Genomic DNA, 115343 nt, shown 5'->3' on the forward strand with positions numbered 1-115343 from the left:
GATGGTTAGTTTGTATTGAAGGACCTCCAATGGGACGAGATTATCGGATTTTATCTGAAAAGAACTTTATCGGACGAGCAGAAGATATGCATATCCGCATTATTGGCGACAATAGCATTTCGAAACGTAATCATGCAGTTATTGTCTATGACCCTAAAAAAAGAAACTTCTATTTGCTGCCTGGGGATGCATCAGGTTTAGCTTATTTAAATAATGAAGCGGTTTATACACCAACAGAGTTAGCAGCATATGACGTTATACAGCTTGGTACAAGTATGTTTCTATTTATTCCTCTATGTGGTGTGCATTTTGAATGGGAAAACAACCAAAGCGAGGAATGATGAAAAATGGATCAGACACTACTATCTTACATGATTGCACTTGCTTTCATCATTGTCATCATCGCCTTACTTATACTGCGCAAAATACTAATGCATAAAAAAGAAACGACCAAAATTGCGATTGGAAATGGGCAAACCATCGGCAGGCGAGATGAACAGGATGACTATTTTTCGACTGTTGAAACACCCGTTGGCACGATGGCGGTTCTTGCTGATGGCATCAGTGGATTAGCAAATGGCAGAATGGCTAGCACAGTTGCAGTTACGACATTTATTCATAAGTTTATGAAGCTAACTAGTATAGCAAATATTCGATCTTATTTTAAGGAAACGGCCTTAACGAGCAATGGCATGATTCTAGAAAATTTAAATGGCTCTAATGGTGGAACTACATTAGTAGCGGCAGTTATTGATGAGCATGGTTACTTACATTGGGGGGCTGTCGGGGATAGTGTAATTTCAATCTTTCGAAATGGGGAATTCATCGCAATCAATCAAAAACATATTTTTGAATCAGTATTAAAGGAACGCTATATTTCAGGGGAAATTTCTCAATTAGAGGTGCAAGAAAACCCACTGAAAAAGAGACTGATCAATTATTTAGGTTACGAAGGATTTAAAAATCTAGATATAGGAGAGAAACCTATTCAGCTAAGAAACGGTGACAAGGTTTGTCTATTCAGTGATGGTGTCTACGATACTTTAACAGAGGTAGAATTGGAAAAAATGCTTTCGCAGCATGCCCCACCCTATGATATTGCGCAAGACATTATTAAAGCCGTGGAACAAAAACGCTTAAAAAATCAAGACAATGCTACAATCGTAATTTTAGAAAAAACATGGTAACCCGTTTAGGTTAAGGAGGTGGAATGATGAGAAAGGAAAACAGCGACTTTAAAACAAGCTTTCTATCGGAAGCAGGCTCTTTTATGCAAAATAAAGATTACTTTGCCTATGCTGAGCTAGATGATGTTGCTTGTTGGGTGGCGGTCAAAGGGTTGGATTCCGATCAAGAAATCAATAGTGCAGAACTAGCGGTCAAAGGTATTCTCGAAAAATTTATGGAAAAGCCGTCAATGTCCAGAAGAGCAATTAAAAAATATTTAAAAAATGCGCAAGCTATCATGCAAGCACAAAGCTTAAGGGTTCGGTTGAAGGCTAGTATTGTAATGGTTGTATCCGATTACTCAAAAATGATTGTTGCAGTTGCAGGAAATTCGAGGCTTTATCATTTTCGTAATGGCACTTTAACGTATAAAAGCACTGATCAAAGTTTAGCACAGGAAATCGTTAATAGTAGGGATCGTTCGCTCGATATAAGCCAGCATGAGGAAAGAAGCAACTTACTCAATTATCTTGGGAAGCCGAATGATTTTACGCCATTTATTTCGAAGAAAATGAAGTTAATCGATGGCGATGTATTAGTGCTTAGCACAGCAGGCTTTTGGGAAGATGTCAGTGAAATTGAAATGGCAGATGCTTTGGAGGAAACGAAAGATCCTGAGCAATACACTGATTTATTAGAAGAAGTGCTTCTAAGTAGGCAAAGGAAAGTCGTCAATAATTACACTATCGCCGCTATATTTGTTAACAAGGTTTATCAGGAAACAAATAAGAAAAAAATGAAATACATTAAAATGATTGCGGCTGCATTAGTCGTAACTTTAGTTGTTGGTGGTAGTACGATTTTTTATCAGGCAAAGCAAGCGAAAAAAATGGCAGAACTCACGATTGAGATGAAGGATCATGAAAAGAGTGGCAACCTATATTTCCAAGACGGCAATTACGACAAGGCGCTTCTTGAATATAGTGAGGGCAGAAATGCGGCCAAAAAATTGAAGGATCCAATACATAGAAATTTACTCGCGAAAAAGTTAAGAATTACGGACCTAATCATCAATGGCGATAAATCAGCCGAGGCGGGGAAATTTACAGAAGCGCTTGAACAATATGAAAAGGCAAAAAAAGAAGGCAAGCTTATTAAAAACTTTGGAAAAGAAGTAACGGAACAACGCATCGCCAATATGGATACCATTGTACAAATTGCTGAAACAGTAAAGGATGGAGATCTTCAATTTGATGCAGAAGATTACAATGGAGCCCTTGGAAACTATCAAAAAGCAAGAAAAAAAGCCCTAGCAATCTCATTTACGGGCGAGCCTCAAATAAAAACTAAAATTGAAGAAACAGAAGCTAAAATTGCCGAATTGAAAAAGGCACAGAAAGAATTGCAAGCTGAAGGATTAGAAAAAAATGGCGATCAAAGCTATGCGCGCTTAGATTATGAGAAAGCAATTGAATCGTACACATTGGCTCAAGAAATTTATCAGGAAACGGAACTAATCGCAAAAGTTTTAGGGCTTGAGCGAAAAATTATGAATGCCAATGATAAATTAAACCCTACTCCTCAAGCTGCTACAAGCGACCCGTCTTTTGAAGCGGCACTTCCTATGGAGACAGGGCCAGCAAGCGGTGAACCATCCGATGCAGAAGTGATGAAAGAGGGAAAATAAATTGATAAAAGAGCTCATGATTGAACGGTTACGCAAAATTGAAGATTTGGAGCAACGTCAACTACTAAAAGATATTGTAAGTGGCGTTTTTGTAAATTTAATCGACTATCAGGAGGAAATGAACAACAAGCTTGAAGAGCGTGTTTTTAATGAGATGGAAGATGTGGAGAATCGATTTGATATTTTTGTAACGCTTAGTCATCAGGAGGATATTGATCCAATTCATCAATGTTTATTTCCGATGAGACCAGCTGATTTAGAAAGTAAAACAATTCAACTAAATAAATTGCTGCAATCGCTTGAACGCAATGAACAAGCTGTACTGTTTTCATTATTTCTCACATGTGATTCGGTCCAAATTCAGCAGTTACTAGCTGAGGAACGGTTGTTTAACGGAACCATTGTAACGACAGCAGGACCAATATCGATTCAAGTTAGCCTTACAAGAAATACTGACTATTTGCAAGAAATCAACAAGCTATATCCGATCTTTCAAATAAATGGATTGCCATGGAAAACAATCAATCACCCATTCGCCTATAAGTTTTTTAATGTCAAGTTAGTGAAATGTTCCCCTTTGAACGAGGATGCGGAAATTACTCAAATTATTGTTGATTTAGAAGAGTATGAGGTAAACAAACGACTGAATGTAGTACCGCTTTGGAATATTGAACGGCATGAAGTCAAAAATATTGGGTTTCCTGTGCCAGCAATCGATAAGGTGAATTATGAGCATGTCCTTTCATTTCGGAAAATGGGAAATGAACATGGCTATCTTGTAGAAGCAGATGGGGAGAATGTTCGCTACATCAAACGAACAGACAATGAATTAACGGTTGTTTCGCCACAAGATAAGTCAGGGATTTGGAAGCTATTAAAAGTAGTGAAAATGGAAGAAGAAAAGCTAGGTAAGTTAAATTACGAGCTTGTTTCCAATCGGCGAATAGAGCATTTTACGACTAAATTTGCTAGTAAGCATTCTTCAAATGTCAAAACGAAGGGGGAAATTATTCGGATGGTAAACACCTTCGATGCGGCAAATAAATTTGAGCTTGTTGATATTGAAATAGTCAATTCATTTTTAGAAGCAAGCTTTACCTACTGTGCGAACCCTTTCATAACAGAGATGCTAGGCGAACGTAGCCATAAAAAAATAATGCTTTTAAAGTTTAAGGCAAAAGAGGAAAAAGACTTTTTAGCGAATGATATTTTAAGCTTCTTAGTATCAGAAGTACAACGACATTTCTTTGAATATAAATGTGTAGGTGTTTGGCTATGAATTATATTTGGGATTTGCTTATTAAAGCCGAAGATGAAGGGCTTTCTAAAAAGGATATTTATTTTTACCTTGCTGAAACGTATTCGCCCTATATGGAGCTTAGTCTTCCTATTTTAAATGCACAGTATGTGGAACAGCATGTTGAGGTGAATCCATATTACCGCTATTTTGGCATTTTTAACAACTTGTTTCATCCTGATAATTATTCAGATAGAGAATTTAGAGAATACCTTTTCGACATCGTTTTGCATTTCTTAGCCGAAATTGATCGGATGCAAGGAATGAACACAATGGAGTTTTATATTCGCTTTATTTTAAAAGATATGGAAGCCAATGTATTTGGTAATGTAGTGCGTCGAAATATTCATGCCTTTTCAAAAAAGGAGCAAGAAATTGTTGTACTGAACATACTAAAGCTTTACCAGACAGGTGAAGAAATTTACTTATTAAAGGACACTTTAACAAGGCTCTTTAAAGGTTGCTTGATTTATTTAAAATCCGAGGAGCAGGATGAACTGCTTATTTATATAAGTCAAAAGAAGACACAACAAAATGAGCAAAAAGTGCAGCTTATACAAGAAATCTTTTTGCCGATTGGTTTTCAATTAGAGGTTTATTGGCAATATCACTTCGGCATCATTGATGCAGAGCAAACGATGATGCTAGATCGCATAGCTCTATACTAAACGGGGCAAAAGGAGGGATTTGGAATGACGACTAAATATTCATATAAGCTGAATGTGAATAATCGCTTTGCAGAAAAAAAGTATATGACATTTACACGTGTAGAGCTAATGGAAATGACCACATTTCAGCTTCGAAATATCTGTTATAAGGAAAAACTTGTGACTGGGCTTATTAATACACTAACGAGAGACGAGTTAATCGACAAAATTTTAAGATATCGTGGGGCCGAAGAAAACCTTCTTATTAAAGAAAGCAAAGACGGGGGATTTGAAAGAGTCGAAGCGGCTATGCAAACCTATTTAAAAACACCTATGTCAGACAATGGTGAAATAAAAATTCCTGCCAAAATGAGCTTATATAGCGGTATGAAAATGGATAAGCCAGATCAGTATTATGTAGAAACAGGTGGGTTTCTAGTTGAATCGAATGTCTTGCTCGTAAATGATGAGTTACAACTTTGCGCCATCCTGAATGTCATAAAGGATGACCAGCGCCCTAACAAATATTATTTTGCTGCAGATGAAGCAATAGGAATTCAGAAGACAAAAAATAAGAACTACAGCTTTATTTTTTTACGAAAGCAAGATTCAGAATATATTTATAAAACTTACTATCAGGAGACCCCACTTCCGCCGACAAACCTTCACTACTATAAAGTACCAATACAAGATTTAGAGATAAAGCAACTAGAAACAACCAATGCGATTCTTGCTATCGACTTTGGCACGACGAATACAACTGCGGGTGTTTATTTAGAAAATGATTATGTGTCCTCGCCTTGTAGCCATGATTTATTAAATAACAGAATTCAGCTAAACAGCATCAATTTTGTGCAATTTCCAGACCCGCTCCACCAAAATGAATGGATTGAAGTTGTCCCAACAGTGATGACAGTGGCAGATTGTTCAAATCAAGACCAAGTGAGCTATTACTACGGCTATGAAGCATTAAAAATGATGAAAAAGAATAGCTATACGTCATTAGCAACGAAATTCCAAGGCATCAAACGGTGGGTAAGTAACTATACAAAATCAGAAGAGATCATGGATGCAAACGGCAATACAGCACTTGTGCCACGAAGCCAAATTTTAAGGGAATTTATGCTTTATATTATTCGAATGGCAGAACATCAATTTAAATGTCGCTTTACGCATTTACATATTTCTAGTCCTGTAAAGCTGAAAACACAATTTTTAGATATGTTTCAGGCGATTTTACCTGAATACAATATCGAAACAGAGCATGCACTCGATGAAGGGATGGCAGTTCTTTATAATACAATCGCCAATCAAATAGAGAATAATAGCTTTTTAGATGAAAAGGAATATAAAGCACTCGTCATTGATTGTGGTGGTGGAACAACAGACCTTTCATCGTGTAAGTTCCGCATAGAGGACGGGCATATTTCATACAAAATCGATATTCATACAACCTATGAAAATGGTGATACCAATTTTGGTGGCAACAATATTACATATCGCATTTTTCAATTTATGAAGATTGTTTTTGCAAACTATTATAGCCGAGGAAAAAATGCCTATGACATTGATGCATTAATTGATATTCCAGGAAAAGATATTTACCGATATGTAGACGATCATGGCGTAGATGCTGTTTACGAGCAATTTGAAAAAGCCTTTTCAGATGCCGAGTATATTATTCCGACACGCTTTAAGGAATATGAAAATCGCACACGTGATGAATACTTACGTGTACGTAATAATTATTATTTCTTATGGGAAATGGCGGAGGAAATGAAGAAGGAATTTTTCCGCAAAACAGGCATTTTACGCAGCCGCTTTTATTCGGAAAACGATTTGCAGCAGGACAGTGACTTGAATGTAACGGCTGTTGATCGATGGTGCCTATCATTAGTAGAAAACAATCAATTCAAAGATGTGTATGATTATCCGAACGTCTTTTTTAATATTAAGGAAATTAACCATCTAATTAAAGCGGATATTTATGATATTGTGCGAGAGTTTTTAGAAGAGTTTTACGAAAATGGACTTCTCAGTGAATATTCCATTATTAAGCTAACAGGCCAATCGTGTAAAATTGATGCTTTTCGCGAGGCTTTAAAGGAGTTTGTACCAGGACGAAGCATTGAATTTAGACAGAAGGCTGAAAATATTGGGAAAGTGCCAGAGTTAAAGCTAGCTTGCTTAAGAGGAGCACTTCGTTATTTAAATGCGAAGAAGATAGGCATGATTGAAACAACCGTGACGAATCATGCACCTGTCGTACCTTATGCAGTAAGTGCCTTTACCCATAATCGTCAGGAAAAACTTTTGATTAGCAGTTTAGAGCGACTTAACCAAATTCATGGCACCATTTCTCGACCATGGGGTGTAACGGAAGTTGAATTCTTCCTAACAGGTACCGACAATCAATCATCCTATAAATACAATTACGTTAATCGCCAGGAAGAGTATGTGCCTGTTCTTTATGACAATATAGCGGCTAATTATCAACATAAAATTCCACAGGACGAGACAGATTCCATTATGAATGGGGAAGTGAAATTTTTTGTCTTCGCAGGAGAAGATCACTGGGGTTTCCATGTCGTCCCTGTTGCTAGACGTGAAGAACAACTGTATATCGGCAAAAAGGAATTCTTTGCCTTTGAAACGGATTTATCAGAGTTGGATTTCTTTGACGGCTTAAAGTAAGGAAAGCGCACAAAAGTGAAAACAAGAATAGAGGTGGATGACAGCTTGTTTGCCAATCAATATCCACATTTTCAAAAAGGTCGCATTTTAAAGCGAGAAATGCTGGAAAATTTACGAGATTTCCCAAGAGATTTTTTAGATATTTATTTTCAAGATTATTCAAACGGCATTATTGCAGGTGCCAAAATCACTGTAGCGGATACACTGCTAATCATTTCAAACGGCATTATGAAGCATAATGGCAGACTCTATATGCTAACGAATAGCTTTGAGCTCCCTTATGAAGCAACAGGAAATGAAACAATCTTAAAAGTACGATTTGCTGAAGAAGTAAATGACTTAGATTTTAGCAAACATACATCACAGATTGTCTTAGATGATTCGTTAGAGCTTGCACATAATGAGCTAGAATTAGCGCGCTTTAAATTAAAGTTAGGTGCTAAGCTGCGCTCACAGCATATCGATTTTTTCGACTTTGCTACTGAATTCAACACAGTGAATTATCTTCACTGCCAGTATGCAGGCTTACAAAAAAGCACATACCACCCACTGATTTTGCAATATTTTGCACGCGAGCTGTTAAAAAATCGACCAACCAATCCGTATGATATAGCCTTTGCCATGGAGTGCATCAATCAGGAGCGGGTGCAACGAGATGCGATTGATTTCTATATTTGCAATCGGCTAGAGCTAGACTATCAATCACTAACGAATAGTCAAATTCATAAATACTTGAATCGTATTTTAATGGAAGCTAAAGGTGGTGGTCGGATGAAAGGACTCAGTCAAGGACGACCGAAGCGTGTGATCGTTGACTAGTTAGTAGTCTGCAAGCATTTTTTACAAGATTGAAAGAGAAGTTTTTGTTACAACAACAAAAGTGATGAGCAAGCAACAATGCATACTCAAAAGACTGTAAAAACAAAGGGGGCGAATAGAATGCATTTTATGGATGAAGAAATTATTGAAATGACGAAGCATGCAAGGCAAAAGAAACGAACGGAGAACATTGAAAACCAATTATTGCAAACGGATATTGTGAAAGCGATTCAAGCGGGTCAGCTTGCGATTGACGATGAAATAATTGAATTTGCAGAGCTTCCTTTTTACGACAATCAAATAAGGATGTGTATTCCTACAGACTTTGAAGAGATGGAACCCGATTTAAAGGATATTAAATACCCTTCAAGCCGTAGACCTGATTACATCTATACAAGCGAAAGTACGTCCATTAACGTCACGATGAAAATAATGGAGCAACAGCTACAGGAAGAGGAATTAGAAGATTTTACAGAAACGATGATGACTATCCTACAAAAATTACAGCCAGATGCAGAAATGTTGGATATCGGCATGAAAGAAGTGAACGGACACCAAATTGGCTATTTTGATTTTATTTCGAAGGCACTGGATAACAAGATTTATAATTTAATGTTTTTGTTTATAGCAGGCGACAATGTGACAACTGGCTCAGTTAATTGCTTGAAAAAAGAAATGAATATTTGGCAACCGATTGCTTATGGCATGTTAGAAACAATCGCAATCGAAAGTAAATCATTAAATGGAGAAGGTGTTGTGTGATGGCAAAGGAAACAGCTTTGACGTATAAAGATATGATTGTGATGCCTTACAATATCCGCGTGAGTGAAATCGAAATGACACAACAAATGAATGAGCATGCAACATTGCGTTTAACAGGCGTCATTCCAGATGAAATGGAAGATTCTTACGTTTATATGACGGACGCAGAAACGGCCATTGAAGTACTGCAAATGGATAGTACGGGACAATCGACGCCTATTTTTAATGGACTAGCATTGGATGTACAAGTGAAATCGGTAATGGAGACGTATTATTTGGAGGTAAAGGCGGTTTCGCATACGTATGTGTTAGATGTGAAGAAGAAAAACCAAACGTACCAAAATGCCAAGATGCCCTATACCGAATTAATAAAGGAATGTATTGCCGATCAACCAGGCGCCGATTTTATGGATCATGTCACAAAAGGCGCTAGTATTGGTAACTTTACGATGCAATATTTAGAGACGGACTGGGAGTTTCTAAAACGCATGGCATCGCGATTTCATACAGGCTTAGTGCCAGACGCAGTTCATGGCGCCGCAAAGTTTTACTTCGGCGTACCGTTCCAAGCAGGTGCGGTGCAAAAAATGGATGCAATAAATTACCGTGTTAAAAAAGCAATCGGCAATTTCCTTATCTCAAGTAAAAATCATCTCGATAGTATTACCGATAGTGACTACATATACTATGAAGTAGAATCGCCGCAACTCTTCAAAATCGGCAATGAAGTTACGTTTCAATCAAAAAAACTATATGTTTTCAAAATTGTCTCCAAGCTTAAAAATGGCTTATTAAAACATATTTATACGCTCACACCTCAGAACGGCTTCAGTGTCCACACGACTTATAATCAAGCGATTATTGGTGCATCTATCCAAGGAAAAGTCATTGATGTGGCAGGGGACAAAATTCGTATACATGTTGATTTCGATGAGGGGCAAGAAAAAAATAAGGCGTACTGGTTTCCATACTCAACAATCTATGCATCAGAGGATAACACAGGTTGGTATTTTATGCCTGAATTATCTGACAATGTTAGAATCTACTTCCCAAGCAACCGTGAGGATGAAGGAATTGCCATTAGCTCTGTGTCCAAAGCAGCGCCACAATCTGGGGCAATGTTATCAGCAACGAATCCTTCTAGTCAGGGGGGAGGAGGCGGTGCTTCACCACCCGAAGATAGCCGCCAAGATCCAGGGCGCATGGCTGATCCTGATGTAAAAACACTTAGAACAAAGCATGGTAAACAAATTCTACTTGCACCTGATCGCATTGTTATTTCTGGAGGAGGGTTAATGATTACACTGATGGATGATAACGGTATTTCAATTATTAGTGATAAAAATATTAACTTAAAAGCAACAGATAAAGTCGTGATAAATGCTAAGCAAATTATGATAAATGCCAATGAGAAAATTGAGATGACATGTAAAGACAATTCAATCAAGATGGAAGACAAAATGGAGATTAAAGGAACTGAAGTACGTGCAAATTAGTGAGGGTGTAGATACATGAAACGAGAAGAAGCATTACAGCATTTTATGGATGAATGCGTGTCAGTTCATGTCCACCGTTTGCAGGAGCAAGTGGATCGACAGTTTCGCAACGATAAGGAAGTTTTACTTCAACCAATCATTTACGCACTTGAACAACTTTTTGCGAATATTCATGAACAGCAAGAACAAGGAAAGTTAGCGCCAGTTGCTTTTATTCATCTATCATTGCTTCGAACATCATTACTAGAAAACAAGTTTACGTATGTACTAGAAGCATATGGAGAAACATGGTATTGCGATTGGACACAATGCACAGCACAGTATGAAGCGGATTGGCTTTGTGAAGCGATGTTCGAATTACAAAAAGCGCTTGAGAAAGAAAGAAAGCCGTATATTAGCATTCAATCAGCGGACGTCCGCGTGATTATGCAACAGACAGTTATACGGTTTCATCAATATATTATTCAATTACTCCGCTATCTCTTTCGTTATCAACAACAACGCATCCCTAAACTCCATTTTCAACGTGCGGCATGCTTACGATTTCGAGTCGGTGAATATAAAGGGTTTAGTGAAGATGTCGCGATTATGGACGAACGACAACGTTTGGAAAAAGATGTCTTGTTAACGTTAGAGTCAAAAGAGACGAATCAATCGTATACGTTTGGCAACTTTTCAAACCTACCTTTACAGCACAGAGATTTCAATCAGTTGGACTTTTCCTATGCGAATTTCCAAGACAGTGATTTAGCAGGAGCTTCAATGCAACGAAGTATTTGCATCGGTACGAGTTTTGTAAATGGTCATTTAGCGAATGTGGATTTTTCCTATGCAATGATTCAAGATGCTGATTTTCGACATGCTAATTTAGCAGGTGCTAATTTTACGCATGCACAAGGAAAAACGCTGAAGTTTTCTCAAAATGAAGTTCCCTGCTATCTTGGTACTGATTTCAGTAATGCAAATTTAGAACAGGCAAGATTTGAATTCGCCCAAATAGTAGGTGCCAATTTTACAGGTGCTAATTTAAAAGGAGCAACATTCTTTCAACGCGATCAAGGGAAGTATCAATTCAGCCAAGCCCAAATACAAGATATTCATTGGATTCAGTAACGTCGTCCGTACGGGAAGATAGGTATGAAGCTTACAGGAGGTCAAGATGGAATACTTTATTGTTCGGCAAGACCCCACTATTACAAATCCGATTCTTCCTTTGAAGACAGACCTTGAAGATGATTTTGTTTGTTCGTCGGTATTTGCAGAAGTAGTGGAAAAAGAGCATGCAGTATATTTGGATTATTTAGAAAAGCCTCGGACCATTGTGTCGGATCAATTAAAAAAGTTATTCGTAAAATTTGAGGATCACTTAGCATTTACAGCCATCGTATTTACAGATGTAAAAAAGGGGACACAGCGCTTATATTGGCTGATGGACATAATGCAGAAAAACTGTATTTCCCAGGAAACGACTTATTATCCAGACGGACGTATAAAGGAGCTCGTAATAAACCCTAAAAAGGTTGAATTGGACTATATTTTTCAAGTTAATAGTCAAAGGGAATCTTTCACTATCGTTCATTTAGATGTTGCAGAAAGTATATTAAGACGACCATTTCTTGGACTTCAGTTGCAGCGCGTCAAACTAGAACGATATTAATAAGCGTTCAAATGGAAATCAAATCAAAAGTGCAATTTGAAACATATACGAAGGGAAGGGTACCGAATGGCTCAAGTTGTAGAAAATTTGGAGACAGAAGGTTCGGAACAAGAGCAATTTAGTTACGTGGTCCATGGAGCGATTATTTCCTGTGAGCATGGTAGCCACCTGAATTATTTAAATTTACCACAAGATCATGGTGTTTATATTAAAGATAAAGCCGTATTGAATGTAGGCGATCGAAACCCCGACAACATTCCCACTTTTGGCGTCTGCTTGAAGTTACAAAAACCGTGTACGCCCACATGTTCCATCGACTGGATGGAAGGGATGGAAAATGTCAATATCGAGGGCAAGCAAGCACTATTATCCCGTTGTCATACGCAATGCTCAGCAGGAGGAGGCAAAATTGATATTGTGCATGATGGGCAAGAGGAATTAGAAATACCGAAACAAGGCTTTTAAAAGAAAGGTTGGAGTGAAAGGAGGTAAGTAATGAAAACACTAGGAGAAAAGGAAGTCAGCATGATAACGACGTATGAGGATCTTGTGCTCGAATGGCCTTATCCTCTTATTCATATAAATAAACTAACAATCAAACACAAAGGCAATGACCATGCGAGATTGTCCTTTACAGGAATGATTGCGGAAGAGCACGCGCAGAAATATATTCAGCAAATTAGTCATTCAGATGAAGTCGTTGTTAAATTTGGTAGGCAACAAGACATCTTGTTCTCAGGTAGAATTGAAAATGCAGAGTTGCAGGCAGCCCAAGGTGTGCATTATGTTTCAGTTGAGGCTGTATCGTTTACAGCCAATATGGACGTTGCAAAACGCTCACGTTCTTTTCAAGATGCGAATATGACCTATGTGGCGTTACTGGATACCATTGTAGGTGCTTATCCTCAAGGGGATTACATCGATCAGGTGTCGAACGGCCAAGCAATAGGTCATATCTCGATTCAATACATGGAGACAGATTGGGCATTTATAAAAAGAGTGGCTTCTAATCTACAGGCAGTAGTTTTTCCTGATTTACAAGGAAAGGGACCACGATTTTGGTTTGGCACACCCGAAAGTAAGAAAAGCATAACAATCGACCATCTACCTTCAGTATTACATATGGATGTAGATACATATCGATTAATTACTGAAAATGATGGTATAGATGTAAGTGAAACCGATTATACATTTTGTGAGTTTGAAAGCACAGAAGCGTACGAGTTGGGTACATCGGTACAATTAAAGGGAAAAACCTATGTTATTACGGTTCGAGAAATTCATCTCGAAGCGGGTGTACTAAAGTTTCAATATACTGCCCAACCAGAAAAAAGTATTCGTCAACGATTAGTACGCAATTTAGATTTGATTGGCGCAGCCTTTACAGGGAAAATCATTGATGTTACGCAAAACACGGTTAAAATTCATTTAGATATCGATAAAAAACAAGAGAAAGAAAAAGCACATTGGTTTGCTTATTCAGCAGATGCAAATGGTGTCATGTATTTAATGCCGCAAAAAGGGGCACGTGCCCAATTGCATTTTCCAAGTGCTGTGGAACAAGATGCCATTGTCATTAGCTCGGTACGTGTTTCGCCTGCCACACCAGAAGGCGGACAAAAACAAACGAAAAAAATGGCAGACACGACCGTAAAATCATTAGCGACCAATGCGGGCAAAGATATGACACTAGGGGTTGGAGATATTACCTTTAGTGCAGTAGATGGCGTATTGGACCTTAAGATGGATGATGGAGAAGGTGTAACATTTCAAAGTAACAGTACCATCATGCTAGCGGCAGATGAAACACTAGAAATAAGTGGGATGAACGAGCTATCCGTAGAAGCCGAGGAATGGATTGCCATTTCAGCGAAGGAGCAGAGTCATATTATCCTTGCTGGTGACACACAGTTAATTAGTACGCTAATTGAACAAGAGGGAATAGAGAAAAAAAGTCAACCACCGAAGTTAAATGAAGAAGCAATTGAAGCTACATCAAAAGTAGATGTAATCTTCCCACAAAAAGCAGAGCAGAAAAAGGAGAAAAAAAGCTTCTTTAGTAAGTTGCTTGATAATGTTAGTTTAGCGTTAGATGTTGCTGGATTTATTCCAGGTATCGGGACCATCGCGGATATTGCCAATGCAGGTATTAGCTTGGCAAGAGGAGACTTTATGGGCGCAGCGATGAACATAGTCGGTGCAGTGCCAATCGTTGGGGATGCCGCAAAAACAGCCTACAAGGTCAATAAAGCGACAAAAGTAGCAGAGGCAGCAAGTAAAACCGCTAAGGCTGCTGATAAGGCAGTGGATGCTTCAAAAGCAGTAAAAGGGATGAAGGCCGCTTACTCCAAAGTGTCGCAAACACTCGATACGGTTTCGGCAGTAGCGAACAAAGGCACAAAAAGCATGAAAACAGCAGCCGATAAAGTGATCGCCTCGATGGATGAAGTGCTAGCTGTGTCAAAAGCTGTCGACGGTATGAAGGCGATGGCCAAAACGGAGCTAACTAGACTCAATCATCAAGTATTAAAGAGATTTAATTGTACAAAAGGATTAAGTGATAAATTCTGTAAAAAAGGCTTTGAACCGGTTGATTTAATTACAGGGCGCATGATCTATGAAGGTGTTGACTTTGAACTTCCAGGCCCTATCCCTCTTTCATGGGAACGTGCATGGTACAGTGATAGTAGTCGAGTTGGATTAAACGGGCATGGTATGCACTTTACATACGATCTAGCCTTAGAGATATTTGAAGAAGAAGAGCTAATCGGCATTGTGGTGAAGGATGGTCGCGCAGTAGGGTTTCCAATTTTACCAATTAATTTACCATATTTTAATAAAAAAGATAGAATGACCCTGATAAATACAGGTGTGGAATACCATTTGTTTGAGCATGATACACGCTTGCTTTATGTATTTGAACAAACAACCGAGACGACATACCGATTAAAAGAAGTAAGAAATGAGCAAGACCACTATATTCAATTTACGTATAACCTGAAAGGCTTCTTATCACAAGTAACGGATAGCGTAGGGCGCGTACTAGATGTTACGACAAATGAAGCGGGCAGAATGACAGAAGTCGCTTTACGTAACCAGACGAGTCGTGAAGTGTTAGTGCGCTATGTTTACAATGATGTTCAAGATTTAATCGAAATCCAAGATGCATTAGGGCAAAGTACACATATCCAGTATGTCAACCACTTAATGATGCAAAAAATAGACCGTAATAAAAATAGTTTCTACTGGCGCTATGATGGGCCAACAACAGGTGCACGCGTTATTAAAACATGGGGAGATGGCAATGTCCTAGCGGGTGAGCTTGCCTATTACGATGGCTATAACGAAATTACCAATAGCTTAGGGCATACAAGTACTTACTATTTTAATGAAGATAACCTTTGTACAAAAATTATGTATCCAGATGGTAGTGAGGTCAGCTATGACTATAATGAGGACTTTGAATTACTGCAAGAAGTAGATGAAGATGGTCGTGTAACAACTTTCAGCTATGATGAATGGGCAAACCCAGTCACGATGACGCTGGCAGATGGCAGTACGTTATCCTCTCAGCATGATGACAAAGATCGGTTGATTCAGGCAATTACTCCAGAGGGCGGTAGTCGCCAGTGGATTTATAATGAAGACGGGACATTACAGGCATCGGTTTTAGAAGATGGTACAAAGACTGAATTTTCCTATAATGAACATCGTTTAATTGACACGGTGACAAATGCGCAAGGCCATATGGTAACCTTAACGTATGACGCTGACCTAAATTTAAGCCAAGTCACATTGCCAGATGGGACAAGTTCAACATGGACATACGACAGGCGTGGAAACTGCACAAGCACAACTAATCCACTCGGTGCCACAGAAAAGTTCCGTTATGACCATTTAAATCGCCTAGTGCGCGCTAATCTATCTGATGGTAACGACGTTCAACTAAAGTACAATGCTTATGATGATATTATTTTTGCAAAGGATAACCATACACAAGTCGCCTTTGATTACACGATTCTTGGCAGCTTAACATCCCGCAAACAAGGTGGCAAGCAAGTACAATTCACCTACGATACAGAGGAGCAATTAACCGCTGTTATCAATGAAAAAGGCGAAGCGTACAAATTTGAACGCGATACAAAAGGCAATATCATTAAGGAAATCGGCTTTGATGACATGGAAAAAGCGTATGAACGAAGCCTCGCAGGTTTCGTGCAGCACATTCAACGACCAGGTAATCGTTGGACAGCCTATCAGCACGATGCGCTAGGAAATATTATTCGCTCTGACTACTATGATGGTACGTGGGAAACATTTGCCTATGATAAAAATGGCTCATTACAAGAGACAGAAAATGAGCATATAACCGTTAAGCTAGAACGAGATTCATCTGGGCAAGTCATCAAGGAATGGCAAAACGATCATTGGATTGCGAGTAACTATGACGAGCTAGGCAATCGTTCACAGATAACAAGTAGCCTCGGGGCCAAAATCGATGTCACACGTAATGAGCTGGGCAATGTCTTGCAAATGACCGCAACTCGCTCCGAGCAAGCCCAGTGGACAGCCTCGATGCAATACAATGAACTCGGTCAAGAGATTGAGCGAATCCTACCAGGAGATGTTATTAGCAAATGGCAATATGATATCACAGGTAGACCAACACATCACAGAGTAAGTAGTCAAAGCAGAGATAAGAGAAGACGCGCCTACAATTGGGACGTCAATCATCAATTACGCAGTATGGTCAACGAGTTAACGGGTGTAAAAGTGACGTACGGCTATGATGAATTTAGTAACCTCGTCTGGGCCAATCAAGACAGTCGCCAATTTGATTTCTTATACCGCAGTGTCGATGATGTCGGCAATCTATATGAAACAAAAGATAAAAAAGATCGTGTCTATGGTGCTGGCAGTAGATTACTAGAAACGAAAGATGCCAAATTCTCCTATGACGAAGAAGGAAATCTCGTAGAGAAAGTCGAACATAATGGAGATACATGGCAGTACGAATACTATGGCAATGGGATGATGTCGAAGGTCATTAAGCCAGATAATACGGAAGTTACTTTCAAGTATGATTCATTAGGTAGGCGAATAGAGAAGTGTTCGGAAGGTAGAGCTACTCATTTTGTATGGGATGGCAATACGATTTTGCATGAGTGGGTGGAATGTAGCTATAATAGTGAACTTAGTATTCAAAATACATCTTTAAGCACAACAAATAGTGACGACAGCCTAATAACTTGGATTTTCAATGAGGGTACATTTGTTCCTTCTGCAAAAATTACAAGTGAAGGGATTTATAGTATTATTAGTGATTATCTAGGTACACCTTCTGAAGCCTACGATTCTGACGGTAATAAGGTTTGGTCCAATGAGTTAGATATTTATGGTCAATCAAAAGAGTTTACCTGTGACAAGGATTTTATACCATTCCGATATCAAGGGCAATACGACGATGAAGAAACTGGCCTTTACTACAACAGATTTAGATATTACTCACCAATTGAGGGTATGTATACGCAAAAGGATCCAATTGGGCTTAATGGTGGTTTTGTCTTATATGGATATGTACAAGATACAAATAACTCAATAGATATTTTTGGTCTGTCTTGTACTAAAGAGTTAAAGAAAAATATGAACAAAGCTAATCGTGAGTTAAAAAAGAATGAAGGGTACATGAAACGTGCTTGGTATAAATATAAAGGTTCAGCAGCTCATCATATTGTGGCGGGGGATCATTCAAACTTTCACGCAGGAAGAACAAGAGAAATCTTGAAAAGACTTAAGATAGATGTCAACAGTGCAGAAAATGGTGTTTATTTGAAACATGTAGATCCAAATAGTTTACAACCTGGGGCTTATCATAGAGTAATTCATACCAACGAATATTTTAAAAATGTTTATAATAGGTTAGACATGGCTGAAAAATTGGGCGGAGCGAAAGCAAGAGAGGCAGTTTTGACTGAGTTAGAAAATATAAGGAATGATTTATTATTCAACGTTAAAATTTGGTGAAAGGGGATTTTATAATGAAAATATTTAAAATAGAGAATGATTTTAGTTTTAAAGACCTAACTTTTTTGAATGAGGAGGATATTAGTCTTTTTTCTAGTTTTACGGGACAAAAAATTACTCTGGATTGGAAAGAAGAGATTTTTGGGATCTCTCAAGATAAACATACAAGAGGAAAATTGTTAGATTTTGATTCACGCTGTTATGGAGATACATTAATAATAAAGGCGAAATTTAAAAATCTTTTTATTGAAAAATTTTCTGACATTATAGAAATTTTCCCGATAAAAATCAAAGGTATTGCAGAAGATTATATTTATATAAATGTAACAAATGTGGTCACAGCAATTAATTTTGATGGTTTAGATTTGCAGGAATCCCTTGAAATGATGCGGAGCAAGAACATCAGATTTAAATTAGAAAGTTTAGAAAATGAAATTATATTTAGAGACACTAAAATTAATTCAAGCTATTATTGTACTCAAAAGTTTATAGACTTTATTGAAGAAAACAAAATTAATGGATTGTGCTTTGAGGAGATAGGGACAGCTAAGTGAAAATTAGAATAGGATAAATGAAGGTTACTTTAAAAGTTCATTATTTTCATTGTTTTTTATATTACCTAATATGCTATGAAGAGAATTATTTCTCTTCATAGTCACTATAATGGTTCCCGTTAATGAATGTATCTGAAGTGTCTAGATTCAAAAAAGCTAATTCTCCCAGCTCACAGACAGAGTTAGTAAGTTTTAATATTGCAAACTGCTTTTCATTAAAATTCACAATGATATTAAGAAAGTTATCTAAGTCGTCCACACTAATACCTTCTTCCTCCATTTCTTTCTCGGTAATAAAATCATCTATATGGTAAGAAATATCAATAGCATCCATAAGAAGTAGCTTTTCAAACTCATCGCATACTTTATCTCCAAAAACTAATTCCATTAATTCGAATTCTTTTGACTTTTTAATTTGAATGAAAAGAGATTGTAAAATGTACTTTAATGAATAATTCATAATTGAATCAAAATCCTTTTGGACAATATCAGCTTTGATGCTAAATGAAATTTCTTGAATCATATCTGTATGAAAGTTATTTAAAATAGATTTATAAATAGGATGACTAATTTCCTCTAAGGTGTCATTCCAAATTTTCATGTTCTCTTCAAAAGGTATCATTTTATTATTCCCCCTATTTTTTTGTTTAATTTTACCATATTCATAATAGATAATACAGTTAATTTAAATAAACAATTTTATGGATAATATCTGTCGAGCTTTGACGAATTCGTATGGGATGGCAATACGATTCTGCATGAGTATTTCTCACAGGATAATTCTGATACATTGGAAAATTCAGTGGAGAATGCTTCCCAGCCAGAAGCCGAAATCGCTGATAATCTCGTGACATGGGTATTTAATGATGGCTTTGTCCCTTCAGCTAAGATAACGAGTGAAGGCAACTACAGCATTATTAATGATTATCTAGGAACGCCTGTCGAAGCTTATGATGAACAAGGTCATAAGGTTTGGTCGGCTGAGCTTGATGTATATGGGCGAGTGAAAGAGTTCACGGGTGAACGGGACTTCATTCCGTTTAGGTATCAAGGGCAGTATGAAGATTTAGAAATAGGCTTGTATTATAACCGATTCCGATACTATGACCCAGAGCAAGGGAATTATACGCAGGTTGACCCGATTGGGCTGGCTGGTGGGAATCCTACGCTTTATGGATACGTGTATAACACAGTGACCCAAATAGATCCTTGGGGTTTAAAGTCAGTAGATTTGAGTGGTACCGATATCACTGGGCGACCATTATCAAGTTCAAATTATAGTGTATGGTATGAAACATCGATACCAGAGAACATCCAATCAAGTTCAAGAAGAAAACATTTCCAAAATGCAAATCAACAGTTATACGAAGCTTTACAAAAATACCCTGGTTTGGCAAACTCGCTTCCGCCTGAAGTAGTGAAACATGTACAACCTGGTCCTAGAGGTGCTTTCAAGGATACAAGTCCTCCAAAACATTCTTGGCACCATAATGCTCAAAATCCAGAAAAGATACAACTCGTTCCAAGGGGGCAACATAGAGCTCCAGGTCCGGTGCAAGGAAGTCTTCATCCAAACCAAGAGGGTGGATTTAAAAAACTTACAAGAGGGTGTAATACATGATGAAAGAAAAAATGAATTTAATTAGTGTTAGGGATGTTTTATCGCATCCAGAAATGAATCCAGAGACTTGGTTCTATCTTCCTCCAAATTTAAGAGAATGGAATTTAAATACAGAGGGAATATTTTCATTAGATAGCTTTGATTTTCCATCCGATTCAGATGACTTTTTACCGGAACAAGTGAAACAAAATGGGTGGATAGAAACTTTAGATGGTGCAAGTATTGAGGATGTAATTGACAATGTAAATAATCAGTTAGAAAATCCATCACTAGATCAGTTGCTCCAAGCGTTTATTTATTATTTTGAAAATGATGCATTTATTGTTTTTTAAGTAGTTAGATAATGATAAAGAGAAAAAATTTTTTCTCAAATGGCAAGTTTGCCGGTTAATTGGCAATTCTGTTCAAAATCGAAGTATTGCTAATAATCCATTATAATTTCAGTAGAGCATTGAAAAGCTTGAAAGAACGAATTCCGTAATATGGTAATTCGTTCTTTTTATTATTATAATTAACCTTGGAATCTTTCACCGCATCGAAATCAAAGATGATTTGGGAGCAAAGTACTCATCAATCGTTCACAGATAATGAGTAACTTTCAAGTATGACACACTATTTAGGCGGATAGAGAAGAGTTCGGAAGGTAGAGCTACTCATTTTGTGTGGGATGGCAATACGATTTTGCATGAGTATTTGTCACAGGATAATTCAGTGGAGAATGCCTCACAGACAGATGCCGATATCGTAGATAATTTAGTGACATGGGTATTCAATGATGGCTTTGTACCATCAGCTAAGATAACGAGTGAAGGCAACTACAGCATTATTAGTGATTATCTAGGAACGCCTGTCGAAGCCTATGATGAACAAGGTCAAAAGGTTTGGTCGGCTGAGCTTGATGTGTATGGGCGAGTGAAGGAATTCACGGGTGAACGGGACTTCATTCCGTTTAGGTATCAAGGGCAGTATGAAGATCTAGAAATAGGCTTGTATTATAACCGATTCCGATACTACGACCCAGAGCAAGGGAATTATACGCAGGTTGACCCAATTGGGCTTGCGGGTGGGAATCCTACTTTGTATGGGTATGTATTTAACCCATTAGTTGAAATTGACCCTTATGGTTTAGCGAATTTGTTCCAATTAGGAACTTATCGAAGTTTGAATGGTAAAAAGAATATCGGCGATGGTTTACAGGCACATGAACTGATTAGGCATGAGTTTTTATATCAACAAGGATTGGCAAAGAAACATGGAAGACTAGGTGGAAATCCATCTATAGCTTTAGATAATCCACACCATACACAAGTTGGTGGGGCACACTGGCACGAACGTGATATTAGGTCTTCTTACTATAATCTGGGTGAAAATGAATTTCATAAAGATATAAAGCGAGAATTAGATATTACACAAGGTGCATTGAGAAAAGCTGGAGTACCAACAAGTAGGGCTAGAAAACTTAGAAAAGAATCTGAGAAATTTTACAAGAACCTTGTTCAAAAAAATGTAGGAGTTGATCATATGTCAGTTGAGATTATTTTTAAAGATGTTGAAAATGAATCTGTTGTACCAAGAATTGGAGGCTATAGCTTCTTGCCTAAAAATATTGATTGGCCGTTAAATCCAGATGGAGATAAATTAACTCTTGTATTATGTTTGCCAACAAATTTTCTAAATAAAACGCTAAATTTAAACTTACCAAGAGAACATATCATATCTGTATTTACAACGTATAAAAGAGATGATTTCTTTTTAGATTTAATCACTTTTCATGGTGATGAAAAAGAATTAGAAAACATAAAGCAGGGATATACAAGAGTTTTATTACACGAAGTAGGTAAAATAAGAAATGAATCAGAATTCCTAATACCAGCACAAGAGTGCATTTTAGGAGATGAATTGAATTTGGATTTTGAGGAATTAGATGAAGAGAATGAAGATTTTGATGATATAGAGATTTATTGTGGTTCGTTAATTGGTAGTAAACCATCTATGTTACAAATAGAGAACTTAGGTTTAGATGATTATCAATTTTGTCTACAAATTTATGGCGGTGATTTTCCAATAGATTTTCAAAATATTTTTAGTCTAAGTGATTCAATAGGATATTTATTTTTAAATATAAATTGTAATCAGAATGACACAGGTGTTTTTTTTACTCAATCCACTTAACTTAGGCTAGGCCTTAAAGTTTTCCCTTTGGTAATTAAAGCATGTGAATTCTTGCTGCCATAATTGAAGATAAAATTATTATGTTTAAAAATTTTGTTGGTAAATATGGAAAAATATTATAAAAGCTTTACTCTTTGCAAAAGAAGGGAGTTTTTAAGACTGGAATACTTTGTGAATTTATAATTTTTATAACATCGAAAATAATGTAGTATAAAATGACTGTACATTATTATAATTAGGAAAGTTATAATATAAAGTATTCCTTTCTATTTTTGTTAAATAAATGGTGATTTTTTAGAAAAGAGTAGTTATGGAACCTAGAAATAGGATTTCGTTACTACTCCTTTTATATGATTATACTTTAATTTTAATGTTTTAGTGTTTTAAGCATAGTTAAAAGGATATATAAAAATCCCTTTCACGGATGAACGGTTATTCAAATACTTAACTCTTACAGAAAAGCCTCATCTTAGATAGAAGAAATATTTAAGGGTATCAATTTATACAAAATAGATTATTACTATTTTAAATCATCTGTTTTAAAGGGCAATAAATCCATTAATAAGGATTTTATTGCCCTTTTAATTTACGGGTAGACCAACAAAACGTGACCCATCAGGACAAGTCATCAAAGAATGGCAAAACGATTATTGGATTGCGAGTAGCTATGACGAGTTAGGCAATCGCTCACAGATAACAAGTAGCCTCGGTGCCAAAATCGATGTCACGCGCAATGAAATGGGTAATGTCTTACAAATGACCACCTCTCGCTCCGAGAAAACCCAGTAGACAGCCTCGATGCAGTACAATGAACTTGGTCAAGAGATTGAGCGAATCCTACCAGGAGACGTTATTAGTAAATGGCAATATGATATCACAGGTAGACCAACACACCAAAGAGTAAGTAGTCAAAATCGCGATACACGAAGACGCGCCTATAATTGGGATGTCAATCATCAATTACGCAGTATGGCCAACGAGCTAACTGGTGTAAAAGTGACGTATGGTTACGACGAATTTAGTAACCTCGTCTGGGCCAATCAAGATAGTCGCCAATTTGATTTCTTATACCGCAGTGTTGATGATGTCGGCAATTTATATGAAACAAAAGACAAAAAAGACCGTGTCTATGGCGCAGGCAGTAGATTATTAGAAACAAAAGATGCCGAATTCTCCCATGACGAAGAAGGAAATCTCGTAGAGAAAGTCGAACATAATGGAGATACATGGCAGTACGAATACTATGGCAATGGCATGATGGCCAAGGTCATCATGCCAGATATGACAGAAGTAACTTTCAAGTATGACACACTAGGTAGGCGGATAGAGAAGTGTTCGGGAGTTAGAGCTACTCATTTTGTGTGGGATGGCAATCGATTTTGCATGAGTATTTGTCACAGGATAATTCAGTGGAGAATGCTTCCCAGCCAGAAGCCGAAATCGCTGATAATCTAGTGACATGGGTATTCAATGATGGCTTTGTCCCTTCAGCTAAGATAACGAGTGAAGGCAACTACAGCATTATTAGTGATTATATAGGAACACCTGTCAAAGCTTATGATGAACAAGGTCAAAAGGTTTGGTAGGCTGAGCTTGATATGTATGGGCGAGTGAAAGAGTTCACGGGTGAACGGGACTTCATTCCGTTTAGGTATCAAGGGCAGTATGAAGATTTAGAAATAGGCTTGTATTATAACCGATTCCGATACTATGACCCAGAGCAAGGGAATTATACGCAGGTTGACCCGATTGGGCTGGCTGGTGGGAATCCAACATTATATGGTTATGTGAGTGATCCAAATACGTGGCTTGATCCATTTGGTTTAAGCTGTGGTAAAACAAATCGAGGAACGAGTAATAGGAGTTATGATTCTACTAAACCGCTAAGTCCTTCGAATTATCCAAATCCTGACCCTGCTATGTCTGTTCCACCTGTTCGTTACGAACCCAAAACAATTGAAGAAGTGATAAGGATGCGGCGTGGAGATGGACCAACTACTAATAGACGGTATTTTAGCACACATTGATAATAATGTAGGTTCAATACTTTCTACAGTATTAAAAAAAGATACTATAGACATAAGAACAGCCTTAATAGAAAAAGACAAGAAATTTAAGTTACTATTTACTATTGGTTTGTTTGAATCTCTACCAAGAATTGAATTGATGATGAGTGTTCCGTATGATTGGCCAATAAATCTACAACTCATTGAAGAAAAATGCGTTGAATCATTTCCAATACAATTAATGTTTTTGTTGGGCCAATATAGGTTGGATGGCAATAAACTTCATGAAGGAATAGTTATTGAAAAGACGGATACGAATTGGAATCAACTAGAATGGCCAGAAAGCATTGATGCATTTATTCTAACAGATTATCAATTTAATCCGAATTCAGAGCAGACTGAGGAAGTAGAGGAAGTAGAGGAAGTAGAGGAAGACGATGATGAAGTTAGTTTATTGCTACTTATCCCCATTAAATATCCGAAAACTGGTTGTCCTAAGGGAATTAAAATGGAAAATTGGTTAAATAAACACCGTTCAGCAAAATGGGGAAAAGTTTCTTTAAAGGTATAGCATAGTATTAGTAAGGTATTTATCAAAAGCGATACGAGAAAACGTACCTACAATTGGGATGGCAATCACCAGTTGCGTAGTATGGCTAATGAGCTAACGGTGTATAAGTGATGTAGGGTTATGATGAATTTAGTAACCTCATATGGGCCAACCAAGACAGTCGCCTATTTGATTTCTTATATCGTAGCGGCGATGATGTCGGAAATTTATATGAAACATAAGATAAAAAAGACCGTATCTATGGCGCTGGCACATTCTACATGAGTATTTGTCACAGGCTATTTTAAATCATTTATTTTAAAGGTCAATAAATCCATTAAAAAGGATTTATTGACCTTTAAATTCACGAGTAGACCAACAAAACGAGACCCATCTGGGCAAGTCATCAAGGAATGGAAAAATGACCATTGGATAGATATGAATTGCAAATATGGAAAAATGAAGATGTATATATTTTAAAAAATTTAGAGAAACAGAAGGTCATTTACATAACCGGAAAATTGAATAATTAACCACATCTTACCAAAGTGATAGGTGGTATAGTGGATGATGTTAAAACCGTCGCTAATAATGGTTCTATAGGTCAACTAAGAGAAAAAGACAATAAACACATAGACACCGTAAAAGATAAGTTACACACAAAAGTTGACGAAGTAAAGAACCAGCTTCGTCAGCTGGGAACACCGCCGTTGGAGTTGGCCGGTGTGAACGTCTGTCGAATAATGGATACGGGAACAGTTGGAAAAAATACCATTGTCGAATCCGAAGCCATCGAATAATTCCAACGGTGAACCTAAAAAAGAAAGTGTCGACGAATTTAATGCAGATAAAGCTACTAACAAACAAAAAGGTAATTTTGGTGAAATAATTTCAAGTGATAATTTATTAAACAACCAAAGTATAAAAGTCGCTGGATATGATTTAAAGCCAATAGGTAGAGGGGCACCAACAAGCATCAATGATAAAATAGTAAAAGGGATAGACGGATTATATGAAAATGCAAATACAGAATCAAAAATTAAATATGTAATTGATGAAGCGAAGTTTGGTAGTTCCCAATTAGGCAAAACAAAAGATGGACCACAAATGTCAAACGAATGGTTGACAGGTGCGAAAACTGAAAAAAGTAGAATTTTGAAAGCTGTTGGTGGTGATCAAAAACTAGCAAATAAAATCACCAAAGCATTGGATGAAGATGAAGTTGAAAGAGTATTATCAAAAGTCGATAGTAGTGGGAATGTAATAACATATAGGTTAAATGCTAAGGGTGAAATAATTGGAGAATGGCCTTGATTTAGAGGCAAGGAGGAAATAAAAATAATGAGGGATCATCTATGTATAGAAGAAAAATGTAGAGAAGGAATTGAATATCATAAAGAATTTATAGCTGAAAATAGGGAGGATATCAGAAATTTAGAGGAGGATACCAAAAATGGTATTCAAAGAAAATCCAAAGACAATAAAAGTCGTATAGAAGCGAGTTATTTAAGGACTTTTAAATATGAGATGGAAGATATTAGGGCGAAATATTCTTTAGGAGAAGATATTAGTGCAATAGAAGAAGACTTTCATAATGCAATTTATGATTTAGAGCATACAGGGACTAGGGAAGTTGGATATTTAAGTATTCTTTGGACGATTTCTTTAGGAATCCTATTAGAAACGGATAAAAAGAATATAGAAAGATTAAGTAAGGTGGTTGAGAAAAAAGAAATAAGCGATTCAGTGATTGATTTTTTATTATATGCTAGTAATATCGGACATACTAAAATCACTAATGATTATTATAAAGTAAATCCCTATGCAAAAACAAAAGAAATTATAGAACTTGCGCAAACCGATAAGAAAGAAGCATCTAAAAGATTACAAACGTATATGGAGAAAGAATGGTTTAAAGGTCATTATGATTACGATTGGAAGAATGCACACAAGGAGCCTGGATATGTAGGGTTTTGGAGCTTTGAAACAGCAGCGCTAGCGAAGATACTAGAACTTGATGATACAAGCCTAATAAATAATAATCACTATCCATATGACTTGGCACATTACAAGAATGAAATGAAATTCAAGCAGATTTCCCTAAGTGACTTCGACGATGAACAAGAGATTGAGGAACTTGAAATATTAGAAGGAATTGAAAATAATCCTTTATTGGAAAAGGTTATTCCACCAATATGGCACTCGTTTGTCAATGAATTGATACATGATTATGAGGTTATGGATGATAGTAGTTTTTATGAAAAATACAAAAAATCTATAGGGTTAGACCAAATCTGGTTCTTATTACAAGAATATAAAGAAGAAAATAAGCGAAAAAATCTCTTGGGAAGTTTAATTGTTTTTGCAATGGTCGAAAAAGGATATATATTGCAATTGGATTATAAAGAAGATTTGGAAGATTACGATTCAAGTATGAAAAATGAGTGGAACACAAAAACAAAGTTAGTTCAATTTATATTAAATAATGATCAGAATTATTTTGCATGGGTACCAGCGGATGCCAATGTTGAAGCGTTGTATGAAGTATTTATTAAAGATGTCAAATAAACTGGATTTGCAATCACGTTCAAGTAGATAGGATTACGAAAGAAGCTAAGGTCTGAAAACGGAGAATATTTATGATTTCAGGCCTTTTAATTAGGACTAAAAATTAGGGTGATAGTATGAGTTATTATATGATAGTTAAGGATAATGTAAAGTCGCCTATTTTTTTGAAGGGCGTTATTCACGAATCATTTGATGAAACAAAATACAATGAGGGGATGGAATATGAATGGAATAAAATCTTTTTTCAAAAACAAGAAATGCCAAAAGATTTATGGTTAATTACTAATAATAAAATTGAATTTGACTATTATGAGGGTTTTAATGGTCATATTATCAGTAGTGATTTTTTTACTTTGATGAATCAAGTAAATACTTTACAAAAGTATGTTACATCAAATCTACAAGTTGTTAGTTCAAAGGGAAAATCTAAAGTAAAGAAACCCTATTATTTTATTAAGTATTATAATAGAGAAGATTTCGTTGATTACGAGAAGTCAGAGTTTACAAAAAGAAGGGTGCCAGAAAATGGGGTATTTGACATAAATGTTATGGTTGAAAAATATCAAAAAATTGTTCTACAAGAAAATGATAGAGACGTGTTTTGTTTGAATGACTTAAAATTAGCAAGATATCTATTTTGTTCAGAAAGGTTTAAGCTACTTTGTGAAGAAAAACAAATGAAAGGAATTCAATTTTTAAAATTAGAAGATGTTCCTCAATATTTTTCTTCATATGATCGGTAATAAATTTTTGTAATTGAATGATTAATTTAAAAAGATTCAACACATGTTGAGGGCTAATCCATGATGGCAACTACACCATTATTAGTGATTATCTAGGAACGATTTTTAAAATAAACACCACTATGACAATATATATATATATTCATATATGGTAATATTAGTATAAGTATTTCAAACATATGTAAAAATGTGGTGTCCGCTTTTTATTATATATGTTTTTTTATTTACTATTATAAAAAAGATAATGAAAAAGAAGTTGATTAAAAGCGAATGAGGAAGTTCTAGGATGATATTACAAAGAATTATTCAGTAGATATCAAAATGAACTTGATAGTTAAGGAGGTAAAGATATCAAAATATTAGAGATTATTAAAAAAATGGAACTAGATAGTAATTGTAAAGTTGTGAAACGGGACACAGATTACACTAGTGAATTGGCTTTACCAAAAGATGTGAAATATTTTTTTAGTAATTATGACTCTTTACATATGTTTTTAGATAAGCCCTACGGAATTAAAATTGTTTCTTCAAATGAGTTTATTCCAACTAGTAAAAGACTTTACCCCGCTGATGATGTTATTTGGGAGGAACTTGAAGGTGATATAAGTAATGAATGGTATCTAATTGCTGAGTCTGAAGAAATAAATCAATATATTAGCATTGATCTAAGCAAGTCTCATTTCGGTTATTGCTATGATAGTTTTTTGGAAACCCATGCAACACCGGGGGATAGTCAGATTATTGCTAAAAGCTTTACGGACCTGTTAGAACTTTTATACTCGAGTAAAGGTGAACATTGGTTTTGGTTGGCCGAAAATTTTATGCCTCATGGAGATGCTTATGATGGAAGATAAAAGAAAAAGGAATAAAGAGATGTATCATTGGTGACTTTAGTGCTTTGATAGAAACAAAGGTGAATTTATTAGATTTTATATAATACTGTATACAACTCTTTTTCATACGTTTTTAGAATTAGAATTTTTTTACGTTTGCTTTCTTTAAGTAGGAAAGCTTTAGTATAGAAGAAATTAAAGCTTCTAATAGTGTTCAAAATAAAGTGTTTAAAATTTGCTACCCAAAATATCATGTTTTCTGTGGTCGTACAACGAAAAAATTTAGAATAATATTGAGGATGATATATATGAGCTACTACCAGTTATATAGCAATTACAGAAGAGATGTATTTTTTTGTTACACCGAAAAGAACACTTTTAATCACTATGATTTAGAAGAGGGGATTGTCTATTCGCTAGATAAGAAACTTCATTATTCAATAGATAAATTTGATTCCTATTTAAACGAATGTGATATCCTGCCAACAATAGGGGGGCTTTTGGTAAGTTTAAAATTCAAGAAGCTAGTAGAGCAATTAGGATCAGATTGTCAGTTTATCCCTGCGGTCATAACGTCTACAAAGAACGGCGAGGTTAATGAAACATTTTTTGTCATGAATGTGTTAAATCTAGTACCTTGCTTAGATATGGAGAATTCAGAATATAAACCATTATTAAAATCCTTACCAGCCGGACCAATCAAACTACTGACTATAAAATATGTTCCCAATTCTTTAGAAGGGCATCATATTGTAAGAATGAAAGAATATACAGGAAATATCATTGTTGATGAATTATTAATAAAAGCATGTAAAGAAGAAAAGATAAATGGAGTAATGTTTGTCAAAGAGGGAAGTACCCAACGACCAGAATTTGTTGAAATATAGGGTGTACCTAATAATATTAGTAATTATTATTAGGAGCAAAAACAGTTATAATACAGAATCTTCTTGTTACTGCTTTAATTAAGTTGTCGCAACATATGTAAAGAAATTGTCTTTAGCTTTTTCTTTACATATGTTTTTTTATTGTATATTGAATTATTAAAGTTGTGTTTATATTTTTTGTTATTTTCTTAACAAAAAGTAATAATATTTTTAGTACATAAATGGTAAAACGAGATTCTAGGTAGACCAACGCACCTTCAAGTAAGTAGTCAAAAGCGATACGAGAAGACGTACCTACAATTGGGATGGCAATCACCAGTTGCGTAGTATGGCTAATGAGCTAACGGTGTATAAGTGATGTAGGGTTATGATGAATTTAGTAACCTCATATGGGCCAATCAAGACAGTCGCCTATTTGATTTCTTATATCGTAGCGGCGATGATGTTGGAAATTTATATGAAACATAAGATAAAAAAGACCGTATCTATGGCGCTGGCAGTAGATTACTAGAAACGAAAGTTGCCAAATTCTCCTATGATGAAGAAGGAAATATCGTAGAGAAAGTTGAAAGTAATGGAAATACATGAAATTAATAGTGTTATGGCAATGGCATGATGGCGAAGGTTATGAAGCCAGACAAGACAGAAGTTACGTTCAAGTATGACGCCTTAGGTAGGCGGATAGAGAAGAGTTCTGAAGGTAGAGCTACTCATTTTGTGTGGGAAGGCAATACGATTCTGCACGAAGTATTTCTCGCAGGATAATTCAGTGGAGAATGCCTCACAGACAGATGCCGAAATCGCAGAAAATCTAGTGACATGGGTATTCAATGATGGCTTTGTCCCTTAATGCAAAAATCACGAATGACGGATACTACAGCATTATTAGTGATTGTCTTAGGAACACCTGTCGAAGCCTATGATGAACAAGGTCATAAGGTTTGGTCGGCTGAGCTTGATGTATATGGGCGAGTGAACGAGTTCACAGGTGAGAAAGATTTTATCCCATTCCGTTATCAAGGACAGTATGAAGATATTGAAATTGGTTTGTATTATAACCGATTCCGATACTATGACCCAGAGCAAGGGAATTATACGCAGGTTGACCCGATTGGGCTAGCGGGTGGGAATCCTACGCTTTATGGGTATGTTGAAAATACAAACATTTTGTTAGATCCTTTTGGATTAAATAGTATTTCATTTAAGGGAGACATCTCACCTTATCAAACTAGAATTGATGTAAACTTTACAGGTAGACCAGATCCTCAATACTCAATTGATTCTAAAACATTTTCAAGTGGAAAAACAACTAGTAATGGAGGTATTAGAAACACACAACAATTCTGGGTGGAGTGGTCCAAATTAAATCCTCAGACACTAAGTAAATCAAATCAATTTTTAGTTGAAAATTATTCTAAATTAAAGGTATCGCCTAGAATAGATGATGAGTGGATTAATCATTTCCCAGAACACGCAGGTTATAAAGGGAATGTGTTAATTCATCATCATGTAAACTTTGGGAGATATGCAATACCAGTACCGGGGGAAACCCACGTTGGTTCTGGAGGAGTATGGCATTGTAAATGAAGGGTGTGAAATATTTGAATAATAAATTATTAAATATTGAGGAAATAACAACAATTTTAGATAGAGATTTTATTCCTTTAGAGTCAATTGTTACAGGTTTAAGACTAAAGAAAAAAGTTGAGAAGAAAAAAAATGTTGAGGATATTGAACAAAGATTTAAGATAAAATTCCCTACTGATTTTGTTAATTTAATTTTAAATTATGATTTCGGTGATTTTAGTATATTGGGAGTACATTTTGGAAGTAATACAGATTATCTAGAATCGTTAATAAGTTATCAAGAACATTTGTCAAATGAAGATGTAAATAATTTTTCCAATCAATTTATATGTATAGCAATGGGGGATTACTTTACATTCATTATGGATGTCAATTGTGGCAATATTTATGTTTATGGCTCAGAGACACCATTTAATAAGAAAATAAAAGTAGCTGAATCTTTTACACAACTAATTGAAGCGTTAGGAACAGCATATTTTCATAAATCTCAAAACACCCAAACTGAGTTTTTAGATATAATAAATAAATCAATTGATTCTGATGGTATTGACTTTTGGGAAGAAATTGTAAATTAGAAGGAATCAATTGGGGAGTAATTTAATTTTGAAATTAAATTATTTATATTGATAGAAGGTTCTTTTCGCTAACTTATATGATTTTAGCTTAAAGTTAAAAGGGCAATAAATTCAAATTGAATTTATTGCCCTTTTGCTCTTTTATGTTTTAGATATTTAATCCAGATGATATGTGAAATAATACAATTTCAATTGGGACTCCAATCACTAGTTGCGCAGTATGGTCAACGAGCTAACCGGTGTAAAAGTGACGTACGGCTATGATGAATTTAGTAACCTCGTGTGGGCCAATCAAGACAGTCGCCAATTTGATTTCTTATACCGCAGTGTCGATGATGTCGGCAACTTATATGAAACAAAAGATAAAAAAGATCGTATCTATGGCGCTGGCAGTAGATTAATAGAAACAAAAGATGCCAAATTCTCCTATGACGAGGAAGGAAATCTCGTAGAGAAAGTCGAACATAATGGAGATACATGGAAGTACGAATACTATGGCAATGGTATGATGGCGAAGATCTTGAAGCCAGACATGACAGAAGTTACGTTCAAGTATGATTCGTTAAATGTTTCTATTACACCACCCCATAACTGGTATGTTAGAGTGGATTACATGCAAGATAATAAAATCGAAAAAATATCAACATACGCTACAAGTTGGTATAAACAAATGGATTACAGCCTTTATTATGATGACAGCTCCATGTTATCAAAAATAATGATTGATGAGCATTTACATTGGGAAAATCGAAAATAAGTCCTAATAGTTCGCGAGACCAACTACGGTTCCACTTGGAGGAAATAAATGATTTTAAATTTTAAGTCGAAACCTTTAATCACTAAAACAGGAAGAAACATTGAGGCATATGAAATTAATAGTCATTTTCAAACTATCATACCTTCAAGAATGATTGAGTTTTGGAAATCGTATAGTGAAGTTTCATTTGAAAACGGAGTAAATATTTATGGCCTTGATATCGCAATTGAAAGAAATAGGTTGTATGAAGTAAGTACTTATGCACCAGAATATATTTTAATAGGGGATGATGGAGGGGGGCAAGGATTGTTTATAAAGAAGAAAGGCGACTTAAACGTTTACTATCAAGATTTGGGGGCTTTGTCCTTGCCCTTTTATTCTTTAAATATTGATTTTTTAAGTTGGCTAGAAAATGATCCTGTAATAGATGAAGATAATTGGACTTCAGACGAACTTGATTTGATAGAAGAGGTAAAAGTTTATGTAGTTAGAAAACCAATAGAAGCAAATAAATTTATGATGGAAATAAGAAAACTTTTTAATTTGAAACTTTCGATTCGCGATATGAGAGAAAAATTGAATAGTTTACCTTATTTGATGATCCAAGATATCACACTTATGAAATATGGCCATACAATTGAGGGTTTAAATCAAAAATACAATTGTTTAGAGGTTCGCAATTCAAAGAATGTTATTTTAATTAGTCCAGAAATAAATTAGCAAGTATGAAAGATTGAGTTAATATAGAGCAATGTATAAAGTGAAAGGATATTAATTTTATGGTAAAATTAGGATGAAATTTCAGGGCATATGTAAAGAAAACGCTAAATAACGCTTTCATTACATATGTTTTTATTTATTAAAAAGGCGTGGTGTAATGGGCATGGAAGTGTTAAAGCGTGTTATGTTCATAGACCGCGTCAAATTGTGGCAGCTAAACAAAAAAACGAGGGGATAGAATTATTTATGAAACAACTAGAAAATTCACTATTAAAATTCATACAGGCAATGGATGAATATCCGAAAGAAGAAGCTCCTGTTAAAAAAATTGATAGAGTGCGTTATATGCCAAAATTAGCAGAACTTTATGTAGATGAAAAAATCTATCTATCTCGGGAATTAATATTCTTTTATCAACATTGTGAAATAATTTGTAAAATCCGTCCTGATGGCTATCAATTAGATTGTACAGATATTGATTTAGGAAATAGCCCACTTTATTTGTATCCAGCAGATAAATTGGTTCGAAGGCAAGAAGGATTTCGATGGATTGGAAACGAAAAAAGAGAAAATCCAAATTGGGATCCCAATTGGCTTGTAGTTGCTGATAAGGATGATGATCCAATTGTAGTTGTCACAAACGAAGAAAATTCACCTGTTTTTGCAAGTTATGAAACAAGTCCTTTATTTCCAATTGCGGATTCTTTTTCGGCCTTTCTAGATGCACTTGCGGTGACATTAGAAATAATACACGAAAAATTCAAAGGAGAAATAATGGATGAAGAAACTTTCGATATCTACGATGATTTTATTGATATGTTAAAGACATCATTGAGTAGTATATTGAAAAAAGAAGAATACGCTGATAATTTTATTGATTACTTATATGGTTAATAAATGGATTGTAATAAAAAAAGGGGAAGAAACTGGCGACCGAAGGGGGAAAGATTCATGCAAGAAAATTGGGTAGTTTATCAGGATAATCTTAAAGTTCGTGAATTAAAAAGGGAAGAGATGGATGAAATAAAACAACTATCTGAGCTAAGCAAGGGAAAATTGAATCTATCAGATCGTGATGATAATTTAATGTCACTCGACACGATTAAATTAGCGGTGGCTAATTATAGAGATAATGAATTAAAAGGGGATGAAGTGGTAGAGATAGCATTTGAAATTGGTTCTTTATATGGAACTATGATAGAAAAAGAATATGGTTGGAAATGGATGCATGTAGAGAAAAATGATAATAAAGGCTATTGTGTAGTCTCCGAAGATCATAAGTTTTGTTGTCCAGCTCATAACTATATCTATACCATTTTGACTGATACAGATAAAAGTAACAATGTTAAGTTATTATATAATATGCTGGAAGTTATACATAAAGAGAAGGCTGATAGGTTATATAATTTTATTAGTTAAGAATTAATACAATACTATTCGTTTTCTATAACTAGATGTAGGTAAGGAGAAAAAATGAATAATTCAAATTTTATCGAGAGATTACAAAATATTGATTGGTTTAATAATTGTGGGAAGGATTTTTTCCTTGCAGAATTTCCTGTCAATATTCAAATCGTTAGTTCAGCTGAGGATCTCAAAAGTTCGATTTCATCACCGTCGTGGGAAGATCTAACGTTAGAAGCAAGAAATAGATTAACAACTTTTTTACACAAACATAACATGAATGAATACCAACGTTGGAATGAAGTAACAAAGTATTATAAGGAAAATTTAATAACATTAACTGAAACAATAAAGAGCTATGCTGATAAAAATGACCTAGGAAAACCATTCGTAGATGATGTCTCATGGATAGTTCTTAGCGCTGCTATGGAAAATCATTATCTATCGATTAATAAAAAAATCCCCATATTCTTTAAACATTTAGTTGATGTTTATTTGGTGGGGAATATTCCTTGTGGCTGGATAGGAGAGATTAAAGAAGATTATACAGGAGCACCAATTGACCTTGCGAAAGGTGTATTGAAAATATACTGACTATATTATCTTTGCTAAAAGAAGCTTTAGAAATTTTTTTGTATTAAAGTGATACTAGCATTAAAGAGAGGAGTAAATCAGAAGAGAGCCCTGCGCTGCTTATCTAAATGCTGAACGATTTAAAAAAATTGTACCGAGGATTGAAGTAATTTTAATTTGTGTATCATACTTAAAAAGAGTAGCATCAAACTTTCATAATCAAAATCAAAGGAGGAACCATTGTGAAAAAACTTGATTCTGAATTCAAATATTTATCGGATATGTACGAAGATTCTTATTATCCATCCTTTTTAGTGGATAAAATTAAATCAAACATTATTAAAGTAGTTCTTTTTATGGAAGAAGGCAATCATTCGGTTGAGGAGGTTCAGGAAAAGTTAGATGAAATGACTTTAGCAATCAATGAACTTCAGGATGAGTTTTATCAAAATGATAGTGAAATTGAAACTGTTGCACGAGATTCTATCGCAATAACAGTAGAAGAGATTTTGCAATATTTCGAGATTGATATAGATATTGAAGAAGCTTTAAGAGAAAGAGATTGGTGAAAAAACAAATTACATGAGATATGACATAGGTTATAAGCATCTTCTTTATCTATGTTTTTTACCTGGGTAGAAGTCTTCGTTTAGTAGGGGGTCCCTCTAACTAATTCTAAAGAATCTGTTGAAAAGGGAACCTAGTGAATGACATATCAATATATTACTATTCAGTAATGTTTAATAAGGAGAATTTACACTTTTTAGAAATATTCAATAAAACGAAAGAAATTATTGAAATATGACCGATATACATAATAGATGTATGAAGGAGGTATAAAATTGAATAAAAAATTATTTATCACAGTAGCTGCTATACCTGCAGTTCTTATTGTCCCAACAATTGCGGGAGCGGCGGAATCAGAAGTGACAGTGACAGGTCAAAATATGGTGAATGAAGTTTTAAAAGCTTCAATAGAAAATTTACCAGCCAATACAATTGTTAAAGGTTACCAATGGTATTATGTTGAAAAGACTTCGGGCGAAAATGGAACGACAAATGTTACGAATAAACCGATTTCTGGTGCAACTACTTCATCCTTCACAGTACCAGTAGATGCTGCAGGGAAAACAATTTTTGTAGAAGCAATCACAACGACAGATAATAGATATAAGAGTGCAACACGAACTATAAATACACTACAACTTGCGATTACAAAACCAGAATTTTTAATTGCTTCAAAATACATCGTACCTGGCGAAGAAGTAAAAGTGTCAGTCGATGTTACTGATAGTGCAGGAGCAAAATTACAAAGTAGTCAAATTACATATAGCTACCAATGGTTTTATAAAGTTGGTGATTCTTTCACAATTATTGATGGAGCAACTAGCGGTACATATACAGTTCCAAAAAATGCATTAGAAGAAAATATAAAAGATATTATGGTTAGGGTAAAAGCAAAAGTTGGTCCTGCAATTGTAGAATCAGATTTTTCTGATGAGATTACAGTATCCAATGAACCAACTAACACAATGATTAATGAGATTAAAACGTTGCTTAAAAATGACCATCAATATAATATCTCAAGTCTAGCTTCATTTAAAGCGGATGTTACAGCGTTAGAGGCTAAATATCAGGCCTTAACAGCACCTGCAAAGGCTAATGTGACAAATTATGATGTTTTAAAGCGAGCTATAGCTGATATAGAGACATTGAGTAAGTTAAATGAGAAAGTAGATAAGGTGAATGAGGTTGAAGAAAAGAACCTATCACAATATTTAAAAGAAATTGAAGAGGCTTATGATAAGTTGGATTTATTACAACGCAGCTTAGATATCAATGATGCTTTATATAATAGTATTAAAACTATATTGAAAAATCCAACTGATATCGATGAATTTAAGGAAGTTAGACGATTAAATCATGAAATTGTGGCATTATTAGCATATGAAAACTCCCTTGTGAAATATGTACCAACTAACATTAAAGCGTTACAAACAGCAGTGGAAGCAATAGAAAAGGATATAGCCAAATTATCTCAAAATTATCGTTCAGCTGTTCAAAATCAAACCATTTTAAGTGATGCCAAGCAGGATATTAAAAAGGTTGAGCAATTTATAAAACTATTTGATAAGCTGTCACCCAATAATACACCTAGCAAGCAAGTGACGACAGCAAAATCAATACGTACAGCTTATGAAAAGCTAACATATAAACAATTACAGTTAGTACCAGCCAATTATGTCACGACATTACTTGAGGCGGAAAACGCTGAAGACAGCCAAATTGATAGATTAAATGCAGAAATTGACACCTACGTTGGTGATGCAGAAGACATGTACCCAATCGATCCGTCCGTACATTCTTGGCAAAGTCATGTTACGAATGTAAACCGAATTATTAATGAATATAAAGGGCTAACGAAAACTTCTGCTGCAAAAATTATTGGTTATGACCGCATTGTTACGTTGCAGAAAGATTTAAAAACAGCTGAAAAAGTAATAAAAGAAATGGATGCTTATAAAAAGCTTTCCGAAGTTTCTGGAGTTGCCGAAAACAAGCTTAATTCAAGCTATACTAGTACGTTGAAAGCTTATAATAAGTTAACTAGCTTGCAACAATCACTCGTTTATAGTGCAGATGATTTTTTATTAAATTCGCCTAATGTTACGGTTGATGGAAATGGTAAGGTGCCTGCTGATAAGGATGCTGCAGAAGCTTTGAAAGCAAACGTTGCAAAGCTTGCTGACGTTACAAGCTTTACATTTGCCCAATTTGAATCGGCTGTCAATGCAGCGACAGTGACATATAAGAGTCTATCTTCGCCAGCACGAAAGTATGTCACTAACTATTATTTATTAACTGCTGCTAGCAAAGATCTTTCTGGAGTTAAGTCATTCCATAAAAAAGTTCAAACAGCACGAGAAGAAACAGATGTTACAAAACAAGCTAAAAAAATTCAAACCGTACAAACTGCTTACGCTAAACTCCCTGCCAATCAGCAGCATTTAGCGAAACAGCAATACGAAGATTTACTTAACAATCGCTTAGTGGATGGTAATGCACCAGACATAGTTGCTTTGAATAATACAATTGCGACTATTATCTCAAATGATATGTATACCGTTACAAAAGAGAAAATAATGGAGCTTTCCGCACAATATAATAAGTTAAGCGCTAATGATAAAAAACGTATTACGAATGCTTCGATATTAACTGCGGCAGTTTCTGACGTGAAAAAGGTTGAGACATTCCTAAAGCAGTATGAAAAATCATTTATTAGTAATCCAACAACAGTGATTAAAGCTTTTGCAAAGCTATCTTCCAAACAAATGAGTTTAGTTAGCTCAGAAATCAGACAAGCTATTATTGAGAAGGAACAAGGACAGCAGCAATCGAATGAAATTGCTTTGAAATTAATTGAATCCATTAATTCGTTGCTTATTAAAGGCGAATATATTGATGATTTAGAAACGAAAGTAAAAGAAATTCGTACAACATATGACGCACTAGGTACTTCTGAAAAAAGTATTGTGAAAAATTATTCAAAACTGACACAAGCAGAGAGTGACTTGAAAAAAGTTGCAGATGTTCATGCACTCTATGTACCTGCTACAGATGGCAATGAAGCGGCTCGTAAAGCATGGCAAAATGCCTATGCCAAGCTTTCAAAGAAATTAGAAATCCTTTATAATAAAATGTATACAACTGATAAATAATAACAATGTCCCCGAATAATTTTCTATTATTCGGGGTTTTCGTATAGTTGAATATCTGCTGAATAAACGAAAAATATCGCTTTCATTTGTCCAGACATCGGTCATGACTTGTAGCTCTCTAGCAAACTATGCAGTAACTTTTAAGTTTACTGGGAAGAGTGCACATGCTGCCGCTGCACCACATATTGGCAGAAGTGCGTTAGATGCTGTTGAGCTCATGAATGTTGGGGTAAACTATTTACGCGAACACATTATTCCAGAGGCGCGCTTGCATTATGCGGTTACAGATTCGGGCGGAACGTCTCCGAATGTTGTCCAACCATATGCGGAAGTAACTTACTTAGTAAGAGCACCTAAAAAACAACAAGTACAAGAGATATATCAACGTGTTGAAAATATTGCGAAAGGTGCAACGTTGATGACGGGAACTTCGGTGGAGATTGCATTTGAGGGAGCTGCATCCAATCTGATTCCAAACAAAACACTGTATGACGCTATGCAAAAACAAATACTTGAAATTGGGATGCCAACTTATACAATAGAAGATGAGCAGCATGCACAAGCTATTTTTAATACGTTTAGCCCTGAAATTCAAGCTTCCTCTTTCGTTGGTCTAAAAAAAGAGGATGCGATGCAATTAAAAGATAAAGTAATTGCTGATCTCATTCCAAGTGTGCTGCCTGAATTTATTATGGGCGGTTCAACAGATGTAGGAGATGTTAGCTGGATTGTTCCAACTGTTCAATGTACAACTGTTTGTATGGCACTCGGTACACCGCTTCATACTTGGCAGGTTGATTCACAGGGCGTCATGCCGATTGCGCACAAAGGAATGTTACAGGCTGCCAACATTATGGCTTGCACAGCAGTTGAATTAATAAATAATCCTACGCTTATTGCAGAAGCTAAAAAAGAATGGAAGGAACGTCTAGATGGGGAAACTTATGTGTCATTAATCCCAGAAGGAACAATGCCTCCAAAGCGTTAAATTGAAAAAGGAGTCTTCGTAGATGAACTATGAGGGCTCTATTTTTCCCTAGTTAGAAAAGATGATGGCATTCATCTAAGAGAGGAGAATAGTATAATGCTTACCAATCATACTAACAACGATTACGATAATCCGCATCAACTTCTAGTAGCTGAGTGGGTAAAGGAGTTTCGACCATTTGCACAAGAGGGTAAATGTGCAAGCTATATTCCAGCATTAGCTCAAAAAGATCCTCATCAATTGGCCATTTCAATTATCGGACCAAATAATGACGAAATCAATGGAGGGGAGACAACTGAACTTTTTACGCTTCAAAGTGTTTCGAAAGTTGTAACATTTATTTTAGCGTGTATGGATCGAGGGTTGCCTTATGTGTTAGAGCGTGTAGATGTGGAGCCTACAGGTGATACTTTCAATTCAATTATTCGTCTGGAAAGTCATCAGCCTGGAAAACCGTTTAATCCGATGATTAATGCAGGAGCCATTACAGTTTCCTCGATGCTTGCAGGTAATTCCCCACAGGAGAAAGTTTCAAAAATCCTTTATTTTTTAGAGAAAATTGTTGGGAAGAAATTAAAGGTAAATGAAGAAGTTTTTCAATCTGAATGGCACACCGCCAATCGCAATCGGTCATTAGCTTATTATTTAATGGATTCAGGCTTTTTAGATTGCCCTGTAGAAGAGGCATTGGAAGTATATTTGAAGCAATGTGCAATTGAAGTAAATGTTTCGGATTTAGCGATGATCGGTTTAATCATTGCTAACGATGGCTATCATCCGCTATTACAAACACAGCTGTTTCCAAAGCAGGTGGCAAAACTAGCGAAGGCATTGATGGTGACATGCGGTATGTATAATGCATCAGGTAAATTCGCTGCATTTATTGGATTACCCGCTAAAAGTGGTGTCTCGGGCGCCATTGTTGCGGCAGTTCCAAGTCACGCAAGCTTAGGTTCACCTTTCCCTGCAGGTTGTGGCATTGGCATTTATGGACCTGCTATAGATGAAATCGGTAATAGTGTCGCAGGAGTAAAATTACTAAAGCATATGGCGACAGAGTGGAATATGAATATTTTTTAATAAGGTAAACAAATAGCGTAGATAAGTACAGAGACTTACTTACGCTATTCTTTTATTAATTTAATAAATATTAATTGCAAGTGAAGCACTAGTCATTAGGAAATTAAAAAGTGTATTCATTCATATAGAATAGGATTTCTCCTTGCTAGTTTGGAAAAAGGACTTAAGCTATGACATCTTTTCTATAGAAACATTCGATTTTTTGAAAAATAAGAGATATAAACCAAACGTAACAGTGATAATTCCTGTTATAATGATTAAATTTTCTACATCATCATATATCATAGGTATTAACAAACATGTAACTATAGCAAAAGACGAAACTGTATTAATAACAGAAGTCACTTTGCCAATATGGTGAAAATCATAAAAATGATAAATCATTTTTCCATAAACTGTTCCTGACATACCAATTAATAAAAAAGTTAATGCAAAGAGTGCGGTTTTTATGGCTATACTATCAATGAAAGCTATTAGTGTAATAGAAGCGCCAGAAACCAAATAATCTATCATGAAAAAGTGATTAAAAGGCATTTTAATACGGTTTGAGAGAAAAGCCCCAACAAGCTCGGACCCTCTCTGGATAGCTAAAAGGACACCTAGATATTCAACGCCAATATTTAGTATTACTAGATAAGCACCGACAATACGCATGACCATGGTTGTAAGACCGCTTAAGATACCTTCCATTATAACAATTCGTGAAGGGGTTTTTTCTTTCCAAAAATATTTAAAAGCATACAAAATATTATTTTTAAAATTAGGTTTGTCTTGAATTTGATTATTATTGTTTGGATGATATACAATATTTTTTACGTAAATTTTCAAAAATAATGCTATACATAAGAAAAAAGTAAACATGTCAATGAGTAGTATACTAATTACAGATATATATATAAGAATCACTGAAGATAGGAAATTAGATATTATATCAACTGTATTATTCGTTATATTCATGACATAAACAGATTTTTCAATATCTGTTTTTTTGAATCGTAGTATTTCAGGAATATAACTGGATTGAACTGAATAAATCAATGTATTCGCAAATGAAAATATAAAATGGCATATGAAAATTAAAAGGATATCTAATCTGAAGTATACTGTGAATAATATGCCTGTAATAGAGAATAATTGTACAATTTCTAAAGTGATTAATAAGCTTTTTTTATTTCTGCAGTTATCTATTAAAGTTCCAAAGGCAAAGTTAATTAAGGAGGGTAAAAAGGCGATTAATCCGAAGAGTGCTAAAGAATCTGCACCTAAATTGTATATAGAGATAGTTATATAGGCTAATACAACAGTATATAAGCTATCTCCAAAATTTGTTATCACTCTACCGGATATAAAGTAAATAAAATTTTTATTTTTTCTTAAGGTCATATTTATATACATTCCAATTAAATAAATCAATTTGAATTGCCTCTGGTTTATAATTTAGTTGTGTAATAACGCTGAAAGCTTGATAAGAGATTAATCCTGCAGCCATATAAGTTACTGGTGCTATAACACTTGTAGGGAATATAGTGTTTTCCAAAAGTTGTTCTCTTGGAGCACCTTGCTCACCATACAATTCAGAGCTTGTTATCGTAAAATTTGGATTCATACAAAATGTGTTGATAACTGTAGAAGCATATGAACCTGAAATAAAAGGTTTATTAAACTCTATTGATAAATCATCAAACCATACGTCAATTTTGTATTTTGGCGTATCTGCACAACATATAGAAATATCAAAGTCATATTTTTGGAAAATATTCTTTAAATCATTTTTTGTAGCTAAATATTTATTTAATTTATTCACAATTATTTTTGAATCAATTTTTTTTATATATTTTTCAACGATGTCTACTTTATTTTTCCCTATGTCCTCTTCGAAATATGTACCCTGTCTCGTTAAATTTGTTTCATCTATTTGATCATTATCAATAATAGTGAATGTTTGAATACCAAGTCTAGCTAAGATTTCACATACATTGGCACCAATCCCACCTAAACCTACGATCAAAACATGTCCCTTATTTAATTTTCTTTGATAAATTGAAGGGTCTGTATTATTTGAAATATCCATCCATTCGAAGAAATTTATGTTGCGTGAATATTTATATTGTTTATCATATTCATTTATAGTAAGTAGACCTAAATCTTTTAAAACCTTAACCTTATTATTAAATTCTTCTGTGCTTATTGATAATTGATCACGCTTTTTCTCGCCATTTAATACTTTTAAAATATCAATATTTTGTTCATTTTTTTCTATGGACCTTTCTATTCCATCTTGACCAAAACCGAAGATTATTTTATCGCCTACAATTAAAGGTTGTAAAGTCCTTTTTATTTTTAATAGAGTCATTGAATTATTCCTCCGTTTAAGAATGAAAACAAAACAGAAAGAATATAAATCCCTCCTGTTTTGCTTTATTGGAATCAAATTGCTAATATTAACAATTTTGATTTATACAATTGTTAATATTAGCGGTCTCCATTACGAAATGCTGGTAGCATAAAAAATCACCCCCAACCAATTTCTTAGTGACATTATAAAAAAATAGCTGAAAATTCGCAATAAAAAATAAATGAAAATGCGCGATTTTTTCTTCCTATTATTCAGTCTAATATATAGTGAATTTTTTTATATTAGTAAACAATAAGTATGTGAGAGGAGAGACTGTTGTTGAATTGTTATCACAACTATATCCAGACAACTAGATTAGTATTGCACTAAATTGAAGATACAAAGTTAAATGACAGTAAATAGAGAAGGGGTTATGGCTGTGATAGCAATATCAGTGCTACTACTACACATTGTAGTGCTAGATAAAATTGGGGAACTGTAATAATGAAAGCAAAGACGCAATGGTTAGGTTGCGTCTTTGGTATGGATATGTGGTTTATTGTTGGCGATTTTTGCGTTTGTATAGGATGAAAAGACCGATAAACCAGATAGGTGTTAGTAAAAGAGCGGTTCTTGTTTCTTCGGAAATCAACATAACAACTAATAAAAACGCGAAGAAAGCGAGTACTAAATAGTTCACAAACGGTGTTAATGGTGCTTTGAAAATCGACGCTTCATGTAGGGCGCGATTTTTACGTTTATAAATGATATGAGAAATTAAAATAATACTCCATACCCAAATAAAACAAATTGCACTAATTGTTGTCACGACGCTAAAAGCGTTTTCTGGCATGAGCTTACTTAGTAATGCGCCCACTGATACAACGATAGCAGAGATGATAAGTGCATTACTTGGTACACTATTTTTATTTAGCTTTGCAAATGAAGCGGATGCTTGTTTATTGCGACCAAGATTATACAGCATGCGACTTGTTGAAAATAAACCACTATTGCCTGCTGATGCGGCAGATGTCAATACGACAAAATTAATAATACCTGCTGCAATAGGTATACCAGCTAATGTAAAAACTTGTACGAAGGGACTGCTTGTTCCAGACATTTCATACCAAGGGTTGATGCATAAGATGATTACTAATGCCCCTACATAAAACAATAAAATTCGGAGTGGAATTTTATTGATTGCAGATGGAATGTTTTTTTGAGGATCTGCGGTTTCAGCAGCAGAAACACCGACTAATTCTACCCCAACAAAAGCGAAGACAACCATTTGGAATGCCATTAGGAAGCCATATGTACCGTTAGGGAAGAGCCCACCATGTGCCCAGAGGTTTTCCACGGATACTGTTCCAGAGCTTGTTTGGAAGCCAGTGAATAGCATGAATAATCCAATAATTATAAGCGCAACAATTGTTATCACTTTAATAAGAGCAAACCAAAATTCGAGTTCCCCAAATAGTTTTACAGTCAATAAATTTAAAAATAATAAAAGGACTAAACAGCCAATTGCAGGCACCCATTGCGGGATATTAAACCAATATTGTATGTAGACACCGACGGCAATAATATCGGCCATTGCAGTCATAATCCAACAAAACCAATAGGTCCAGCCAGTGACATATCCTGCCCAAGAGCCGATGTACTCTGTAGCGAAATCTGTAAATGACGTATAGCCAGCATTCGATAATAACAGTTCTCCTAGCGCTCGCATAACGAAAAATAAAGCAGTGCCGACGATAAGATAGGCTAAAATAATAGATGGACCTGCTAAAGCAATCGCTTTACCTGCTCCTAAAAATAAACCGGTACCAATTGTACCGCCAATCGCAATAAGCTGCACATGGCGATTTTTTAATTCACGTTTTAATTGTTGTTGTTCCACGTTCATTCCCCCATAAGATGCGTAGAAGCTGTGACTGGAAAATAAAAAGAGACTAGTAGCGACACTAGTCTCGTAAACGTCAGAATAACAATTACCATGTTCGAAAGTTCGGTTAGCTAAAATAAATTCAACATTCGTGTGGTATAGCTTTCGTGATGAAAGTTTATATTACTCCTCTGTCCTTTTGCCTGAGATAGTGAACCCTTCGGCGACGCAAATTGCGCTCTCTCCAGAAATGCTCCTGCTATAGTTTGATCCATAGCATTCATAGCTTTTATCTATACATTATTTTAAGATATTATTTATCCTATCAATGCCTAGCAATTAATTCAAGGGGAAATTTCAGTAGTTTTCATCAAAAAAGAAGAATTAAGTTTATGCTGATAAATTAGTTACGAAAGTTAGTTATTTTAGACATACTGTTTTTGTAATGGGGAAGGGTTTAGCAAGTATGGAGGGGGCAGAAAATTCATATTTACGCCAAAAATCTCTTTTTGCTATATGGACGGGACACTGCATTAGAGCAGTTTAACATGCTACTATTTATTTTTGTGATAAAGAAAATAAGAAAGCTAAACGATATGGTTAGTCGTTAGACAACTACTATTATATAGAAGAAACTCTGGATATTAGCAAAAAGAATCCATTACCAATGCAATTGGAATGGATTCTTTTTGTGCGAAAATAAGTATTGGTGTCGATTTATACAACATACTTGCTTTACGGAGAATTGTACTATTGAAAATAGTCGCTTTTACCTTATAAAGTTCGCAGTGATTATTATTTTTTTGTTTTAATTTTACCAGTCCAATTACGGAAGCCGCCATCAAGCTGGTAGATTTGATTGTAACCACGTTTTTTTAAGAAAAGAGCAGCACGCGCACTACGACCTGTATTTTGACAGTATAAGTATACTGGTAAATCTGGGCGAATTTCTTTATGACGTTGACGTAATGCTGTAGAAGGAACGTTACGAGCACCAAGAATATGACCTGCATCAAATTCTTTTTGTTCACGCACATCGATTAGTTGCGCTTTACGGTAGCCTTCAATAAATTGTTCTTGTGTTAAGTTGGTTACGGCTTTTTTTAGACGCATTGCATTAATAGCGATATATGCAATTAGAACTACTAAAATAACACCAATTGTGATAAGTATATCCAATTTCTTCTTACCCCTTTCTATCTTCTTTATTATTATAAAAGATGCGCTAGCGATAGTCCAATGAGTTTGATAAAATTAACTAGATTGTGGCTAGAAATGATCTATAGATGTAGGAGATGACGTAATGACAACTTGGTATTTTCTAAATTCAGGAAAATGTAGTCCTTCTTTTAATATGGCACTAGATGAGGCATTGCTTGATTGGCATAGTGAGGGATTAATTCCTCCGGTCATTCGTTTTTACGAGTGGGAGCCAGCGACATTGTCGATTGGTTATTTTCAACAAGCGAAAAGAGATATTAATTTAGATGCGTTACGTGAACAAGGAATAGGTTTTGTTCGTCGACCAACAGGCGGTCGAGCAGTTTTACATGAACATGAATTGACATATAGCGTAATTGTTACTGAAAGCTATCCTAATATGCCTGAATCAGTAACAGAGGCGTATCGCGTACTAAGTGAAGGTATATTAGAGGGCTTTCATAATTTAGGAATGGATGCGTATTTTAGCGTACCTGATACAGAAGAAAAGAAGGCAGATTTGAAACAGCCAAAAAGTGCCGTATGCTTTGATGCACCAAGTTGGTATGAGCTTGTCGTAGAAGGCAAAAAAATAGCAGGTAGTGCACAAACACGTCAAAAAGGTGTTATTTTACAGCATGGTGCGATTTTACTTGATTTAGATGAAGAGAAATTATTATCTGTATTTAATTTTTCTAGTGAAGAAGCAAAAGAGCGTATGCGAAAAAAACTACCAGAGAAGGCGGTTGCTATTAATAGTCTTGTTCAAAAACCTGTTTCTATTGAACAATGTGTAACTGCTTTCCGAGATGGCTTTGCAAAATCGTTGCAAATTGAATTAAAACCATTTACACTTTCTGAGGAGCAATTAAATTATGTGCGTGATTTAGAGGAAAAAAAATATGCACATGATGATTGGAACTTTAAAAAGTAAAATATGGTATAAGAAAAATATTTTTTTATCGTTTAAACCTTGTAATGGCAAGCAGTAACCATTCTACTTAAAATTGCAAGAGTTGAATTAAAAAACTATATATAGTATCTTTTTAAAAGCAACATACACAATATGTAGTGTTTACCAACACATGATATTGTGTATTTATTATTGTAAGGCTTAAAATAAGGGAGGCAAAACGATGGTACTCACAAATCATCAACCCGATGTAAACAAACAAATTGAACAGTTAAACAAAGATATTGAGCAATTCCCACAGGTTCACCCTGTTACGCCTGATATGCACATTACGCATAAAGGTGTATCAAGACTTGTAATGATCGATCGCTACTCGTTTAAAGATACGGAAAAGAAGACATTAAAAGCTGGTGATTTCGTCGTATTAACGGTGAAGGCAGATCCAAAATTCCCTGCTCGTGGTTTAGGAACAATACAACATATTGATATGTCTACAAAAACAGCAGACATTTTGATTGAGGAAGACTACCGTAGCGCATTAGATGATCCAAAAGAGCAAGAAACAGGTGTGATCACACGTTCAATTGACGTGCTAGAAAAGCCTCTTGAAATTTTTTATGAGCAAATCGCAAAACGAAATGCAACAGGGCTTGCTTCAGTTGAAAAAACAGCTGAAAAACGCCAAGAATGGTTTGAGAAATTTTATAAACAGCTTGTATCATTGAAATTTGTACCAGCTGGCCGTGTCATTTATGGAGCAGGTTCTGAAACAGATGTAACCTTCTTCAATTGCTATGTAATGCCGTTCGTTGCGGATTCGCGCGAAGGGATTAGCGATCACCGTAAGCAAGTAATGGAAATTATGAGCCGTGGTGGTGGTGTAGGAACAAATGGTTCAACACTACGCCCTCGCAATACGTTAGCACGTGGTGTGAACGGTAAATCTTCAGGTTCCGTATCATGGCTAGATGACATTGCAAAACTGACTCACCTTGTCGAGCAAGGTGGATCCCGTTAACCAAAACGGCGGGATTAAAATCTCGTGAATTGCTGGAACACCCTGAGAGCTTTTCTTGCTACAACGTAAACTGTGAAGTTAAACGTGAATGCTTAAAAAAAGAAAAGATTGGGCAATCAGCAGCGAAGCATCTGTGGAAATGCAGATGAACGTTCAACGACTATTGAACCTTCCTAAACTTTTAAGCCACTTTGGAGGTGGGAGCATGGAAGAAGTAAATCGTAATGTACGGAGACGTCCTTACGAGGCGCGAGACAAAGAACGATTGATTAAAGAGATAATTGAGTTACATGAGCATGGAATGAGCCAAGTAGATATTGCGAAAACGCTTTGTATAGGAAGAGGAACGATTCTTAGATGGAATAAAGAATTAGAACTTTTTAAACCGAGAACACCTGGTGAAGCTGGTAAGCTGAAAAATAAGAAATATCGTTATAATGAACACTACTTTAAACAAGTAGATACAGCGAATAAAGCTTATTTAGTAGGTTATATTACAGGTGATGGAACGATTTTTGATCGTGGGAAATCTAAACGCCTTGTGTTATCACTCGCAGAGCAAGATCGACAACTACTTGATGATATCGCTAAAGAATTATGTATGTTGGAAGCAATGAAATTCCGACCACGCACAGCGCCAAATGAGCAAAATAAATATGCTTTACCAATCAATTCAACAGAAATGTGTAATGATTTAATTAAATTAGGGATTACACCTCGAAAAACAGGTTTTGAACGTTGGATTAATTTTGGAAGAGAAGATTTACAGTGGGCGTATTTAAGAGGTTTTTTTGATGCAGATGGTCATATATCAAGTCGTGGAAGACTGGGGTTTACAGGAAATAGTCATATGCTCCTGTCATTGCTACAATTTCTTCATAATAACCAGCTAGCTTTATCAGTCCATAGACTTTATCCGAAACAAGGTTGTGTAGACTTATACATTACTCGTAAAGATGATGTGAAAAAGATTGCGCAACAGTTATATAAGTATGGCTCTATACGACTCAATCGCAAATATGAAAAAATCAAATCCTTCTTTGATGATATAGTCTGATCTTATGTGAAAGCATAAGAATGTGGCAGAAATGACCACATCATAAAGGTATTTTAATATACTTTTTTGTAACAAAAAGCGTGGGGCACAAATGATTATGCTGGCAGATTGGCATCCTGATATCGTGGAATTTATTATTTCAAAAATGCAAAATCCACGTATTTTACGATACCTAATGGAAAATACAGCAGATGAGACGATTATTCGTCTAGCGAAAGAAAAATTAAACTTTAAGCCGCTTACAACGCAAGAAGAAGCGATGTATCAAGGCATTGTTAATTATAAAGGTATCGAGGGATTAGGCGGATTCGACAGTGGAATTATCCGTGAAGCAGAAAATAAATTGCGTGACGGTGGTACGTACACAGTTCATAACTCAGAGTTTTTAACAGGTGCGAACATCTCTGTAACGTTAACGAAAGAATTTATGGCAGCTGTTGAAGCAGATGCTGACTTCGAGCTTCGTTTCCCAGCCGTTGAAGAATATTCAAAAGAAGAAATGGCTATTTACAACAGTGAATGGCATAAAGTTGGAGATGTACGTGAATGGGAGAAGATGGGCTACAAAGTACGCACATATCGTACGATTAAGGCAAAAGAGCTTTGGAATCTCATCAACGTCTGTGCAACATACTCTGCAGAGCCAGGTATTTTCTTTATCGACAATGCTAACGATATGACAAATGCTAAAGCGTATGGTCAAAGTGTTGTAGCAACTAACCCATGTGGTGAACAACCACTAGCACCATATTCAGTTTGTAACTTAGCTGCTGTCAACTTAGCTCAGTTTGCGGATAAAGAAAACCAAACAGTCGATTATGAAGCATTACGTGAAACAGTTCGTGTTGGTGTTCGTATGCAGGATAATGTTATTGATGCAACACCTTACTTCCTAGAAGAAAACCGTGTACAAGCTCTTGGTGAGCGCCGTGTCGGTTTAGGGGTAATGGGCTTAGCGGATTTACTTATTTATTGTGAAAAAGAATATGGCTCAGATGCGGGTAATGCACTTGTAGATGAAATCTTTAAAACAATCGCAGAAACGGCATATGAAGCTTCGACAGAGCTTGCAAAAGAACGTGGTAGCTTCCCATTCTTAGTTGGAGCGACAGAGGAAGAAACGGCGCGTTTACGCAAAGCGTTCACTGAAACAGGCTTCATGCAAAAAATGCCTGCACACATTAAAGAGCAAATTTTAGCAACAGGTATTCGTAACTCACATTTACTAACGGTTGCGCCAACAGGATCTACAGGAACAATGGTAGGCGTAGCAACAGGTCTAGAACCGTATTTCTCATTTACTTATTATCGTTCTGGCCGATTAGGTAAATTTATTGAAGTAAAAGCGGAAATTGTTCAAGAATACTTAGACCGCCATCCAGAAGCTTCAGAAGATAAATTGCCTGAATGGTTTGTTACGGCAATGGAATTAAAACCAGAAGCGCATGCAGATGTGCAATGCATTATTCAAAAATGGATTGACTCATCAATTTCTAAAACAGTGAATGCTCCAAAAGGCTATACAGTTGAACAAGTAGAAAAAGTGTACGAGCGCTTATATAAAGGTGGCGCTAAAGGCGGGACGGTCTATGTTGATGGTAGCCGTGATTCACAAGTGCTTACACTAAAAGCAGAAGAAAATGATATGGATCAGTTATCGTTTGAAGAAGAATTAGTCGAAGAGCACACAAAACGTCCAGTTGTATTAGTTGATACGATTCAAGCGCTTGAGTCTACAACTGTAATTGGCTCGGATGTAGGAAACACATGCCCAGTATGTCGTAAAGGAACAGTCGAAGAAATGGGTGGCTGTAACACATGTACAAACTGTGGTGCACAATTAAAATGCGGTTTGTAAATTGAAGAATTAAAATAAAGCTTTGTGGAATCATCTTACCTCTAAACATAATTAGCGGTGAGATGATTTTTTTATTGGTAATTAATGTTATGATTATAAACAGAACTAAGAAACTAGGTTTCTACATAGTTGGGGGGCAAAGAAATGAAGCGTTCGTTGTGTAATATAACTAGGATAATGGGTATCGTATGCGCTATTTCAGCATTTTTTTATATTCGTAAGAGTATGTCTGGTAAAGCTCTCTTTGTTTCTAGTGGAATAAAAGTAGATTATTCTCTTATTAATTTGGAAAACAGTGAGGTCACTGCTTATGTTACATATGATGGAAAGACATATATGCGTGTTCAATTTAATGTATTAACAGAAGAAACAAAAGTCATTGGAAGTATAGATTCAATAAAATTAAATCGTTTGATAAAAAATAACATGACATTAACCGATGCTGACTTTATAGAAATGATTCAAAGCTCAGCGCGATTTTTTGTTGAAAATGAAATTGCTCATCCTGACGAATTTTACAGACAAAACCCCTCATAAAAAACTGCATCCAGTTAGATGCAGTTTTATTTTTTTCTAATCAGTGTATCGCCAAGCGGTATTCCAATCACTACAACCAAAACTGTTAAAACTAACAAGGCTTGAAATATAAAATACGCAATTTGATCAAACATCGTATCTCTTCTCTCCTTCCTTTTATTCTTATAGTACCCAACTGTTGCAAAGCCAAACTAATGTAATAAAGCATAAAATCATTTGAGCCTTTTATAATATAGTTTACTGCAAACCAACGTATGTATGCAGTCGACTTAAATTTTTTGAACTTCCATAATAGCGCACAATGTATTAATAAGCATCGCTGTTCTTCTTATACTTTTGGGGAAAGGTAGTTGTACAAAGTTAGATAACAATTTTAAATTATTCTGGATATTCATACGTCTTTAGGTGGGTGTGTTTTATCAATTTAATTTCTGGTCCAGCAGAAATTTCATAGGTCATTCGATCTTTCCCTACTGGAATCCACTGGCCACCATCGGTTGGTTCGATTTCAAATGTAATGTGCATTTTAAATCCTCGGAAACCATTTACTCTACTCGTTTCTAACACTTCGATTTTCCAAGGAGTGACAGCAGGTGAAAAATCCTTTAAAATTTTTGGATAATAATAGCGATTTAAATCTTTTTCAATATAAGGACTAAGCATTAACATGAGCATATCCTGTAATCTTAGCTGGTCAGAATCTTGCGTTGGTTCCGCTGATGAAACGGTTGATGTTTGAAAAGAAGTAATGAGAACAAGGGAGAGTATAAAAACGAGTACTATCTTTTTCATTTTCTTCAATACACCTCTCTACGATTTTTCCCTAATTAAAGTGTATTGTTAACTTATATTAAATAAAGTATGTACTTTTTGAATTAACGAGTGCGATGATTTAAAAGGGGTGAAACAGCATCAGTAGTGATAAAAGATATAAGAAAATAAATGGCAAAGTAATATATGGTAAGACGACCGAAGAACGATTTCAAGAAGTACATGGCATAACAATTGAGGAATGGGAAGCAAAAGGAGAAGAAAAATTTAAAGCAAAAATGGGAATGAGCTCGGACGAATGGTATATCAAACAGGTTAAATCCCTGACACCAATTGAGTATCTTAAACATAAAGGTGTTGTTGTTTCTGAAGATGATGTAGATTTAGTTATGGATTTACAAGAGTTGGGATTAAATGATGGTGTTATAAATGTATTACTGGATTATGTAATAATTGTTAGTAAAATTGGGTTTATTCACTCATTGGTAAGAGAAATGGGTGAAAGTTGGCACAATAAGAATATCTCAACTATTGAGCGTGCAATGGCCTTCGTAAGGGAAGTGTGGAAAAACTAAAGTCCTCGATTGTTTAATACGCATCGCTGTAGATTTAGAATAGTGATGTATGGAAGATAGAAATATTATAGTATCAACTATTAGTATCTGGTGGTAAAATTAATGCTTAGGAGATGAATTACATTGTGATGGGGGAATTAATAATGTTCGATACTCAAAAAATAAAAGAAATTATTAAACATCGTTATCCATTTCTTTTAGTTGATAGGATTTTGGAATTAGAAGAAGGAAAACGTGCCGTTGGAATGAAAAATGTAACTATAAATGAGAATTTTTTTAATGGGCACTTCCCTAATTACCCGGTTATGCCTGGTGTTTTAATTGTAGAAGCATTAGCTCAGGTAAGTGCTGTTGTGATGTTAACTAAAGAAGGAAATCAAGGACGATTAGGGCTGTTAGCAGGAGTGGATAACTGTCGTTTCAAACGGCAAGTAAAGCCTGGAAATCAACTCCATCTAGAGGTTGAAATCACGCGATTAAAAGGTCCTATTGGAAAAGCAAAAGGTATCGCCACAGTGGACGGAGAGCTGGCTTGTGAAGCAGAAATTCTATTTGCTTTTGGTGATTGAACGCAATTAGTAAAAAGTTACGCAAAATCTAAAACGAACAGTTAGCTTATGCAACTCAATGTTCTTTGGTAAATTACAAGGAACTCATATAGATAAAAGAATATGATAAACAATTTGCTTGTGTCTATGATTTGTAATCTAAGATACAAGTTTTTTTATGTCAGTTATAATGATAAGGATGTTTTTCAAGAAAAAGAAAATGCTTATTAAAATAAATATTTTTTGGAAATTGAACCTATTTTAATTTGTTAGTCGTCTAATAGCAGAATTTGAAGTTAGTTGAAAGGGAGGGTAGTAGAGTGGATAAAGATGAAAAAGATTTTTTACTAGAAAAAATAATGATTGAATATGGGAATGAGTTGGTACGATTGGCATTTTCTTATGTGAAAGATTCCGAGACTGCTAAGGATCTAGTGCAAAATACGTTTATTAAATGCTACAAAAATTTAGATTCCTTTCGATTTGAATCACAAATAAAAACATGGCTCTATCGTATAACAATTAACGAATGTAAAGATTATTTAAAAAGTTGGCATTATAAAATGGTACAAGTAAAAAGTTTTATACAAGAAACAGCAAAGTCAATATACCCATCTACCGAAAAAACAGTTATTGATAAATATCATAATGATGAAATTAAAGATACAATCTTTTCTCTTCCGAAAGTATATCGTGAAGTCGTTTATTTATACTTTTATGAGTCGTTAAAGACAGAAGAAATTGCTGATATTTTAGATATTCCAGTAAATACAGTAAAAACGAGATTAAGACGAGCAAAACAGAGATTAGAGACGATGATAAAGGAGGCAGAGCTGAATGGAAGATAAACATGTAAGAGAAAAACTTTATAAGACATCCGAAAAAGAATTAATTTTTACACAAGAAGACCGTCACGAAGTATTTGAACAAATTCGTACACTGGAGAAGAAAGATAAAATGCAAAAGAAATCTCTTTTTTCTTCCCCAAAAAGACTCGCGCCACTCACAGTTTCATTATTAGCAATAGGCTTATGTTTATTTTTATTTATTCCATCGATTTTTGTTGGAACTGGAAATGTTCATAACGAGCTTAACAAAAGTAATATAAGTGGGGGTGCCTATCAGGATGATGCCATTTTAACTACGCTCATTACTGTGAAGGCAAAAACGGAGGATAACAGAATACCACTTAATCTGTTACTTACATATAGTAAAAATAAAAAGATGATGAAAGTTTTATCTATTCCAAGCGCTACGTATGCACCGATAAAAAACATGGATGGAACAACTTCGAACGATAAATTGTTATTTGCGTATGCCTACGGTTTGGGAGGGGCAGAAAATGTAAAAGCAACAGTGTCTAAACTATTTAATTTACCAATTGATTATTATGCTGTTATAGATTTAGAAACCTTTTCCACATTCATACATGCTATGAATGGTATAGATTACGACTTACAAGAAGATACTCGAGTACGAGCTATAACGAGTGTGGCATTTGATTTTCAAAAAGGAACCAATCGGTTAAATGGGGAAGAGATTGTGGCCTTAATGATGGCGGCTACAGATGGAAGAAATTTAAGTGAAGAAAACCTCTTGCATCTCATTCATGCAGTTAGTAATAAAACTGAAAACGAAATGCCAGAAAAACAATTAAAAGAACTACTATCTCAAATTGAAACTAATCTGCCACTCGATCAATTGTTAGAGCAAAACATAGAAATTAAATCAATTGAATCATTATCTTTAAGTGCTGGAACTAGAGATGACATGATAGATGGAAAATACTATGTGATGTTTGAGGAAGAGTATTTACAAACTGTTGCAGAAGAGTTACTTACATTTAACTAACTAAAAGTGTCTATCCGTCAAATGAGGTGGATAGGCATTTTTTTATGCACACGACTTATTCTTAAAAGGAATCGATTTTTGAAATGGAAGATTTATAAAATTAGTTCGTAAAGTAGGGATTTTATAATATTGATAGAATATTTAATAAAAAGGGGGAGAGTATATGTCACGATTACCAATTATTGTAGCACCGATGTTTTTAGTATCAAATCCAGCAATGGTCATTGAGGCTAGTCGAGCGGGGGCTATTGGCTCGTTTCCGTTATTAAATGCAAGACCTGCGTCAACTTGCGCCGAATGGTTACAAGAAATTAAAGAAGCATTACCAACGGAGCCGTGGGCAGTCAATTTTATTTGTCATCCAGTAGCGAATGCACGTTTTGAGGAAGATTTGCAGTTAATTGAGGAATTTGAGCCGCCGATTGTTATTACATCGCTTGGTAATCCGAAAAGGGTCATCGACATTGTCCATCGCTATGGCGGTAAAGTATATGCTGATGTAGCAAACGTTAAGCATGCGGAGAAATCAGCCGCTACAGGTGTGGACGGCTTAATTCTTGTCTGTGCAGGGGCAGGTGGACATGGTGGGCAATTAAATCCATTTGGCTTTGTGTCGGCCGTTAAGAAATTCTTTAATGGAACAATTATATTATCAGGGTCTCTTTCAAGTGGTGCCGATGTTTTGGCAGCGCAAATTATTGGTGCGGACTATGCGTATTTAGGAACGCGATTTATCGCTTGTCATGAAGGGAATGCTCCAGAGGATTATAAAAAGATGGTCATCGACAGCAAAACAGATGATGTTTTATATACAGATGCGTTCAGTGGAGTTCATGTGAATGTGTTAATTCCCTCTTTATTAAAGGAAGGGATTGACCCGACGACCTTAAAGCCAAGGGAAGATATTGATTTAACACACCTTGTAAATGTGAAAGCTTGGCGTGATATTTGGTCGGCAGGGCATGGTGTCACAAATATTGAAAAATGCGAGTCAGTCCTTGAAATAATTACGACATTACAAGAGGAATATGAATGTGCAAAGCAGCAATTAAATGCTGTTCAGTCTTTATAAAAGGCATTTAAGGTATAAAAAATGTAAAACGCACAATGTGCTATTGAAATCAGCGCATTGTGCGTTTTTGTTATGCTAGTCGTGATTTAATGTAGCAGCAATTTCAGGTTGCTGTTCGACTTGAAGTAACATATTGAAAGATGCAATTGCTACTTCCACTTGTTCGTCCTGAGGCTCTCTTGTTGTTAATAATTGTAGCCATAGGCCAGGATAGCCTAAGTATCGTAACAAAGGAATGTTACGGCATGCATTTGTTGCCTGTAATACTTCAAATGATACCCCTAAAACAACGGGAATTAATAAAATACGGTCTACAATTCGTAACCACAGAGGATCTGTTGGTACGAAGAAATACAAAAACATACCAACGAATACAGTGAATAACATAAAGCTACTACCACAACGATAATGTAAACGAGATTGCGCTTGTACATTTTTTACAGTAATATCCATACCTGCTTCATAGCAATTGATTACTTTATGCTCGGCACCGTGATATTGGAAAACCCGTTTAATAATCGGTGTTAAAGAAATAAAGTATAAATAGGTAAGCAAAAGAAGTAGTTTAATGCCACTTTCCAGAAGGACTTGGCCTACTTTACCATCAATCCATCTAGAAAAGAAATCGGCAATAAATACTGGAATTAAAGTAAAGGCGAATTTCCCGAATAGAAAGGAAAGAATGCCGACAACGGCAACGCCTAAAATCATTTGTAACTTTGAGCCGCCTTCTTCTACATTTTCAGCTTCTTCGCCTGGTGTAACGTCATAACGATCCCCTGAAAATTGCATATGGCGTGAACCTAAACCTGCTGATTCGATAAGTGCAACAACGCCACGTACGAATGGGATTTTTTTTAGCTTTTGCAGAATCGGTTTTTGAACCTTTTTATAATGATAATAATCAATGGAATCATCGTTACGGCGAATGGCAGTAATCGTATGTTCCTTTCCTCCGAACATCACACCTTCTAATTGTGCTTGTCCCCCGTAAACAGGTGAATTGCTCAAGGCTAACACCACTCTCTTTATATATTTCAACTGTACCATTGTACTAAATTTAGCGAAAAACCTCTAGAGGTACGCATAGTAAATTTTCTATATGGTTACACTTATTGTGTAATTTTGTATTTTCAGAAAGATTGCTTTGTTTGTGTACAATGATATAGCACTACGAGCCAGTGTGTTAAGGATCATGCTGCTATGCTCGCATGCACAAAGGTCAAAATAGGAGGTATTAATATGAAGGTAGGCTTAATTACTTCAGTTGTTTATGCGATTGTTTTAGCAATATGTTTAAAAGGACTTCATTTTTTTCATTTAATTTCTTGGAATCCAATAGGTTTTTATAAGAAGTGGGAATTGTTTGAGGATAGCTCCAAATTATTTCATTGGAGTTTTCTAACATTAGCACTATTTGTAGTAGGTTTCTTTTTATATATGACTTTACGATATACGCATATTATACCAGCAGTATTGACTTCTTTTTTACTAGGACTAATTGTAACAATCACATTAGAATGGTTCTTGTTGGATTTACCAATGCAATCGACATCGTTTAAAAAAGTATCTATTCCTTTTATTGTTGTCGTAATTTGTCTTCTTCGCTTTTTACTTGAAACAGCTAATTTTCATCAGAAAGAGCATACAGCACAAAAAGGAAATTAGTTGCTGTATGCATTTGGTATGATAAAATAAAAAACAAGTACATAGAAAGAGGCGAATACTGCGTGAAGTTATTATGTTTGAATGGACCTAACTTAAATCGACTAGGGAAACGTGAGCCCCATATATACGGTCATGAAACACTAGAAGATGTAAAGAATAATGTTCAAAATCTCGCGGCTTCTCTTGGTGCTACAGTCGAGTTTCGTCAATCGAATCACGAGGGTGTTCTTGTTGATTGGGTACATGAAGCAGAAGATGAAAAGTATGATGGTATTATCTTTAATCCAGGTGCATATACCCATACAAGTGTAGCATTACATGATGCAATTGCAGGAGTTGCCGTACCAGTTATTGAAGTACATATTTCCAATATTCACAAACGTGAGGCTTTTCGCCATCATTCCTATCTTGCACCAGCCTGCCTTGGCCAAATTAGTGGACTTGGTACGAAAGGCTATGAACTAGCATTACGCACTTTTATTGAGAGGGAGAAATAATTATGTTGAAATTACAAAAGCTTCGTAAAACACTTCAAGAAAAAAACATCGATGGCATTTTAATTACAAACGAGTACAACCGTCGATACATGACAGGGTTTACAGGTACAGCAGGAGTGGCAATCGTGTCACAAAATGATGCTGTATTTATTACTGACTTCCGATATACTGAGCAAGCAGCTGCGCAAATACAAGATTTCCGTATTGTACAACACGAAGTAACGCTCCTAGAAGAAATTGCGACACAAGTCAAAGCAATGAGTATTAAATCATTGGGATTTGAGAAAGATACTGTAAGCTTTGGCACATATGAGTTATATAAAAATGTGATTCAAGCTGATTTAATACCCGTTTCTGGATTAATTGAAAAAATTCGCTTGATTAAGACTGAACAAGAGATTAATATTATTAAGGTTGCGTGTGAAATTGCAGATCACGCATTTACACATATTTTAGACTTCATCAAGCCAGGTAAAACAGAGCTTGAAGTTTCGAATGAATTAGAGTTTTTCATGCGACAACAAGGAGCAACACAGTCCTCATTTGATACAATTGTAGCGTCTGGTCTTCGCTCAGCACTACCACATGGTGTTGCTACGAATAAGGTTATTGAAAAAGGCGACTTTGTCACATTAGATTTTGGTGCACTATACAATGGCTATATTTCGGATATAACACGTACAGTGGCAGTTGGTGAGCCATCTGAAAAATTAGTAGAAATGTATAATACAGTACTTGCATCGCAACTTTTATCACTTGAAAAAGTTGGCCCTGGTTTAACGGGTATTCAGGCAGATGCAATTGCACGTGACTATTTAACAGAAAAAGGCTATGGTGAGGCATTTGGTCATTCTTTAGGACATGGTATTGGTCTTGAAGTACATGAAGGCCCTGGCTTATCGAAGCGTTCTGAAACGGTATTAGAACCGGGGATGGCTGTAACGATAGAACCAGGTGTTTATGTACCAGGAGTCGGTGGTGTACGTATCGAGGACGATATTTTAATCACTGAGTCAGGTAATGAACTGCTAACACATTCGACTAAAGAACTCATCATTTTATAAACAATGGAGGAACACAAATGATTTCAGTAAACGATTTCCGTACAGGTCTAACAATTATTGTTGATGGCCAATTATACCGCGTGTTAGATTTCCAACACGTTAAGCCAGGTAAAGGTGCTGCATTCGTGCGTTCTAAATTACGTAACTTACGTAACGGTTCTGTGAATGAGAAAACATTCCGTGCTGGTGAAAAAGTAGAAAAAGCACAAATTGATAACCGTAAAATGCAATATTTATATGCTCAAGGTGATGAGCATGTATTTATGGATTTAGAATCATATGAGCAAACTGAACTAGCTTCAGCTGCTATTGAATATGAATTAAAATTCCTAAAAGAAAACATGGAAGTACACATCCAATCTTACCAAGGCGAAATGCTAGGTGTAGAATTACCAAACACGGTTGAATTAGAAGTAACAGAAACAGAACCAGGTATTAAAGGTGATACAGCTTCAGGTGGTACAAAACCTGCAACACTTCAAACTGGTCTTATTGTTCAAGTTCCATTCTTCGTTAACCAAGGTGATGTGTTAATTATCAACACTTCAGAAGCTTCATACGTTTCACGCGCATAAGCACTATTTATTGAACCTACTCTTTTCATAAAGAGTAGGTTTTTTTATATCTATCACAAAATACAAAAATATGTAAAAAATTTGCAGGTCTTCTGGCTAAATAACGTTTACAATACAGATAAGAGGTGAAAGCAATGTTAAAAAAATTTGAGATGCAATATCCAATAATTCAAGCACCGATGGCGGGCGTGACGACACCAAAATTTGTTGCAGCTTGTGCAGAGGAAGGTATTTTAGGGTCCATTGGAGCGGGCTATTTAAATGGAGAGCAAACTAGAGACTTTATAAAAGAAGTGAAAAAGCTTACCAATAAACCTTTTGCGGTCAATTTATTTGTTCAAGAAGAGCCACGTATTGATATAGAAGTGCTCCAAAAAGCACGTATGGCGTTACAGCCTTACTATGATGAGTTAGGATTATCACCTGTACAAAGCGTGACGTCTAATGAAGTGTTTGAAGGGCAATTACAGGCAGTACTGGAAGAGCAGGTTGCAGTTTGTTCGTTTACATTTGGCATCCCATCGTCAGAGGTTATTCAACGTCTAAAAGACAACGGTGTGTATGTCATTGGCACTGCTACTACGTTAGAAGAAGCTATTCATATTGAACAAGCGGGTATGGATGCAGTCGTATTACAAGGTGGCGAGGCTGGTGGCCACCGCGGGTCTTTCATTGAACCACTCCAATTAATTGCTCGGGAAGATTTATTACAGCAAGTAGCGGGCAAAATTGCAATTCCAATCATAGTAGCTGGTGGTATTATCTCAAAAGAAGATGTAAAGCGCGCATTAGCTGGTGGTGCACAGGCGGTACAAATAGGTACAGCATTATTAGTTGCCGATGAATGTGAAATATCACCGCTATATAAAAATGCTATATTACAGTCGAAGGCACATCAGACGACTATAACGTATGCATTTACTGGCAAAGCGGCACGTGGCTTAGCCAATCATTTTACAGAACAAATGAAGGGTGCTGTCGTAGCTCCATATCCATTACAACATTATTTAACATCTACTATTCGTAAAGAAAGTACATTGCAAGGAAATGCTCAATATTTATCGATGTGGATGGGTGAAAATAGTCATCTAGTGGAACCGGGCACCGTGAAAAGCATAATAGAAAAATTAGTATAGTATGGGTGCCAGTCACTCAAACAATTCTGAATTGTTTGAGTGACTGGCACTGTTCTTTTTTTTTGGAGAGCGACATATATTGCTGTACACGAGGGGGCGTATGAATGGAATTACAGGACGTATTAAGAGTTGCTGGAGTGGGACTAGTAGTAGCGCTTCTTCATGTTTTTTTTGATCAAACAGGGAAGAAAGAATTTTCATTTTTCTTATTTTTCATTGCCTACTTATATATGACAGCGGAATTACTCAGATTTCTACGTCTATTTTTCACTGAAATATTAACATTCTTCCAGTGGTTGACCTCATCTGGGTAAGTAAATGGAAATTGTCATTGTTGCTGTTGTCATGCTGCTTCTATTGTTGCTTATAAAAGAGGTCATACAGCCACTCCACGCGCTGATAAGTGTTATGTTTTCGTTTTTACTGTTCAGTCTTTTGTTTACGACACTCCTGTTGCCATTTATTAAACAATTACTCGGAATGCTTACATTTTTGCCATATGCAAAAGCCATTGTGATGAGTGCTAGCCTTTTTTATGTAGGGCAATGGGTGTCTATGTTATTAGTGGAGAATAGCTATAAAATTCTCGGCAGTATTGTTTTCGATGCTGTAAAAATTGTTATTTTGTTGTATTGGTTTAAAGAATTTTTGGATGTTTTACAGGGGGTGTCCGCTATTTTACAAAGGTTAAACTAAGGGGCGAGGCTGGTGCAGGAGCAACTCATTTCATTTTTTATCGATCCATTTTTTCTCTTGCTCAAGATGACGCTTATATTGTGTGGCTACGTCATCATTTTTTTGATTGTTAACATGATCATACCAGAATTTGAAAAAGGGACAAGAATACTTTTTTTTCTTATTGTGTTAGCAACTATAGGGCCTGTAGTCGTCAATTCATTTCAACTAATTGATGAAATTGCAAAAGGACTTTCACATATATTTACGGCATTTTATCCCATTCTTACTTCAAGTTTTTTGTTATCTAGCAGCATCACTGCTATTGCTTCTTGGCAGCCTTTTTTGCTTTTTTTTGTACAAGTCCTCACGATTATTAGTAGTAAATGGCTTATCCCAGGTGTGCTTTTTGCCATCGTTTTTGATGTATGTAGTGTCATTGTCAAAGAAATATCTTTTACAAGAATTGCAGAGTTAATCCGTTTTACCATTATGAGTATCGTTTCAGCATCCGTTATTTGCTACATCATTTTAATGTCGGCAAGCGGAGTTGCTGCATTTAGTGTTAATAAAGCTGTTGCTGAGCCAGTAAAAAAATTAATTGAAGAAAATATTCCAGTAGTCGGTTCCTTTATTGTTGATAGTTTTTCGATGTTTCAGCATATGACTCAATTTTCTACTTCGATTAGTAGTATTAGTGCCTTTATAGCAGTTATTACAGTATCGTTTATTCCAACTGTCCAGCTCGTAGTGAGTGCATACTCGTTGAAACTATTAGCAGCTATTTTAGAACCGATTGCTTTTGATGATATTTGTAGATTACTCGATCATGTTAGTAAATCTCTATTTACTTTATGTGCAGTATCATTTCTAATTGCTTTTTCATTTATGTTTTCTTGTTTTTTCCTTATCGTTTTCGTGCAAGTGATGGTTGGGGGGAGATAGATTGATTCTTTTATTGGCGTTGCTCTTTATTTGTCAATTATTCGTATTTCTAACTGATGACCAACAAATAATTTCGCTAACAAAACTTGTCATTACGTTAGTATTTTTGCAAATGCTATTAAAGATTCCATTTATCAATTCATAGGAGGAAACAAGCGTACATACACTTGAAAAAGAGATGATGAAAGGAGGCAATGTAGAAGTGATGTGGAAAAGGTACGAAAAAAAACAACGTCATTTATTGTATTAATGCTTATTGCTGCCTCCGTAGGAATTTTCATCGTGTTTCCTATGTATCAAACGAATTCAACAAATGACCAAGTAACACCGAATACGAATGAAGAAAAACTTGAGCAAACGCTTAAGGCTATGCAAGGCGTTGGGGAGGTAAAAGTATATTTTTATTACGGAGAGATGACAGATGCGAAGGATGAAAATAAACTATTTAGCCAGTATTTTAGAGGGACTGACCAAAGTACGAAGGATGTAACAGGAATGCTAATTGTTTCAGAAGGTGCATCAGATATTTTTGTCAAAAATGAAATACGTGCTGTCGTCAGTCAAGTGATGCAATTACCTATTCATCGAATTATTATCGTTCCAATGGAAAATAAGGAGGAAAAGTAAATGCGCGTACGTAGAAGAACAGTTTGGTTTATGACATTATTAAGTCTAGTAGCAGTAATTTCAGTTTATTATTTGGTTGATCCTGCAAAACAATTTAATGGCTTAACAATTTTTACAGATGATACATTACAGCAAACAGCAATTACAGGTGTTACAGATCAGGAGGCAACGAATCAAGATGCAACGCAAGAAGTATTGTCTCCAAGTCACTTATTTGAAGAAATGCGTATGCAAGTTAGTGATGAAAGAAGTCAATTACGTCAACAGCTAACACAAAAAATTGGTTCAGAAGAATATACTGCTGAAGAAAAAAATGAAGCTTTTAATGAAATTGACGGTTTAATTAAACAGGAATCGGCAGAGGCAATGCTTGAAATGCTTATTAAATCATTAGGCTATTCCGATGCTTTTGTTAGAGCGGAAGGTGAGAAAGTTTCTGTCACAGTTATGGCGGAAGAGTTATCAAAATCACAAGCAAATGAGATTATTTATCTAGTAAAAACAGAGTGGGAAGGCGCAAATGATGTGCAAGTTAAATTCAGCGCAAACAACTTCTAGAAAATTTAAAGAAAAAAAGGAATATTCCGTTTATTAACGCATCGTTGTTATATATCAGCATAATGAAAAGGCTTTCGTTTAGTAAAAGAAAGCCTTTTATTATGTTTATATTTACTTAATTTTCATTTAAGTGTTTCAAATTGTGTCAAAAAAATATAGAATAGTGATTGTAGTAGATTTTATTTCATAAGGAGAGTTAGAAATGTTCAAAATTCAAGAAATTCGTGAAATTATTAAATTAGTAGATTCTTCTTCAATCGACGAGTTCGTTTATGAAGTAGATGGCGCAAAAGTTAAATTAAAAAAGAATGGTGTTGTTGTTACTGAAACTGTGGCACCTAAAAAAGTAGAAACAGCCCCTGTTGTACAACAATCTGCACCAGCTACATCTGTAGCAGCTCCAGCTCCAGCTAAAGTTGAAGAAGCACCCGCAACACCTGCAAGTAACGACCCATCGTTACATAAAATTGTATCACCAATGGTAGGTACGTTCTATGCAGCTCCAAACCCAGATTCACCAGCATACGTAAAAGTGGGCGACAAAGTAGGCGACGAAACAATTGTTTGTATCGTAGAAGCGATGAAGCTATTCAACGAAATCGAAGCAGAAGTTAAAGGTGAAATCGTTGAAGTACTAGCTAAAGATGGCGATTTAGTAGAATACGGTCAACCATTATTCCTTGTAAAAGCTGAGTAAGGAGTGCAAACCATGAAAAAAGTTTTAATCGCAAACCGCGGCGAAATCGCTGTACGTATTATTCGTGCTTGTAAAGAGTTAGGCATCAAATCAGTTGCCGTATATTCTGAAGCAGATGCAGATGCATTACATGTGAAGTTAGCAGACGAAGCTTATTGTATCGGTCCGAAGCTATCAAAAGATTCTTATTTAAGCTTCCCAGCATTATTAAGCGTGGCAGAAAAAACAGGAGCAGACGGTATCCATCCTGGTTACGGTTTCGTTTCTGAAAATGCTGATTTTGCTGAGGCGTGTGAAAATGCGGGCATTAAATTTATTGGTCCTTCATCTGATTCAATTAAAATCATGGGGATTAAAGACGTTGCTCGTACAACAATGGAAGCGGCAGGTGTTCCACTTGTTCCAGGTACTGGTATTGTACCAGATATCGAAACAGGTAAAGAGTGGGCTGCGAAAATCGGTTACCCTGTAATTATTAAAGCAACTGCTGGGGGTGGCGGTAAAGGTATCCGTGTAGCTCGTACAGAAGAAGATCTTGTAAAAGGCATTGATATTACGCAAAAAGAGGCTGCTGCAGCGTTCGGTAACCCTGGCGTATATTTAGAAAAATTCATCGAATACTTCCGTCACTGTGAAATTCAAGTGTTAGCTGATAGTTTCGGTAATGTCGTACATTTAGGCGAACGTGACTGTACAGTACAACGTCGTATGCAGAAGTTAGTAGAGGAAGCTCCATCTCCTGCACTATCATCTGAACGTCGTGCAGAAATGGGTGCAGCAGCGGTGAAAGCAGCCGAAGCATGTAACTATGAAGGTGCTGGTACAATCGAGTTCATCTACGACTATCAAGAGGACAAGTTCTACTTTATGGAAATGAATACGCGTATCCAAGTAGAACATCCAGTAACAGAAATGATTTCTGGTGTCGATCTTGTGCAACAACAATTAAAAATTGCATCTGGTGAGAAACTTCCATTCACACAAGATGATATTAAAATAAATGGTTGGGCAATTGAATGCCGTATTAACGCAGAAAATGCATACAAAAACTTCATGCCATCAGCTGGTACTGTAGACACTTACATCACACCAGGTGGCTATGGTGTACGTATCGATTCTGCTGTTTATGCAGGTTATACAATTCCTCCATACTACGATTCAATGGTAGCAAAACTTATTGTTCATGCTGATACGCGTGAAGAAGCAATTGCCAAAATGAATCGTGCGCTTAGTGAATTTGAAGTAGCTGGTCCTGGTATCAATACAACAATTCCATTCCACCAAGCATTAATGAACAATGATGTTTTCAAATCTGCGCAATTCAACACGAAATTCTTGGAAGAGAACGACGTATTAGGAACAAATAAATAATTGTCGCTTGATTGAGCACTATTCTAACTGTTCTATAAGCGGTGAGGGGTTGAACACCTCTTACTGATAGTTTTGATAGTACAAATAGAATATAAGACTTAACGAAACATGTTCTGCCCTCTAACATATTTGTTAGAGGGTTTTTTGCGTGGAAAAAAGTGAACACTTTACGAAGTATTTGTACGTCATATCACAATAATACTTTCAAAGTTTTCGACACAATGACATTCAGTTTCACTCGATGTTCTAGAAATAATTATAAAGTAATTTGTATTATTGTATTATTATGTAAATATGGTAGCTGTTATCATGGTACTGAAAGTGAATGTATAAAAAGAGCTAAGGTGACGTATCGTTTCGGCAGTCATTTAAAGTATGTAAGGGGATGATTTGGTATTGAATAATTTTGAAGAATACGATGACCCAATTTTATATGATAAAGAAAATGAGCAATTTATGCCCGAATTGCCGTTCTTACTAAAATGGGCGTCCTATACGCAAGGTACTATTATTGATTTAGCTTGTGGCACAGGGAGATTGACGATTCCTATGGCGAAAAATGGTTACAAGTTAATCGGAGTAGACATACATGTGGGCATGATTAAGGAGGCGAGGAAGAAGGCAGCTCATTTTGATTTACCAATCGAATGGGTTGAGCAAGACTGTACGACATTAAAGTTAACGACTAAAAGTAATTTCATCTATTCTGTTGGTAATTCTTTTCAACATTTCCTTACAAATCAATCCCAAGATGATTTCTTTTCTTCTGTGCATAAGCATTTAGAAAAGGGCGGCGTGTTTATTTTTGGTACGAGGTTCCCAAGTGTTGAGGAATTGCTTCAACCGAGTACAGAAGAATACTGGAGAACATATACAGATAGTGATACGCTTTATAATGTAGATCTTTATACAATTAGTTTTTATGATTCATTAAATCAAATTCAACAGTATACAACAATTAGAAAGTATAAAAATAGCGAAGGTCAAATTGTAGATGAGAAAAGAACCAACATTAGTTTACGATATGTGTTTCCAAAAGAAATGGAAAGAATGGTACAGGATAATGGATTAGAAATCGTTGATGTTTATCAGGATTGGAATGAGACCCCTGCAACAAATGATAGTTATGAATTAATATATGTTTGTAAAAAAATCTGAAATTTTAATAGTATTTCTCTTTTCCTTCAACTTTAATAGTTGAAGGTTTTTTTATGTAAAGAAACGTTATGTACAAGTTAAGGCCCGAAAAGTAACATACGGAACTTGCTATACCACAATTTCATCATTATTGGCGTTAGAAGTTTTATAGCTAACCCACTAAGAAAAAATTAGCACCCACCTAAAATTGACACAATAATAATGCTCCAGCATGTTTCTTAACAAGATAAGAAAATGGTGGATAAATGGAAAAACGTGGAGTGAGTAACAGACGTTAAATGCTCCTCTATAAAGCATTTTTTTAACAGTGTTACATGCACTATTATGGATTTTTTTAATCGTTTTTGGATGGAAATGATTGAATTTGATTTTTTCATATTCTATAATAAAACCGTAAAATGAATGGCTGAGTGGTGTGGTTATTTATAACCTTTTTGTGCATGAAAATTAGGGGGGACAACGGATTTTAAAATATGCTACTACACTTGTTCAAAAATTATTAACGTAAAGTTAGTATGAATCATCCAAAAGCAATCATGACATTAAACGACTTAACTTCTTGATAAATCATAGTAAAACTTTCTAGGGGGATATCAAAATGAAAAAAACATTCAAAGTTACAGTACTAGAAGGATTACATGCAAGACCAACAACATTGTTAGTAACAGCTGTATCTTCATTTGAATCGAATGTAACGCTAATTTACAAAGAAAAATCAGCAAATTTAAAATCAATTATGGGTGTTATGTCACTGGCCGTATCACCAGGTTCTATCATTGAGATTGCAGCGGAAGGTCGGGATGCTACTGAATTATTAGATAAAGTAACAGAAGTAATCATCTCTCAAGGGATTGGTGAAGAATGCTAGTAATAAATGGTATTGCTGTTTCTGATGGTATTGCCGTAGCGGATGCCTATTGTTTAGTAGAACTCGATTTGTCGTTTGAAAAACAAAGGATTAAGGATGTTGATGCAGAAAAGGATAGACTGCAAGAGGCAATTATGAAAGTAAAATTAGAATTAGAAGATATTCGAGCTATTGTCGATAGTAAATATGGTGCAGAAAAGGCAGCTATTTTTTCAGCACATTTATTGTTGATAGCTGATCCAGAAATTTTGGCATCCATTGAAACAATAATAAACGATGGCTGGAATGCAGAATATGCTGTCCAAGAAACCGCCAATACATATATTGAAATGTTTGAAGCAATGGATAATGGATATATGCAAGAGCGTGCGGCAGATATTCGAGATGTTTCAATGCGCTTACTAGCTAATTTGTTAGGTATAGATATATTGGATTTTAGCCGTATTTCCTCAGATGTCATTATTGTTGCAAATGATTTAACGCCATCTATCACGGCACAATTAGATACAACCTATGTTAAGGGCTTTATTACTAATACAGGGGGGAGAAGTTCACATTCAGCTATTTTAGCCAAAATGATGGAGATTCCCGCAATTGTTGGGACAAAAACAGCCACACAAGATATCGTGCAAGGGGCTTCAGTTATTATTGATAGTATGAATAGTAAAGTTATTATGAATGCTACAGAAGAAGTACTCAATGACTACTTGGAGAAACAGAAAGCGTACAAAGAGGAGAAAGAATTACTGAAGCAATATCGTTTAAGTGATAGTGTGAGCGCTGATGGTTATCGTGTAGCGATTGCGGGGAACATCGGGAAGCCACAAGATGTTGACTTCATTCTTGAAAATGGTGGGGATGGTATCGGACTATTCCGTACCGAATTTTTGTACATGGATCGTCATCAATTGCCGACAGAAGAAGAACAATTTATCGCTTACAAAACGGTTCTAGAAAAAATGCATGGCAAGCCAACTGTTGTGCGCACATTAGATGTAGGTGGCGATAAAAACCTACCTTATTTAAAACTAGACTATGAGATGAATCCATTTTTAGGTTTTCGTGGAGTGCGTCTTTGTTTAGACAAGAAGAACATTTTCCTTACACAATTACGTGCTCTATTAAAAGCAAGCATTTATGGGAATTTGAAAATAATGTTTCCAATGATAGCAACACTCGATGAATTTAGAGAGGCAAAAGCTTTATTATTCGAGGAAAAACAAAAACTAATAAATAGTGGGTTTGCAGTATCGGAAACGATTGAAGTAGGTCTTATGGTTGAAATTCCATCTGCGGCAATTATCTCTGACTTATTCGCCCAAGAGGCGGACTTTCTATCGATAGGTACGAATGATTTAATTCAATATACATTAGCGGCAGACCGTATGAATGAAAAAGTTTCGTATTTGTATCAGCCGTATCATCCTGCCATTTTAAGACTTGTGCAAACAGTTATTGAGGCTGCACATAAAAATGGCAAATGGGTAGGAATGTGTGGTGAAATGGCTGGAGATGAAATAGCTATTCCAATTTTGTTGGCGCTTGGATTGGATGAATTTTCAATGAGTGCTCCGTCTATATTAAAGGCACGTGCCCAAATTGCAAAATTATCTAAAATGGAACTAACTGAACATCTTGAGCAATTACTTACACTTAAGACAGCTTTTGAAGTAGAAGCTTATGTGAAAACGTATTTATTATCATCGTGTCATAATAATCAATAGTTAATCAGACGAACAAACAAGAGGGTGGGAAATTATTATTACAGCGGAACGACATCATATTATTTTAGATTTATTAACTCGTCATGGTGTAGTTGAGTTGCAGAATTTAGTGCAAAGAACAAAAGCATCCGAGTCCACAATTAGAAGAGATTTAGCACTTTTAGAAGAGCAAGGACTGTTGAAGCGGATTCATGGAGGGGCTACTCATCCTTCTTCCAAAATTGATGAACAAACTATTCAAGATAAATCATTCATTAACCTTCATGATAAGCAAATCATTGCTAAAGCTGCAGCGACAATGATTAGTGATGGGGATTGTGTTTATTTTGATGCAGGATCGACTGTTTCTGAAATGATTCCATTTGTCACTAATAAAAAAATCGTCGTTGTAACAAATGGCTTGATGCATGTTGATGCATTAACTACAGCTAAGATTCCAACTTATATATTAGGAGGAAAAATAAAAATGAATACGAAAGCAATAGTTGGCTCTGTAGCGCAAGAAAATTTAAAACAGTATCGGTTTGATAAGTGCTTTTTAGGTATAAACGGTATAAATGTAAAGTTTGGATATACAACGCCTGATCCTGAAGAAGCAGCGCTTAAGAAAACTGCAATGGAATTAGCAGAAGAAACGTTTGTTTTGGCTGATAGGAGTAAGTTTTCAGGCATATATTTTGCGAAAGTAGCGGATGTAGAAAAAGCAAGTATTATCACAACGAATACGGATAATGAAACTATAAAAAAATACTTTGAAAAAACAAGCTTGAAGGTTGTGACATCATGATTTATACAGTAACGCTGAATCCATCTATTGATTTAATCATTGAGGTGGGCGATTTTCAAATAAATAAATTAAATCGTATTGAGCGTGACAGTAAATTTCCTGGTGGAAAAGGAATTAATGTATCACGTGTATTAAACACGATTGGCATTCAGTCTGTGGCATTAGGTTTTATTGGGGGTTTTACAGGAGCATACATTCAAAACACGTTAGAAAGTGAAGGGATTCAAACGGATTTTGTAAAAATACAGGAAGATACTCGAATAAATATTAAGCTGAAAACTGGGAGAGAGACTGAATTTAATGCTCAAGGGCCAGTTCTAACCGAACAAAATATACGGGAATTGTATAAAAGGTTAGAGAATTTACAAGAAGGCGATTTTTTAGTTTTAGCAGGTAGCATCCCCCCTTCACTGCCCAAAACCTTTTATGCAGATTTAACGAGGAAGTATCGTTCACGTGGAGTGAAAGTAGTAGTGGATGCGAGTGGAAAGGTTCTTGCTGAAGTAATACGAAATAATCCCTTTTTAGTAAAACCGAATCATCATGAATTAAGCGATTTGTTCGGAGTCGCAATCAAAACCTTGGATGACATCATATCATACGGCAAAAAGGTTGTAGAAATGGGAGCTGAAAATGTTATTGTGTCGATAGCTGGCGATGGCGCATTGCTATTTACAAAAGGTGAAGTTTACAAGGCTACTGTTCCAAATGGGGAAGTGGTGAATTCTGTAGGCGCCGGAGACTCGTTAGTAGCAGGCTTTATTGGCACTTATATAAAAGAACTTGACTTTATTAAAGCGTTCCAAGTTGCTGTAGCAACGGGCAGTGCTACTGCTTTTAGCGAGGATTTAGCATCTAAAGAAAAAATTGATTTATTATTAGCACAAGTAGCTATCAAAAAAATTTAATATAGGTGGTGTAGTCGACTATGAAAATTACGGATTTATTAAAAAAAGATACCGTTATTATCGATTTGGCTGCTACTAGCAAAGATGCAGCTATAGATGAAATGGCTAAAAAATTAGATATAGCTGGTCGTTTAAAAAATTTTGATGGATTTAAAAAAGCGATCTTAATGAGAGAATCTCAGAGTACTACTGGTATTGGAGAAGGGATTGCGATTCCCCATGCGAAAACAGATGCTGTAAAAATACCATCCATTTTATTTGCAAAGTCGGTGGAAGGTGTAGATTTTGAATCGTTAGATGGACAACCAGCCCATCTTTTATTCATGATAGCAGCAAGTGCTGGGGCTAATAATGAGCATCTAGAGACATTATCTCGCCTTTCTTCTTTATTGATGGATGCAACGTTGCGTGACGATTTATTAGCGGCACAATCTCCAGAAGATGTGATTCGTATTATTGAAGCAAAAGAAAACGAAGAAGATAGCCATATAGGGTCAAATGGAAATAAGGAAGACAGCGAACAACTTATTCTAGCTGTTACTGCATGTCCTACAGGTATTGCTCATACATATATGGCTGCTGATGCATTAAAGGCCAAAGCAAGAGAAAGAGGAATTACAATAAAGGTTGAAACAAATGGTTCAACGGGGGTTAAAGACGCATTAACAGCTGAAGAAATTGACAAAGCAATAGCGATTATTATTGCGGCTGATAAACAAGTGGAAATGAACCGTTTTGCTGGTAAGCATATAATTAAAGTGCCTGTTGCAGTGGGTATACGTAAACCAGATGAGTTGCTTGACCGTGCTTTAAATCAAGATGCACCAATCTTTAATGTCACAGGTGAAACGAAGAGCCAGCATGAAGAAACCATGGCCGAAGGAAAGTTTAAGGAATACTTTTATAAACCACTAATGAATGGTATCTCAAATATGCTACCATTTGTTGTTGGTGGGGGGTTATTAATTGCTTTATCATTCTTAATCGGAGGTATTAATGCGGAAGGTCCTTTTGCTGAAGCCCTAAATTTAATAGGTGGTGGAAATGCCTTTGCATTATTGATTCCAGTATTAGCTGGATTTATTGCAATGGGTATTGCAGATCGCCCAGGTTTAGCACCAGGGATGGTTGGTGGCTTCTTAGCAGCTTCAGGCGGTGCAGGGTTTTTAGGTGGATTAGTGGCAGGATTTTTAGCAGGTTATGTGGTAATAGGCTTAAAAAATCTATTCTCTCATTTACCACAGTCATTCGAAGGAATTAAGCCTGTTTTATTATTTCCGTTTTTTGGTATGTTGATAGTTGGCTTAATGATGATTTTTGTTGTAAATACACCGGTGAAATGGATTATGGATGGATTAACTGCTTGGCTAAATAGTTTAAGTGGAACAAATATAATATTATTAGGTATTATTCTTGCAGGTATGATGGCTGTTGATATGGGTGGCCCTATTAATAAAGCTGCCTTTACATTTGGAATAGCAATGATTGATGCTGGTCATTATGCTCCTCAAGCAGCGGTCATGATTGGGGGGATGATTCCACCTCTTGGAATTGCTCTTGCTACAACTTTCTTTAAAAATAAATTTACGGTAGCACAACGTGATGCCGGTAAAACAAACTATGTTATGGGGCTTTCCTTCATAACAGAAGGAGCAATTCCATTTGCAGCAGCAGATCCTATACGTATTATTGTAAGTTCTGTAATCGGTGCAGCGATTGCAGGTGGCTTGGCATTATATTTTGGCTGTACATTACAAGCTCCACACGGTGGCATTTTTGTCATTTGGGCAGTGCACAATCCACTTATGTATCTAGTATCATTAGTAGTTGGTGCAGTTGTAACGGCAGCTATCGTTGGATTGTGGAAAAGACCAATTGAAGAAAATATAAAAGGTATATAACCTATTTTTAATAGAATAAATGTTGAGGATTAGTAAATAATCATAATTTGCTCACTTTGAAAAGTACCTAAAAGTACTCGTCCGATCGTACACAAAAAATGAAAAGCGTCTTTCCTAAGCTAAACCTTCCTTTTTATAGTATAATAAGCATAACAACAGCATTTGCTTGCGATGCGTAGTGGAAAGGATGATATTGTATGGCAGAGAAAGTAGGACAATCTTTCGTACAACCAACTCCTTCTGGTAAAGAAGAGCTTGGGAAAATTGAAGTAGCTGCAGAAGTGATTGAAATTGTAGCTGGAATCGCGGTTAACGAGGTAGAGGGTATCGCAGCAACTCGTGGCAATATTGCAACTGGCGTCGTTGAACGTTTCGGTAAAAAAGTACACAATAAAGGCATTAAATCAGGTGTCACAGAAAATGGAGAAATCGCAATTGATGTATTTTGCTCAGTAAAATACGGCTATTCGATTCCGAAAGTGGCAAAGGATGTACAAACGCAAATTCGCCAAGCAATTTTAAATATGACTGCACTTGAAACAGCAGAGGTGAATGTACATATTACAGGTATTCACTTCGAAAAAGAGGAAGTAATAATACAATAATTAAAAGAAGAGGGGCTGCCAGCGTGGTGAATAATTCACCATAGCAGGCAACACCTCTTTTTTTGTGATTAACCACTTTAACAGTTATAAAGCGATATCTTTTGGTTTCCTCCAGAAAAATGCGAGGATAATACCGAAAACTAAGACGATTGTAGCGAAGTAATATGGATAGTTTAAATCAATGTCGAATAACATGCCGCCAATGATTGGGCCAAAAATATTTCCGAGACTTGTAAACATTGAGTTCATTCCTCCGACAAAGCCCTGCTCATTCCCCGCGATTTTAGATAAATAAGAAGTAACGGCAGGTCGGATTAAATCGAAGCCGACAAAAATAAAGAATGTAACAAATAATATGGCAAAATAATGATTAACCATTGTCATAGCAAATGTCAGCGCTGCAGAAAGGATGAGTGAGTAGCGAATTACGTTGATTTCACCCATTTTCTTTGTAAGCCAATCAAATAATAACAACTGTGCAAGTGCGCCAATAATTCCACTACCGGTAATAATAATGGCAATATCCGATGGTGTAAATGCAAATTTATGATCGACGAATAAACTAAAGAGTGATTCGAATGCTGCTAGACCAAAGGAAAGGACAAAAATAAGCACAAACGCGATAAAGTATAAAGGACTAAAAACACGCTTTGCACTGCTTAAAATAGAAGGAGCAGCTTCTGTGTCATCCATTGCACGTGTAGGTTCTTTTAATAGTGTAAACGATAATATTGCCGCTATAAAACCGAGTACACCTGCAGCGTAAAAAGGTAGACGTGTGCCGAATTCTGCTAAAAATCCACCAAGTCCTGGTCCAATAATAAAACCAGTGCTAATCGCTGCACTCATATAGCCAAGTGCTTTTGGGCGCTGTGCCATTGTTGTGATATCAGCGATAAATGCAGTTACTGCGGGCATGATAAAAGCAGCACTTACACCACCAAGCATGCGTGATATAAATAAAATTTCAATTGAGCGGCCCATCCCGAATAAAAGTTCTGAAAGTCCAAAAATAATTAGACCAACAACAATCATAACTTTTCGGCCAACTCGATCGACTAGTCTTCCTGCGATAGGCGATACAATAAGTTGGGTAATGGCAAATGCTGCAACCATATAGCCAACGACAGAGCCTGTTATATTCAGTTCATTCATGATAGTTGGCAATACGGGAATAACCAATCCTATCCCTAAAAAGGCAATGAATAAATTGGATAACAAAATAGTTAAGGTTAAAGCTTGTTTCTTGTTCATTTTTCTCTCCTTCAACATTTCACAATACATGAGATTGATAATCTACTAGAAGATTTCCTTCTAATACAATAAACCCTATAGTAACTATAGGGTCAAAAGATTTGTTTTAATTTTTGTTATTTCTTTCTAGGCAGTATTAGTGTGCAAGTAAAACGCAATAGTTATACAGTGTACATCAATTAAAAACCTGTTAAAAGAGGGGGTAAAGCGCAAAATAGAAGGCTAAATAGCATTTTGTCTAATTTTTAATTCGACAATAAATTTCTTTTCACGCTCAGTTGAAATTGTTGTAGGCATATAAAATTCGTAAACGGTTGATTCAAATGATGCTTTCTGAGAATCTACATGTTTTTTTAACTTTTCGTAAAAAGAAAAATACGTATCGGGATGGTAAATAAAAGCAATGCAAGCATACTTACCTCCTTGTACAATCGTTTGCTTTACGTTAGCTGACAGTTTAGAAAAAGTCCGTTCCGTTAATAGTGGTGTGAATATTGCATCATAAATAATGTCATTCACATCTTGATAATGCGCGAGCGGAAAAATACATCCATATCGACTATTTAAGACACTTCCTTCGTTTTCAATGATTTTTGTTAATGTTCCATAATACGTATTGGTGCTAGATGTAGGCGTAAGTTCAGTCGTAGTAACTTGTAATATAGGCATTTCTTCCTCAAAACGTGTATAGACCTCTCCGAAGATTGGAATTTCAATTTGCTCTTGCATCTGTTTTTTCGTTTTTAATAAGGTATATTTCACTTCGTTGAGTCGTGAAATTTTCTCCTCCAAACGTTGCTCTTGCTGTTCTAAAAAGCCAAGTAGCTCCTCAGATGTCAGCATCAGTGCCTTTTTTATGTCCTCTAGCGAAGTGCCAATGTATTTGAGCGATTTAATGATATCCAAATAAAAAATCTGACTATCTTTATAATAGCGATAATTGCTAGCGGAATCGGTATAAGCAGGTTTAAACAAATCAATTTGGTCATAATATCGCAGTGTTTGCACAGATAGATTTGCTAATTTTGCGACCTCACCAATAGTATAATAATGTTCTTTCATAGTTGGCCTCCACTAGTGTTAATATAGCATTTGCTGTTAGTTTATTTTTAGACATAAAAGTTTATTGAAAATATTATAGAACATTTTAGACTTCTATCTATTACAAAATTTAATGTAGCTCCTAATAATAAGGAAGTTAATAATTATGTCAATAAAATGAAGACGGAGTTTTAAATAATTTCGGCTGAAAATGAAAATGGTTTAGTCATGTTGTACAAGGTTTCTTAAGTTAAGCAGTTTGCTTTCAATTACAGAAAAAATTTGAATCAGCTAGGATTGTCTACGATTTTGGGGAACCTTAAATGGTGTTTTTCCGTATTAATAATTGAAAGATTTATTAAAGAAAAAACAAAGGTAGCATTTCTTTTTATTTATATCAACAAAGTTGAAGAGAAAAATAAGTAGAAAGTTGCTTGAAAAAGGTTTCAGATTATTGAAAACTTGCTTGAATTCGTGTTTCTCGTATGAATTTATGCTATTATAAACCTTAATGCCACTTAAGAAGGAGAGCTTTACATGAAACGACATGAAGCACGTGAAAAAGCGTTGCAAGTTTTGTTTCAGCTAGACAATACTGATCTTACAGTCGAAGAAGCAAAAGAACATATTAAAGGTCAACCTACAAATGCTTTCTACGAAAAGATTATTAATGGAACAGCTGAACATTTAGAGGAAATTGATGCGGCATTATCGCAGCATCTAGAAAAGTGGTCACTTGCCCGTCTACCGAAAATTGAGAGAACAGTTTTAAGACTAGCTGTATATGAACTTTTATACATGCAAGAAACACCAAAAAGAGTAGTACTTAATGAAGCAATCGAGTTATGCAAAACATTTGGAGACGATGGTTCGTCGAAATTTGTCAATGGCGTACTTTCTAAATTTACAGAACAATAAAAACGTGTTGAATTGGAAGGAGTAACTAAGGTTTATGTCAAGTGCAATTATTAATGGTAAAGAGATTGGTCAAGAAATTCGTAATTCAGTAGCAGAGCGCGTTGCTCGATTAAAAGAGCAAGGATTAACACCAGGCTTAGCAGTTGTTCTAGTAGGGGACAACCAAGCTTCGGCTACATATGTGAGAAATAAGCAAAAATCTTGTGAAGCGATTGGAATGTTTTCGGAGTTAATTAAACTACCTGAGGAAACGACACAAGATGAGCTTTTAGTGCAAATTGAATTATTAAATAATCGTGAAGATATTCATGGGATTTTAGTACAATTACCACTGCCAAAACATATTGATGAGAATATTGTTATAGCTACAATCGCTGTTGAAAAAGACGTTGATGGCTTCTCGCCTGTCAGCGTTGGGAAGATGATGCTTGGCCAAGAAACATTTTTACCATGTACACCGTTTGGCGTGATGAAACTTCTTGAATATTCAGGGATTGAAATCGCAGGTAAGCATGCAGTAATTGTTGGTAGAAGTCATATCGTAGGGAAACCGATGGGCCAACTATTATTACAAAAAGATGCAACAGTGACATATACACATTCAAAAACACCGGATTTACCTTCATTCACAAAACAAGCGGATATTTTAATTGCAGCGGTTGGTCGTGCGAATTTTATTACAAAAGAGCATGTCAAAGAAGGGGCTGTTGTTATTGATGTCGGTATTAACCGTGATGAAAACAACAAACTTTGCGGGGATGTAAACTTTACAGAGGTTGACGGTATTGCATCTCACATTACACCAGTACCAGGCGGTGTAGGACCGATGACAATCACAATGTTACTCTTCAACACAGTGCAGGCAGCAGAAATAAAACTTGCAAAATTAAAGTAATAAATTAAAATAGAATCTTTCGTTTGCTTAGAGAGCCATCTCAGTACTTTTGAGGTGGCTCTCTTTTTGCAAAGTACATAGTAGACTAGAGATAGAGCGTAGTGAATCGCTGATAGAACAGAGAATATAGCCGATAGAAGTAAGTGAATCGCTGATAGAACAGAGAATATAGCCGATAGAAGTAAGTGAATCGCTGATAGAACAGAGAATATAGCCGATAGAAGTAAGTGAATCGCCGATAGAGCAGAGGAAATAGCCGATAAAATAAAGCCAATCGCTGATTAACCAAAGGTAAACTTTGAAAGGCAGACACTTAGTAGCGTTTTTAATACGAGCCAAGATGGGAATAAATATGTTACAGTATTGTTTTCAAGTAGTCTGAAAGACAGACGTTTTTTCTATTGAAACTGTATTTTCTCACGTCAGGCGCATTAAAAAATGTTATGATAAGTGTAGTTTTGTGAAAAACTTGATTTTAGTAAAGGAGCCGAAAATAATGTCATCAGCTTCTTCATATTTAACTGTAAAAGCGTTAACGAAATATATTAAACGAAAATTCGATGCTGATCCACATCTGCGTGAAGTGTATGTCAAAGGTGAGTTATCAAATGTGAAAGTACACCAATCTGGACATATTTACTTTACTTTAAAAGATGATGGGGCACGTATTGCTGCAACGATGTTTAAAACCGCAGCAACAAAATTAGCTTTTGAGCCAAAAGATGGCATGCAAGTATTTATCCGAGGCGATGTAAACGTTTACGAGGGCTATGGTACATATCAATTATATGTGCAGGAAATGCAACCCGATGGTATCGGTAGTTTATTTGTTGCCTTTAACCAACTGAAAGAACAGCTTCAAAAAGAAGGGCTTTTTAAACCTGAATGGAAGCAGCCAATTCCGAAGTTTCCTGAAAAAATCGGTGTTTTAACGTCCACTACTGGTGCAGCAATTCGTGATATTTGTACAACATTAAAACGACGCTATCCACTTGCTGAAATAATCATTTATCCAACACTTGTACAAGGAGCACAAGCTGCGCCTAGCATCGTTCAAAATATCGAACGAGCTAATCAAGATGCATTATGTGATGTATTGTTAGTTGGACGTGGTGGGGGATCTATTGAAGATTTATGGGCGTTTAATGAAGAAGTAGTTGCACGCGCCATATTTGACAGTCGGATTCCAATTATTAGCGCAGTAGGGCATGAAACCGATACGACGATTGCCGATTTTGTGGCAGATTTGCGTGCGCCGACTCCTACTGCAGCAGCTGAAATGGCTGTTCCTGATCAGCAGGAGCTATATCAACGAGTATTGACGCAAAAATCACAGCTCCACCAAATTGTGAGGGCGCAACTTATAACAGAACGACAACGTCTAAATAAGCTACAGCAGTCTTATCCTTTAGCGATGCCAGATAGATTGTATCGTCCATTTACAGAACGCTTAGCACAGCTTGAGACGACTTTACAAAAAGCAATGCAAGTTGATTTGATGAAAAAAGAAGCAAAGCTACAAAAATTGCATAGCGCTGTGGAGCAGCAATCACCGAAAAAGGCACTTGTTTTTCATCAAAGAGAGTTGGAACACCGTGTTCAGCAGCTAACACGTTCAGCTTCACAATATGTGACAAAGCAGAAGCAACAATTTGAGGCATCTGTGCGAACACTTGAAGCTTTAAATCCACTTGCTATTTTAACGAGGGGATTTACTGTGGCCTACAAAGATGACAAAGTGTTGAAATCGTCTACTGACTTAAAGCGGCAGGACCAACTAACACTGTCCTTCCACGATGGGAAAGTAATTGCCGAAGTGACAAATGTCTTGCCAAATAATAAGGAGGAATAGAAATGGCGAAAAAGCAACAAACATTCGCAGAAGCAATGACGGCACTTGAAGAAATAGTCCGCCAATTAGAACAAGGTGATGTACCATTAGAGAATGCGATTGATTTATATAAACAGGGCATGGAGCTTTCTCAATTTTGCCATAGCAAACTACAGCATGCCGAAGAACAACTAATTTCAATTGTCCAAGAGACAGGTGAAACAACAGCATTTGATCCGCTAAAGGGAGAGAACTAGTTAAAATGAACGAACAATTAAAACATTTTATCCAAAGCAACACACCACAAGTAGAAGCTGAAATGTTTGCACTTGTTGAAAAAATTGACGCACCGACCAATTTAAAAGAGTCGATGCTATATTCATTAAAAGCAGGAGGCAAGCGTATTCGCCCACTGTTTGTATTAGCAGTTTTAGAACAATACGGGAAAGACAGTAAAGCAGGGCTGACAGTAGGTGCCGTTATTGAAATGATTCATACGTATTCTTTAATACATGATGATCTACCAAGCATGGACAACGATGATTTCCGTCGTGGTAAGCCAACTAACCATAAAGTATTCGGTGAGGCGCTAGCAACACTTGCAGGTGATGCATTAAATACATTAGCATTTGGCATTTTAGCGCGCATGGATATTGCGGCAGAGCAACGAATAGAACTTGTAAATCTTCTAAGCGTAGCAGCTGGTGCAGAAGGAATGGTTGGCGGTCAAGTATTGGATATGGAAGGTGAGCAACGCCAGCTTAACTTAACTGAACTAGAGCATGTCCATGTTAATAAAACTGGAGCTCTATTAAGATTTAGTATTGAATCAGGTGCAGTTCTAGCTAATGTTTCGCAAGAAGATCGAGCTACTTTAAAGGAATATGCGCATCACATCGGCTTAGCCTTCCAAATTCAAGACGATATTTTAGATATTGAAGGAACAACAGAAGAATTAGGCAAAACTGCAGGTAAGGATGTTGCTAGTGATAAAAGCACATATCCTGCATTATTAACTTTAGCGGGTGCTAAAGAAAAACTTGCTGACCATTATCAGCTCGCAATAGCAGCGCTTGATAAGCTACAAGTAGATGTAAGCTTACTGCGTGAGTTTGCAGCCTATATTGTTCATCGTAAAAACTAAGAGAAAAAAAGGGCTTTACAGGTCAAGAATATGCTAGAATAGGTGGGGACGTTTGCCAATAGGCAAACAATAAAGTGTTCGTACTTTTAGCATATGGATAACACTGTTATAATGGTGGAAACACGATTGCGGTGAATAATTTATTGAAAAGGTGTGTGAGAAAGGTGGATTTAAACAACATTTCTAGTCCATCCTTTTTAAAAAACTTAGATAAGAAAGGCCTTGAACAGCTTGCAAAAGAGATTCGAACTTTCTTAATCGAAAAATGTTCTGTCACAGGTGGTCATATTGGACCAAACCTAGGTGTTGTGGAGCTTACAATTATGCTTCATAAAATGTTTGACAGTCCAAAAGATAAGTTTTTATGGGATGTTGGCCACCAAGCTTACGTGCATAAAATTTTGACAGGTCGTGCGAGTCAATTTGACACATTACGTCAGTTCAAAGGGCTTTGTGGTTTTCCGAAGCTTGTGGAGAGTGAACATGATGAATGGGAAACAGGTCATAGCTCGACATCGTTGTCAGCAGCCATGGGTATGGCAGCAGCACGTGATATAAAAAATGAGAAAAACTTCGTCGTACCGATTATTGGGGACGGTGCTTTAACAGGCGGTATGGCGCTTGAAGCTTTAAATCATATTGGGCATGCAAAAACAAACATGATTGTCATTTTAAATGATAATGAAATGTCCATCGCTCCGAACGTCGGAGCATTACACAATGTATTAGGACGTTTACGTACTGCTAAAGAATATTCAAAAGCAAAAGAAGAGCTAGAATCGTTAATCAATAAAATTCCTGTTCTAGGTGGTAAGCTTGCTTCCACTGCTGAACGTTTGAAAGACAGTTTGAAATATTTAGTAGTTTCTGGTGTCTTTTTTGAGGAATTAGGATTTAAATATTTAGGTCCTATTGATGGTCACGACTTCGAAGCGCTTGAAACAACATTATCTTATGCTAAAAAAGTAAAAGGCCCAGTTCTTGTTCATGTTATTACGAAAAAAGGGAAAGGCTATAAACCAGCGGAAGATGATACAATCGGTAACTGGCACGGAACAGGTCCATATAAAATGGAAACTGGTGCATTTGTAAAATCCGAGACAAAAGGTCCTGCTTGGAGTAGTTTAATCGCTGAAACTGTTCGTAAAATTGCCCATGAGGATGAACGTGTTGTTACAATCACACCTGCAATGCCTGTCGGCTCAAAATTACAGGGCATTCAAAAAGATTTTCCTAAACGCTTTTTTGACGTGGGGATCGCTGAGCAGCATGCTGCCACAATGTCGGCAGGTCTAGCTACTCAAAAGATGAAACCGTTTTTAGCTATTTACTCAACATTTTTACAACGTGCTTATGACCAAGTTCTTCATGACATTGCACGTCCCAATTTAAATGTTTTTATTGGGATTGACCGTGCTGGTTTAGTTGGTGCAGATGGCGAAACACATCAAGGCGTCTTTGATATTGCATTCCTTCGTCATATTCCAAACATGGCGATTATGATGCCAAAGGATGAAAATGAAGGTCAGCATATGGTGAAAACAGCCATTGATTATAATGGCGGTCCGATTGCCCTTCGTTATCCACGCGGAAATGGGATAGGTGTCCCGCTTGATGATGAGCTGATGGCTTTACCAATTGGTAGCTGGGAAGTATTACGTGAGGGGAAAGATGCTACCATATTAACATTTGGTACAACTATTCCTATGGCCATGAAAGCGGCACATATGCTTGCTCAACAGGGCATAGAAATCGAAGTAGTAAATGCACGTTTTATTAAGCCGATGGATGAGGATATGCTGCATCGCATATTTACTAGCAATAAGCCAGTGTTAACGATTGAAGAGGCAGTATTACGAGGTGGCTTTGGTAGTGGCGTATTAGAATTTGCCCATGACCACAGTTATTTAAACGCAATAATCGATCGTATGGGCATACCTGATCAATTTATTGAGCATGGAAATGTCGATCAACTGCTTGAAGAAATTCATATGACAGCAGAAGATACAGTGGCACGCATGCAAGTGTTACTACAACAAAAACAGCAAGTAGGTTTAAATAAATAATGACAAAACAACCGAAAGAACGTGTAGACATTTTACTTGTTGAGCGTGGACTGTGTGAAACACGGGAGAAGGCAAAACGATCCATTATGGCAGGTCTTGTCTTTTCCAACGAGATACGCATCGACAAAGCAGGAGAAAAAATCACCATAGATGCTCCGCTACAAGTAAAAGGTTCTGATTTAAAATATGTGAGCCGTGGAGGCTTGAAGTTAGAAAAAGCTTTACAAATTTTTGATATGTCTGTAGAAGGAAAGCTGATGCTTGACATCGGCTCTTCTACAGGTGGATTTACCGACTGTGCCTTACAGAATGGTGCTAGACATTGTTATGCGCTAGACGTTGGTTCCAATCAGTTAGCGTGGAAAATTCGCTCGGATGAACGTGTAACCGTTATGGAAAAAACAAATTTCCGTTACACAACAGCTGCTGATTTAACTGAGGGCTTACCAGAGTTTGCCACTATAGATGTCAGCTTCATCTCTTTATCATTGATTTTACCAGTACTAAAAACGGTATTAATGCCTGGCGGCGATGTCATGGCGCTAGTAAAACCACAATTCGAAGCAGGTAAAGAAAATGTAGGTAAAAAAGGCATTGTCCGTGATAAAAAAGTACATCTCGATGTTTTAGAAAAAACAGCTGCTATGGCAACAGAAGTTGGCTTTGTGGTAAAAGATGCTTCTTATTCTCCAATTACAGGTGGGGAAGGAAACATTGAATTTTTATTCCATCTAGTGAATCCAATTGCTGATGAGGTTATCCAGCCATATACAGCTTTTAATGCACTCGTCGAAGAAGCGCATAGTGCACTAAAATAACACGTGCTCAGTAAGTAGAGCCGTGTTTTTTCTTGTGCTTTTATGCTGGAGATGGTAGTGTAATTATACAAATATTTAACTATTTATAAGAGGTGAACGATATGAATAAAGGACAAAGACATATACGAATTCGAGATATTATTGCGAATCATGAAATCGAAACACAAGATGATTTAGTCGATTTTTTAAAGGATGCAGGCTATAATGTGACACAAGCAACGGTATCAAGAGATATTAAAGAATTGCACTTAGTGAAAGTGCCATTGCAGGATGGACGTTATAAATATAGCTTACCCGCAGACCAACGATTCAATCCTGTACAAAAATTACATCGTGCGCTAGCTGATGCTTTTGTGAGTATTGACGGTGCATCACATTTTCTAGTCATGAAAGCACTTCCTGGTAACGCGAATGCAATTGCTTCATTACTTGATCATTTAGATTGGCCAGAAATTTTAGGTACCATTTCTGGAGACGATACAATTTTGATTATTTGTCGTGATGAAGGTGAACGTGAAAATACAAAAAATCGCTTATTGGACATGCTATAAAATGTAACTTTAATCGGTGTATAATCTACCTTTTAATAGTAAAGAGAATTTCAATACTACAGATGCTTAATTTTTTCCATAAAAGGGTATATGCATCTGTTAGTACGAATTTCAATAGCAGTTGAATTTAATTCAGAGGTGACCTTTTGTGTTAAGAGAGCTTAGTATTCGAAATTTTGCCATTATTGAGGATTTAACAGTTAGTTTTTCAGATGGGCTAACTGTGTTGACAGGAGAAACTGGTGCAGGTAAGTCAATAATTATTGATGCGGTACATTTACTTGCTGGTGGTAGAGGTAATTCGGAATTTATACGTCATGGTGCAAAAAAAGCCGAATTAGGTGGGCTATTTCAAATTTCAAGTGCTGCACATCCTGTATATAAAAAACTGGAGGAAGCAGGCATTGAAATAGAAGAGGATTCCATTATATTGCGTCGGGACTTAAATGACTCGGGCAAAAGTGTCTGTCGAGTTAATGGTAAATTAGTGCCATTATCGGTTTTGCGTGACATTGGTGCAAGTCTTATTGATATTCATGGTCAACATGAAAACCAAGAACTTATGGATGAAAAGCAACATATTTATTTACTCGATCATTTCGCGGAAGAACAACTAGCACCAATTCTTGAAAAATACAGTAAACAATATAGCGAATATCGTGCATTGAAAAAAGAATTAGCGACAATTTCTATAGATGAGCAGTTAATGGCTCAGCGTATTGATTTGTATCAGTTCCAAATGAAAGAACTTGAAGATGCAAATTTAAAGCTAGGTGAAGAAGATGAGCTTCTTGATGAACGTCGTCGTCTTATGAATTTTAATAAAATATTTGAGCGCTCAAGTGCCGCTTATGAAGCGATTCAAGGTGAAACAAAAGGTCTTGACTGGATCGGCGCAGCAATGGGTGCATTAGATGATGCAGCGACGATTGATGAACAGTTTAAAGAGGCATCTGAGTCAGTAACAACTGCCTTTTACGCACTGCAAGATGCAGCATATCAAGTGAAAAACGTTTTAGATGAGCTAGAATTTGATCCGGCGCGCTTAAATGAAGTTGAGCAACGCCTTGCGCTGTTCCAAAACTTAAAGCGTAAATATGGCTCAACAGTCGAAGAAATGATTGCCTATTATGAAAAAATTAAAACTGAGCTTGGTGAGCTTTTAAATCGCGATGAAATTTTACAAGTAAAAGAACGGAAAGTACTTGAGATGGAAGTCGTATTAAGCGAACTTGCAGAAGAACTATCACATGTTCGAAAAGAAGCGGCAAATGACTTAAGTGAAGCCATTATGGCAGAGCTACGTGAATTACATATGGAAAAAGCAAAATTTATTGTAAATTTTGATGCTTTACCTTATTTTGATGTAAATGGTAAAGATCAAGTTGTATTTTATATTTCAACGAATGTCGGTGAACCACCTAAATCTTTACCGAAAATTGCTTCTGGTGGAGAACTATCACGTATGATGTTAGCACTAAAGACAATTTTCTCATCTTCAAACGGTGTGACGTCCATCATTTTCGATGAAGTGGATACTGGTGTAAGTGGTCGAGTGGCGCAAGCAATTGCTGAAAAAATTGCAGCCATTTCGGTTAATTCTCAAGTGCTGTGTATTTCACATCTTCCACAAGTGGCAGCGATGGCCGATCATCATTACTTTATTAAAAAAGAGGTTGAACATGATCGTACATTTACATCATTAGCTGAAATTGATACCCATGCACGTATTGAGGAAGTGAGCAGAATGATGTCAGGTGCAGAAATTACCGAATTAACTTTACAGCATGCGACAGAATTGTTAAAGATGGCTAACGAACGAAAAAAACATATGCGCTAACTTTTTGAAAAATCCAGAGGCAGGTCAACTGTTTCTGGGTTTTTTTCATTTTGCGCAAATATTTACCGCTTATAAGAACGGTACAACAACACATAGTATAAAGACAAAATTCAAAAGGAGGTGTCGTATGAATCGTCGTTGGCGTCAATTTGTCATTTTGCCTATGCTCATCGTTTTGTTATTTATGCCCATACAGGCTTTTGCGGCCAAAAAATTAATACCGATGGGCGAAGCAATTGGAATTCAACTTCAGTTATCACATGTCTTTGTTGCTCATGATGTGTTGTTAGCTTCCAATCAATGGATGAAAGGAGGCGCTGTTATTGAAAAAATAAATGATACAGCAGTCAAAACACTTGCTGAGGCCAAGCAAGCAATTGCTCGTCAAGGGCAACAAAAATGGACGATAAAAAGTGAAGGTAAAGAAGTTACAGTTGACTTACAAAAACAAGAAGCAGAACATGTCATCTCTTTTTTAAAGGATGAAACAGATGGAGTAGGAACATTGACATACATTGATCCAGAGACATTAAATTACGGAGCGTTAGGCCATCAAATTGTCGATTCAACTCTTCAAGAAGCACCTGTTTTCAGAGCAGGCTCCATTTTTTTAGCATCCATTCAGCAAATCCGTAAAAGCCTACCTGGTCAACCCGGCTACAAAATATCCTCTATTGAAAAACATCAGGAAAGATTAGGTAGTATCGATAAAAATACGGTGTATGGAATATTTGGCCGTTGGGAAGATAGTTATCAACAAAGATTGCCAAAAGCCATCGAAATTATGCATGCAAAAGATATAAAAATGGGTCATGCTGAAATCTATACAGCCATTGAAGGCAGTAAAGTCGAAACATTTTCTATTGAAATTACCAAAGTGGAAAATGAAAGGCTTGAATTTATTGTCTCTGATGAGAAGCTCATTGAAAAAACAGGTGGAATTTTACAAGGTATGAGTGGTAGCCCAATCATACAGGACGGGCGCTTTGTTGGCGCTGTCACACATATGTTTGTAGAAGAACCGAAAAAAGGGGCAGCTATTACAGTGGCTGAAATGTTAAAAAAATCATCATGAATGGGATGGGGCTGCCTTTGGTAGCTCCATTCGTTCTTTCTTGAAAAAATTAGGTTAAACTAGCTCTTTCCCTAAGTATTTCATGTTGTTTGCTGACCAGTTTCGCGATACTTAAAAAAAAGTGTAGTTTTATCTCAGTTTTTTCACTAAAATAAGGGGTAAGAGCATTCGACAATTTGCAGTTAAGTATCGTAACTTGTCGAGAAAAAAAGAAAGTATCGGACTACATACTCATTTTTGGAAATAGAAAAGGTTTTTAAAGCAAAAATGTCGAAAATTCCACAGTGTGTCAAAATAGACATTAGGGGTAAAAGGTTTGTGCTTTGAATAGTCAAAGCAAAGTCCAGAAGGAGGAATTGAAATGACAAAGGTAAAAGTGGCGATAGCAGATGATAATCGAGAATTATTAAAAACAATGGAGCAGTATTTTCAAGGTCATCCCGAAATTGAAATCATAGCAACTGCTTCAAACGGGAAAGTGTGTCTTCAAATGCTTGAAGAGTTTTCTCCTGATATTTTATTACTGGATATTATTATGCCTCATCTAGATGGATTAGCTGTTTTAGAGGCGATGTACCAAAATGATCGCATGTCTTCCATACAGGTCATCATGCTAACTGCATTTGGTCAAGAAGATGTCATGAAACAAGCAGTGGATTTAGGTGCATCATACTTTATGTTAAAACCGTTTGAATTTGATCAGCTCGTTCAAAAAATATTGCATTGTGCTGGACAAAAGGCAGCAATACCGAAAAAATCAAGTGTATTACAGCCGACAACTCCTCAAAAATTAAATCAGCATCAGCTTGATAGCACTATTACAGCGATTATTAAAGAAATCGGAGTTCCTGCACATATTAAAGGTTACTCTTATTTACGTGAAGCTATACAAATGGTGTTTGAAGATATCGAGTTATTAGGATCTGTGACGAAAATCCTTTATCCTGAAATTGCAAAAAAATTCAACACAACACCATCACGTGTAGAACGTGCCATTCGTCATGCCATTGAAGTCGCATGGAATCGTGGCAATTACGAGTCTATTTCGTCGATGTTTGGCTATACAGTGCACCATTTAAAGTCTAAACCAACAAATAGCGAATTTATCGCGATGATTGCGGACAAGATTCGTATTGATATGATGGCGAGCTAAGAGCTATCTCTATGTTTATGGACGGCAGGCTAGCGCGGAATAGCCAGTAAACTTATTTTATGTATTGATTATATAATGGTAATTTTAACGCCTTATTAAGCAGTTTACGCCGACTGTTTAGGGGGCGTATTTTTTTGTCTAAATGTATATTTATAGATAAAACGCTCGTAAATGGATGAACAGAAGGGCGAGAAATAGAAATTAGACGCGAAGTGTAATGAAATTCACAATATGGCAATTAGTGCGTTAGAAGTGATTGATTCTATGAATACTTTAGTCTGTAATATTGTAGTAAAATGTAAGATATACTATATAAAGGTTGAACAATTGGAGGGAGCATAAATGGGGCTTTTTGATGGTTTGATAGGAAATGCAAGCGAAGTGAATTTAGATAAATTACAGGAAGAAATGAAAGAAATATTAATACCAAATGAGACAATTCAAAATGCATATAAAATTATTAGAGATACATTTATCTTTACGAATAAGCGACTAATCTTAATCGATAAACAAGGGGTAACAGGTAAGAAAACGGAATATCATTCGATTCCATATAAGAATATTCTTCATTTTTCTGTTGAGACGGCGGGGACATTTGATTTAGATGCTGAGTTAAAAATTTGGGTATCAGGTAGTCAGGTTCCCATTCAGAAAAATTTCAATAAATCCACTAATATCTACAAAGTTCAAAGTGTATTAGCAGAATACGTGTTAGTGTAGCAATTTTGACGGTTAACAGTTAGCTGTTAATCGTTTTTATATGCATTCTCCTATCAACTAGAGTTGAACTACCTTAAATAAAGGAAGCAGTCGATGACATAGATATTTTAGCGAAACTTTTTGAGCAGTCTTGAAAAAATGAAGAAGCGCTTATGCCGTGGTATTATTGTTGCTATAGAATTAAACAGGGGGATACAAATGAAAAGTGTAAACTTTCAGCTTGACCATCACAATTCATTAGAATTAACACAAATAGATGAGCAATTATTTGAGGTCCGACTCGAAATGAATGGCCGTATTAGTCTTTTCTATATGACGCGCGAACAATTGGGTGCTGATGGTCGAATTGAAGCGCTTCAGAAGCGATTAGTTAGTGATTTTTTTCCAGATAGCAACTAAAGCGAAACAAATTAGCCATAATATTCGTTAAACGCTCCTTTCTAAAAGGGCGTTTTTTAGTAGACAAGACCTAAATCAAAATTATCGCTAAGTGGATAGCGCTTTTTCTTTTTTTCTTTCCTTTATTGCGGATTACCTAAAATATGACTGTATTTTTATACATTCCACACATTTACACTTTTGCAATGAAGGAAAACTTGCTTTTTTATAGGATATATCGTCTATTTTTTAGAGGAAAATTGTATGAGCTATATGAAGTACTTACTGATAAAGTAGGGGTATTTTCTTTATGAGTAGTGACAATTGTCTCTAAACAAATGTAAATAGATTGTATATACTTACATATAGAGGGAAGGAGGAGGTAGCGTGATTCTAGTTCGAAATGATAACTTCGAAATATCGGAAGAAAACGGAAAGGTATTTATGCTTACATATAGTGCGGGATTTCCATTAAAAGAATTTGATGGTATCTTACGTAGTCATCCACGACTAAAGTTATCTAATTTTTCTATTTTAAAAACGGTACTAGCGACAGAAAGCACTAGTCCTGTTGAAATTGGACGCTGGCTTCCAAATGTTGAAGCTGAAATTGCACGAGATAAAATGTCTGCCTCTATATTTATATATGAAACACATGATTATATTCAAAAGAATAAAGAAAAGTTAACAGCACAAATTACCGATACACTAGCTAGCGAAGGCATAACCTATGGCATTATAGATTTTGATATTTTGAAAATTGAGCCAGGAAAAGCGTTTTTAATTGCACAAGGCACATCACCTGTCGCAGGCATGGATGCGCAAATTACATACTTACCAAAACCAGAGAGAAAACCCGTTATTCGAGATGATGGAAAAGCTGATTACTATGACATGAATTTTATTTCAGAAATTTCTGAAGGATCTTGGCTTGGGGAAAAAATTCCTGCAACGTTGGGCGAGCCTGGTCAAAATGTACTCGGTGAAATGATTGCGGCAACACCAGGTCGTGATTTTCCCATTCGATATGATAAAAAGTCAGCCTATGAAGTAGAAGAGGATGATAAAATTGTCATTCGCTCAAAAATTGCAGGTGTGTTAGACGACGTTAAAGGAATGATTGGGGTTAACCGACATTTACCTATACATGGAGATGTGGGCGTTGAGACAGGCAATTTAGAGTTCAATGGCTCTTTAAGTATTAAAGGCACCGTTACTACGGGCTATACAGTTATTGCGACTGGAGATATATCAATCGAAGGGGCAGAAGGTGTAAGTGGAGCTAAACTGATTAAATCGATCGAAGGTGATGTATACATTCGGGGAGGTATTTTTGGTTTGGGCTCAACGCTTGTAGAAGCGGGAGGGAATATTTTCGTTAAGCACGTAAATGAAGCTAATTTAGTAGCAGACGATAGTATTCATATCGGCTTTTATTCACTAGGGTCGCAGCTTACTGCTCATTCAATTTATGTTGATGAGCGAAAAGGTAAAATTATTGGCGGACGTGCTGTTGCCAAAAATACAATCGTCACAGCAATCTCTGGTAATCGACTAGAGAGAAGAACGGATTTAATTATCGAAAGTGTTAATAAACAGGAAAGTTATGCTTTGATGCAAAATAAAGCAACTCAGCTAAAGCAACAGCAAACTGAAATTTCAGAACTTGAAGCGAAGATTACGAGTTTATTACCACTTCTTAAGCAAATGTCAACACAACAAATTGCCTCATTTGAAGAAACAAAACAGCAATTATCAAAATTGAAGGCAGAAGCGGTGACAATGGACCGTGAAATAAAGTTAATGATGGACGAAATGCGTCATGCTGGGAAGGAAGAAATTATCGTAACAAAAGAAGCCTACCCAGGTACGTATATTCAAATTGGAAAGAAATCCTCGTTATTAAATAATATGACCAATGGTAAATTTTTACTTGAGTTCGGTGAGTTAAATGTATAATGCATTGTTCATCCCTGTGTTTGCACATCGAGGGGCGTCTGCTTATGCTCTCGAAAACAGTTTCAAAGCTTTTGAAAAAGCGTTAGAACTAGGCGCAGATGGGATTGAATTAGATATTCAGCTATCAAAAGAAGGAATTCCTGTTGTCTACCACGATCCGCAATTATCAAGATTAGTAGGCTCCAATAAATTGGTAAATGAATGCACGATAGCGGAACTACAAAACTTTAAATTAGGAAAACCATTGAGAAGATTGTTTTCAGCGTATCGGATTCCAACATTTGATGCAGTTTTAGCATGGGCAAATAAACAGCAGCTACCTCTTAATATCGAATTAAAATCGACCATTCTTGACAATAAGGATGCGCTCGTTCAATTGCTTCAAGGACTTATTTTACCTAAAGGTAGTCATTTTTCTTCATTCCATTATGAGCTTTTAGAGGTTGTGAAACACCATGCGCCACATTTTGAAACTGCACTTATCGCTACTAAAAAATTGAAATGGGATTTGCTATGTGATTATAAGGCAATTGATTGTGTCCATATGCATAAAAGATATTATAAGCCGCAATATTTAGAGGCTTGTGTAACCAGTTCTAAGACATGTCGTGTTTATGCGATTGATGGTAGTGAAAAATACTTGACGAATCCGCATTCATCTGTAGTTGGTTGGATTACAGATTTTCCTGATAGGGTAATCACCGTTCAGCAACGTCAATAAAAATAGCTATCCAGTAAGTCACATTGAGTGACTTATTTGGATAGCTATTTTTATTTTTTTTGGAAGCGCGGAGCCACTTTTCCGTTTTTTCGGTCGCGGTGTAGTAAAAAGCCTGCGAAAAAGCCAAAGCCTACAACAAAGAAAATGATGCCAATAACAAATTGCAGCCATAAAAATGGGAAAGGTGAGATGAGCTTACCGAATAATGTATCACGCATAAATTTAATGCCACCTGCAGCCATTAGACCTGGAATAAGCATTACAATAAACGCAGCAAATCGAGCCATGCATGTCCCTCCTCATACCTAAATATAATTGTACCTGTCGATATGGGAATGTCAAGAAAGCCTATGAATGTTAGCAGTCTAGGAAACGTGAAGGAAGAAGTTATAAAACTATTAATCGTAACTGAATTTTTAGAAAATTCTTACTTAGTAGGAAAAGTGTAATAATAGTTGCGAAATTGTGAATTTGTCAGTATTGTAAAATTAAATGGAGCGATATTATCCATTGCAAAACAGTTTTTAATATTATTTTTAAATTTGATTGGGATGGGCATTAGGGGTTGCGCTTTCCAAAGCAAAGGGGCGAGTTTTCATGGAAATCTTCAAGTATATGGAAAAGTATGATTATGAACAATTGGTATTTTGCCAAGACGAAGCATCTGGGTTAAAAGCGATTATCGCTATCCATGACACGACACTTGGACCAGCATTAGGTGGTGCTCGTATGTGGACCTACGCGACAGAAGAGAATGCGATAGAGGATGCATTGAGACTAGCACGTGGGATGACATATAAAAACGCGGCTGCTGGTTTAAACCTTGGCGGTGGAAAAACGGTCATTATTGGGGACCCATTTAAAGATAAAAATGAAGAAATGTTCAGAGCTTTAGGGCGTTTCATCCAAGGACTTAACGGTCGCTATATTACAGCTGAGGATGTTGGTACAACAGTAACAGATATGGATTTAATTCATGAAGAAACAAACTATGTTACTGGAATCTCACCAGCGTTCGGTTCATCAGGTAATCCGTCACCAGTAACTGCTTACGGTGTTTATCGTGGTATGAAAGCAGCTGCAAAAGAAGCATTTGGTACGGATTCGTTAGAAGGTCGTACAATTTCTGTTCAAGGACTAGGGAATGTTGCTTACAAGCTTTGCGAGTATTTACATAACGAAGGTGCAAAACTTGTTGTAACTGATATTAACCAAGCGGCAATTGATCGTGTTGTGAATGATTTTGGTGCTAGAGCTGTTGCGCCAGAAGAAATCTATTCACAGGAAGTTGATATTTTCTCACCTTGTGCATTAGGAGCTATTCTGAATGACGAAACGATCCCACAATTAAAAGCAAAAGTGATCGCTGGTTCTGCTAATAACCAATTGCAGGATTCTCGACATGGGGATTATTTACATGAGCTAGGTATTGTCTATGCTCCTGACTATGTGATTAATGCTGGTGGCGTAATTAACGTCGCTGATGAATTATACGGCTATAATCGTGAACGTGCGATGAAACGTGTAGATGGTATTTACGATAGCATTGAAAAAATCTTTGATATTTCAAAACGTGATGGCATTCCTACTTATGTAGCGGCTAATCGTTTAGCAGAGGAACGCATTGCTCGTGTATCAAAATCGCGCAGTCAGTTTTTAAAAAATGAAAAAAATATTTTGAACGGTCGTTAACAGCTGTTCGTGAAAAGAAGTCGCATAGTCGACTTCTTCTCTTTAGATAATGGTAAATAAAGGATTCGCAAATTATAAATAGTCACAAGAAAAGATTACGCAATAACTTCAAGTGAACGTAATAAGGTGCACCTTTCATTTCAATGTCTTGATGTATAGAGATAGTTGCTTGTGGCGATACAGCTATTTCCTCAATGGATTTCACTGTCACACATGTTTGGAAGAGGGGCTTTAGCACTTTTCTCATAAGGAGGAATAAAAAATGGCTCAAAATTATGATGTAGTTATTTTAGGGGGAGGGACAGGAGGCTACGTAGCAGCAATTCGTGCAGCACAATTAGGCTTGAAAACAGCTATAGTGGAACGTGAACGACTTGGTGGTACCTGTCTACATAAAGGCTGTATTCCTAGTAAGGCGTTACTTCGCAGTGCAGAAGTGTATCGTATGGCGAATAAAACGGCAAGTGAATTTGGTGTAGATATCTCTGGGGTTACATTGCAATTCAATAAAGTGCAAGCACGCAAACAAGCAATTGTAGAGCAATTAAGCCAAGGTGTGAATACACTGATGAAAAAAGGCAAGATTGATGTATATGAAGGAACAGGGCGGATTTTAGGACCTTCTATTTTCTCACCAATGCCAGGTACGATTTCTGTTGAGATGCTAAATGGTGAAGAAAATGAAATGCTAGTTCCAACGAATGTTGTCATTGCAACAGGATCGAAACCGAGAGGAATGGCAGGGTTAACAGTCGATGGCAAATACATCATGAATTCTGACCATGCTTTGCAAATGGAGGAATTGCCAACGTCATTACTGATTGTCGGTGGTGGTGTAATTGGTATTGAATGGGCATCGATGCTATGTGATTTTGGAGTATCGGTAACAGTCGTTGAATATGGCCCATCAATTTTACCAGCAGAAGATGCAGATGTCGTAAAGGAAGTTACAAAGCAGCTTGAAAGTCGTGGCGTACGTATTGTAACAAATGCACGCTTAGATTCAGATAGCTACAAAATAGAAAATGATAACGTTTTCATTTCTGCGAAGCTTCAAGATAAAGAAGAACATTTCACGGCAGAGAAATTGTTGCTGTGTGTTGGGCGTGAAGCAAATATACATGGTATCGGATTAGAAAACACAGACATTGAAATAGACAACGGCTTTATTAAAGTAAGCGATTCTTATCAAACGAAAGAATCACATATGTATGCCATTGGGGATGTTATAGGTGGGTTACAATTAGCACATGTTGCCTCCCATGAAGGATTGTCTGCGATTGAACATATTGCAAATGGAAAAAAAGCGCCGTTAGATGTATTGAAGGTGCCAAAATGTGTATATTCATTCCCAGAAGTAGCTAGTATTGGTTTAACGGAAAGTGCTGCCCGTGAACAGGGCTATGCATTAAAGGTGGGCAAATTCCCATTTAAAGCAATAGGAAAAGCGCTTGTCAATGGAGATTCAGATGGCTTTGTAAAAATAATAGCTGATGAAGAAACGGATGACATTTTGGGTATTCATATGGTGGGGCCACATGTAACGGATTTAATAGGAGAGGCGTCATTAGCAAAGTTATTGGACGCAACTCCTTGGGAAATTAGTCAGGCAATCCACCCACATCCATCACTAAATGAAGTGTTAGTAGAATCTGCCTTAGCTGTTGATAAGCGGGCTATCCATTTTTAACTTGGATTGAGCCAAAGTCTTCTACATCTAGGAAACGGAAATAGGAACGATAGTTCGTTAAGAGCTCTCACCTATGTTAATTCAAGTTAAAAACCTTAGTAGATGACACAGATTTTATAAAGGGCTTTCTAGAAAACGCCAAAAATCTGAAGGCAATTACGCCAAGGTGTAAAAATACTGTCATAATTTAAATACTAAAGTAGCTTGTACATGGATTACAGGCACTTTAGCATTTTCTCTAATGCGAAAGGGGTGTTCATATGCAAGACGTTCAAATAAAACATGAAGATTTAGGTTTATCGACTGAAGATGTCCTTGCTATGTTCGAAACGATGTTAATGGCAAGAAGACTAGATGAGCGTATGTGGTTATTAAACCGCTCAGGTAAAATTCCATTTGTTATTTCTTGTCAAGGGCAGGAGGCAGCTCAAGTAGGAGCAGCTTTTGCACTAAATAAGGATATAGACTATATTGCACCATATTACCGAGATATGGGTGTTGTATTGCATTTTGGAATGACGCCAAAAGAGTTAATGTTATCAGCTTTTGCAAAGGCTGAAGACCCGAATTCGGGCGGCCGCCAAATGCCAGGGCACTTTGGACAAAAGAAAAATCGCATTTTGACTGGTTCTTCGCCAGTGACAACACAAGTTCCACATGCAGTTGGTGTGGCGCTTGCAGGACGTTTGCAAAAAGAGGATTTTATTACCTTTGTCACATTAGGAGAAGGCTCTTCCAACCAAGGTGATTTTCATGAAGGTGCGAATTTTGCAGGAGTGCATAAGTTACCCGTCATCATAATGGTAGAAAATAATCAATATGCAATTTCAGTACCAGTAGAACGTCAATTAGGTTGTGCAAAAGTATCCGATCGTGGTATTGGCTATGGGATGCCTGGCGTTACAGTGGATGGTAAATGTCCATTACAGGTTTATAAGGTCGTTAAAGAGGCAGCAGAACGTGCACGTAGCGGTGCTGGTCCAAGTCTAATCGAAACGGTGACTTTCCGTTTAACTGCACACTCTTCAGATGATGATGATCGTCAATATCGAACAGCTGAAGATATTGCAGAAGGTAAAGCGAAGGATCCGATTGTATTATTCGAGAAGTATTTACAAGATGCTGGCATTATGACTGAATCTCTTCGAAAAGAAATAGAAGACCGTATCATGGCTGAGGTGAATGAAGCAACGGATTATGCAGAAGCAGCACCGTATGCCCAACCAGAAGATGCCTTGAAATACGTATATGCACCAGTGGACGGAGGTGACGTGTAATGGCAGTTATGTCTTATATTGATGCGATTACATTAGCGATGAAGGAAGAAATGGAACGGGACGACCGCGTTTTCATCTTAGGGGAAGATGTTGGTCGCAAAGGTGGCGTTTTTAAAGCAACGACTGGTCTTTACGAGCAGTTTGGTGAGTATCGCGTATTAGATACACCACTTGCTGAAAGTGCCATTGCAGGGGTCGGTATTGGTGCGGCGATGTATGGGATGCGCCCAATTGCTGAAATGCAGTTTGCAGACTTTATTATGCCAGCTGTGAACCAAATAGTTTCCGAGGCTGCGAAAATCCGTTATCGTTCAAATAATGACTGGACTTGTCCGATTGTCGTGCGTGCTCCTTTCGGTGGAGGAATTCATGGCGCGCTTTATCACTCACAATCGGTTGAGGCTCTTTTTGCTGGAACGCCTGGTTTGAAAATTGTCATTCCTTCTACACCATATGATGCAAAAGGTTTGTTAAAAGCAGCGATTCGCGATGAAGATCCTGTGTTATTTTTTGAGCATAAGCGAGCATATCGACTAATTAAAGGAGAAGTCCCATTAGACGATTATACATTACCAATTGGTAAAGCCGACGTTAAGCGTGAAGGTGAAGACGTTACAGTAATAACATATGGTTTAGCTGTTCATTTCGCTTTACAAGCAGCAGAGCGATTAGCAGCAGATGGTATTTCAACGCATATTTTAGATTTACGTACTGTGTATCCTCTAGATAAAGAAGCAATCATTGAAGCGGCAAGTAAAACAGGCAAAGTTTTACTAATTACTGAAGATAACAAAGAAGGTAGCATTATAAGTGAGGTCGCAGCTATTATTGCTGAGAATTGCTTGTTTGATCTTGATGCACCTATCCAACGATTAGCTGGTCCAGATGTCCCTGCGATGCCATATGCACCGACAATGGAAAAGTTTTTCATGATTAATCCAGAAAAAGTAGAACGTGCTTTGCGAGATTTAGCTGCTTTTTAATTACTCAGATGATACTCCTGTATATTAGGAGAAAAATACTTAGTTGTAGTCTCTTTTTGAAGTAAGCGTTAGGGGCGCATACTCAAAATAGCAAAAGCCTCCGGCGGTCGTCACAGATTTTAAACTTGCTTGCTTTGTCAACGCAATATCTTGGCTAAGGTTACTACCGAGGCGTAATTGATGGGAGGAATAGGATAATGGCGATTCAAAACATTACGATGCCACAGCTCGGTGAAAGCGTAACAGAAGGTACAATCGAAAAATGGCTCGTGCAACCAGGTGATACAGTAAAAAAATATGATCCATTAGCAGAAGTTGTGACAGATAAAGTAAATGCAGAAATCCCATCCTCTTTTGAAGGGGTTATTACAGAGTTACTTGCTGAGGAAGGGCAAACGTTACCTGTGGGAGCCGTTGTTTGTTCAATCGAAATTGCAGGTGACGGTGAGTTACCTGAATCTCAACCTGCCAAAAAATCAACAGTAAGTTCAGCGATTCGGAACGCGGGTATTCAGAAAAAACAAGAGGCGCCAAAGGAAACGACGGTTGCCGTTTCGGCAGAAAAACCAGTAAGACAGCAAAAAGCGCGTTACTCACCAGCCGTACTTAGACTAGCGCAAGAACATGATATTGCACTTGAGCAAGTAGTTGGGACTGGAGAGGGTGGTCGTATTACACGAAAAGACCTTCAACAATTAATTGAAGCTGGCAATGTGCCAACGGCTAAAGATGCACCAACTTCTGAGCCAGTTGCCGCTGTTAGTAACCAACAAGTCACTCCATCAGAACAAGCTGCAAAACCAGTACCATCTGGCCAAGAAACACAAGCTGGTGATATTGAAATACCAGTTACAAACGTGCGTCGTGCCATTGCTAATAATATGGTGCGTAGTGCTCAAGAAGTACCACATGCTTGGATGATGATGGAAGTGGATGTAACGGATTTAGTTGCGTATCGAGATAGCATTAAGACAGAATTTAAACAAAAAGAGGGCTTTAATATTACTTATTTTGCATTCTTTGTTAAGGCTGTTGCACAAGCATTAAAAGAGTTCCCAATGATGAATTCAATGTGGGCAGGAGATAAAATCATTCAAAAACATGATATAAATATTTCCATTGCCGTAGCAACGGATGATGCACTCTTTGTCCCTGTTATAAAACACGCGGATGAAAAGTCAATTAAAGGGATTGCTAAAGAGATTCATGAGCTTGCTCAAAAAGTTCGCGCAGGCAAACTGACAATGGATAATATTAAAGGCGGTACGTTTACGGTTAATAATACAGGTGCTTTCGGCTCTATGCAGTCAATGGGCATCATTAATTACCCGCAAGCAGCTATTCTCCAAGTGGAAAGTATTGTAAAAAAACCTGTTGTTTTACCTGGCGGAATGTTTGCTGCACGCGATATCGTAAATTTATGTTTATCTTTAGATCATCGTATACTAGATGGATTAGTTTGTGGTAAATTCCTAAATAGAGTAAAAGAAATACTCGAAAATACAAATAAATCTTCGACGTCAGTCTACTGATGATTTGTCGGAAACCTGTTGTATAACGGTTTCCGATTTTTTTTTGCTTTTCGAGTAGCAAATTGTCATGTAGAATAACAAATAGAAACTACTAAGGGGGGAAGCTGATTAAGCGTCCGCATGTCAAACAACATGAAAAATATTGAATTTGAAAAGCCGTCCTATTCAGAATGGCAAGATGCAGCAATCAAAGCTTTAAAAGGGAAACCATTCGAGTCTCTTTTAACGAAAACAAGTGAGGGTGTTACGTTAGAACCGCTTTACACGCAAGAAAGTTTAGTAGCCAAACTAGGTGATGAGCTAGATAAACAAGTTGCTACAATCCGTTCCCTACAAAATAGCGAAGTATTTCGTGTGGCACAGCAAGTGTATGCTGAAACAAGTGAAACATTCTTCGCGCAGCTTGATGATAGCTTAGCTCGTGGCAATGAGGTAGTGACAGTTGATAGTCGTGTAAACTTTGAATGGACTGAAGAAATATTGGCACAACTAGCTACATATTTCTCTGAATATTCGTTTAAAATGACGGTAAAAAATGAAAATGACCCTTTACTGGCAGTATTCAACAACATACCAACTGAACAACGACAAGATGTAAACGGCTTCATTATTTCTAACAATCCAATTAAGCTTGTAGGATTGCCAAATGTACGTACGTTAAGTGCAGATACAGTGTCTTTCCATAATGAAGGTGCTAATGCTGTGCAAGAATTAGCATATGCACTTGCAATTGCGGCTAAATATGCAGAGCAAGAAGAAAGCTTTGAAGCTTTTGCACAAAAATTTTATGTTTCATTTGCCCTTGATACGCAATTCTTTACAGAAATCGCTAAACTACGTGCTTTTAAAGTACTTTGGAAAGCGTTCTCATCAGCTTATGGTGTGACAGAAAATGTAAAAGTTCCAACACTTGCTGAAACTTCGCTTCGAAGCTTCTCTAAATTGGATGTTTACGTAAATTTACTTCGCGCTGCAAATGAAGCGCTTTCTGGATTAATTGGCGGTGCGGATGTCTTTACAGTTCACCCACATGATGCATTAACGAAACCGACAGAGCAATCTGTACGTATAGCGCGCAATGTATCTCTAGTATTAAAAGAAGAAACAAATGTGTTAAAAATAACAGATCCTGCGGGTGGTTCATACTTCATTGAATCATTAACAGCTGACTTCGTAAAAGAAGCTTGGGCATTATTTTTAGAAATTGAGGCTGCTGGTGGTATAGATGCTTATACAGCTTCAGGAAAATTAGCTGAAGCGTTAGAAGCATCTTATCAAGCACGCATTAAAGCTGCACAAACACGCAAACAATCGGTTATCGGTACAAATATTTATGCAAATCCTGCAGATGTACTTGATAGCGAAACAAACCCACTATTTGCAAATATTAAGCGAATTACGATACCGTTCGAGCAACTGCGTTTACAAATGACTGCAGCCAATGTGAAAACTGGCATCTTAGCATTAGGCTCACTAAAAAGTTCTAAACCTCGTGCTGATTTTGTATCTGGTTTCTTAAATACTGTTGGTCTTGTACCCGAAAAAAGTGAACCAGCTGTAACTGCTAAAGAAGCACTTGCTTGGTTAAAAGCTACAGACGCAAAATATGTAGTTATCGCAGGTAATGATGATGCTACAAAAGAAATGGTTCCTGCAATTTTAGCTGAAAAACCAGCACACGTGATTGTAGACGTAGCAGGTAAATTTAAAGACGAAGAAGAAGCTTGGTTAGCAAATGGCTTAAACGGCTTTATTTTCGCAGGACAGAACATCATTGAAAAATTAAATTCGGTGTTCGCTAGCATGAAGGAGGTCCAACGATGAGCAAGCCAAATTTTAGTGCAATTGAAATCGAAAAAGTATTAACAGCAGAAGCTCCTGCGGCTTCAGACGACAAATTCATGACAAATGAAGGTATTGAAATTAAAGATATTTATACAAAAGATGATATTAAAGATGTAAAACACTTAGATGATGTTGCAGGTATTGCGCCAAATACACGCGGTCCATACCCTACTATGTATGTCGCACGTCCTTGGACAGTTCGTCAATATGCAGGTTTCTCCACTGCGGAAGAATCCAATGCGTTTTACAAACGTAACCTTGCAATGGGGCAAAAAGGTCTTTCAGTAGCCTTTGACTTAGCAACACACCGAGGATATGATTCGGATCACCCACGTGTAACAGGTGATGTTGGTAAAGCAGGGGTAGCAATTGATTCAGTAGAAGATATGAAAATTTTATTCGATCAAATTCCTTTAGATCAAATGTCTGTGTCAATGACGATGAATGGTGCCGTACTTCCGATACTCGCATTCTATATCGTTGCTGCTGAAGAACAAGGTGTTACTCCAGAACAGCTTGCTGGGACAATCCAAAATGATATTTTAAAAGAATATATGGTACGTAACACGTATATTTACCCACCAGCAATGTCGATGAAAATTATTGCAGATATTTTTGAATTTACAGCTAAGTTTATGCCAAAATTTAACTCTATTTCGATCTCAGGCTATCATATTCAAGAAGCGGGTGCTACAAATGACATCGAGCTTGCTTATACATTAGCGGACGGTCTTGAATATGTTCGGACTGGTTTAAAAGCTGGTATTGATATTGATGCCTTTGCACCACGTTTATCATTCTTCTGGGCTATCGGGATGAACTATTATATGGAAGTTGCGAAAATGCGAGCTGCTCGTCGTATTTGGGCACAAATGATGTCTACGTTCAATCCAAAAAATCCAAAGACATTGGCATTACGTACACACTCACAAACATCTGGATGGTCTTTAACAGAGCAGGACCCATTCAATAATGTAACGCGGACATTAATTGAGGCGAATGCTTCATCTATGGGCCATACGCAATCTCTTCATACGAATGCACTAGACGAAGCAATTGCATTACCAACAGATTTCTCTGCACGTATTGCACGTAATACGCAACTATTCCTACAAGAAGAAACGGCTATGACAAAAGTGATTGACCCTTGGGGTGGCTCATATTATGTTGAGAAATTAACAGATGAAATCACAAAGTCTGCATGGGCGTTAATCGAAGAAATTGAAGAACTTGGTGGTATGGCAAAAGCAATTGAAACGGGCCTTCCAAAAATGAAGGTTGAAGAAGCTGCGGCTAAACGTCAAGCGAAAATCGATTCTAAATCTGAAACGATTGTAGGCGTGAACAAATATCGTTTAGAAAAAGAGGAACCAATCGATATTCTTGATATCGACAACACACTTGTTCGTCAAAAGCAAATTGAGCGTTTAGATGCCATGAAAGCTTCTCGTGATGAGGCAGAGGTTCAAAAACATCTTGCTCGCTTAACGAAAGCAGCACAAGATGGTGAAGAAAACTTACTTGCAATAGCGGTAGACGCTGCACGTGCTCGTGCATCGCTAGGAGAAATCTCTGACGCTATCGAGATAGTATCTGGTCGTCATAAAGCAATCATTCGCTCTATCTCAGGTGTTTATTCTGCAAACTTCTCGGATGAAGAGCAAATTACAGAAGTAAAAAATATGACAGATGAGTTCCTTGAAAATGAAGGTCGTCGCCCACGTATTTTAGTAGCGAAAATGGGACAAGACGGGCATGATCGTGGTGCTAAAGTAATTGCAACAGGCTATGCTGACTTAGGCTTCGATGTCGATATTTCACCACTATTCATGACACCAGAAGAAACAGCGCAAATGGCTGTTGAAAATGACGTGCATTGTATCGGTGTATCATCACTCGCAGCAGGACACAAAACTCTCGTGCCAGCGTTAGTTTCTGAACTGACAAAGTTGGGCCGTGAAGATATTATCATTATCGTTGGAGGCGTTATTCCAGCACAAGATTATGAATTCCTTTATGAAGCAGGGGCAGTGGCAATCTTTGGACCTGGTACAGTTATACCAGTTTCTGCAATTAAAATAATTGAGGAAATTTATAAACGTTTAGGTTACGAGGAAGTGTCTAAATAATGGACAAAAACAAAGAGATGCAGGAAAGTGCTCTATTTGTCATGGATGGCGTGGAGGCATCTCACGATGGTATGCAATATGGTGTACCAAAAAAATTCCGAAAGAAAAAAGCTGACAAACTTGATATTCAAGAGCTTGCACGAAATGTCCGTGCAGGCTCACGTGTACAATTGTCAAAAGCTATTACACTCATTGAAAGCTCAAATATGACTCATAAAGTACAAGCGCAAGAGCTATTACAGGAGCTTTTACCGCATACAGGCAACAGCGTCCGTATTGGTATTACGGGAGTACCAGGCGCAGGGAAAAGCTCTTTCATTGAAGCTTTCGGAACGATGTTATGTGAGATGGGTAAAAAAGTAGCAGTCCTTGCAATAGACCCGAGTTCTTCGTTATCGGGGGGCAGTATTTTAGGCGATAAAACACGCATGGAAGAACTGGTGAAAAAGCCGAATGCGTTTGTTCGCCCGTCACCGTCTGCTGGTACCCTAGGGGGTGTTCATAAGAAGACGCGTGAAACGATGCTTGTCTGTGAAGCGGCTGGGTATGATGTGATTTTGATTGAGACGGTTGGTGTTGGTCAAAGTGAAACATATGTCCGAGGAATGGTTGATTTCTTCTTATTGTTAGTATTGACGGGTGCAGGAGATGAACTGCAGGGCATGAAAAAGGGCATTATGGAATTAGCAGATGCCATTGTTGTGCATAAGGCTGATGGTGATAATGTGCGACTAGCGAAAAAAACCGTTTCCGAATATAAGCAAATATTGCATTTCCTTCAACCCGCAACGCCAGGATGGATGTCTACTGCTATGCCAGTTAGTTCGTGGGAAAAAAAAGGACTCGATAAAGTATGGAATACAATCGGTGACTTTAGACAAACGGTGGAAGCGAATAATTACTGGTCCATTCGCCGTCAAAATCAAACGAAAGATTGGTTCCAATCCATGATTACAGATCATCTCATTGATGCATTTTATGGGGATCCAAACCGTAAAGAACAAGTACAGTTACTAGAGCGCCAAATTCTTAATGGACAATTGACAGTAACGCAAGGTGTAGATCGTTTATTTAGCGATGAGCAAACACAGAAATAATGTACGCTTTTATATGAGCATGTAGGTGCACAAACTCGTCACTTACTGCTATGATAGGAGATGTATGAGTGCTATCTAAAGCATCTTAAGCTTAAAGACAAGCGCGAAATTGAAAGGAGCTATCGCTTTATGAATATGGATTACGATTTATTTATGCAAGAAATTTTAAAAACAGCACGTGCTGAAATTGAAACTGCAGGTTATGAGCAATTACGCACACCTGAAGCTGTTGAAGAGGCGTTTGCTCGTCCTGGTACAACATTAGTCATGGTAAATTCAGTATGCGGCTGTGCGGGAGGTATTGCTCGACCAGCAGCAGCACAATGCGTGCATTACGATAAACGACCAGATCATTTAGTTACTGTATTTGCAGGTCAAGATAAAGAAGCTACAGCAGCTGCTCGTTATCACTTCGGTGAAGACCACCTACCATCTTCTCCATCATTTGTACTTTTAAAAGATGGACAAGTTGTAGCAGAAGTTGGCCGCTATGAAATTGAAGGGCATGATCCAATGTCGGTCGTGACAAACTTACAAGCAAATTTTGAAGAATATTGTGAAGAGCTTTAATATTTTTCAATATCTATGTAAGGCAAGATTAAATAGGGTTTAGCTATTATTCATTTGGCTAGAGTGACATGTGCACTTTAGTCAAATCCTTTTGGAATTTTTGTAATATTGGCTAAATAAAAGTCTTGCTGATTAAAAAGTTTTACTAGATAAGAAAAGCTTCTAATGAATAATTATTCGTTATGAAAGTTGCAGGATGGGAGGCAGTCGACTTGAAGAAATTTTCAATCGGCTATCGTACATTAAAAACAGCAATCGGTGCAGCTATTGCCATAGCGATTGCGCAGTATTTTGAATTGGCTTCTTATGCTTCAGCTGGTATTCTAACGATCCTATGTGTGCAGCCAACAAAGAAAAAATCACTTCATGCTGCTTATACCCGCTTTGTCGCAAGCATAGTCGGTATGCTGTATGCATTTTTAAGCTTTGAGCTATTTTCTTATCACCCTCTAACATTGGCAGGTATGCTTGTATTGTTTATCCCGACAATTGTGTCGTTAAAGGTAGCAGATGGTTTCGTCTCTAGTGCGGTCATAATTATGCATATTTACGCTGCAAAGGGCTTTACGTTAGCTCTTGTTTATAATGAATTTGCTTTGATGGCTATCGGGTATGGTACGGGAATAGCGATAAATATGTATATGCCAGATATTCAAAAGGAATTAAATTACTATAGAGTTAAAATAGAGGAACTGTACAAAAAGATTTTTTTAGAAATTGCCAGCTATTTAAGACAAGGCGATACATTATGGGATGGGCAGGAAATTATTCAAGCTATTAAAACGTTGAATGATGCAAAATCATTAGCTTTTAAAGATGTTGAAAATCATTTTACACGAAGACAAAATGATTATTATCTTTACTTCGATATGCGTGAACAGCAGCTTGAAATAATTGAACGAGTACTCCCTAAAATAACTGCACTACCTGTTATAGTACAAGAAGCGGAAATCGTTGCGGACTTCCTACAAGACCTTGGTGAGCATGTCCATTCAGGAAATACTGCAGGTCGTTTTAGGGAGAAATTAGAGCTAGCAAAGAGAGATTTTGCTGAATTACCTTTACCGACAAATCATCAAGAGTTTATTGCTCAGGCTGCGCTTTATCAATTCATTGAGGAAATGGATCGTTATTTAGAGATAAAGCAATCATTTAAGGGTTTAAAGGTCAAAGGAAAGCGCCCACAGTAATGTGGACGCTTCGCACTTTCTTAAACTAGCATCGATAAACCAAATGCAAGAGATGAGATTACCATAATGGCAATCATAGCATAAACTACGATTTTCTGAAATTTTTTATTACTCATATGCTCGTTCGCTCCTTCTTTTCTTATAAATAGTTTAGCAAATCTGAAAAATTTCTCAAGTAGTAGAGTTTTGACAAAAAAATCTGTAAAATAGGGTATGTACCATAACAGAAGGAGATGTCACCATGGAGAAAGTAGACCATATTGGGATTGCAGTGCGCGATCTTGATGAACGCATTACATATTATACAGAAACTTTAGGTTTAAAGTTACTGAAAGTAGAAGAGGTTGAATCTCAGCAAGTCCGTGTTGCATTTATCGACGCTGGCAACGTGAAACTAGAATTACTAGAACCGATGAGCGAAAAAAGTACGATTCACGGATTTATCGAGAAACGTGGCGAAGGCATTCACCATGTAGCATTCGGTGTAACAGGTATTCGTGAGCGTATGGCGGAACTTCGTGATAAAGGCGTGCGCCTCTTATCAGAAGAGCCAGGGCCAGGTGCTGGTGGTGCAGAGGTTGCTTTCTTGCATCCTAAATCATCTTTCGGTGTGCTATATGAATTATGTGATAAAAGCGGAAAAGGGGAAAAGTGATTAGTATGGATATGTTCGATAAAATTAATGACTTATATGATCGTAAGACGGTAATTGAACTTGGCGGTGGCTATGAACGCATCGAAAAGCAACATGAAAAAGGTAAGCTAACTGCGCGTGAGCGTATTGAATTATTACTCGATGAAGGTACGTTTTTCGAAATTAACCCATTCATTACACACCGTACAGTCGATTTCGGTATGGACAAACTAGAAGGACCTGGCGACGGCGTAGTAACAGGATTTGGTAAAATTAACGGACGTCCAGTTTACTTATTCTCTCAAGATTTCACTGTATTCGGTGGAGCACTTGGTGAAATGCACGCTAAAAAAATGGCGACAGTAATGGATCTTGCTGCTAAAAATGGCACACCATTCATCGGCATTAACGATTCAGGCGGCGCACGTATTCAAGAGGGTGTACTTTCTTTAGACGGTTACGGACATATTTTCTACCGTAATGCAATCTACTCTGGTGTTATTCCACAAATCTCAGTCATTATGGGACCTTGTGCAGGTGGAGCAGTTTATTCTCCAGCTATCACAGACTTTATCCTAATGGTCGATAAAACATCTCAAATGTTCATTACTGGACCAAAAGTTATTGAAACAGTAACAGGTGAAAAAATTTCTGCTGAAGACCTTGGTGGCTCTAAAGTAAATAATGCAGTAAGTGGTAACGCTCACTTCCGTGCACCGTCGGAAGAAGCTGCCATCGATCAAATTAAACAATTATTAAGTTATTTACCACAAAACAATAAAGAAAAAGCACCACGCCAGGCACGTCCTGAAGGGGACGATTACCGTCCTGAAATCGTGGACACTGTTCCAATCGAAACAACTCGCCCATACGATGTGCGTAAAGTAGTGGAACAAGTAGTAGACGAAGGTTCATTCATGGAAGTTCACTCTGAATTTGCGAAAAACGTAGTAGTAGGCTTTGCGCGTATTGCAGGTGAATCAGTAGGTCTTGTATGTAACCAACCTAAAGTATTAGCTGGCGGTCTTGATATCGATTCTTCCGATAAGGCAGCCCGTTTCATTCGAACTTGTGATGCGTACAATGTACCAATCATCACATTTGAAGACGTTTCTGGATTCTTCCCAGGCGTAAAACAAGAGCATGGTGGAATTATCCGTCATGGTGCGAAAATCCTTTATGCCTATTCAGAAGCAACTGTACCAAAAATTACAGTAATTTTACGTAAAGCATATGGTGGTGCATACGTTGCACTTAACTCTAAATCAATTGGCGCTGACCTAGTATTCTCTTGGCCAAATGCTGAAATCGCGGTTATGGGTGCAGCGGGTGCTGCAAATATCATCTTTGCGCGTGAAATTGCGAAGTCAGAAGATCCTGAAGCAACGCGTGCAGCAAAAATTGAAGAATACAAAGAGAAGTTTGCCAATCCTTACGTGGCGGCATCTCGTGGTATGGTTGATGATGTTATCGATCCACGTGATACACGTATTAAACTTATACAAGCTTTAGACATGCTGTCAAATAAACACGAAACACGTCCAGAGAAAAAACACGGAAATATTCCGCTATAATAATGGACAAACCCAGTAGCCATTTGGTTGCTGGGTTTTTGTATGAGAGATAACAGATTCGGAACAAAAAAGAATTTTATAAAATGGCAGATAATTGAAACATTTCTTTCGCTCATTCGTACAAATACAAAAGGGGAGTTGAGATGAATGGAATGGCAACAATTACAGACTGAGCAGGAAACACTTCAAGGACAACTAAGAAATGCTAATAGATTAAGAGAGCAGAGGTTTTTAATTGAAGGGCAAATCGAGCATGCACAGCAGGAAATTACTAAGCATTCTACTGAACACAATCAAATTCGTATGAAACTTGATAAACTAGAGGGCTTTTCGTTTATGAATATGATTCGTACATGGACTGGGCAACAAGACGATTTGCGCGCAGAGAAAATCGATAAGGCAGCCATTCTAGAATTGAAAATCAAGGAAGCGGAAAAAATGCTGAAAGACTTAACATTTGATTTTGAACAGGTTAATCAAAAGCTCAAGCAAATTAATGAACAACAACTTCAAGAAGCATTAAACATTCTACATATAAAAAAGAAAAGCTATCTCCAATTACATGAACCCGAAGTTGCCCAGAAAATAGAACAGCTTGCAAATGAAGAATTTATAACGAAGCAGTTAATCTCAGAAATACAAGAAGCGGAAGATGCAGGTGACATTGCGCTTACTAAACTGGGGCAGGCTGCTGCATCACTACACTCAGCGAGCGGATATTCGACATGGGATACGTTTTTTGGTGGAGGTCTTATTGCCACACATTTAAAGCATGATGCGCTTGATAAAACGGAAAACTATCTCCATAGTGCACAAATTGCCTTGCAACGCTTTCATAACGAATTGCTGGATGTACAGGACATGTCGACAAAATCTTTGCAAATTGAAACAGATGGCTTTGTGAAATTTGCAGACTACTTCTTTGATGATATATTTTCGGCTTGGTCAGTTCATTCCAAAATATCTACAGCAAGAGAGCAAGTATCCAGAGTACAAGATGATGTACATAATACAGTTAGACGTTTGCAGGAAAAGCATAATAGAGCACTGGAATATTTGGAAACACTACAAATGGAAAAGATAGAGATATTACAACTATAAAAAAGCCTGTGGAAAGAGCTTCTCATACTCTTTTCACAGGCTTTTATGCATTTTTGAATATAAAATAAAGAAGTTACTACTAGCGTATTATTCCAACTCTTCAGTCAATGTGCTAAACTAATACATATATTATGACGTGGAAAACACGTAAATCAAGGGAGTTTTACAACATGACAAGTCGTTTAGTAGAAGAGTTTTTTGAGCTCGTACAAATCGATTCAGAAACAAAACATGAACAGCTAATTGCACCAGTTCTAATTGAAAAATTAACAGCACTTGGTTTTTCAGTAGTGCAAGATGATGCACATACACGCAACGGTCACGGTGCTGGAAATATTATCGCGACATTAAAAGGTACATTAGATATTGAGCCAATCTATTTTACTTCTCATATGGATACGGTTGTACCAGGAAAAGGTATTAAACCATCGCTTCGTGAAGATGGCTATATCGTTTCAGATGGCACAACAATTTTAGGTGCAGACGATAAAGCAGGTCTAGCAGCGATGTTTGAAATGGCAAAGCGATTAAAAGAACAACAAATTGAACATGGTGACATCCAGTTTATCATCACAGCAGGGGAAGAGAGTGGTTTAGTAGGAGCGAAAGAATTGGACCCTACTGCTATTATCGCAAAATACGGCTTTGCAGTTGACAGTGATGGCAAAGTTGGTGGAATCGTGACAGCAGCGCCATTCCAAGCGAAAATATTTACGAAAATCATCGGTAAAACTGCGCATGCAGGTGTTGCTCCTGAGAAAGGGATATCTGCCATTACGGTTGCTTCAAAATGTATTGCACAAATGAAGCTTGGAAGATTAGATGAAGAAACAACTGCGAATATTGGCCGCTTTGAAGGTGGACAAGCTACAAACATTGTGTGCGATGAAGTGAACATTTTAGCAGAAGCACGTTCAATTGATAAAACAAAGCTAGATGCCCAAACAAAACATATGCAAGATACGTTTGAGCAAGTTGCAGCTTCAATGGGCGCACGTGCTGAAGTAGAAGTAAAACTAATGTACCCAGGCTTCCGTGTAACAGAGTCAGATAAAGTCGTACAGGTAGCTATGGCGGCAGCACGTAATATTGACAGAACACCTCTATTAGGTATTTCTGGAGGTGGCTCTGACGCTAATATTATTGCAGGCTTTGGCATCCCTACGGTGAACCTATCAGTAGGGTATGAAGATATTCATACAACAAATGAAAAGATTCCTGTAGAAGAATTAGAGAAATTAGCCGATTTGCTTGTTGAAATCGTTAAAGAAACAGCTAAAGACGAGCGCTAAAATAAAAGGAAGTGACCTGATGGAAAGTGTAAAGGCAGTAGTTTTTGCATGTGGTACAGAGGAATATGCTGTACCAGTGGAGCAAGCAATATCCATTGAAAAACTAGAGCAAGTAACCCCAATTCCGCATTTACCAAATTATTTACTAGGTTTTACAAGAAATCGAGGAGAGCTAATTCCAGTATTAGATTTTGAACGTATTCTCTATAATCGTTCGTCAAATGCACCGACAGCACGTGTGATTGTATTAAATACAGATGTAGTAAACTATGGGCTGCTCGTGACAGAAGCTAGGGAAATTCTCGATTTAGATGAATCTGTTTTAAAGCAAATGGGTCTTGTCAATTATGCTAAAACACGCTATTTTACGGCTGTGGCGAATTTAGAAAATCGTATGATTACGTATGTTGACCCAAAAATACTCGTAGATTCCTTAGAGGGCATTCGAGAAATTATAAACTATTTACACAAAATGCTTGAAAACGAAAAAGAAAACGTAGAGATTTAAGCTTTACATATTGATGTCAAAAGTCATTACACCAATAAAAAGAACCCCCTCCAACCTTAATAGATTGGAGGGGGTTCTCGTTTTCATTAAGAAAGTCGACCACTATAGTCTTCGAACTTAAATTCACGAATCACTTTAATGCCTTCTGAATCGTTATACGAAACGATAGATGGCAGGTTAACACCGTTAAACATATGATTTTTTACCATGGAGTAGTGCGCCATATCTGTGAAAACAAGGCGATCTCCAGGTTTCAACGGTTCTTCAAATGAGTAATCTCCAATTACATCACCAGCAAGACATGTAAGCCCGCCTAAGCGATATGTGTGTGCTAGCTCATTTGCTTGTCCTGAACCGATGATCATTGGACGGTAAGGCATTTCAAGCACATCAGGCATATGACAAGTTGCAGAAGTGTCCAAAATAGCTAAGTCCATCCCATTTTTCTGAACATCTAGAACAGTTGCTACAAGGTAACCTGTATTTAGCGCCACAGCTTCACCAGGCTCTAAATAAACAAGGAGATTGTATTTATCTTGAATATAATTAATGATATTCACTAGTTTTTCAACATCATAATCTTCACGAGTGATATGGTGACCACCGCCGAAGTTTAGCCATTTCATTTGATGTAAAACATCACCAAATTTTTCTTCGACAACTTCAATAATGCGCTCTAATGTATCAGAGTTTTGCTCACACATTGCATGGAAGTGTAAGCCATCTATACCATCAAGTTGAGATTTGTCAAAGTTAGCTAATGTTGTACCAAGACGAGAGTTCGTATAGCAAGGATCATAAAGTGCTGTTTCAATCTCAGAGTATTCAGGATTTACACGAATTCCACATTCAATTGATTTACCAGTAGCTTTGACTTTGTCCTTGTATTGAGCCCATTGGTTGAAAGAGTTAAAGACGATGTGATCTACATAGCCAAGAAGCTCGTCCATTTCATGCTCTACGTAAGCAGGTGCATAAACATGAACTTCTTTACCCATCTTTTCATAACCAAGACGGGCTTCAAATAGGGAGCTTGATGTAATGCCAGCTAAGTATTCACCAACTAAAGGGAATGTTGAATGCATTGAAAACCCTTTAAGTGCAAGTAAAATACGGCAGCCCGTACGATCTTGTATCGACTTTAAAAGCTCAAGGTTTTTTGTTAATAGACGTTCATCCACTACGTATGAAGGTGATGGAACTTTGGTGAAATCAATTGGTTTCATCGGCTATGTTCCTTCGCTTCAATCTCTAGGTCAAGTAATTCTGGGTTATGGCTTTCTTGCCATGGAAGACCCCATTTGTTTAGCGCATCCATAAATGGATCTGGATCGAATTCTTCTACGTTCCAAACGCCAGGCTTTTGCCATTGACCGTTCATTACAAGCATTGCACCAATCATTGCTGGTACACCTGTTGTGTATGAAATCGCTTGTGAACCAACCTCGTTATAGCACTCTTCGTGGTCACATACGTTATATACGTAGTAAGTTTTTTCTTTGCCATCTTTTAAACCACGGATAATACAGCCGATATTTGTTTTACCTTTTGTACGTGGTCCTAGTGATGCAGGATCTGGTAATACTGCTTTAAGGAAGTGGATTGGCTGAATCATTTGACCTTCGAATTCGATTGGTTCAATTGAAGTCATGCCTACATTTTCTAATACTTTTAAGTGTGTTAAGTATTTTTCAGAGAATGTCATCCAGAATCGAATTTGCTTTAAACCTTTAATGTTTTTAGCAATTGATTCTAATTCTTCATGATACAGTAGGTAAATATCTTTAGGACCGATTTCTGGTAAGTTGTAAACTTCTTTTTTCTCAAGTGGTGCTGTTTCAATCCACTTGCCATCTTTCCAGTAACGACCATTCGCTGTAATTTCACGAATGTTGATTTCTGGATTAAAGTTTGTTGCGAAATGATAACCGTGGTCACCAGCGTTGGCATCTACGATATCAATATAGTGGATTTCGTCGAATTCATGTTTTTGAGCATGCGCAGTGAAAACGCCTGTTACGCCTGGATCAAATCCACTACCAAGTAACGCAGTTAAGCCAGCTTTTTCGAACTTTTCTTTATAAGCCCATTGCCATTTATATTCAAATTTTGCCGTTTCAGGTGGCTCGTAGTTTGCAGTATCCACATAGTGCACACCTGTCGCTAAGCAAGCATCCATAATCGTTAAGTCTTGATAAGGTAACGCTACGTTAATGACAACATCTGGTCCGAAGCTTTTAATAAGCTCGATTAATTCTTCAGTATTGTCAGCGTCTACCTGTGCAGTATGAATCTTTGTTTTTCCGCCGTCTAGTTTTTCTTTTAGAGCGTCACATTTTGAAACAGTTCTGCTTGCGATACAAATTTCCTCAAATACGTCCGAATTCTGAACACACTTGTGTACCACAACACTGGCTACTCCGCCAGCTCCTATAATCAATGCTTTACCCAATTGTCTACCCCCAAGTTCATATAAAGTATTGTCAAACAAGCTGATTATACAGAAAATTGATATACTACTCAATCATTGTTTTTAAATTTCTACAAAAAAATTTTTTTTTCAACATTTATTAGGCAAACTTAAGAGGGAATAGCTAAATTGTGTGAGTGACTGGCACGTTAAGTGGGCACCTAAACTTGATGCTCGACGTCCCCCCATAAATAAAAAATAAAGATTAGTAGCATACTTAATAATCCCATCACGAGGCCATAGGTGCTGAAGGCCACTTGCACTTGACTTTGCAAAGCATAAATGAAAATGGCTCCTAGTATAAGTAAATTGCCCATTAGTAGTATTAACAGATGAAAGTGTCGATTCATAGCAAGCCCTCCTAAATTGAAATTTACTAGCCCCAAACACGAAAGAAATTTTACTTCAATTATCTCATAATTCA

General features: G+C 36.7%; 108 protein-coding genes, 4 pseudogenes and 1 riboswitch (1 of these 113 only partly in view). Of the genes and pseudogenes, 98 read left to right on the forward strand and 14 right to left on the reverse strand.

Going from position 1 to position 115343, the window contains the following annotated elements:
• The 14 genes from ACIQ1H_RS02995 to ACIQ1H_RS03060 all read left to right on the forward strand — a co-directional run.
• Positions 1 to 341: the 3' portion of an FHA domain-containing protein gene (locus ACIQ1H_RS02995; protein WP_172771983.1), read on the forward strand. It extends 184 nt beyond the left edge of the window; 341 of the gene's 525 nt are visible here — the last part of the coding sequence; its start codon lies beyond the left edge, outside the window; it ends in the stop codon at positions 339 to 341.
• A gap of 6 nt (positions 342 to 347) precedes the next feature.
• Positions 348 to 1187 (forward strand): PP2C family protein-serine/threonine phosphatase, encoded by an 840-nt coding sequence (locus ACIQ1H_RS03000; protein WP_402886406.1) that lies wholly within the window; start codon positions 348 to 350, stop codon positions 1185 to 1187.
• 26 nt (positions 1188 to 1213) lie between these two features.
• Positions 1214 to 2854 carry a PP2C family protein-serine/threonine phosphatase gene (locus ACIQ1H_RS03005; protein ID WP_402886408.1) on the forward strand — a complete coding sequence of 547 codons (1641 nt, stop codon included), beginning with the start codon at positions 1214 to 1216 and terminating at the stop codon, positions 2852 to 2854.
• Position 2855: 1 nt separating this feature from the next.
• Positions 2856 to 4133 carry a normocyte-binding protein gene (locus ACIQ1H_RS03010; protein WP_402886410.1) on the forward strand — a complete coding sequence of 426 codons (1278 nt, stop codon included), beginning with the start codon at positions 2856 to 2858 and terminating at the stop codon, positions 4131 to 4133.
• Positions 4124 to 4819, forward strand: a complete 696-nt coding sequence (locus ACIQ1H_RS03015; RefSeq protein ID WP_402886412.1) for an iron-dependent peroxidase — start codon at positions 4124 to 4126, stop codon at positions 4817 to 4819. Before ACIQ1H_RS03010 ends, ACIQ1H_RS03015 begins: the two co-directional genes overlap by 10 nt.
• A 24-nt stretch (positions 4820 to 4843) precedes the next feature.
• On the forward strand, positions 4844 to 7492 hold the full coding sequence (locus ACIQ1H_RS03020) for a molecular chaperone (RefSeq protein ID WP_402886414.1): 2649 nt from the start codon (positions 4844 to 4846) through the stop codon (positions 7490 to 7492).
• Between the two features lie 45 nt (positions 7493 to 7537).
• Positions 7538 to 8311, forward strand: a complete 774-nt coding sequence (locus tag ACIQ1H_RS03025) for a DNA and RNA helicase (protein WP_402888533.1) — start codon at positions 7538 to 7540, stop codon at positions 8309 to 8311.
• Between the two features lie 120 nt (positions 8312 to 8431).
• The gene (locus tag ACIQ1H_RS03030) at positions 8432 to 9073 is read left to right on the forward strand and encodes a hypothetical protein (protein WP_402886415.1); all 642 of its coding nucleotides are present in this window, start codon (positions 8432 to 8434) and stop codon (positions 9071 to 9073) included.
• The gene (locus ACIQ1H_RS03035) at positions 9073 to 10569 is read left to right on the forward strand and encodes a phage baseplate assembly protein V (protein WP_402886417.1); all 1497 of its coding nucleotides are present in this window, start codon (positions 9073 to 9075) and stop codon (positions 10567 to 10569) included. Before ACIQ1H_RS03030 ends, ACIQ1H_RS03035 begins: the two co-directional genes overlap by 1 nt.
• Before the next feature lie 15 nt (positions 10570 to 10584).
• Positions 10585 to 11682: a pentapeptide repeat-containing protein gene (locus tag ACIQ1H_RS03040; RefSeq protein ID WP_402886419.1), complete on the forward strand. Its 1098-nt coding sequence runs from the start codon at positions 10585 to 10587 to the stop codon at positions 11680 to 11682.
• Positions 11683 to 11728: 46 nt separating this feature from the next.
• On the forward strand, positions 11729 to 12226 hold the full coding sequence (locus ACIQ1H_RS03045; protein WP_402886421.1) for a hypothetical protein: 498 nt from the start codon (positions 11729 to 11731) through the stop codon (positions 12224 to 12226).
• Between the two features lie 66 nt (positions 12227 to 12292).
• The gene (locus ACIQ1H_RS03050) at positions 12293 to 12691 is read left to right on the forward strand and encodes a DUF4280 domain-containing protein (protein WP_172771975.1); all 399 of its coding nucleotides are present in this window, start codon (positions 12293 to 12295) and stop codon (positions 12689 to 12691) included.
• Between the two features lie 30 nt (positions 12692 to 12721).
• Positions 12722 to 18250 carry a DUF6531 domain-containing protein gene (locus ACIQ1H_RS03055; RefSeq protein ID WP_402886422.1) on the forward strand — a complete coding sequence of 1843 codons (5529 nt, stop codon included), beginning with the start codon at positions 12722 to 12724 and terminating at the stop codon, positions 18248 to 18250.
• 14 nt (positions 18251 to 18264) lie between these two features.
• A complete protein-coding gene (locus ACIQ1H_RS03060; protein WP_402886424.1) occupies positions 18265 to 18804 on the forward strand; it encodes a hypothetical protein in 540 nt (179 codons plus the stop codon).
• An 85-nt stretch (positions 18805 to 18889) separates the two neighbouring features.
• Here the strand turns inward: ACIQ1H_RS03060 and ACIQ1H_RS03065 are convergent, their stop codons facing one another.
• The gene (locus ACIQ1H_RS03065) at positions 18890 to 19426 is read right to left on the reverse strand and encodes a hypothetical protein (protein WP_402886425.1); all 537 of its coding nucleotides are present in this window, start codon (positions 19424 to 19426) and stop codon (positions 18890 to 18892) included.
• A gap of 180 nt (positions 19427 to 19606) precedes the next feature.
• Between ACIQ1H_RS03065 and ACIQ1H_RS03070 the strand changes: the two genes are divergently transcribed.
• The 24 genes and pseudogenes from ACIQ1H_RS03070 (at position 19607) to ACIQ1H_RS03185 (ending at position 41587) form a co-directional block, all read left to right on the forward strand.
• Complete coding sequence (locus tag ACIQ1H_RS03070) at positions 19607 to 20425, forward strand: RHS repeat domain-containing protein (RefSeq protein WP_402886427.1); 819 nt, start codon at positions 19607 to 19609, stop codon at positions 20423 to 20425.
• Positions 20422 to 20757: a DUF7716 domain-containing protein gene (locus ACIQ1H_RS03075; RefSeq protein ID WP_337980844.1), complete on the forward strand. Its 336-nt coding sequence runs from the start codon at positions 20422 to 20424 to the stop codon at positions 20755 to 20757. Before ACIQ1H_RS03070 ends, ACIQ1H_RS03075 begins: the two co-directional genes overlap by 4 nt.
• A 379-nt stretch (positions 20758 to 21136) precedes the next feature.
• Positions 21137 to 22597 (forward strand): RHS repeat-associated core domain-containing protein, encoded by a 1461-nt coding sequence (locus tag ACIQ1H_RS03080; protein WP_402886430.1) that lies wholly within the window; start codon positions 21137 to 21139, stop codon positions 22595 to 22597.
• A gap of 798 nt (positions 22598 to 23395) precedes the next feature.
• Positions 23396 to 24052: an RHS repeat domain-containing protein gene (locus ACIQ1H_RS03085; RefSeq protein WP_402886432.1), complete on the forward strand. Its 657-nt coding sequence runs from the start codon at positions 23396 to 23398 to the stop codon at positions 24050 to 24052.
• Entirely contained in the window at positions 24007 to 24183 is a 177-nt protein-coding gene (locus ACIQ1H_RS03090) for a hypothetical protein (protein WP_402886434.1), read from the forward strand. Before ACIQ1H_RS03085 ends, ACIQ1H_RS03090 begins: the two co-directional genes overlap by 46 nt.
• 12 nt (positions 24184 to 24195) lie before the next feature.
• Positions 24196 to 24624: an RHS repeat-associated core domain-containing protein gene (locus tag ACIQ1H_RS03095; protein ID WP_402886436.1), complete on the forward strand. Its 429-nt coding sequence runs from the start codon at positions 24196 to 24198 to the stop codon at positions 24622 to 24624.
• Positions 24584 to 25174, forward strand: coding sequence for a hypothetical protein (locus tag ACIQ1H_RS03100; protein ID WP_402886438.1), 591 nt, complete (start codon positions 24584 to 24586; stop codon positions 25172 to 25174). Before ACIQ1H_RS03095 ends, ACIQ1H_RS03100 begins: the two co-directional genes overlap by 41 nt.
• A gap of 542 nt (positions 25175 to 25716) precedes the next feature.
• Positions 25717 to 25953, forward strand: coding sequence for a hypothetical protein (locus ACIQ1H_RS03105; RefSeq protein WP_402886439.1), 237 nt, complete (start codon positions 25717 to 25719; stop codon positions 25951 to 25953).
• Positions 25954 to 25975: 22 nt separating this feature from the next.
• Positions 25976 to 26467 (forward strand): annotated as a pseudogene (locus ACIQ1H_RS03110) (hypothetical protein); the annotation flags it as partial.
• Positions 26468 to 26494: 27 nt separating this feature from the next.
• The gene (locus tag ACIQ1H_RS03115) at positions 26495 to 27721 is read left to right on the forward strand and encodes a PoNi-like cognate immunity protein (RefSeq protein ID WP_402886441.1); all 1227 of its coding nucleotides are present in this window, start codon (positions 26495 to 26497) and stop codon (positions 27719 to 27721) included.
• A 116-nt stretch (positions 27722 to 27837) separates the two neighbouring features.
• Positions 27838 to 28464, forward strand: coding sequence for an Imm43 family immunity protein (locus tag ACIQ1H_RS03120; protein ID WP_402886442.1), 627 nt, complete (start codon positions 27838 to 27840; stop codon positions 28462 to 28464).
• A gap of 377 nt (positions 28465 to 28841) precedes the next feature.
• The gene (locus ACIQ1H_RS03125) at positions 28842 to 29318 is read left to right on the forward strand and encodes an SMI1/KNR4 family protein (RefSeq protein WP_402886444.1); all 477 of its coding nucleotides are present in this window, start codon (positions 28842 to 28844) and stop codon (positions 29316 to 29318) included.
• A 287-nt stretch (positions 29319 to 29605) separates the two neighbouring features.
• Positions 29606 to 30184, forward strand: a complete 579-nt coding sequence (locus ACIQ1H_RS03130) for an imm11 family protein (RefSeq protein WP_402886445.1) — start codon at positions 29606 to 29608, stop codon at positions 30182 to 30184.
• 849 nt (positions 30185 to 31033) lie between these two features.
• Positions 31034 to 31771, forward strand: coding sequence for an RHS repeat-associated core domain-containing protein (locus tag ACIQ1H_RS03135; protein WP_402886447.1), 738 nt, complete (start codon positions 31034 to 31036; stop codon positions 31769 to 31771).
• 14 nt (positions 31772 to 31785) lie between these two features.
• Positions 31786 to 32346, forward strand: coding sequence for an SMI1/KNR4 family protein (locus tag ACIQ1H_RS03140; RefSeq protein ID WP_402886449.1), 561 nt, complete (start codon positions 31786 to 31788; stop codon positions 32344 to 32346).
• Between the two features lie 220 nt (positions 32347 to 32566).
• On the forward strand, positions 32567 to 33103 hold the full coding sequence (locus ACIQ1H_RS03145) for a hypothetical protein (RefSeq protein WP_402886451.1): 537 nt from the start codon (positions 32567 to 32569) through the stop codon (positions 33101 to 33103).
• Between the two features lie 48 nt (positions 33104 to 33151).
• Positions 33152 to 33823 carry a hypothetical protein gene (locus ACIQ1H_RS03150; protein ID WP_402886453.1) on the forward strand — a complete coding sequence of 224 codons (672 nt, stop codon included), beginning with the start codon at positions 33152 to 33154 and terminating at the stop codon, positions 33821 to 33823.
• 246 nt (positions 33824 to 34069) lie between these two features.
• Positions 34070 to 34717: a hypothetical protein gene (locus ACIQ1H_RS03155; RefSeq protein WP_402886455.1), complete on the forward strand. Its 648-nt coding sequence runs from the start codon at positions 34070 to 34072 to the stop codon at positions 34715 to 34717.
• A gap of 57 nt (positions 34718 to 34774) precedes the next feature.
• The gene (locus ACIQ1H_RS03160; RefSeq protein WP_402886457.1) at positions 34775 to 35242 is read left to right on the forward strand and encodes a hypothetical protein; all 468 of its coding nucleotides are present in this window, start codon (positions 34775 to 34777) and stop codon (positions 35240 to 35242) included.
• A 54-nt stretch (positions 35243 to 35296) separates the two neighbouring features.
• Positions 35297 to 35821: a hypothetical protein gene (locus tag ACIQ1H_RS03165; RefSeq protein WP_402886459.1), complete on the forward strand. Its 525-nt coding sequence runs from the start codon at positions 35297 to 35299 to the stop codon at positions 35819 to 35821.
• Positions 35822 to 36042: 221 nt separating this feature from the next.
• On the forward strand, positions 36043 to 36369 hold the full coding sequence (locus tag ACIQ1H_RS03170) for a DUF5713 family protein (RefSeq protein ID WP_402886461.1): 327 nt from the start codon (positions 36043 to 36045) through the stop codon (positions 36367 to 36369).
• 273 nt (positions 36370 to 36642) lie between these two features.
• The gene (locus ACIQ1H_RS03175) at positions 36643 to 39519 is read left to right on the forward strand and encodes a hypothetical protein (protein WP_402886463.1); all 2877 of its coding nucleotides are present in this window, start codon (positions 36643 to 36645) and stop codon (positions 39517 to 39519) included.
• Positions 39520 to 39613: 94 nt separating this feature from the next.
• Positions 39614 to 40507 (forward strand): annotated as a pseudogene (locus tag ACIQ1H_RS03180) (peptidase dimerization domain-containing protein); the annotation flags it as partial.
• Between the two features lie 96 nt (positions 40508 to 40603).
• A complete protein-coding gene (locus tag ACIQ1H_RS03185; RefSeq protein WP_402886467.1) occupies positions 40604 to 41587 on the forward strand; it encodes a glutaminase in 984 nt (327 codons plus the stop codon).
• A 168-nt stretch (positions 41588 to 41755) separates the two neighbouring features.
• Here ACIQ1H_RS03185 and ACIQ1H_RS03190 read toward each other — a convergent pair whose 3' ends face one another.
• The 4 genes from ACIQ1H_RS03190 to ACIQ1H_RS03205 all read right to left on the reverse strand — a co-directional run bounded on the left by ACIQ1H_RS03190 (position 41756) and on the right by ACIQ1H_RS03205 (position 46986).
• A complete protein-coding gene (locus ACIQ1H_RS03190) occupies positions 41756 to 43000 on the reverse strand; it encodes an MFS transporter (protein ID WP_402886469.1) in 1245 nt (414 codons plus the stop codon).
• A complete protein-coding gene (locus ACIQ1H_RS03195; RefSeq protein WP_402886471.1) occupies positions 42951 to 43940 on the reverse strand; it encodes a ThiF family adenylyltransferase in 990 nt (329 codons plus the stop codon). The genes ACIQ1H_RS03190 and ACIQ1H_RS03195 overlap by 50 nt, the downstream gene beginning before the upstream one ends.
• Before the next feature lie 538 nt (positions 43941 to 44478).
• A complete protein-coding gene (locus ACIQ1H_RS03200; protein ID WP_402886473.1) occupies positions 44479 to 45822 on the reverse strand; it encodes an amino acid permease in 1344 nt (447 codons plus the stop codon).
• Positions 45823 to 45988: 166 nt separating this feature from the next.
• Positions 45989 to 46065, reverse strand: a riboswitch (glycine riboswitch).
• 537 nt (positions 46066 to 46602) lie between these two features.
• The gene (locus tag ACIQ1H_RS03205) at positions 46603 to 46986 is read right to left on the reverse strand and encodes a rhodanese-like domain-containing protein (RefSeq protein WP_173479084.1); all 384 of its coding nucleotides are present in this window, start codon (positions 46984 to 46986) and stop codon (positions 46603 to 46605) included.
• 124 nt (positions 46987 to 47110) lie between these two features.
• Between ACIQ1H_RS03205 and ACIQ1H_RS03210 the strand changes: the two genes are divergently transcribed.
• From ACIQ1H_RS03210 to ACIQ1H_RS03230, 5 genes and pseudogenes are all read left to right on the forward strand, one after another.
• A complete protein-coding gene (locus ACIQ1H_RS03210) occupies positions 47111 to 47941 on the forward strand; it encodes a lipoate--protein ligase family protein (protein WP_173479083.1) in 831 nt (276 codons plus the stop codon).
• A 202-nt stretch (positions 47942 to 48143) separates the two neighbouring features.
• A pseudogene (locus ACIQ1H_RS03215) lies at positions 48144 to 48935 on the forward strand (ribonucleotide reductase N-terminal alpha domain-containing protein); the annotation flags it as partial.
• Positions 48936 to 49143: 208 nt separating this feature from the next.
• Positions 49144 to 49995, forward strand: a complete 852-nt coding sequence (locus ACIQ1H_RS03220) for an LAGLIDADG family homing endonuclease (protein WP_402886476.1) — start codon at positions 49144 to 49146, stop codon at positions 49993 to 49995.
• A gap of 76 nt (positions 49996 to 50071) precedes the next feature.
• A pseudogene (locus ACIQ1H_RS03225) lies at positions 50072 to 51853 on the forward strand (vitamin B12-dependent ribonucleotide reductase); the annotation flags it as partial.
• A gap of 144 nt (positions 51854 to 51997) precedes the next feature.
• Complete coding sequence (locus ACIQ1H_RS03230) at positions 51998 to 52390, forward strand: hypothetical protein (RefSeq protein WP_402886477.1); 393 nt, start codon at positions 51998 to 52000, stop codon at positions 52388 to 52390.
• Between the two features lie 378 nt (positions 52391 to 52768).
• On the opposite strand, the gene ACIQ1H_RS03235 is transcribed toward ACIQ1H_RS03230, so the two are convergent.
• Positions 52769 to 53182 (reverse strand): DUF3888 domain-containing protein, encoded by a 414-nt coding sequence (locus tag ACIQ1H_RS03235; RefSeq protein WP_402886479.1) that lies wholly within the window; start codon positions 53180 to 53182, stop codon positions 52769 to 52771.
• A gap of 263 nt (positions 53183 to 53445) precedes the next feature.
• Here ACIQ1H_RS03235 and ACIQ1H_RS03240 point away from each other — a divergent pair, with 263 nt between their 5' ends.
• The 5 genes from ACIQ1H_RS03240 to ACIQ1H_RS03260 all read left to right on the forward strand — a co-directional run bounded on the left by ACIQ1H_RS03240 (position 53446) and on the right by ACIQ1H_RS03260 (position 57207).
• On the forward strand, positions 53446 to 53736 hold the full coding sequence (locus tag ACIQ1H_RS03240; protein ID WP_402886481.1) for a DnaD domain protein: 291 nt from the start codon (positions 53446 to 53448) through the stop codon (positions 53734 to 53736).
• Positions 53737 to 53879: 143 nt separating this feature from the next.
• Complete coding sequence (gene fabZ / locus ACIQ1H_RS03245; RefSeq protein ID WP_402886482.1) at positions 53880 to 54305, forward strand: 3-hydroxyacyl-ACP dehydratase FabZ; 426 nt, start codon at positions 53880 to 53882, stop codon at positions 54303 to 54305.
• A gap of 299 nt (positions 54306 to 54604) precedes the next feature.
• On the forward strand, positions 54605 to 55132 hold the full coding sequence (locus ACIQ1H_RS03250; RefSeq protein WP_402886484.1) for a sigma-70 family RNA polymerase sigma factor: 528 nt from the start codon (positions 54605 to 54607) through the stop codon (positions 55130 to 55132).
• Entirely contained in the window at positions 55122 to 56135 is a 1014-nt protein-coding gene (locus tag ACIQ1H_RS03255) for an LCP family protein (RefSeq protein ID WP_402886486.1), read from the forward strand. The genes ACIQ1H_RS03250 and ACIQ1H_RS03255 overlap by 11 nt, the downstream gene beginning before the upstream one ends.
• Before the next feature lie 163 nt (positions 56136 to 56298).
• Positions 56299 to 57207 carry an NAD(P)H-dependent flavin oxidoreductase gene (locus ACIQ1H_RS03260; protein ID WP_402886488.1) on the forward strand — a complete coding sequence of 303 codons (909 nt, stop codon included), beginning with the start codon at positions 56299 to 56301 and terminating at the stop codon, positions 57205 to 57207.
• Positions 57208 to 57282: 75 nt separating this feature from the next.
• On the opposite strand, the gene ACIQ1H_RS03265 is transcribed toward ACIQ1H_RS03260, so the two are convergent.
• On the reverse strand, positions 57283 to 58257 hold the full coding sequence (locus tag ACIQ1H_RS03265; protein WP_173479073.1) for a DUF1385 domain-containing protein: 975 nt from the start codon (positions 58255 to 58257) through the stop codon (positions 57283 to 57285).
• Positions 58258 to 58449: 192 nt separating this feature from the next.
• On the opposite strand from ACIQ1H_RS03265, the gene ACIQ1H_RS03270 reads away from it, so the two are divergent.
• The 20 genes from ACIQ1H_RS03270 to ACIQ1H_RS03365 all read left to right on the forward strand — a co-directional run bounded on the left by ACIQ1H_RS03270 (position 58450) and on the right by ACIQ1H_RS03365 (position 74971).
• Positions 58450 to 58875 (forward strand): hypothetical protein, encoded by a 426-nt coding sequence (locus ACIQ1H_RS03270; RefSeq protein WP_402886490.1) that lies wholly within the window; start codon positions 58450 to 58452, stop codon positions 58873 to 58875.
• Positions 58876 to 58937: 62 nt separating this feature from the next.
• Positions 58938 to 59372, forward strand: coding sequence for a type II 3-dehydroquinate dehydratase (gene aroQ / locus ACIQ1H_RS03275; RefSeq protein ID WP_173479071.1), 435 nt, complete (start codon positions 58938 to 58940; stop codon positions 59370 to 59372).
• 2 nt (positions 59373 to 59374) lie between these two features.
• Complete coding sequence (locus ACIQ1H_RS03280) at positions 59375 to 60436, forward strand: M24 family metallopeptidase (protein ID WP_173479070.1); 1062 nt, start codon at positions 59375 to 59377, stop codon at positions 60434 to 60436.
• Between the two features lie 17 nt (positions 60437 to 60453).
• On the forward strand, positions 60454 to 61011 hold the full coding sequence (efp, locus tag ACIQ1H_RS03285; RefSeq protein WP_401010310.1) for an elongation factor P: 558 nt from the start codon (positions 60454 to 60456) through the stop codon (positions 61009 to 61011).
• Between the two features lie 134 nt (positions 61012 to 61145).
• Positions 61146 to 62147, forward strand: coding sequence for an NAD(P)H-dependent flavin oxidoreductase (locus ACIQ1H_RS03290; RefSeq protein ID WP_402886493.1), 1002 nt, complete (start codon positions 61146 to 61148; stop codon positions 62145 to 62147).
• Positions 62148 to 62251: 104 nt separating this feature from the next.
• Positions 62252 to 62461: a hypothetical protein gene (locus ACIQ1H_RS03295; RefSeq protein WP_008179863.1), complete on the forward strand. Its 210-nt coding sequence runs from the start codon at positions 62252 to 62254 to the stop codon at positions 62459 to 62461.
• A 4-nt stretch (positions 62462 to 62465) separates the two neighbouring features.
• Entirely contained in the window at positions 62466 to 62843 is a 378-nt protein-coding gene (locus tag ACIQ1H_RS03300) for a hypothetical protein (RefSeq protein WP_173479067.1), read from the forward strand.
• Between the two features lie 12 nt (positions 62844 to 62855).
• Positions 62856 to 63767, forward strand: a complete 912-nt coding sequence (locus ACIQ1H_RS03305) for a stage III sporulation protein AE (protein ID WP_402886495.1) — start codon at positions 62856 to 62858, stop codon at positions 63765 to 63767.
• A gap of 1 nt (position 63768) precedes the next feature.
• Positions 63769 to 63912, forward strand: coding sequence for a hypothetical protein (locus tag ACIQ1H_RS03310; protein WP_173479065.1), 144 nt, complete (start codon positions 63769 to 63771; stop codon positions 63910 to 63912).
• A gap of 62 nt (positions 63913 to 63974) precedes the next feature.
• Positions 63975 to 64394 carry a hypothetical protein gene (locus ACIQ1H_RS03315; protein ID WP_402886497.1) on the forward strand — a complete coding sequence of 140 codons (420 nt, stop codon included), beginning with the start codon at positions 63975 to 63977 and terminating at the stop codon, positions 64392 to 64394.
• Positions 64395 to 64952, forward strand: coding sequence for a SpoIIIAH-like family protein (locus tag ACIQ1H_RS03320; protein ID WP_402886498.1), 558 nt, complete (start codon positions 64395 to 64397; stop codon positions 64950 to 64952). It begins immediately after the preceding gene.
• Positions 64953 to 65154: 202 nt separating this feature from the next.
• Positions 65155 to 65649: an acetyl-CoA carboxylase biotin carboxyl carrier protein gene (accB, locus tag ACIQ1H_RS03325; protein WP_402886499.1), complete on the forward strand. Its 495-nt coding sequence runs from the start codon at positions 65155 to 65157 to the stop codon at positions 65647 to 65649.
• 12 nt (positions 65650 to 65661) lie between these two features.
• Positions 65662 to 67020 (forward strand): acetyl-CoA carboxylase biotin carboxylase subunit, encoded by a 1359-nt coding sequence (accC, locus tag ACIQ1H_RS03330; protein ID WP_401010298.1) that lies wholly within the window; start codon positions 65662 to 65664, stop codon positions 67018 to 67020.
• Between the two features lie 390 nt (positions 67021 to 67410).
• Positions 67411 to 68178, forward strand: coding sequence for a class I SAM-dependent methyltransferase (locus ACIQ1H_RS03335; protein ID WP_402886501.1), 768 nt, complete (start codon positions 67411 to 67413; stop codon positions 68176 to 68178).
• Positions 68179 to 68776: 598 nt separating this feature from the next.
• Positions 68777 to 69046, forward strand: coding sequence for an HPr family phosphocarrier protein (locus ACIQ1H_RS03340; protein ID WP_402886502.1), 270 nt, complete (start codon positions 68777 to 68779; stop codon positions 69044 to 69046).
• Positions 69040 to 70770, forward strand: coding sequence for a phosphoenolpyruvate--protein phosphotransferase (gene ptsP, locus ACIQ1H_RS03345; protein WP_402886504.1), 1731 nt, complete (start codon positions 69040 to 69042; stop codon positions 70768 to 70770). Before ACIQ1H_RS03340 ends, ptsP begins: the two co-directional genes overlap by 7 nt.
• A 34-nt stretch (positions 70771 to 70804) precedes the next feature.
• Positions 70805 to 71557: a DeoR/GlpR family DNA-binding transcription regulator gene (locus ACIQ1H_RS03350; RefSeq protein ID WP_402888535.1), complete on the forward strand. Its 753-nt coding sequence runs from the start codon at positions 70805 to 70807 to the stop codon at positions 71555 to 71557.
• Entirely contained in the window at positions 71554 to 72465 is a 912-nt protein-coding gene (gene pfkB, locus ACIQ1H_RS03355; protein WP_402886506.1) for a 1-phosphofructokinase, read from the forward strand. The genes ACIQ1H_RS03350 and pfkB overlap by 4 nt, the downstream gene beginning before the upstream one ends.
• 20 nt (positions 72466 to 72485) lie before the next feature.
• On the forward strand, positions 72486 to 74366 hold the full coding sequence (locus ACIQ1H_RS03360) for a PTS fructose transporter subunit IIABC (RefSeq protein ID WP_402886508.1): 1881 nt from the start codon (positions 72486 to 72488) through the stop codon (positions 74364 to 74366).
• A gap of 197 nt (positions 74367 to 74563) precedes the next feature.
• Positions 74564 to 74971, forward strand: a complete 408-nt coding sequence (locus tag ACIQ1H_RS03365) for an Asp23/Gls24 family envelope stress response protein (RefSeq protein WP_402886509.1) — start codon at positions 74564 to 74566, stop codon at positions 74969 to 74971.
• Between the two features lie 84 nt (positions 74972 to 75055).
• On the opposite strand, the gene ACIQ1H_RS03370 is transcribed toward ACIQ1H_RS03365, so the two are convergent.
• A complete protein-coding gene (locus tag ACIQ1H_RS03370) occupies positions 75056 to 76225 on the reverse strand; it encodes an MFS transporter (protein WP_402886511.1) in 1170 nt (389 codons plus the stop codon).
• 222 nt (positions 76226 to 76447) lie between these two features.
• Positions 76448 to 77287 carry a MerR family transcriptional regulator gene (locus tag ACIQ1H_RS03375; protein ID WP_402886513.1) on the reverse strand — a complete coding sequence of 280 codons (840 nt, stop codon included), beginning with the start codon at positions 77285 to 77287 and terminating at the stop codon, positions 76448 to 76450.
• Positions 77288 to 77803: 516 nt separating this feature from the next.
• On the opposite strand from ACIQ1H_RS03375, the gene nusB reads away from it, so the two are divergent.
• The 15 genes from nusB to ACIQ1H_RS03450 all read left to right on the forward strand — a co-directional run bounded on the left by nusB (position 77804) and on the right by ACIQ1H_RS03450 (position 93335).
• On the forward strand, positions 77804 to 78184 hold the full coding sequence (gene nusB / locus ACIQ1H_RS03380) for a transcription antitermination factor NusB (protein ID WP_173479033.1): 381 nt from the start codon (positions 77804 to 77806) through the stop codon (positions 78182 to 78184).
• A gap of 34 nt (positions 78185 to 78218) precedes the next feature.
• Positions 78219 to 79079 (forward strand): bifunctional methylenetetrahydrofolate dehydrogenase/methenyltetrahydrofolate cyclohydrolase FolD, encoded by an 861-nt coding sequence (folD, locus tag ACIQ1H_RS03385; RefSeq protein ID WP_402886515.1) that lies wholly within the window; start codon positions 78219 to 78221, stop codon positions 79077 to 79079.
• 496 nt (positions 79080 to 79575) lie between these two features.
• Positions 79576 to 80931, forward strand: coding sequence for an exodeoxyribonuclease VII large subunit (gene xseA, locus ACIQ1H_RS03390; protein WP_402886517.1), 1356 nt, complete (start codon positions 79576 to 79578; stop codon positions 80929 to 80931).
• A gap of 2 nt (positions 80932 to 80933) precedes the next feature.
• Positions 80934 to 81167, forward strand: a complete 234-nt coding sequence (gene xseB, locus ACIQ1H_RS03395; protein ID WP_173479030.1) for an exodeoxyribonuclease VII small subunit — start codon at positions 80934 to 80936, stop codon at positions 81165 to 81167.
• 5 nt (positions 81168 to 81172) lie between these two features.
• Complete coding sequence (locus tag ACIQ1H_RS03400) at positions 81173 to 82054, forward strand: polyprenyl synthetase family protein (protein WP_173479029.1); 882 nt, start codon at positions 81173 to 81175, stop codon at positions 82052 to 82054.
• 164 nt (positions 82055 to 82218) lie between these two features.
• A complete protein-coding gene (gene dxs / locus ACIQ1H_RS03405; RefSeq protein WP_402886520.1) occupies positions 82219 to 84120 on the forward strand; it encodes a 1-deoxy-D-xylulose-5-phosphate synthase in 1902 nt (633 codons plus the stop codon).
• Entirely contained in the window at positions 84120 to 84938 is an 819-nt protein-coding gene (locus ACIQ1H_RS03410) for a TlyA family RNA methyltransferase (protein ID WP_173479027.1), read from the forward strand. The genes dxs and ACIQ1H_RS03410 overlap by 1 nt, the downstream gene beginning before the upstream one ends.
• A 101-nt stretch (positions 84939 to 85039) precedes the next feature.
• Positions 85040 to 85489 (forward strand): transcriptional regulator AhrC/ArgR, encoded by a 450-nt coding sequence (ahrC, locus tag ACIQ1H_RS03415; RefSeq protein WP_173479026.1) that lies wholly within the window; start codon positions 85040 to 85042, stop codon positions 85487 to 85489.
• Positions 85490 to 85637: 148 nt separating this feature from the next.
• On the forward strand, positions 85638 to 87329 hold the full coding sequence (gene recN / locus ACIQ1H_RS03420) for a DNA repair protein RecN (protein ID WP_402886522.1): 1692 nt from the start codon (positions 85638 to 85640) through the stop codon (positions 87327 to 87329).
• Between the two features lie 127 nt (positions 87330 to 87456).
• A complete protein-coding gene (locus tag ACIQ1H_RS03425) occupies positions 87457 to 88404 on the forward strand; it encodes a SpoIVB peptidase S55 domain-containing protein (protein WP_402886524.1) in 948 nt (315 codons plus the stop codon).
• A 361-nt stretch (positions 88405 to 88765) separates the two neighbouring features.
• Positions 88766 to 89557, forward strand: a complete 792-nt coding sequence (gene spo0A, locus ACIQ1H_RS03430) for a sporulation transcription factor Spo0A (protein WP_173479023.1) — start codon at positions 88766 to 88768, stop codon at positions 89555 to 89557.
• 342 nt (positions 89558 to 89899) lie between these two features.
• Positions 89900 to 90277 carry a PH domain-containing protein gene (locus ACIQ1H_RS03435; protein ID WP_402886526.1) on the forward strand — a complete coding sequence of 126 codons (378 nt, stop codon included), beginning with the start codon at positions 89900 to 89902 and terminating at the stop codon, positions 90275 to 90277.
• A gap of 198 nt (positions 90278 to 90475) precedes the next feature.
• Positions 90476 to 90676 (forward strand): hypothetical protein, encoded by a 201-nt coding sequence (locus tag ACIQ1H_RS03440; RefSeq protein WP_173479021.1) that lies wholly within the window; start codon positions 90476 to 90478, stop codon positions 90674 to 90676.
• Between the two features lie 366 nt (positions 90677 to 91042).
• Entirely contained in the window at positions 91043 to 92614 is a 1572-nt protein-coding gene (locus ACIQ1H_RS03445; protein ID WP_402886528.1) for a flagellar assembly protein A, read from the forward strand.
• The gene (locus ACIQ1H_RS03450; RefSeq protein ID WP_139860619.1) at positions 92607 to 93335 is read left to right on the forward strand and encodes a glycerophosphodiester phosphodiesterase; all 729 of its coding nucleotides are present in this window, start codon (positions 92607 to 92609) and stop codon (positions 93333 to 93335) included. Before ACIQ1H_RS03445 ends, ACIQ1H_RS03450 begins: the two co-directional genes overlap by 8 nt.
• A gap of 50 nt (positions 93336 to 93385) precedes the next feature.
• On the opposite strand, the gene ACIQ1H_RS03455 is transcribed toward ACIQ1H_RS03450, so the two are convergent.
• Complete coding sequence (locus tag ACIQ1H_RS03455; protein ID WP_139860622.1) at positions 93386 to 93622, reverse strand: DUF2627 domain-containing protein; 237 nt, start codon at positions 93620 to 93622, stop codon at positions 93386 to 93388.
• Positions 93623 to 93932: 310 nt separating this feature from the next.
• Here ACIQ1H_RS03455 and ACIQ1H_RS03460 point away from each other — a divergent pair, with 310 nt between their 5' ends.
• From ACIQ1H_RS03460 to ACIQ1H_RS03505, 10 genes are all read left to right on the forward strand, one after another.
• Complete coding sequence (locus ACIQ1H_RS03460; protein WP_173479019.1) at positions 93933 to 95027, forward strand: Leu/Phe/Val dehydrogenase; 1095 nt, start codon at positions 93933 to 93935, stop codon at positions 95025 to 95027.
• Positions 95028 to 95289: 262 nt separating this feature from the next.
• Positions 95290 to 96717: a dihydrolipoyl dehydrogenase gene (lpdA, locus tag ACIQ1H_RS03465; RefSeq protein ID WP_402886531.1), complete on the forward strand. Its 1428-nt coding sequence runs from the start codon at positions 95290 to 95292 to the stop codon at positions 96715 to 96717.
• Between the two features lie 260 nt (positions 96718 to 96977).
• On the forward strand, positions 96978 to 97994 hold the full coding sequence (locus tag ACIQ1H_RS03470) for a thiamine pyrophosphate-dependent dehydrogenase E1 component subunit alpha (protein WP_402886533.1): 1017 nt from the start codon (positions 96978 to 96980) through the stop codon (positions 97992 to 97994).
• On the forward strand, positions 97994 to 98977 hold the full coding sequence (locus ACIQ1H_RS03475; protein ID WP_337980889.1) for an alpha-ketoacid dehydrogenase subunit beta: 984 nt from the start codon (positions 97994 to 97996) through the stop codon (positions 98975 to 98977). The genes ACIQ1H_RS03470 and ACIQ1H_RS03475 overlap by 1 nt, the downstream gene beginning before the upstream one ends.
• A 197-nt stretch (positions 98978 to 99174) precedes the next feature.
• Positions 99175 to 100509: a dihydrolipoamide acetyltransferase family protein gene (locus tag ACIQ1H_RS03480; protein WP_173479015.1), complete on the forward strand. Its 1335-nt coding sequence runs from the start codon at positions 99175 to 99177 to the stop codon at positions 100507 to 100509.
• Between the two features lie 132 nt (positions 100510 to 100641).
• Positions 100642 to 102333 carry a methylmalonyl-CoA mutase family protein gene (locus tag ACIQ1H_RS03485; protein ID WP_402886536.1) on the forward strand — a complete coding sequence of 564 codons (1692 nt, stop codon included), beginning with the start codon at positions 100642 to 100644 and terminating at the stop codon, positions 102331 to 102333.
• On the forward strand, positions 102330 to 104483 hold the full coding sequence (scpA, locus tag ACIQ1H_RS03490) for a methylmalonyl-CoA mutase (protein ID WP_173479013.1): 2154 nt from the start codon (positions 102330 to 102332) through the stop codon (positions 104481 to 104483). The genes ACIQ1H_RS03485 and scpA overlap by 4 nt, the downstream gene beginning before the upstream one ends.
• Positions 104483 to 105580, forward strand: a complete 1098-nt coding sequence (meaB, locus tag ACIQ1H_RS03495; RefSeq protein ID WP_173479012.1) for a methylmalonyl Co-A mutase-associated GTPase MeaB — start codon at positions 104483 to 104485, stop codon at positions 105578 to 105580. The genes scpA and meaB overlap by 1 nt, the downstream gene beginning before the upstream one ends.
• 129 nt (positions 105581 to 105709) lie before the next feature.
• On the forward strand, positions 105710 to 106150 hold the full coding sequence (locus ACIQ1H_RS03500) for a BrxA/BrxB family bacilliredoxin (RefSeq protein ID WP_173479011.1): 441 nt from the start codon (positions 105710 to 105712) through the stop codon (positions 106148 to 106150).
• Positions 106151 to 106332: 182 nt separating this feature from the next.
• The gene (locus ACIQ1H_RS03505; protein WP_402886538.1) at positions 106333 to 107340 is read left to right on the forward strand and encodes an aromatic acid exporter family protein; all 1008 of its coding nucleotides are present in this window, start codon (positions 106333 to 106335) and stop codon (positions 107338 to 107340) included.
• Between the two features lie 20 nt (positions 107341 to 107360).
• Here ACIQ1H_RS03505 and prli42 read toward each other — a convergent pair whose 3' ends face one another.
• A complete protein-coding gene (prli42, locus tag ACIQ1H_RS03510; protein ID WP_173479009.1) occupies positions 107361 to 107456 on the reverse strand; it encodes a stressosome-associated protein Prli42 in 96 nt (31 codons plus the stop codon).
• A 125-nt stretch (positions 107457 to 107581) separates the two neighbouring features.
• Here prli42 and mce point away from each other — a divergent pair, with 125 nt between their 5' ends.
• The 5 genes from mce to ACIQ1H_RS03535 all read left to right on the forward strand — a co-directional run bounded on the left by mce (position 107582) and on the right by ACIQ1H_RS03535 (position 112449).
• Positions 107582 to 107995 (forward strand): methylmalonyl-CoA epimerase, encoded by a 414-nt coding sequence (gene mce, locus ACIQ1H_RS03515; RefSeq protein WP_173479008.1) that lies wholly within the window; start codon positions 107582 to 107584, stop codon positions 107993 to 107995.
• Positions 107996 to 108000: 5 nt separating this feature from the next.
• Entirely contained in the window at positions 108001 to 109548 is a 1548-nt protein-coding gene (locus ACIQ1H_RS03520; protein ID WP_173479007.1) for an acyl-CoA carboxylase subunit beta, read from the forward strand.
• 147 nt (positions 109549 to 109695) lie between these two features.
• Complete coding sequence (locus ACIQ1H_RS03525) at positions 109696 to 110649, forward strand: hypothetical protein (protein WP_402886540.1); 954 nt, start codon at positions 109696 to 109698, stop codon at positions 110647 to 110649.
• A gap of 170 nt (positions 110650 to 110819) precedes the next feature.
• On the forward strand, positions 110820 to 111941 hold the full coding sequence (locus ACIQ1H_RS03530; protein ID WP_402886542.1) for a M20/M25/M40 family metallo-hydrolase: 1122 nt from the start codon (positions 110820 to 110822) through the stop codon (positions 111939 to 111941).
• A 19-nt stretch (positions 111942 to 111960) separates the two neighbouring features.
• Entirely contained in the window at positions 111961 to 112449 is a 489-nt protein-coding gene (locus ACIQ1H_RS03535; RefSeq protein WP_139860559.1) for a chemotaxis protein CheW, read from the forward strand.
• Between the two features lie 86 nt (positions 112450 to 112535).
• Here the strand turns inward: ACIQ1H_RS03535 and nspC are convergent, their stop codons facing one another.
• The 3 genes from nspC to ACIQ1H_RS03550 all read right to left on the reverse strand — a co-directional run bounded on the left by nspC (position 112536) and on the right by ACIQ1H_RS03550 (position 115269).
• Positions 112536 to 113675, reverse strand: a complete 1140-nt coding sequence (gene nspC, locus ACIQ1H_RS03540; RefSeq protein ID WP_139860561.1) for a carboxynorspermidine decarboxylase — start codon at positions 113673 to 113675, stop codon at positions 112536 to 112538.
• Positions 113672 to 114901, reverse strand: a complete 1230-nt coding sequence (locus tag ACIQ1H_RS03545; protein ID WP_402886544.1) for a saccharopine dehydrogenase family protein — start codon at positions 114899 to 114901, stop codon at positions 113672 to 113674. Before ACIQ1H_RS03545 ends, nspC begins: the two co-directional genes overlap by 4 nt.
• A 179-nt stretch (positions 114902 to 115080) precedes the next feature.
• A complete protein-coding gene (locus tag ACIQ1H_RS03550; RefSeq protein ID WP_402886546.1) occupies positions 115081 to 115269 on the reverse strand; it encodes a hypothetical protein in 189 nt (62 codons plus the stop codon).
• Positions 115270 to 115343 lie beyond the last annotated feature (74 nt).

This window comes from Lysinibacillus sp. NPDC097279, assembly GCF_044761745.1.
In the GTDB taxonomy this organism is placed as follows: Bacteria; Bacillota; Bacilli; order Bacillales_A; family Planococcaceae; genus Lysinibacillus.

What these genes read in the sequence shown, in the direction of transcription:
- ACIQ1H_RS03000 (WP_402886406.1), top strand. Translation starts at nt 348, where the DNA reads ATGGATCAGACACTACTATCTTACATGATTGCACTTGCTTTCATCATT.
- ACIQ1H_RS03005 (WP_402886408.1), top strand. Translation starts at nt 1,214, where the DNA reads ATGAGAAAGGAAAACAGCGACTTTAAAACAAGCTTTCTATCGGAAGCA.
- ACIQ1H_RS03020 (WP_402886414.1), top strand. Translation starts at nt 4,844, where the DNA reads ATGACGACTAAATATTCATATAAGCTGAATGTGAATAATCGCTTTGCA.
- ACIQ1H_RS03030 (WP_402886415.1), top strand. Translation starts at nt 8,432, where the DNA reads ATGCATTTTATGGATGAAGAAATTATTGAAATGACGAAGCATGCAAGG.
- ACIQ1H_RS03035 (WP_402886417.1), top strand. Translation starts at nt 9,073, where the DNA reads ATGGCAAAGGAAACAGCTTTGACGTATAAAGATATGATTGTGATGCCT.
- ACIQ1H_RS03040 (WP_402886419.1), top strand. Translation starts at nt 10,585, where the DNA reads ATGAAACGAGAAGAAGCATTACAGCATTTTATGGATGAATGCGTGTCA.
- ACIQ1H_RS03045 (WP_402886421.1), top strand. Translation starts at nt 11,729, where the DNA reads ATGGAATACTTTATTGTTCGGCAAGACCCCACTATTACAAATCCGATT.
- ACIQ1H_RS03050 (WP_172771975.1), top strand. Translation starts at nt 12,293, where the DNA reads ATGGCTCAAGTTGTAGAAAATTTGGAGACAGAAGGTTCGGAACAAGAG.
- ACIQ1H_RS03055 (WP_402886422.1), top strand. Translation starts at nt 12,722, where the DNA reads ATGAAAACACTAGGAGAAAAGGAAGTCAGCATGATAACGACGTATGAG.
- ACIQ1H_RS03060 (WP_402886424.1), top strand. Translation starts at nt 18,265, where the DNA reads ATGAAAATATTTAAAATAGAGAATGATTTTAGTTTTAAAGACCTAACT.
- ACIQ1H_RS03065 (WP_402886425.1), bottom strand. Translation starts at nt 19,426, where the DNA reads ATGATACCTTTTGAAGAGAACATGAAAATTTGGAATGACACCTTAGAG.
- ACIQ1H_RS03075 (WP_337980844.1), top strand. Translation starts at nt 20,422, where the DNA reads ATGATGAAAGAAAAAATGAATTTAATTAGTGTTAGGGATGTTTTATCG.
- ACIQ1H_RS03085 (WP_402886432.1), top strand. Translation starts at nt 23,396, where the DNA reads ATGCAGTACAATGAACTTGGTCAAGAGATTGAGCGAATCCTACCAGGA.
- ACIQ1H_RS03095 (WP_402886436.1), top strand. Translation starts at nt 24,196, where the DNA reads ATGTATGGGCGAGTGAAAGAGTTCACGGGTGAACGGGACTTCATTCCG.
- ACIQ1H_RS03100 (WP_402886438.1), top strand. Translation starts at nt 24,584, where the DNA reads ATGGACCAACTACTAATAGACGGTATTTTAGCACACATTGATAATAAT.
- ACIQ1H_RS03115 (WP_402886441.1), top strand. Translation starts at nt 26,495, where the DNA reads ATGAGGGATCATCTATGTATAGAAGAAAAATGTAGAGAAGGAATTGAA.
- ACIQ1H_RS03120 (WP_402886442.1), top strand. Translation starts at nt 27,838, where the DNA reads ATGAGTTATTATATGATAGTTAAGGATAATGTAAAGTCGCCTATTTTT.
- ACIQ1H_RS03125 (WP_402886444.1), top strand. Translation starts at nt 28,842, where the DNA reads ATGGAACTAGATAGTAATTGTAAAGTTGTGAAACGGGACACAGATTAC.
- ACIQ1H_RS03130 (WP_402886445.1), top strand. Translation starts at nt 29,606, where the DNA reads ATGAGCTACTACCAGTTATATAGCAATTACAGAAGAGATGTATTTTTT.
- ACIQ1H_RS03135 (WP_402886447.1), top strand. Translation starts at nt 31,034, where the DNA reads ATGCAAAAATCACGAATGACGGATACTACAGCATTATTAGTGATTGTC.
- ACIQ1H_RS03145 (WP_402886451.1), top strand. Translation starts at nt 32,567, where the DNA reads ATGGTCAACGAGCTAACCGGTGTAAAAGTGACGTACGGCTATGATGAA.
- ACIQ1H_RS03150 (WP_402886453.1), top strand. Translation starts at nt 33,152, where the DNA reads ATGATTTTAAATTTTAAGTCGAAACCTTTAATCACTAAAACAGGAAGA.
- ACIQ1H_RS03155 (WP_402886455.1), top strand. Translation starts at nt 34,070, where the DNA reads ATGAAACAACTAGAAAATTCACTATTAAAATTCATACAGGCAATGGAT.
- ACIQ1H_RS03160 (WP_402886457.1), top strand. Translation starts at nt 34,775, where the DNA reads ATGCAAGAAAATTGGGTAGTTTATCAGGATAATCTTAAAGTTCGTGAA.
- ACIQ1H_RS03165 (WP_402886459.1), top strand. Translation starts at nt 35,297, where the DNA reads ATGAATAATTCAAATTTTATCGAGAGATTACAAAATATTGATTGGTTT.
- ACIQ1H_RS03185 (WP_402886467.1), top strand. Translation starts at nt 40,604, where the DNA reads ATGCTTACCAATCATACTAACAACGATTACGATAATCCGCATCAACTT.
- ACIQ1H_RS03195 (WP_402886471.1), bottom strand. Translation starts at nt 43,940, where the DNA reads ATGACTCTATTAAAAATAAAAAGGACTTTACAACCTTTAATTGTAGGC.
- ACIQ1H_RS03210 (WP_173479083.1), top strand. Translation starts at nt 47,111, where the DNA reads ATGACAACTTGGTATTTTCTAAATTCAGGAAAATGTAGTCCTTCTTTT.
- ACIQ1H_RS03220 (WP_402886476.1), top strand. Translation starts at nt 49,144, where the DNA reads ATGGAAGAAGTAAATCGTAATGTACGGAGACGTCCTTACGAGGCGCGA.
- ACIQ1H_RS03230 (WP_402886477.1), top strand. Translation starts at nt 51,998, where the DNA reads ATGAAGCGTTCGTTGTGTAATATAACTAGGATAATGGGTATCGTATGC.
- ACIQ1H_RS03235 (WP_402886479.1), bottom strand. Translation starts at nt 53,182, where the DNA reads ATGAAAAAGATAGTACTCGTTTTTATACTCTCCCTTGTTCTCATTACT.
- ACIQ1H_RS03240 (WP_402886481.1), top strand. Translation starts at nt 53,446, where the DNA reads ATGAGCTCGGACGAATGGTATATCAAACAGGTTAAATCCCTGACACCA.
- fabZ (WP_402886482.1), top strand. Translation starts at nt 53,880, where the DNA reads ATGTTCGATACTCAAAAAATAAAAGAAATTATTAAACATCGTTATCCA.
- ACIQ1H_RS03255 (WP_402886486.1), top strand. Translation starts at nt 55,122, where the DNA reads ATGGAAGATAAACATGTAAGAGAAAAACTTTATAAGACATCCGAAAAA.
- ACIQ1H_RS03260 (WP_402886488.1), top strand. Translation starts at nt 56,299, where the DNA reads ATGTCACGATTACCAATTATTGTAGCACCGATGTTTTTAGTATCAAAT.
- ACIQ1H_RS03265 (WP_173479073.1), bottom strand. Translation starts at nt 58,257, where the DNA reads ATGGTACAGTTGAAATATATAAAGAGAGTGGTGTTAGCCTTGAGCAAT.
- ACIQ1H_RS03270 (WP_402886490.1), top strand. Translation starts at nt 58,450, where the DNA reads ATGAAGGTAGGCTTAATTACTTCAGTTGTTTATGCGATTGTTTTAGCA.
- ACIQ1H_RS03280 (WP_173479070.1), top strand. Translation starts at nt 59,375, where the DNA reads ATGTTGAAATTACAAAAGCTTCGTAAAACACTTCAAGAAAAAAACATC.
- efp (WP_401010310.1), top strand. Translation starts at nt 60,454, where the DNA reads ATGATTTCAGTAAACGATTTCCGTACAGGTCTAACAATTATTGTTGAT.
- ACIQ1H_RS03290 (WP_402886493.1), top strand. Translation starts at nt 61,146, where the DNA reads ATGTTAAAAAAATTTGAGATGCAATATCCAATAATTCAAGCACCGATG.
- ACIQ1H_RS03295 (WP_008179863.1), top strand. Translation starts at nt 62,252, where the DNA reads ATGGAATTACAGGACGTATTAAGAGTTGCTGGAGTGGGACTAGTAGTA.
- ACIQ1H_RS03300 (WP_173479067.1), top strand. Translation starts at nt 62,466, where the DNA reads ATGGAAATTGTCATTGTTGCTGTTGTCATGCTGCTTCTATTGTTGCTT.
- ACIQ1H_RS03320 (WP_402886498.1), top strand. Translation starts at nt 64,395, where the DNA reads ATGCGCGTACGTAGAAGAACAGTTTGGTTTATGACATTATTAAGTCTA.
- accB (WP_402886499.1), top strand. Translation starts at nt 65,155, where the DNA reads ATGTTCAAAATTCAAGAAATTCGTGAAATTATTAAATTAGTAGATTCT.
- accC (WP_401010298.1), top strand. Translation starts at nt 65,662, where the DNA reads ATGAAAAAAGTTTTAATCGCAAACCGCGGCGAAATCGCTGTACGTATT.
- ACIQ1H_RS03340 (WP_402886502.1), top strand. Translation starts at nt 68,777, where the DNA reads ATGAAAAAAACATTCAAAGTTACAGTACTAGAAGGATTACATGCAAGA.
- ptsP (WP_402886504.1), top strand. Translation starts at nt 69,040, where the DNA reads ATGCTAGTAATAAATGGTATTGCTGTTTCTGATGGTATTGCCGTAGCG.
- pfkB (WP_402886506.1), top strand. Translation starts at nt 71,554, where the DNA reads ATGATTTATACAGTAACGCTGAATCCATCTATTGATTTAATCATTGAG.
- ACIQ1H_RS03360 (WP_402886508.1), top strand. Translation starts at nt 72,486, where the DNA reads ATGAAAATTACGGATTTATTAAAAAAAGATACCGTTATTATCGATTTG.
- ACIQ1H_RS03365 (WP_402886509.1), top strand. Translation starts at nt 74,564, where the DNA reads ATGGCAGAGAAAGTAGGACAATCTTTCGTACAACCAACTCCTTCTGGT.
- ACIQ1H_RS03370 (WP_402886511.1), bottom strand. Translation starts at nt 76,225, where the DNA reads ATGAACAAGAAACAAGCTTTAACCTTAACTATTTTGTTATCCAATTTA.
- ACIQ1H_RS03375 (WP_402886513.1), bottom strand. Translation starts at nt 77,287, where the DNA reads ATGAAAGAACATTATTATACTATTGGTGAGGTCGCAAAATTAGCAAAT.
- nusB (WP_173479033.1), top strand. Translation starts at nt 77,804, where the DNA reads ATGAAACGACATGAAGCACGTGAAAAAGCGTTGCAAGTTTTGTTTCAG.
- folD (WP_402886515.1), top strand. Translation starts at nt 78,219, where the DNA reads ATGTCAAGTGCAATTATTAATGGTAAAGAGATTGGTCAAGAAATTCGT.
- xseA (WP_402886517.1), top strand. Translation starts at nt 79,576, where the DNA reads ATGTCATCAGCTTCTTCATATTTAACTGTAAAAGCGTTAACGAAATAT.
- xseB (WP_173479030.1), top strand. Translation starts at nt 80,934, where the DNA reads ATGGCGAAAAAGCAACAAACATTCGCAGAAGCAATGACGGCACTTGAA.
- ACIQ1H_RS03400 (WP_173479029.1), top strand. Translation starts at nt 81,173, where the DNA reads ATGAACGAACAATTAAAACATTTTATCCAAAGCAACACACCACAAGTA.
- ACIQ1H_RS03410 (WP_173479027.1), top strand. Translation starts at nt 84,120, where the DNA reads ATGACAAAACAACCGAAAGAACGTGTAGACATTTTACTTGTTGAGCGT.
- ahrC (WP_173479026.1), top strand. Translation starts at nt 85,040, where the DNA reads ATGAATAAAGGACAAAGACATATACGAATTCGAGATATTATTGCGAAT.
- ACIQ1H_RS03425 (WP_402886524.1), top strand. Translation starts at nt 87,457, where the DNA reads ATGAATCGTCGTTGGCGTCAATTTGTCATTTTGCCTATGCTCATCGTT.
- spo0A (WP_173479023.1), top strand. Translation starts at nt 88,766, where the DNA reads ATGACAAAGGTAAAAGTGGCGATAGCAGATGATAATCGAGAATTATTA.
- ACIQ1H_RS03435 (WP_402886526.1), top strand. Translation starts at nt 89,900, where the DNA reads ATGGGGCTTTTTGATGGTTTGATAGGAAATGCAAGCGAAGTGAATTTA.
- ACIQ1H_RS03440 (WP_173479021.1), top strand. Translation starts at nt 90,476, where the DNA reads ATGAAAAGTGTAAACTTTCAGCTTGACCATCACAATTCATTAGAATTA.
- ACIQ1H_RS03450 (WP_139860619.1), top strand. Translation starts at nt 92,607, where the DNA reads ATGTATAATGCATTGTTCATCCCTGTGTTTGCACATCGAGGGGCGTCT.
- ACIQ1H_RS03455 (WP_139860622.1), bottom strand. Translation starts at nt 93,622, where the DNA reads ATGGCTCGATTTGCTGCGTTTATTGTAATGCTTATTCCAGGTCTAATG.
- ACIQ1H_RS03460 (WP_173479019.1), top strand. Translation starts at nt 93,933, where the DNA reads ATGGAAATCTTCAAGTATATGGAAAAGTATGATTATGAACAATTGGTA.
- lpdA (WP_402886531.1), top strand. Translation starts at nt 95,290, where the DNA reads ATGGCTCAAAATTATGATGTAGTTATTTTAGGGGGAGGGACAGGAGGC.
- ACIQ1H_RS03470 (WP_402886533.1), top strand. Translation starts at nt 96,978, where the DNA reads ATGCAAGACGTTCAAATAAAACATGAAGATTTAGGTTTATCGACTGAA.
- ACIQ1H_RS03475 (WP_337980889.1), top strand. Translation starts at nt 97,994, where the DNA reads ATGGCAGTTATGTCTTATATTGATGCGATTACATTAGCGATGAAGGAA.
- ACIQ1H_RS03480 (WP_173479015.1), top strand. Translation starts at nt 99,175, where the DNA reads ATGGCGATTCAAAACATTACGATGCCACAGCTCGGTGAAAGCGTAACA.
- ACIQ1H_RS03485 (WP_402886536.1), top strand. Translation starts at nt 100,642, where the DNA reads ATGAAAAATATTGAATTTGAAAAGCCGTCCTATTCAGAATGGCAAGAT.
- scpA (WP_173479013.1), top strand. Translation starts at nt 102,330, where the DNA reads ATGAGCAAGCCAAATTTTAGTGCAATTGAAATCGAAAAAGTATTAACA.
- meaB (WP_173479012.1), top strand. Translation starts at nt 104,483, where the DNA reads ATGGACAAAAACAAAGAGATGCAGGAAAGTGCTCTATTTGTCATGGAT.
- ACIQ1H_RS03500 (WP_173479011.1), top strand. Translation starts at nt 105,710, where the DNA reads ATGAATATGGATTACGATTTATTTATGCAAGAAATTTTAAAAACAGCA.
- ACIQ1H_RS03505 (WP_402886538.1), top strand. Translation starts at nt 106,333, where the DNA reads ATGAAAGTTGCAGGATGGGAGGCAGTCGACTTGAAGAAATTTTCAATC.
- prli42 (WP_173479009.1), bottom strand. Translation starts at nt 107,456, where the DNA reads ATGAGTAATAAAAAATTTCAGAAAATCGTAGTTTATGCTATGATTGCC.
- mce (WP_173479008.1), top strand. Translation starts at nt 107,582, where the DNA reads ATGGAGAAAGTAGACCATATTGGGATTGCAGTGCGCGATCTTGATGAA.
- ACIQ1H_RS03520 (WP_173479007.1), top strand. Translation starts at nt 108,001, where the DNA reads ATGGATATGTTCGATAAAATTAATGACTTATATGATCGTAAGACGGTA.
- ACIQ1H_RS03525 (WP_402886540.1), top strand. Translation starts at nt 109,696, where the DNA reads ATGGAATGGCAACAATTACAGACTGAGCAGGAAACACTTCAAGGACAA.
- ACIQ1H_RS03530 (WP_402886542.1), top strand. Translation starts at nt 110,820, where the DNA reads ATGACAAGTCGTTTAGTAGAAGAGTTTTTTGAGCTCGTACAAATCGAT.
- ACIQ1H_RS03535 (WP_139860559.1), top strand. Translation starts at nt 111,961, where the DNA reads ATGGAAAGTGTAAAGGCAGTAGTTTTTGCATGTGGTACAGAGGAATAT.
- nspC (WP_139860561.1), bottom strand. Translation starts at nt 113,675, where the DNA reads ATGAAACCAATTGATTTCACCAAAGTTCCATCACCTTCATACGTAGTG.
- ACIQ1H_RS03550 (WP_402886546.1), bottom strand. Translation starts at nt 115,269, where the DNA reads ATGAATCGACACTTTCATCTGTTAATACTACTAATGGGCAATTTACTT.